Below are 94,526 nucleotides of genomic sequence, written 5' to 3' on the forward strand. Positions count from 1 at the left end.
GCCTGCGCGCTGAAACCGCCGAGAAAACTTATGTCAGCGCGCTCGTTCCCAGAGGCGGCGCAACCGTTCCCGAGACCGGCTCCTACAGAACATATTTCGGCGCCTCCCGCGCCGAGCGCATTGAAGGCGATACGACCGTCTTCAACAATGGCTCCTATACCGCCTGCGCGGCCTGTAAGAACAATCCGGACCGACCGCCGCTTTGGCGGGTTCGGGCAAAGAGGATCATCCAAAAGAACGACGAAAAAATGATCTATTACGAGGATGCGTCGCTCGAATTCCTCGGGATCCCAATCGCCTACGTGCCTTTTTTTTCAACGCCGGATCCGAGCGTCAAACGCAAATCCGGCATTCTTTCGCCGCATCCCGTCTATAGCTCCAACCTCGGCTATGGCGTCGGCATCCCGATTTTTTGGGCGCTGGCGCCTGACTACGATTTAACGTTCACGCCGACTTATTTGTCGAAACAGGGCTTTCTGGCCAATGCCGAATGGCGCCAGCGGCTGGAGAGCGGCGAATACTACATCCGCGCGAATGGGATCGCCCAGCAGAACAGATCCTATTTTCCGGACCCGCCTTACGGCGCCGGAGACCATACGTTTCGGGGCTCTTTCGAAAGCAAGGGGAAAGTCTATATCGCCGACCAGTGGAAGTTCGGCTGGGAGTTCACGCTCCTGTCGGACAAGTTCTTCCTCAATGATTATCACATCCCGAGCCAAACCCTTTCTTCGCATTATTTCAGCGAAACGACCTCCAGCATCTATCTTACCGGGCAAGGCGATCGCGGCTATTTCGACTTGCACGGCTATTATTTCCAGGGCCTGTCGACCCGCGATTATCAGCCTCAGCAGCCGCTCGCCCATCCGGTCTGGGACTATAATAAAACCTTCGACATCGACCCGGCCACCTCGTTTGGCATCGGCGGGCAAGCCGAACTCGATTTCAACCTGACAAGCCTTTCCGCGCCATCGGCAAGCTTCCAGTCCGTCGGAACGCAGGTAGTGGACAGGGCTTATGGCCTCTACAGCATTTGCGCCGCTTATGTGCCAGGTCAAACGATCGGCTCTTGCCTGCTGCGCGGCGTTGGGGGCGAATATACCAGAGCAACGCTCGACGCGTCCTGGAAGCGCAAGTTCATCGATCCGATTGGCCAGGTCTGGACGCCTTTCGCCTTCGCGCATCTCAACGGCGAATGGCTCGATATCAATGCCACCAACACCTATACCTTTGCATCGGCCGCTGGAATCTCGACCTATTCGAATGCCGCTCAATTGAACTTCCTCGGCAATAAGGATGCGAGTTTCTTTGGCGAGGTCATCCCCGCGGTTGGACTGGATTATCGCTACCCCTTCTTCGCCAAGACCAGCTTCGGCTCGATGCTCATCGAACCGATCGCCCAGATCATCCTGCGTCCAAACCAGCCGATCGGGGCGCATTCGCTCGTCAACCTGGACGCGCAGAGCCTTGTCTTCGACGATTCCACTTTGTTCCAATGGAACAAATATTCCGGATATGACCGGTTCGAGACCGGCGCGAGGGCCAATTACGGGGCGCAATTCTCACTGAACTTCAAGGATGGCGGCTATGCCAATATCGTCGCCGGACAGTCCTATCAGATCGCCGGAGCCAATCCCTATGCGATTCCGGACGCCGCCAATGTCGGCCTGAGTTCGGGGCTCGACACAAGGCTCACCGATTACGTCACCGCATTTTCCTTCGCGCCAAACTCGACGCTCTCCTTCATGGCCAAGAGCCGGTTCGACATCGATACGCTCGCAGCCAGACGCGTCGACCTTGTTGGAGCCTATAATTTCGGCGCCTGGACAGGCAATGTTCAATATGCCAATTATCAAGCTCAGCCGGTGATCGGCTATTATGTGCGCAGGCAAGGACTCTCTTTATCCTCGCGCTACAAGATCAGCGACAACTACTTTGCACAGGGCAATATTACCTTCGATATGAGCCGGCAATACTATCCATCAAGTATGATTGGAACGTCAAATCCGGGTCCCTTCGCCATCGCGGCTTTCGGGATCGGCGGCGGCTATCAGGATGATTGCACGAACTTTTCGGTTAATTACAGCTCGATTTACCAGGACAATGGCAATGGCGCGTTGATCCGCAACCAAACCGTGCTCTTGCAATTGCAATTGCGCACGTTAGGCCAGGCCGCAGTGAGTCAGAGCTTCTCCAACACCCTGGCGCTGGACGGCGTCAAATATTGATCCAGCCAATCTGGCTCATCGTCCGCCAATGACGCCAGATGCACATCCAAAGATGGAGAGTTGAAACGATGCGGAAAGACGCGGACGCGCGCGGACCGAGCTTCTTCGCCAAGACCAGCTTTTCGACATTTCTGCTTGTTGCCGCGATGGCCGGAGGATCGCTTTTTTGCGCCGATCAAAGCCGCGCCCAAGCAATCCTCTCGAGCATCAACGGCGACCCGATCACGGATATCGACGTCGACGAGCGGATGAAGATGCTTCGCGTGCTGCGCAAGCCGGCGACGCGCGAGGCCGCGATCGAAAGCCTTTATTCGGACCGCCTCGAAATCCGCGAAGCGTCGAGATATGGCGTAAGACCCAAGGATAGCGACGTTTCGCAAGAAATCATCAAGGTCGCGCAAGGCTTGAAAATGGCGCCAGAGGCATTGGTCGCGGCGCTGCAACACGCCGGCGTGACGGCGGAGCATTTCAAGGATCATTTTAGCGCCGATTTCGCCTTCAATCTCCTGGTTCAAGCCCTGAACAAGGGGGTTGAGGCCAGCGAGGACCAGGTTCGCGCCGAACTCGCCAAACAAGGCGGCAAATCGGCCGCCGGCGCCGCCTATACGCTTCGGCAGATCATTTTTACCCTGCCCAATTCCGCCTCGGTCGCGACCGTGACTGAGCGCGCCCGCGAGGCCGAGCAATTGCGGACGCGCTTTGCCGATTGCGAGGCCGGCCTGCCGATGGCGCGCGCGCTGAATGATGTGACGGTGCGCGATCCTCTGATCAGGACCTCGCCCGAACTCAGCGAGGGCCTGCGCCAATTGCTCGACAAGACGCCCGTTGGCCATCTGACGCCCCCACAACGCTCGAGTTCGGGCATTGAAATGGTCGCCCTCTGCAACAAGGATACGGCCAAGGACGACACCGCAGTGCGCACGGCGATCTCGCAGAAGCTTCTCTCCGGGCTTATCGCCGCAGACAGCGAACGCCGCCTGAAGGAATTGCGCGCGCGCGCCGTGATCGTAAAACATTGATGGCGACGCATTGACCCCAAGATCTTGATGGCGAGCCCCACGCCGGCAAAACGTTCCCTGCTTGCCCTGACCCGAGGCGATCCCTCGGGCATCGGGCCCGAACTTGCCCTAAAGGCTTGGGCGCAGTCGCATCGCGACCCCGACGCGCCGCCGTTCCTCATCGCCGCTGAGCCCGATCATCTCGCAGAGCTCGCGAAAAAATTAGGGTTGAACGTCCCTATCGAGAGCGTCGACGCCGACGCCGCCGCGGACGCGTTCGCCCATGCGCTGCCGGTGCTTGCATCAAACAGTTCTGTCGCTGGAAGGCCCGGCGCGCCGGATGAGCGAGACGCCGCCGGGACGATCGCCTCGATCGAGACCTGCGTGCGCCTTGTCCAGGCCGGCAAGGCCTGCGCCATCGTCACCAACCCAATCGCCAAGGAGGTTCTTTACCGGGCGGGCTTTGCTCACCCAGGCCACACCGAATTCCTGGCGCATCTGAGCGAAAGCCTGTTCGGGCAAACCGCGCGCGCGGTGATGCTGCTGTGGTCGCCCGAACTCGCCGTCGTCCCGGCGACCATCCATGTTCCGCTGGCGCGCGTCCCAACGCTGTTGACCCGCGCGCTTCTGATCGAGACCGGGTTGATCGTCGCCCGCGATCTCAAAAGCCGCTTCGGCGTCGACAGTCCGCGCCTCGCCTTCACCGGCCTCAATCCCCATGCCGGCGAAGGCGGCGCGATGGGGCGCGAGGAAATCGACATTATTGCGCCAGCGCTCGAAGCGCTCGCCGCCGCGGGCGTCGCTGTCAGCGGACCGCATCCGGCCGACACCTTGTTCCACGCCGCCGCCCGGCGCGGCTATGACGCGGTCATCGCCATGTATCACGATCAGGCGCTGATCCCGATCAAGACGCTCGCTTTCGAGAGCGCGGTCAACGTCACCTTGGGCCTGCCCTTTGTGCGCACGTCGCCCGATCACGGCACGGCTTTCGACATCGCCGGCAAGGGGGTCGCCAATGCGGCGAGCCTCATCAATGCGCTACATCTCGCCGGCCGATTGGCGCAGCCGTGCCAAGCCAGCTAGGCGATCTTCCGCCGCTGCGCGACATCGTCGCCAAACATGGCCTCGCCGCGAAAAAGTCGCTCGGCCAGAATTTCCTCTTCGACCTCAATCTCACCGGTCGCATCGCCCGCGCCGCTGCTCCGCGCACCGCAGCCGCAATCATCGAGGTGGGGCCAGGCCCGGGCGGCCTGACGCGGGCGCTGCTTGCCGAAGGCGCGCAAAAAGTGATCGCCATCGAGCGCGACGAGCGCTGCCTTGCGGCGCTCGCCGAAATCGCCGTGCATTATCCTGGCCGCCTCGACATCATCTCCGGCGATGCGCTGGAGATCGACCTGGCGGCGCTCGTCGGCGACGCGCGACCCGCGCGGATCTGCGCCAACCTGCCCTATAATATCGCCACCGGCCTTCTGACGCGCTGGGTCGAGAGCGAACCCTGGCCGCCATGGTTCGACCGTCTCGTCCTGATGTTCCAGCGCGAAGTCGCCGAACGCATCGTCGCAAGCCCAGCGCAACGCGCCGCCTATGGCCGCCTCGCCGTTCTGTGCAATTGGCGTTGCGAAACCCGCATTCTGTTCGATATTTCGCCTGCGGCTTTCACGCCGCCGCCGAAGGTCACCTCCGCCCTGGTCGAGCTCACGCCCCGTGCAGAGCCGCTTCCCTGTCAGGCGAAGCTGCTTTCGGAGATCACCCAAGCAGCCTTCGGCCAGCGCCGGAAAATGCTGCGCCAATCGCTCAAAGCGGTCGCTCAAGCCGACGCGATGGAGCTGCTGGCCCGCGCCAACATCGCGCCGACGGCGCGTGCGGAGGAAATCGATATAGCAGGCTTCGCCGCGCTGGCGCTGGCGCTTGAGCGTATGCGTTGAGCGGCAACGGCCCGCCGTTCAATCCTTCGTCGGCCGAACCCCTTTGACAAACAAGCTGACGATAACCGCATGGGCAACATGTTCGGCCATGCACTGATAGCCAAGATCGTTCAGATGGAAATTATCGCGCGACATGAGTTCCAAATTGGCATGGGCCTTGGCGATGAACCGCATGGCGTCATAGCGGCGCACGTAAAGGATGTTCTCCTCGGCGGCGATGCGCTGGAGACTGTCGCGGATCGCAGAATAATTCGCATCGCGGGCAAAACGCGTGGTGTATTGCTGTCCGACAAGAACAACGTCGATCCGGTTTTCCTTGAGCCAGCCGATTGTCGAGCGGACAGTGGCCTCGAAATCCCCCGGATCGATGCGGGCGAGCGCATCATTGGTCCCCAATTGCCAAAGAACGAGATCCGGACGATTGATTACGACTTCGCTCTTGACGCGCTCAGCGGTGGTCTCCGCGACTTCTCCGGTGACGCCGCGATTGATGATCTCGATATCGACGCCTTTTAGGGCGTGTTCGAGAATCTGCTCGAGCTGCGAGGAATAGCTCTTGCCATTCGACGGCGCGCCAACCCCAGAGGTCGAGGACGAGCCAATCGCCAGGATGCGCACCGTCCGGCGCTCTTGCAGCGCCGCAGCGACATTGGGAAGCGAGGCGGGAGCGGCGATATCGCTCGCAGGGACGTAGCATGACGCGCTAAGCGGCGGCGCCATCGCGGGCGCGGGCGCTTCTTCAGCACTAGAAAACGCGCTTGCGAAGATTGCGAACGCGAGGGCAAGAGCAGTTCGCTCCGCTAATCCGCCAGTGGCTTTTCGCGCCATTCCGATGCCCATGCCACAAGACCCATCAAGAAGAACCCTAGGATAACGATGAATGCATCGGTCGCAACATGTCCGCCATAGACGAAGCGGAAGATTTGACCAGTGAGGCTTAAAATGGACCCGGCGCAGAAGACATTCAGCGAATTACGCCCAAGCAGGGAGAGAAAAGCAGAAGAGCGCGGCAGCCAACTGCGGATCGTTGCAAAGGCCCCGGCAAAAAGGGCCATCAAAGCCATGCTATGAATGAGCCGCGCCGGCGACAGAAACGTCTTGTCGAACATGAAGAACAGGCGCGGAGCGGGGAACTCGATCGGGGCAGGCGAAAAATCCATTATCGCCGCCCCGGCGCCGATTACAACAATCGGCAGGGCAAGACCGCGCAGAATGCGGTGATGACGTCGCGCAAAGGCGCCGAGGCCATCTTCCCCAGCGACGACAAAGCCGAGAATAAAAATGAGCTGCCAAGCCAAAGGATTGAAGAACCAGGTTCCCTCGACTGGCCAGGTCGGGAAATTCACTCCGAACGCAAGCGCGCCGATATAGATCGCGAGCGAAGCCGGCAGCAGAAGCGGCCTAGCACTGCGTTGCGTAAGCGCGATAAGCGGCGCACAGGCCATCAAGACGACGTAGAGCGGCAAGATGTTGAAATAGCCGAGCTGATGCGTGAGCAGAACGAGCCCAACGTGAGCCCTGACGGGATCGTTGAAGACGGCCGAGGCATTGTGCCAATCGAGGAGGAATGGCGCGTCAAGAACAATCGTAGCCGCCGCGAGAAGAGCGATCGCGATTTCTGTGATGACCGTCTGCGCGACATAAACACGCAAGGCGCGGCTTTCGAGCCGCAGAATGAGCGCCCCCTTGGAGCGCCCGCTCGCTGGGCCTTCAACGAGCTTACGCAGCGCACAACCAGCGAGAAACACGAAAAGCTCGGCGGAGTCGGAAAGCGACACATTGCGAAATGTGAAGCGTTCGAAATAGAGACCCGGAACATGATTGACGAAAATTGTGAGAAGCGCGAAGCCGCGCCAGAAATCGATCTCATTTGGTATGCGCATGACTTTTTTCGAGATTCCTCGCGTCTCGCTACCTGGCAGGCATCCCGGCAACTGGGCCTCCCGCCAAATTTGAAAGGTCATCGCCGACCGGCGGCTTTCAGGCCCGCCGCAACATCAGGCTCTCGAACAAAACGCGCAAGACCGGCGGCAGATTTTCGGGAATATCTTCCGCAATCAATCCAGGGCCAAACTGGCGAGCCGAGGCGCCATGCAGCCAGACGGCAGCCGACGCCGCCTCGAAAGGCGGCATGGATTGCGCCAGAAGTCCCCCAATAATTCCCGCCAGCACGTCGCCCGACCCCGCGGTGGCGAGCCAGGGCGGCAGATCCTCCGCAATGCTCGCGCCGCCACCCGGATGCGCAACGACGGTGTCGGCGCCTTTCAGCAGGACGACAGCGCCGCTCAAAGCCGCCGCCGCGCGGACCCGTTCGAGTTTGGACGGCGAATGCAACGCGGCCAAACGCGCGCGCAAGATCTCGGGGTCCGGCTCGCGCTTGCGCCATGCGTCTGCGACATCCGACGTCAACATGCCGAAGAGGCGCGCGAATTCGCCATCATGAGGCGTCAGGACGACCGGCGCGCCCGACGCCTCAATCGCTTGCGCAAGGCACAAGGCGTCGCCTTCGAAACTTGTCAGCGCATCGGCGTCGAGCACAATGGCGCGGCGCGCCTCCGGAGATTTCGCATCGGCTTCAAGCGCGGCCAGCGCGAAATCCCGCGTCGCCGCGCCGACCCCCAATCCGGGACCCATGACGAGGGCGTTCTTGCGGCGATCCTTGAGGAGGTCGGCAAGCTCGTCCGGCGCATCGCAAAGGCGGGTCATGACAGCGGTCAGCGCCGCCGCATGGACGCCAAGCGCCTCCCTTGGCGTCGCAACGGTGACCAGTCCCGCCCCCGCGCGCAAGGCGCCGCGCGCGGCAAGCCGCGCCGCGCCGGTATGCGCCAGCCCGCCGGAAAGGACGAGGGCGTGACCGCGCGAATATTTATGGCCATCGACGCGCGGAACTGGGAAATGGCTTTTCCAGATCGCCGGCCCATTGGCCAGAGTCTGGGGATTGATTATCGACAGAACGGATTCCGCAATTCCAATATCGGCGATCACAGTCCGCCCGCAATGCAGGCGACCCGGCAGCAGGAGATGGCCGGGCTTGCGCCGAAAAAACGTGACCGTGCGCTCCGCCTGGACCGCCACTCCGCGAATCTGGCCGCTTGAGCCGTCAATTCCAGAAGGAACGTCGATGGAAAGGATAGGCTTTCCGGACGCGCGCGCCCATTCATTGAGCCGCAGGACCGCAGCTTTGGCGCTCCCATCGAGATCGCGCGCGAGACCCGCGCCGAAAAGCGCGTCGATGGCGAGATCGGCGCCATCAAGACTTAGCTCGTCGATCGCGGAGACATCGCCATTCCAGGCATTAGCGGCGCAAGCCGCGTCGCCGCGCAACGCGTCGAGGCGACCAAGCAGACCGAGCGCAATGAAAAAGCCCCGCGCGGCGAGGAGGCGCGCGGCGACGAAGCCGTCTCCGCCATTGTTGCCCGGCCCGCAAAAAATAACGATGCGGCCTTGGCGCGGAGCAAGAAGCTCGGCCTCTCGCGCCACAGCGGCGCCGGCGCTTTCCATCAGGAAAGATCCAGGCGGCCCAGCGGCAATGGTCAGCCGGTCGGCGGCGGCCATTTCCATATTGGTCAGAAGCTCGGGCTTTGAGGCGTCAGGCGACATGGAAAACCCGTGACGGCGAGAGAGCGCAGAAGGCGGCAAGCCCGGCGGCGATGAAGCCATCTTGGAGGCAAATCCAGATCAATGCTGCTTTCATGGCGCCGTCAAGTTGACATGGCAATCAGCGGCGGCTAACCGAAAAGGTCCCGAAAGATGCGCCCTGCTGCTCACGTCGTTTGGCCGTCGTTCTTTTTCAGCGCGGTGCTTGTGGCGGCGAACGACGCATCATGAAACCAACTATTGCAAAGTTCTGTATAGGCCAGGTGGTCAAGCACCGGAAATATCCATTCCGCGGGATTATCTACGACGTCGATCCAGTGTTTTCGAATACTGACGAATGGTGGCTCTCGATCCCCGCGGACGTGCGGCCGCGCAAGGATCAGCCCTTTTATCATCTCTTCGCCGAAAACGCCGAGACTGAATATGTCGCCTATGTTTCGGAGCAAAACCTTCTGCCCGACACCTCTGGCGATCCGGTCCGCCACCCGCAGGTCGACAAGATGTTCGTGCGGGCCGACGACGGCGGCTACCAAATCAGGACCACACGCCTGAACTAAAGCGTTTCCCGATCAGATGGAGTCGTCTGATCGACATTTTCGGAGCATGCTCTGAAGGCTCAGTTATTTGCGACGGTCTTCAAGCTCAAGGGTCACCAGTCGGGCCAGAAGCGTCGCCGGATAGAGCTGGCCGATGATCGCTTCGAGATTGCAAAGGCTGCGCGCTGCCGGATGCACCGGCAAAATATCCCCGTAGCCAATCGTGGTCAGCGTCACGAAGCTAAAATAGATCAGATTGCTGGCGACTTCCGGACTGTTCTCAACAGACAAACCCTTGAATGCATTGGGCGCCAGCAAACCAACAAATGTGAACAGCGCCACAAAGGTCAGTCCGATCGTCAGATAGAGCAAAACAGCCCCGTTGACGCGATGATAGGTTATCCGGCCAGGCGCAAAGACCGCGCGGGCGATGACGAAGATAAGCAAGACATTCATGGCGAGGGTTGCTCCAGCCTCGAGAAACAGGTCGAGATTGGAAGGAAGCTTCAATCGAAGAAGCACTGCCGCGGCGGCGAGGCCGACGGCAAGCACAATCACCAAGATCGCCATCAACCTCTTTGACTGGACAAGGACGCAGCTCGCTAGCAAGAGCACGATGGCAAAACCGTTCCCTTGCGCCGAAATGACGCCAGTCGCGTGGAGGGGCAGGATCACGAAAATCAGAAACGCCAGCAGTATCGTCAGCACGCTAAGAGTGGGATCGTGAATCTGATCCCGCACGCGGCCGAGGCGCTTTTTTACATCGCCGTCCATTGCCCGGATCCGCTGGCCTCGGCCAAGCCGAGGGCGCTGCGCGATCCCGCCATCTTGCTCAACCATCTTGCTCAAGACGCTCCATGCGCTGTTCGGAATTTACGCCGCCGCATTTCAGTTATCGGCATGAGTGAATTTCTGCCGCCTTCATGCGCCGCCCGCGTCGCCGCCTTCCTCGCCGCGGGGCTCCTCGTCGTCGCTTCTGGCGGCGTCATCCTCGGTGATGCGCTCCACGGCCACGACCTGCTCCGCCGCAGCGGTGTCGAAGACGATGACGCCCTGCGTTCCGCGGCCTGCGACGCGAATGCCGTCGACCGGGCAGCGGATCAACTGGCCGCCATTCGTCACCAGCATAATCCCATCGCCGTCTTCGACCGGCATCGAGGCGATGAGCTTTCCGTTTCTTTGATTGACCGCCATCGCGACGATGCCTTTGCCGCCCCGCCCGGTGATGCGATATTCGTAGGAAGATGTCCGCTTGCCGAAACCATTCGATGAAATAGTCAGAATGATCTGCTCGGCGGCCGACATTTCGGCATAGCGCTCCGGGCCAAGGGTCGAGGCGATTGATGGCTCCTCCCCCGCGGCCTCGTCTCCGGCCGCCTGCCCGCCGGCTTCGGCGCTGGCTTCAGCGGCGCCTTCGCCGGCCTCTGGAGCCGCTTCGCCCGCAACGGCGCGGCGCATTTTGAGATAGGCTATCCGTTCGCCGCTATCCGCCTCGATGTGGCGGAGAATGGCCAGCGAAATCACGCGATCGCCCTCGCCGAGCGCGATGCCGCGCACGCCCATCGAATCACGGCCTTTGAAGACCCGCACATCGGTGACCGGGAACCGGATGCATTGGCCGTTCGCCGTGGTCAAAAGGACATCGGCGGTTTCAGTGCAAATCTGGACATCGACGATTTCCTCCCCGTCGTCGAGCCGCATCGCGATCTTGCCGGCGCGATTGACCTGGGCGAAATCGGACAGCTTGTTGCGCCGCACGGTGCCGCGCGTCGTCGCGAACATGACGTCCTGGGTCTCCCAGACCGCCTCATCCTCGGGCAAAGGCATGATGGTCGTGATCGTTTCACCCTGGTCGAGCGGCAGGATGTTGACCAGCGCCTTGCCGCGCGCCTGCGGCGCCGACAAAGGCAGCCGCCAGACCTTTTCCTTGTAGACTTGGCCGCGCGAGGAAAAGAAAAGGACCGGCGCATGCGTCGAGGCGACAAACAAGCGCGCCACGAAATCTTCGTCCCGCGTCTGCATGCCGGATCGGCCCTTGCCGCCGCGCCTTTGCGCGCGATAGGTCGCGAGCGGGACCCGCTTGATATAGCCAAGGTGCGACACGGTCACGACCATGTCCTCCCGCTGAATCAAATCCTCATCCTCGACGCCGGCGGCGCTGTCGAGGATGATGCTGCGCCGAGGCGTCGCATAGGCCGTTTTCACCGCGATCATTTCGTCCTTGACGATGCCGAAAAGACGCGCGCGCGAACGGAGAATTTCGAGATAGTCCGCGATCTCGACGGCGAGCTTGTTCAAGGCCTCGGCGATCTCCTCGCGGCCGAGCGCGGTGAGGCGTTGCAGCCGCAATTCGAGGATCGCCCGCGCCTGGGCCTCTGAAAGGCGGCAGGCGCCATCCTCGCCGAGAATATGGCGCGGGTCGGCGATCAGCGTGATCAGCGGCGCCATGTCATGCGCCGGCCAGGCGCGCGCCATCAGGGCCCCGCGGGCCTCCGCCGCATCTTGCGAGGTCCGAATAAGACGAATGACTTCGTCGATATTCGCCACCGCGATGGCGAGGCCGACCTGCAGATGCGCGGCGTCCCGCGCCTTGTTCAAAAGGTGCTTGGTGCGCCTTGTGACCACTTCCTCGCGGAAATCGATGAACGCGGTGAGAAAGTCCTTCAGCGTCAGGACTTCCGGCCGGCCGCCGTTCAAGGCGATCATGTTGCAGGCGAAGCTCGATTGCAGCGCCGTAAAGCGCCAAAGCTGGTTGAGCACCACGTCGGCGACCGCATCGCGCTTCAGTTCGATGACGATGCGCATCCCCTGTCGATCGGATTCGTCGCGAAGGTCGGAGATCCCCTCGATGCGCTTCTCGCGGACGAGATCGGCGATCTTCTCGATCAAGGTCGCCTTGTTGACCTGGTAGGGGATCTCGGTGACGATGAGCGCTTCACGCTCCTTGCGGATTTCCTCGACCTCGACCTTCGCCCGCATGAGCACCGAACCGCGCCCGGTGAGATAGGCGGAATGGATGCCCGCCCGTCCGAGAATGGCGCCCCCGGTCGGAAAGTCGGGCCCCGGCACAAAGGCCATCAGGTCTTCGATGCTCATGTCGGGCCGATCGATCAAGGCGATCACCGCGTCGATCACTTCGCCGAGATTATGCGGCGGGATGTTGGTGGCCATGCCCACGGCGATGCCGCCAGCGCCATTGACAAGGAGATTTGGAAACCGCGCCGGCAGCACGACCGGCTCGCGCTCCTTGCCGTCGTAATTCGGCTGAAAATCGACCGTGTCAGAATCGATGTCTTCAAGCAGCGCCAGAGCCGGGCGCGCGAGACGGGATTCCGTGTAGCGCATGGCGGCCGGGGGATCGCCATCGACGGAGCCGAAATTGCCCTGTCCATCGATCAAGGGCAGGCGCATCGAGAAAGCCTGCGCCATGCGGACCAGCGCATCATAGATCGCGCTATCTCCATGCGGATGATATTTGCCCATCACGTCGCCGACGATGCGAGCGCATTTCACATAGGGGCGATCGGGCGTGTAATTGTTCTCGTTCATTGAGAACAGGATCCGCCGATGCACCGGCTTCAACCCGTCGCGCACGTCGGGCAGCGCCCGACTGACGATGACGCTCATTGCGTAATCGAGATAGCTCCGGCGCATTTCGTCGGAGATGGAAACAGGCCTGATGTCAGAGCCAGGCGTATGGGAACCGGTGTCGTCAGTATCGGCCAAAGCGGTCGAATCCAGAATATGAGAGAATATTTCAGCCTATCGAAGACCGTCGGAAAACGCCAGATCCGCAGCGGCGGAACTTCAAAGGGCGAGCGGTTGAGGCGGCGTTTTGCGCCGCCCCCGGTTCCCCTGCCCCGAACGAAATGGGACGGCCGCTAAAATGGAATATCGTCGTCGATCATGTCGCCAAGGCGGCTTGCTCCCGCGCTCGCGGGACGCCGCTCCGCCGGCGCCGAGCGGCCGGAGCTCGAGGGTTCGAAACCGCCGCTCCGATCCGCATCGGCGGACTCGCCGCGACCGCGGCTATCCAAAAGAGTCAGTTCGCCGCGAAAGCGTTGAAGAACGACTTCCGTCGTCTTGCGCTGATTGCCGTCGCGATCGGTATATTCGCGCGTCTGCAATTGGCCTTCAATGTAAATCTTGGAGCCCTTCTTGCAATACTGCTCGGCAATCTTGCCCAGATTCTCATTGAAGATCACGACATTATGCCATTCGGTCCGGTCCTTGCGCTCGCCCGAAGCTTTGTCGCGCCACGATTCCGTCGTGGCCAGACTGAAGCTCACGACGGGATCGCCTGCGCCTGTGCGGCGCACTTCCGGATCGCGGCCAAGATTGCCGACGAGTATGACTTTGTTGACGCTCCCCGACATGAACTCTCTCCCTTAAACCGAAACCAAACCGCCGATGAATTAAGCCTGAGATTATGACCTCGCACATCCTTATCCGATTGGCGTGGCTTGCCGCGCCGGATGCTCGCGTTGTCCACGAAAATCGAACCAACCCTATGTTCTTTTTTTGTTCTAGCACCCTGCTCCCGCCGAGGCAAGGCGAGCATAGGCGGATATGAGCGCAACGACGCGCGGCCTAGGTTCAGCGATTGCGCTTTGGCCAATTAGTCGAATAGCATCAGCAATCTCGCGGCAAATCAATTCTACCATTCAGCCCGATCAGATCCACGCAAGCGATCGGCGGCATGGATGCGTGGGCAAGATGTATCGAGACAGCTTCCGCAAAGCGTTTTCAGTTCGCGCCGGCCCCGGCTCGAAGAATGATTCGGTTGAAGTGGAATCGCCAGGATTGACCGAAGGGAGCGGATGACTCCCATCCGTTTGGGTGGCTTATCCACCAGCTCTTTGATTTTACAAGCTAATGAGCTTTAATTCCAGCGCCCTAAGCGTCTGGATCGGACGACAAGCGACGCGATAAAAGACGTGACTTGCATTGATTTCTTTGAAAGCTCATAAGGCGCAAGTGCAAGTTATCCGAGTACTCGAAACGCGAACCCATTCGATGCGGCGCGCCTGTCAGCCTCGGGTTTATATGCGCCGCTCTTCTTTCCCTCAGGCGACGCGCGCTTCCCGGTATCTTTTGGAAAATCTATGAAACGTCAGCCCAAACCATTCGCGGTCGAGATCAAGCGCTCGCGCCGTTCTCCTAGCCCATTATCTCCCTCGCCTGCGGGGGACCCCGAGAGAGGGAGGCATGAGCCCGCTGAGCCTGCTTTCCTTGAAAAAGTCTCCCATCCTTCGTCATGCGACGCCGACCTGGTGGTTCCTGCCTTTCTTCAACAGGATAAAGGATCTCGCAGGCCTGTCTCCAAGCCAACCTCCCAAGAATCCCTCTGGGAAGTCTTCAAGGATAAAACCCAAGTCTTCGCGTCCGCGTCCCCCCAAAATGCCGAGCCTCAACCTTCCAGCGACCGCGCCCCGCCGCGCATCCTGCAGAGCCTCGATCTCGTCGAACGCGTCGAACCAGAACCTCAGGTGAAGCCAGAACGGCAAGTCCGCCGGCAAAAGGAAAACATGCGCGCTGAAGCCGCCTCTAGTGGCGAAGCGGACACAGGTTCGAGCCGGGAAAATGCGGCGCGGCGAAAGCCCGCAACCGCGACGCGATTGAAGCCGGTCAAAGAACGCGCCGCGACGGCGCTGAACAGCCACGCGGCGCAGCAAAAATCTAAGCCAGCGGGAGCTGTTGTCGCCGCCCCTATTCTAGTAGTCGATCCGGCGCATAAAGATCCGGAGCCGCGCTCAATTCGCGTGCGAGCCTTCTTGAAGCGAGGCCGCGAGGATGTCGCTGCTCTCCCACCCGGCCAGCGCTGGAAGCGCCGGCTTCATCCCAGCGCCCGCTAACGGCCGAAGCTCCATCTTCCCGAACTTGGAAGGATCCCTTGCCAGGCGACTCTACTCTTACCGTTACCGCCGCGCTTTCGGCCATAAGGGCCGGAGAGACTTCCAGTTCTTGCCCTCTGCTGCTACAAGCCAAGTTCGCCTTTGACGCGGGGTGGAGCAGCCCGGTAGCTCGTCAGGCTCATAACCTGAAGGTCACAGGTTCAAATCCTGTCACCGCAACCATCTCAACTTGCTATGCCTCGGCCCTTGCGGCTAGGGTTTGCTCTTAAGCGAAACCGCAAGGATTCCAAAAAGGTCGCCTCGTACGTCGACCTGTAATTCGCCGCTTTCTGGCGCTGCGACGATTGCCTTCACTAACGATCGCAGAACCTCACCGGCTTCGAGCGGCTTGGCCTCGGCTTCCTCTTGCAATGCGTCGTATAGCTCGGCGGCCGGGATTCGGCAAAAGTTGGCCATCTCCGCGTTCCCTACAATCAAGGGAGCAAAGTTCAACGCCGATTGAACGGCTTGGAGCGCCTCGCGCATTACGGTTCACGAGGGTGCTCGGGCCCCTCGGCGTTGAAGTGAAGAACCCCACACGATCTGTAGGCCGACGCCGAGGATTCGCGCGGCGTCCGAGCCGCGGACCGACATCGTAAATCTCGGCCAGCGCCATCCTTCGACGGGCTCTATAGATGCCAGTTTTGATCGGGATCGCGCGATTGACGCGCAAGCCTTCACAGCGAAGCAGCGTCAAAGTCTGAGCAAAACGGGAGAGGCGCAGCCATGGCAAACCCTTCGAGGAGATGTTTGCCATGTTGAATCAGAACTTCGCCAATTCAGGAATTGACCGCGTCAGTCAAATAAGCGGGAACTTGGCGCAAGATTCAAACTTGATCATCCGACAAGCTAAGCCACCGACAGGATACGATATTGACATATATTATTATATCACTATTAACATGGTATATTCATCACTCTGCACAAAGAGACGATCGATATGCCAGTCAGGAATTCAATCCGTTTTTGGATGGCGCCCATACTGGTGACAGTTGCCCTTCCAATTACGGAGCAAGCCAAGACTGCAACCATCATATTCGACCCGAACAACCCTGCCGCCTCTGGCTATACTAAGGTCTTCGAAGACCAGTTTAGCGGCTATTCGCTCGACACGACCAAGTGGAGTACGGGTTGGGCCTGGAGCCAAGGCGCCGGAACAAACAGCACTTACCCAAATGATGAAGCTCTACCATCCAATATTTTCCTAAAAAACGGCGTCGCCCATTTCGCAGTCACCAAAGGGCCGACGCCATCCGGGCTGCGATATGGTTCCGCGGTGGCGACAACCTATGGCAAATTTGCGCAGGCTTATGGCTATTGGGAAGCGGGCATACAGATGCCAACGAATGCCCATGGGATATGGCCTGCTTTCTGGTTGGTTCCTACTGATTTCAGCTGGCCGCCGGAAATAGATATCATGGAATGGCTTGGTAAAGAGCCAACTGTTGATTACATGACGCTTCATTACCGAGAAAATGGAATTCATAAGCAAGTAGGCGCAAATTTTAATGACAAAAGTGTCTCAACAGGCTATCATAAACTAGGCATGTTGTGGACGCCAACGTCTGTGACATGGTATATAGATGGAATTCAGAGATCTACGACAAACATCGGGATACCAACAAAGAAAATGTACATTATTCTTAACAATGATACAGGTGGATGGGACGGAAATATTGTAGATTCTACAACCGTATTTCCATCAATTCTCGGTGTGTCCTACGTGCGGGTATTCAAGGCCCCTAGCTATAATGTTGCGAACTGATTTAGAGCGCTTTCGGTTTCGGCGGAATTAGAAAGCAGCTCTGGGTCTTTATTTGGTCGCATTTTCTTAACGCAACCGGTTTCCACCTCGCTCGAAAATGCTCCAGTGGATCGAATCTAACGCTCGGTAAGACGGAGTCGGGAGAACCAGGCGCACAGGCAGCGCTTCGAGCGCGCTCCAGCATGACCGCACCCGATCACGCGCTGCATCGGTTCAAAGTTCTTCTTGCATCGAAAGGAGCGTCCATACATGCCGTGTGGAATCGCGGCAAGACAGCGCTCTCCTTGTGGCGCCCGCCCATCGAGGCGCGCCATCTTGGTGGAGACGCTCATCTCGTCGATGAAAGTCAGCCTCGCCGGATCGAGACCGAGCTGGCTTCCGGACCAGTCCTCTCGTCGCTTCAGGACGTCGGGCCGATCCTGCTCGCTCACGTCGGCGGTCTTTTGCGCGTCAGCTTGTGACGCTTGCAGAAGCGCCAAAGCGCAGCGACGCTCGGCTGCGCCAGCCGCGCCTTCAGCTCCGGCAGGGTGATGTCGGGCATCTCGACAAGAAGAGCGCGGATGAGATCGCCGTGCTGCTCGGACCGCCGCGACAGCCGATCGCCGCCTCGCGGCTTGGGACGCGCATCGCCACTCGAACCGCGCAGCGCCTGCCACCGGATCCGCTCGACACGCTGATCCAGAACCGCGCCGCAGCCTGACGGCACGAAAATCCTTCGTCAATGGCGGCCAGGAGACGGGAGCGAAGATCGAAAGAAAGAGACGCGGGCATCAAGGCCGGCCTCCTTCGTCAGCCCTCATCCTGAATCAGGTCAAAGCCGATTCGGGAATCCCTAACCCCGATTCAATCAGACCGAATACCGCTCTAGCGCCCCGATTTCACCAACTGCAATCGGTCACAGGCCAACGCCAAGCATATGCTTTCGTCCGTTCAAAACGGCGCCAAACAGCGTTGACACCACGGACATCCATTACCGTTTCGAGCGCAACAAATTCATTCCACCCGCCTGTTTTCTCATCAACAAACGACGAAGCAAGAGGTTCACAGAAGAGCTGAATCCGATGAAATCTCATGTTGTTGGGCCTGACACGTCGAGGGGAACTAATGTCTTGCGGCGACGTTTGCGAGCCGACCCCAACATGGTGTCGCAATAGCAAAGGAGATCTCATTATGATCAAGAAGATCGCTTTGTCCGCTTTGATCGTCGCATCCGCTGGCGGCCTTGCTTTCGCTGAAATGGCGACCACCAAAGACCCTGCGACGGGACGCTCAGTCGTGACCAATCCTTCGTCGTCGCTGTCGACGAGCCGTTGGCTCGCCTCCGAAGTCTACAAAGCCGATATCTATGATCCCGGCGAACACAAGATTGGAGATATCACCGATCTCATTATCGATAGCAACGGCAACATCACAGCCGCAATCATCGGCGTCGGCGGGTTCCTTGGCGTTGGTCAAAAGGACGTCGCGATCCCCTTCAAGGATCTCAAGGTATCGACGCGCAATGGAAAGGATTGGCTTGTCCTCAATCGCACCAAAGACGAGCTGAAGGCCGCCCCCGCCTATGACAAAAGGTCCGAGATAAACAAGATGTAGCAGGCGATCGCCACCAACGCCTGTTCGACGCGTTGGCTCATAATTTCAGCCATCGCTACGGAAGAGCGTGGCTAGCAGAGCCAATCCAACTTGCGCATCCGGCCATGCGGCGCAATTCGGGTGTAGCCAGGCACCGAAGAGCGCAACGCATAGGACTCGCGGAAAATAGATCTAGGGGCGCAGCGGCGGCATCAAAGGCTTGTGATCCACCCTCGTTGAACTGGTCCACCCTGAAGGAGGACCGCAATGCCAAGAACGCGTCACAAGCCAGAAGAGATCGTCGCCAAGCTGCGACACGTGGACGTATCTGTTTCACAGGGGCGGTCTGTGGCGGACGCCGTTCGCGCCATTGGCGTGTAGCCGATGTGACTTACTATAGGTGGCGGCAGGAAGCGGCAGGTTCATGTATTGTATCAAATAGCCGCGTTGCTCGACATGGCGGGAGCGATAAGAGTGTCGCTCCCGCGTGGTTTGGCCATGATCGCCCAATTTTACGACCGGATCGGCGCACCGCGGGCGCAAAAAACAAATCACAATTTCGACGCTTAAACCGCTCTTTGCGTCTCTTGCGCCCCATCGACCCGGTCAAGCAAGGGCTGCATCGTTTCGGCGATGGCGCTTGGTCCGCCATTTTTGAACATTTCGCCGTGCCAGCCAGGAATGCGGTGAAGCATGAGGCGCCCCTTCACGAGATTTGTCCAGCCCATGCCTGGCTCGGTAAATCTTGTGCTGATAATGTCGCTTTGCAATATGAGGACGTCGCCTTCCGTCGCGGATAGGCAATAATTGTCTCGCGCTTCGGCCAAGTGGCGCAGAAACCATTGATCCTCCCCATCGTCCTTGCCTTTTGGCTTTTCCTTGATGAGATGGAGGCCAACCGCCAAGTCAAGGATCTTGCTCTTGCGGACCAGCCGGTAGGACGCGAGAAGTTCGCCAAACGACATGGCGCCCTTGCGGATTTCCATGAATTGATGGCGAAGGACATGGATGCGAAAGGCCGCCTCGGCAAAAAAGCGCTTGTGGAAGGGTAGCTTTCTGACGTAGCCGGGCGCCCAAGCGTCGGCCATTATGACCAGTGGAACTGTTTCCCCCTGCTGCTTGAGTTGCCGCGCCGCTTCATAGGCAATGATCCCAGCCACGCAATAGCCGAACAGGATATAGGGGCCATGCGGCCGCATCTCCTGGATGAGGCGGACATAGTCGGCCGCGATCTCGCTCAGGCAGCGGGCGGGCAATGGGCGTGGATCGTCCGGATCGAACAACGTCACTCCAAAAAAGGGCCGATCCGCTCCAATCTTATTCGCAAGATTATAGTAGAGCATGGCGTCATTGATGGCGATGACCGGCGTCTTGTCGCCTTCGGGTTGGATCCGGACAGTGCGCCACGACTCCGTCTCGCCTTGAATGCCGGACAAATACGCGGCGAATTCCCGCAAGGTCGGCGCCTTGAACAGAGCCAGCACGCTGATCTTGACGCCAAAATTTCTGGAGACGCGAGAGACCAGCCGCGTGGCCATCAAGGAATGCCCGCCAAGCTCGAAGAAGTTTGAGGCTGGCGTGACGTCCTCGACAGCGAGAACGTCACGCCAAATCTCGGCCAGCGCGCGTTCTGTCTTCGACCATTCGATAGGAGAGACCGGAGCCTTGGCGGGCTCGGCCGGCTGCGGCAGCGCCCGCCGGTCGACCTTGCCATTCGGCGTCAGAGGAAACGAATCCAATATGACAATGGCCGAGGGAATCATGTGTTCAGGAAGCCGCGCGCGCAATGCCTCGATTACCGCCGCGCCGCAGGCGTGGCGCTTGTCGGCTGGCGCCGCTTCGACCAGCTTCAGATAAGCGACAAGGCGTTTTGTCGGACTATCTTCGAGCCTAACTACGATGGCGTCGGCGACGCGGGGATCGAGATTCAACGTCTTTTCAATTTCGTCGAGTTCGACGCGCTTGCCGTTGATCTTGACCTGGCGATCCGTGCGGCCGAGGAAAACAATCTGCCCATCGGCGCGCCGGCGCGCCATGTCGCCGGTCAGATAGAGTCGGTCCTCCGCGCTTTTGGCGAGGGGACTAGGGATGAACTTTTCGTTGGATAGGTCCGGCCGGTTGAGATAGCCGAGCGCCAATCCTTGGCCGCCGACGCAAAGCTGGCCGCTCTCGCCATTTTTGACCGGCTTCAGGTCCGGTCCCAAGAGATGGACGTCGGTCTCGGCGATCGGAAGGCCGATCGGGAGATCTCCCTCGCCCCATCCATCGCGCGGAATCTCAAAACAGGTGCTGAAGGTCGTATTCTCGGTCGGGCCGTAGCAATGGATCAGCCGCGTTTCCGGCAGTCCCGCCAGCGCTTTTTGGATGTGTGTTGACGAATAGACTTCCCCGCCCGTGAGGATCCGGTGGAGTGGGCGCAGGCCTTCGAGTTGGTCGTCGACCAGCGCATTGAACAGACCCGTCGTGAAAAAAGCCGTTGTCGCGCCGTAACGCTTGATCGCCTCGGCAATTTCGTCGAGCGTCGGGCGCGGTTCGCGAATAATCCCTACGGCCCCGCCATTCAGCAAGGCGCCCCAGATTTCGAAGGTGCTCGCGTCGAAGGCCAGCGGCGCCGCGTGAAGGAAGATTTCATCGGGTCCAAAATGCGCATAATCTTGCCCGCTCACCAATCGCGCGATGCCGCGATGCGGGATCATCACGCCCTTCGGCCGCCCGGTCGAGCCGGACGTGTACATCAAATAGGCGAGGGCGTCTGGATTCGCATCGCGTTGAAGCGCGGCGTCGCTTTCGCGAGAAGCCGCCGCGAGGAACGAATCAAGGTCCGCGAAATGATGGCCCGTCGGGCCTGCGGCCAGCGACTCCTGCTGCGCCAGCGCGAGCGCCGGACGGCAATCGTCGATCATGAAGGCGAGGAAATCCTTTGGGTAACTCGGGTCCAGAGGAACATAGGCGGCGCCGGCCTTCAAAATGCCGAGCATCGCAATGATGGCGTCGGTTGAGCGTTGCGCGAGCAGCCCGACAAAATCGCCAGGCTGAACGCCAAGCGTCTGCAAGCGTCTCGCGCATTGGTTCGAGCGCCGATCAAGTTCGCGATAGGACAAGGCGTTCGCCCCATCGAAGATCGCCGGTTCGTCGCCCGCTATTTGCGCGCGCGCTGAAAAAAGCGCGTCGACTGATTGGGCGGCTAAGGAGCTCGTCGGCGCGAAGGCGTCAACCCGCCCACCAGTGGCGCTCATAGCCCCCATGCTTGGAGCGCCGGCGTTTGTCGCGCGGTCGGCCGCCGCTGGCAAGGTCAACGCCGACAACTTCAAATTAGGTGTGGAGAAGCCAAATTCGAAGGCGGCAGCCATAGAGGCGACAAGGCGCTCCGCTGTGCTCTTCTCAAAAAGATTGGGATTGTATTCCAGCGCGATGCGCCAGCCATTGGGCCAATGAGCCAGGAAAAAATTAAGATCGTAGATCGCGCCCGTGGATGCCGAGGGATGGCCGGTGAGTTCAAAATTGCCGTATACGTGACGATGAATAACGTCGCGAAATACGGTGAAATTGACGGAGGCGAGCGGATTGCGGTCGAAGTCGCGCACTGGGTTCAAGATTTCGACCAGCTTAGCGAATGGCACCTGGCGGTGAAGCAGCGCTTCCTGCACCGTTTCATTCACTCTTTGTAGCAATTCCTCGAAAGTCGGATCGCCGGATGCATTGAAACGCAGCACCAAATTATTGATGAATGGGCCGATCATGTCCTCAAGATCGATATGGTCGCGGCCAGCGCTTTGCGTTCCGAGCACGATGTCCGACTTGTCGGTGAAGCGGCGGAGCATTGCAACGATGACGGCGCATCCGAACACGAACACCGTCACGTCGCGCTGGCGGCCGATCTGGTCAATTTGATTGCCGATCTCCGGCGTCAGCACGACGGCCGTGATCTCGCCGCCAGCGGACTGCCCAGGCGTCCTTTCATGGTCCAGTTGAACTTCAAAGTAAGGCGCCCCTTGCAATTTGCTTTTCCAATAGGCAATCGATGCGTCGAAGTCGGCGCTGGCGAAATAGGCTTCCTCCCAGCGGCAATAATCGCCATATTGCATTGGCAATTCGGGCAGGGGGATGGGCTTGTCGGCGTCCAGCGCCTCGGCGATCAGGCCGAACTCATGCGCGATGACGCTGATGGACCAGCCATCGAAAGCGAGGTGGTGAACAGTCACCGTTATGAACGCCCGATCGGGCGCCAGGCGAAGCAATGTGGCGCGGATCAGCGGCAATTTCTCGATGTTGAAAGACTGGCGCGCTTCGCTCCGGACGATCGCCATCGCGTCATCGAGGCGGTTCGCCTCGGGGATGATCGTCAGGTCGACGACGGAAAGCTTGAAGTCGTAATGATCCGCCACCGCCTGCACGGGTTCGCCATCTTTTTCGACGATTCTCGTTCTCAGCATTTCGTGACGATCGATGATCGTCTGAAATGCCCGCTCGATCGTCGAAGGGCTGAAGCGCCCCTTGATCTCCCAGCGCAGCGCGATATTGAAAGCTGGATTGCCCGGATTGAGCGAATCCATGAACCAGAAGGGCTCCTGAGCGGCCGAGCACGGAAAAATCTGCTCGCCGGTCCCGGACGAATTCGCATCGTGCGCCCCGGACATGTTCTGTAAACTCATAATGTAAATTCCTTTTGTCTAAACTCCCCGCGGGCGCTATTGCGTCTCAAACCAGCGCACAGCGGATCTCGCTCGTGTCCGACGCTTTTTTTCCAACGGCGCATTGCGCCGGTCCAAAGCGGTCCCCAGCCGCCGGAGACAGGTTCCGATTGAAAAAATCGATCGGAACATGTTGCAGCTCTCCAGAGTTTGAGCTGCTCCTTTCCCGATCGGGACGAGTCCATCCGATCGACGATCGCCGTAGAGGCCAAAGATCTGATCGACTAACCAACGTCTCCGGCTAAGCTCCAGCAGTGTTGCTAAAAGGCCCCCGAAAAACCTCTCTAACAACACCCCCTCTTATGAGTAGTGTTATTTTTCATAATATGTTTATTATTATTGTTATTTTTACAAGATGCCCCATATTCTTCACACAAAAGCCATCTGGATCATCTATACTCCAATCGCGCTTAAAGGCAAAGGTCCCTATAGCCGCGGCCGCGGCGCCGGGGGATATTTCCGCTAGGGAGTGGTCTTATCGGGAGCGCCGCCTTAATGATGCCTGCCACATCGCCATCGGCGCAATCATCGCTCACTCGCCCCGACGAATTGATCGAGGGGCGCCATTAGGGTAGACTGTCAAAGAATTGGATCGGTGGGCGCTCGACATCGCTTGACGAAATCTGACAAGTTTTAAGCGCCGTCTGGGTCGCGCCAACCGCTTCATTGACTTGTCTAGTGAAGGGAGCGGTATTTTTTAAGTTTGGACGAAAAAAGATGACCGAGCCGGCCATAGTGTTAGTTTGGGAGAATTTTGGGCCAATACATTCGGATCGTTGCGATGCCGTCGCCAAGCTGATTGGAAAGCAGCGCAAGGTCTTTGGTTTGGAACTGGCTAGTAGCAGCGCTATGTACGAATGGAGATCGGAATCCGGCGCTGAATATCAAAAACAGACTTTGTTCCACAATAACTCCATCGACAAAGTACCCCTCTTCAAGAAGGCGTGGAAGCTCTTGCGGGCATGCTGGTCACACCGTCCTGCGGATTTTTTCTTTTGTCATTATGAAGAGCCCTTCATTTTTCTGACCGCTGTCGTCCTTCGCCTCACCGGCAGCCGCGTGTTTATTATGAACGACTCGAAATATGACGACTATCCACGCAATCTGGCGCGAGAGATCGTCAAGAGTATTTTTTACCGACCTTACAATGGAGCCATCGCCTCCGGAACCCGCGCCGCTGATTACTTTCGTTTCCTCGGCATGCCCGAAAGCCGCATCCTATTAAATTATGATACGCTGTCGACGGACCGGATAAGGCGATCCGCGGGCATCGCGAAGGCCCCCGGCGGAACGCCGTTCGAGGCGCGTCATTTCACGATCGTGTCGCGCATGGTGCCCAAGAAAAACATTTCGATGGCCTTGAAAGCTTATGCAATCTATCACGCGCAAGCATCGCGGCCTCGCCAGCTCCACTTATGCGGCTCGGGTCCACTGGAAACGCCGCTCCGCGCCGAGGTTGCCGCGCTGGGGCTTGAGAAATTTGTTCTATTCCACGGCTTTCTCCAGATAGAGGACGTGTGCCCCATTCTAGGACGGACCCTGGCTCTTTTGTTGCCGAGCACCCAAGAGCAATTCGGCAATGTCGTAATCGAGGCCCAGGCGATGGGACTGCCTGTGATCCTATCGGAGAATTGCGGCGCGAGAGACCTGTTGGTTCGAAGCGGCGTCAATGGCTTCGTTATTGAGCCCGACAATCCGGCCGGCTTGGCCTACTTTATGGGTCTCATCGATCAGGACGAAAATCTCTGGCGGCGCATGTCGGAAGCGACCGAAAAGTTCTCGACGCTGGGCGACGCCTCGCTATTTGCCGCCGCGGTCGCCACGCTCGCAGGCAGCCGTCCCGCCAATTCATTGCCGTTGATCGCGATGCCGAAGTCGTCGGCCGACTAGAGCATGTTCTTAAAAAGCCGATCAACCGATTTAGGGACCTGCTTGAGCGCCTCACTCTAACCTTAATCGAGTTGCGCAACGAACCCACGCTGGCCCCCAAGGCGCTGGGAGACAACATTGACAATACGGCGCAGCAGAAGTTTGCGCGCTGCATATTTGCGATAGGCTGCAACGAAGCGTGAACTGTCAAACGCATTGCGCGGAAAGCCAGCCAAGAATTCCTTATCCGCTGGAAGATGGAGCAGACTCCGGTTTGCAATTTTCTGGAAGGTCGGAATTGGCGCATTCGTCCGCGCCGTCCACCATCTGGCTACCCCGCCGGCCCTGTCCGCATTTATCAGCGGCAGACCAGCTTCGACAGCCAAGTTTATCGCCGTGGACACAATCATCTCGTCGCCAACGTGGTTTAGTCCGCCAACCGCCTTTAAATAGTTTGGCCAGCACTTTCGGATCTGTTCCGAGAGGATCGCAAATCCCGCAGCGGTTCCCATGAGGAATTCGCCGCCGTACCAGCGAGGATCGCGCAGAGGGCGCCCAGCCACCACCTCGAGATCATGACGGATGCGCGCTAGTCCATATGAAGCAACCTCGACGTCAGTGATATCATAAACAACAAGGCCATCTTGGGTGAGAGCTGGTAGATCCAACGGCTTCCGGAGGACAGTATCAATATCGATCAACCCAGCGCAGTCGCCAAATTGGCCGGTCCCGAATGCTTCAATCAATTCCAATTTGAAATGCGCAGAATGGAAAGCGATTCCGCCCGGCACAGGCCATTTGAAACGGTGCTGGATTAATTCAAGATCGGCGATCCCTATCCCTAGAGCGTCACAGCGACCGCGAAGGCGGGCGCTATCATTCGTTATGAGCGCGAAGGTCCCGCCGGAAGCGGCGACGGACGCCGCACATAGCGCCGAACACAGAAGATAAATGTCAGCGGGGTCTTTTGATCCTGGCCTTAGGTTGGCGTGGGACGCCTTATCCGCCGTGACATGCAGGAGTCCGTAGAGGCGGGTTCGAGAGGCGTCGAAACACGTCATTGGCTTGCTCCTTAAGACCTCGACCGGGCGAAACGAATCGGCGGAGGACTGGTCGCATGTTTTCCGATCGCGATCAGGTCCTGCGCGAACTGCGCCCGCTGAATCAGGCGGAAGGCTCTTTCCAGGCCCGCCGACGCCCAGATCGCCAGATCACCACGTCGTAAGACGCAAGACATACGCCGAAACGCAACCGGCCAGCCATTCAATGCACGTGGCTATTTAATACTTGGCCGTCCACCATCACGCCAAGGTTAGAAATTTGCCGGTTGTCGCTAAAGGGAGCATGATCGTCAGGCCGCACGCGTCCATTCTCGTTCAGCCGCCAGTCAGGGCATCACGCGGCAAACTGATGCAGCTTCCCAACCACAGCGATTATGCCTGGGAAAGCGAATCCTTGTGCAATTGCCTGTGCGGATTGCGAGGGAGATCTACAAGTTTCCATCCACCGTTCACAAACCGACGACGCAGCGTCTCCGACGGCTCTTTCTTGAATATGCAGATCAATAGCCGTGTTGGCTTGAATAAGCGTAGAGCGCAAAGGCAGTCAAGCAGCATGACCATGAGGCGCATGCGTAAGAAGATAGGTGATGACCACTTCGCCGGGACGTACTCGCCGCCTGCTATGTATACATCGTTGAGGCCTTTGAAAAATACATTAGGCAGATCCAATCCCAGGCAAAGTTTTTCGATTTCCCGCTCTGAAACCGAATAGACATAGTTTCCGGAGTCCTCATACCGACCTTGATCGACATGACGCGCCTTGCCAAAGAGCCGCTTCAATTGGAACGCGATGCTGCCGACGGCGCTCTTCCAGTAATCATTCGGCTCAATGATGATCACGCCTTTGTTGGCGACTCTGAGCATTTCATACAGAGCGGCATAGGGCCTTGGAAAATGATGATAAGCCTCTTTGCACATGACATAGTCGAATTGCCCATCTTCAAAACTCATTTTCTCCGCGTTCTCTAAAGCGTAGGTCTCGATGAGTCCCTTTTCTTTGGCCCTTTTCAGACCGAAATCCGCAATGTCGCTTGGAAGGATATTTTTTATCCCTCGCTTCCTCAACTCGACGGAATCCAGACCAAAGCGGCCATCGCCAATCGTCAGCCAGGTCGAATCGTCATCGGCAAAAAATTTCGCGAAGTCGTACATCCGGCTCTGGCGCCAATGATTCGAGGTCGAATCATCGAGCCAGCAACTCAAGAGCTTTTCATTGTCCTGCGCTTGGATTTCACGATCCCGCAGATGAAATTCTGCCTGCAATTCATAGGCTTCCCTGTGGAAATCACTCATAGCTGGACTCCGATGTCGAATGGGATCATCTGATCGAGAAGAATCGCTCAGAATCAAAAGAGTTGGTGCATGTTGAAATCGAAAGGTCGATCAACTTACTTAAAGAACATGCCCTAGGACATTCTTCGGCTCGAACAAAACCCACCGCATCGGCGGTGGGGCCATCGAGGTCATTGCGAACTCGTTTGATAAAAGAAGGTCAAGACATCGACGCGGGGCCAATTTTTTCCGCGGATTTCAAGGCAAAAAGCGCGTTCATAAGATCGCGCAATTGACTCATCGCAGTGGCGCGAAGCTGCCGAAAATAGGACTTTATTTCTATAGCCTCCCATCGACGATAGTCGTCATGGCTCGCTACCAACCTTTCTAGCTGTTCAGCAATCCGATCGGACAGTTTTTCGTCGACATTAAGAACGATCCCCTGGCATCCCACCAGCTCTGCCACATAACCGCAATGGGTTGTTATGACAGGCAACCCATAGCTCATCGCCTCAAGCAGCACCAGCGGCTGCGCCTCGAAACGGTAGCGCGTGGGAAAAAGAAATATATCTATGCTTTCGAAAAATGCCGCCTTCGCCTCGCCCGTGACCGGCCCGAGAATTTCAATATAGTCGCCGAGTCGATCCCGGGCTTGCGAAAGGATGTCTGCGGCCTGCTGCCCAACAGTCGGCCCCGCAAATACAAAAGTCATCTCCAGTCCACGGTCCCGGCATTTGGTTGCGGCATCGAGAGCCACATCCAAACCTTTCTCGTGACAAAGGTTGCTGAGGAAGCCAACCCGCAATCTATTTGAACGCAAAGACGGAGCCAACTTCAACTCGCCGTCCGGAATATGGCAGGCATTTTGACTTACCAATATATTGCCGATCGCAGGATAGAGAAATCGCATGTTATCCGCCATCTCCTCGGACAGGACGACGTGAAGGCAGGAGGAGCCGGCGATGCGCTGTAAAAGGCCGAAGCGGCGCTGTCGCGTCAAAGTATGTTTGGACGTGTGGTGATGCAGAATGATATTGTAGCCAAGTACTCTCGCCAGGCCGATAATCAAAAAGTTATACCCAACCCCAAGGCCAGACTCGAAGACAGTGTAAAGCTGCTGGTTTGCTTTGACGCCTCGCTTCAATAACATCAACATGGCCAAAACAACCCGAAACATCCGTGTCAGATGGTATTGAAAACCAACATTCCGACGGCCGGGGCCGATGTCGGCGATTTCAATCTTGCCTGAGCCTGCAAATCTCTGAGCGGCCCGAATGACGGATGCGTCGACCAAGGATTGCCCGTGGAGCGGGGGTGGCAAACAGACCGCAAAAAAGACCGACCCTGCGATCAATCCATTGAATTCAAGGTCGTCGATCCGAGGCTGCTGTTCAAGCTCAGCAAACGCCGAAGGCCAAGGCCGATTATTCATTGTCTAGCACTCCAGCGCCGCATCTCTGCATAATTAGAAGACAGAAAATCATGCATACGCGATATAGCTGAAACTATATATTGATATGCGATCAGCTAATATCTATGCAATACGCATATCAATTAACTATTATTTTCTTAGTTTAAATGTAACACAGCCACAATATCCATGTCTATGACACAATTGGGCTATAAATTGCCTTTTATAAGTCTATATATATTTTTATTGATGATTGTTATACATTGATATTAGGCTATATATGTGTTTTTACATTTGATAATATGTAGGCATCGACCGCGTTATAATGACTATTATTCGTTGTCAGATAGCATTAAGCGACGGGCTATCCGACCGGCCTTTTGGAAATGGCATAGAGCCGCCGCCGGTCACGCCTAAGCGATCCCAAGCCGCCTAGTCATCGCTGCGTTGTGAACAAGGAAGAATGCGGCTGCGCCGCGGAAGCCGCGCGACACGCCCTCGAGTCCTGCCCGCTTTTGACAAGAGATGGGGGTTGAGACGCTCTCCGCGGCGCCAGAACTCGGGCGAGAGACGATAGGAGCAATCATGCGGATTTAGGGGGAACTCGGCGCTGAGGGACGCTAGAATGCTTTGGCGTTCGCCAGAATCAGAAAGATGCCAGAGCATGTTCCTCAAAATTGATCGGCACTCTTCGATGCCGACATGCTCCGACTCTATAAACCCGGGGCCGAGTAGCCGAGATAAGCTTTGAGCGCTAACGACATCAACGCTCTCAATAACGATGGACAGAAATGAACCGCAACTTTCTTATACTTCGGTCAGTGGCATTCGCTTTTGTCACAAAACTCAGTGGCGGAGCGACGGTTTTCATATCTTTGCCGATCGTCTCCCATGGCCTCTCTTCGGCCGACTATGCAAGCTTTTTGATGACGATAAACATCACTGCGACAGCAGGCCTCCTGTTTTATACATTCGGAATTTTATATGTTCGCGAATTGGCGCATGCTTTTGCGATCGAAGACCCTCGCGTTGTGATCGTCGCCGTCCGGAATACGTTTGGCAGCCATATGACTCTGACTGCCGGCGTGGCCCTCTGCCTCGCGATCGGGGTTCTGGCGGCGGGCAACATGATCGCGCTCAATGGCGCCATTCTAGTTGGAATTCTTTTCAATTTGGTTCAGATGGCCGCGACCTGGGGACAAATATATAGGGCTGCAGCCAGGACAGATTATGTATCAAGCATCGTTCAGACGATAAGCAATATATCCATGGTTTCTTGCTTATTTCTTTTATCTCGCAATGACGGGCTGTCAGCGCTTTCTGCATCCGGGGCTTTTTTCGGAATCCCCGCCGCCGCCGAATTATTTATATTTTTTCAGCTTGTTATAAGCAAACACATAGACTTTAAAATCGACAAAAAGGCGATATATGCCTTTATAGCTAGAATACCGGAGTGTATTCCATTATCTTTATCTCCAATTGCCGACTACGTGAAACTCTACGCTTCCAGCATGATCGTTTTTTTTACATCAAACTCATATGATTACATACTATTTTCGGCAAGTATGATATTGATGTCGAGGCTAGTTAGTCCAATTACCCTGATTACCCGCCCCATCATGCCGGCCTTCATTGACGCCCTCCATCGAGAGGACGCAGCATGGTTGAGAGGACTAAAAAAGGCGCTGTTCGGCGCAGCCGCAGCCGGGGCAGCCCTGGCGACAGTTCTGCCCTTCTGCATCAGCAAAGAGATTGTCTCCTTTGCGTTTCCAAAGGAGGCGCGTGACGTCTCACTGCTTTATATTTCTTTTTGCTCCTACTTCGCTTTCGCGTACGCTCTAGTCGCGTTGCTGGCTCCCCTTTATATTGGCGCCCGACGCGCATCCTTGTACGGCATCACCAACTTGGGCTTCACTTTGGGAGGGGCCGCGATTGGAGGCTTGCTGTGCAGCGGCTTCGGCGCTCCTGCCATGATGGGAGCGCTGGCGATCACGACAACGATCTGCGCTATATACCTTCTTGCATCCATGAGTTGGGCGAGGGATCCACAGGCGCTGAAAGGGGTGGATGATAGACGCCCTTGACCGCCCGGCCTTTCAACATGGCGGATGTGGCGCAAGAGCGCCGAATGCGGCGTCTCGCCGCAAGATGCGCCCTCCGATATTTGAGCGCCGATGAGCAGCGCCGGTTCGGCGCTCACGTCAATCCTTGCGATGGAGTTGTTTTTTGATTAGCAAAGTGGTCGTTATTGACGCGGCCAAGCAAAATTCTACCTCGCTCCAACGTTGTTTGCATTGAACTGATAAGGACTGTGGTACATATTGTGGCAAGCGACCAAGTCGGCCCTGAAGAAGGCGTGAGGCTGGCTCATGAGGCTATTTGACCTTCGCTTTAAGCGGTTGCGCGACCGTTCCGGCTTAATCATCGGCGCGGCGCTGTTCGTTGCGGCTTTGTCTGGGCTGATCGTCAGCTCTACATTCTCGCGGCCAATGCGCGTTCTGATTATCTGCCTTCTCGCGGCCGGTCTTGGCCTTGGCGCTTTCCTTTTTGTTCCCGCGGCGCCTCGCATCGCTAAAGCACTTCAGCAGCTTGCAGTCCTTCAGCCTCCAAGCGGCCTATCCGGCCCCTCACCGGTCGCGGCCTTCGACGTCGCTCTGCCGTCCCCAACTGGCCAGAGCGCGCCCATCACCGCTCGAATCTGGCATCCTTCGGAGACCACGTCGCTTTCGCCCAGCGGCCCACCGCTCTCTTGTGCTCTGGCGACAAGCACGCACATTCTACCGCGGGCGCAAGAGCCCTTTGATATTCTTCTGTACGCGCCGGGCAACGCCAGCCGCAGGAACGACAACGCCTCGACAGCCACTACATTGGCCAGCCACGGGTATGTCGTCATAGCGATCGACGATATCGAGATCGATCCAAAATCTGCTGTTGAACCTCTCGTTTACGATTACTCGTCTGACGCGGCATATGAAAAGACGCGGCGCAGCGGCGATCGGAAGGTGCTGCTTGAGGCCGAAAAAGCACTTGCTGCGCTCGATCGACTCCAAGCCTGCGCCAGCATCGACTGGCGAAACAAACTCGATTTCAGCCGCGTCGGCTTTTTCGGCTTTTCATTTGGCGGGGCCGTCGCGGCCGAGGCGGGCGTGATAGATAAGAGAATCGTCGCCGTGGCTAATCTCGATGGAGCGCTCTTTGGCCATGCCGGCCTGGGCGCGCTAGACAAGCCCTATATGATCATGAACAGCGATGCTCCCATCCCAAGCATGCGTCAGCTTCAAGCCTCCGACCCGAGCGAACGGAATAGTGCGACAGCGGCCATTAATGACTTGCGCGAGGAGATCCGGCTCGCCAATCGACCCGATGGCTATTGGTTATGGGTCAAAGGCTCTACTCATGTAGGCTATGCCGACAATATTTTCGATCGGCGGCACTCCGCGAACTGGGTGACGTTGGATCCAATCCGAATGAAGGAGATTCGCGACACATATCTGCTCGCGTTCTTTGATGAGCATCTCCGAAAGACGCCGCGTCCCCTCCTCCGTCAAGCCCCTTCGCCTTATGGTGAAGTCGAGCTCCTAGCGGACAGCGCGCCCCGGCTCAGGGAATTAAGCGCGGCTCCCACTCCAAAGTAATCCATTTGGCAAAGAATCAGCTGCGCGCAGAAAGCCTGGATAATTGCCGCATTCTCAGCGGCGTCATTTGTGTTCAGAAGTCCTGATGCCGTTGCCACGATTGTCGGCAATCTATGGCCCTCAATACGATGTCTAGAATCATTGGAGCCAGGGGTCGCTGCGCTGCGCCGCCGACGCCTCCGAACGGCTTGCATCGCTGCATCCTTTTTCGTCCAGGCGTCCCTGGCCTCGGAGAACAAGTACGCGATACAGACCGCATCAACTAGAACTTGCTTGAATCCCCCGTTGACCAGTCCGGACTATGGAATGCCGAGGACTCTTATTTCGGGCGTTCCCACTGCTGCGGCCGGGGTTCCGAGAAGGAAGCCGCCACCATCACGGGGCAGCCACGGCTGCATAGTCCTCTTCTGACAAAATTGAACAATAAAATGGAGCAATATTGCAGGAAGCGAGATTGCAGGCGCCGATTGTGGTATCGTTTGATATCCTTTGATCGGTCCGCGAACCGGAGACTGGATTACTGAGAGAAAAATAATTGCTAATTCGCAGGACTTATGAGCAGACGATGCATAATACAGCAAATACAATTAGCTTGCGTGCTCCGCTTATACTATTACTCTTCTCTATTTCGTTCGTATCGTTCAGGCTAGCAATTCCCTATCAGCCTCAGTATGGAGAGTCGCTGACAATTCTCGCAGCTTGCATTTGCGCTCTATTCGTAATGCTCCTCGACAATTTGCTGGATCCACGTCCCCGGCCTGTTCACTTATTGTTTTGTATTTATATGATATTCTATTATCTTTTGCCTGGGTATTTCCATACCGTTTACGGGCGTTTTCCTTTTTTTGAAGCTGGATTTGCTCCCGATAAGGTCTTAAATGCTGCAATAGTCGTGGCGATATTTATCATATGCGCAACCGCTGGCCTCAGCATCAACTTTCCCTCCCGCGGCGGCGCCCCGCGCGTGACCATTCCTGCAAATCTTCAAAATGCAGCGCTATTTTGCGCCGCTGCCGCTGTGGTCGCCGGCGCCATGTATGGATTTGGCAGCCTCCTTACAGTTCGCGGCGAGGACGTGTTCGCGGATACATTGCCGTCGCCAACGCGATTGATAATAGGAGCAATCGCGCGCTCAGGCAGCTTCTACGCATTTTTGTTCGCCATTTTTGCGTTTTTGTCTCAAAAAAGCGCTCCCGTCTTAGTCATGGCGATAGTAACTGGCTCTGTTTTCCTCCTCTTCAATTCGCCTCTTGCCATTCCGCGATATGTCCTCGCTAGTTATCTCATTGCGGCCTTTTGTGTCTTCCTTAAGGTTACTAGAATACAAAAGCTCGCCTTAGCTTTAGCGCTCGTGGCCTCACAGGCAACATTATTCTCGTATATCAGCTATATTTCGAGAGGAGATCCAAGCACCACATTTAGATTTGACCCTTTTGAATATTATGTGACAAGCGGAGATTTCGATGGCCTGCAGTCTACAATCAATGTGGTTGCGATGCATGATGAGAAGGGTGGAAAAGAAGGCATAAACTTACTTTCAGCCGTCTTGTTTTTCCTCCCGAGGTCTTTTTGGCCGCAAAAGAGCATGGGAACAGGTCCAGAGGCGGGCATTTATGCTGGTTACCCATTTGTAAATCTTTCCTCCCCGCTGCCGAGCGAATTCTACGTCGACTTCGGATTGCCTGGCGTTGTAGTGCTATCCTTTCTCTTTGGTCTGTTTGTCAGACTATGCGATGACTATCTTCTCCATTTCAAGAAAACCTCGGATCCTGTCGGCCAGGTCCTCGTCGGAACCGTTGCCGGATATATCTTTATTATCCTGCGCGGGTCCTTGGTCGCCACATTAGGTCCAATTGCCTTGTCGCTGTTCATCGCCAGCGTTTGTCACCGATTCACGACCCGGCCCAGTTCTGCGTCCTCTCCTGCACGAACACTATCTAGGGATGACGCCGGCAGGATCACTTCCCGCAAATGAGCTGACAAGATAGGATCCCGGCGCATCCACTTGTTGAGCATTTTGTACGAAGTGGGTCGCGCTGGGGGATAAGAAATGCCAACGAGCAATTTTCATTCGATCTGAAACTGCCCTATCTTGAATCGACAATCAGCGCATCCAAAGCATCGCGCTGGCGAGGTGGACGAAGCTGAGGAAATGCAGGGCGCGCCGTTCACCGCACCTTGCGAAACGGCGGAAGTGCTTGAACTTGTTGAGGCATAGTTAGATGCATTGCGCAGGCGGTAGATGGTCTTGTCACAGGAGCGGGGATGTTTGCGGGTTGGGTTGGATGGGATCACAGCCTTTGGGCCCGGGCCGGCGATGAAGTCGCGCTGAGCTGAACGCGGCTGTCGTAGCCGGCGTCGGCGATGACGCGACTGGTCTGTGGCCTGTCTAGAGAAGCTGGAGCTTGGATGGCGTCGCCAGTCTGACGAGGCGTAAGGACGAAACACAGCGGTCAACGATGACCATCAGCAAGCATATCAACCTTTGTGGTCAATCTGCCTTGGGAACACCCGAAAGCCTGGTTCCGCCTCCCCTTTTCCGGTCGCTGGCTGCTGATGGGCGCGAACCAGAGCGGCATCGAGCATGAGATGCTCGTCCTTTAAATCGCCAATGAGCGCCTCGAATAGGTGCTCCCGGACGCTGGCCTTGGCCCTGCGGGAGAAGCGCTTGCGCAGTCTCTTCGACTTGCCTCGCTGCGACGGATCCCGCCAATGCGCGCCCGAGCGCAAAACCCATAGAGCGCCCTTCACGAACAGGCGTTTGACAACCACAATTTGGCCCCAATCGCTGGCATTGCCAGATAGCAAGAGGGGCGCCTCCCTCTGCGCCGTCGTCAATTATCTCTTCGCTATTCGCTGCGTTCCGATTCATGAAATCGAAAACACAATCAATCAGCTCTCAGGCTACTTGAGAATCGTAATTATGAATTATATCCAAAGCAAGTTCCAAGCTGAAGAAAACTATAAAGTTCCCAAGTTAGCACGGTTCTAAATCCAAGATGCGCGCTGGCGAAGGAGGCCGGAAGGCATGGCCAGGCTCAATCGGTCGATCTGCACCCAGAAAAATCAGGCATGAGCCGCTTCTTTCGGCGCCAAGGAGGCTATTCAATGATTCGAAAAATATTTCAGTGGTTGCCAATTTCGGCGAAAGGAAAAAAATATCTCAAATTCGTATTCTTTTTTGGAGCTTCACGTTTAGGAATTGTTCAGCGACCGGCGCTCAATGGGCTGGACCTGAAACTCGAAAAATATCTTCCTTATTCTGGTGGCGTCTTTGTCGAGGCCGGCGCGAATGACGGGATCAGCCAGTCAAATACTTGGTATTTCGAGACTTATCGTGAATGGTCTGGTCTGCTAATCGAGCCGATTCCCGAATTAGCCAGAATGGCTCATAGATTCCGCAAATCGCCCGTTGCCAATGTCGCGCTTTGCGGACGCGATAAAGACGGATCCTCTATATATCTAAATGTCAATGACCTTATGACAAAGGTTAGCGACAACAAGGAAGGATCTATAAAAATAAATGCAAGAGCATTATCAAGCCTTCTTGACGATTACAAGATCACTTGTATTGATTTGTTTTCTTTGGATGTAGAAGGATTTGAGCTTAATGTTTTGGATGGCCTAAATTTGGACCGCCATGCACCAAAATTTATATTAATCGAGACAGCTAACATTGACGCAGTACTCCTGAAGCTGCAGGGCCGATATGAGATGCGCGACAAATTGAGCTTCCACGACTATCTGTTACAGCATAAATCATAGCAGTAAGAACAAAGCCCAAGAACTGATCGAGATTTTCGATTCTTTGGAGCGCTTTGCAAAGGCGCATTTTCTTAACGCGAACCGGCTTTGGCTTCGCTCGAAAGTGCTCTGGGGCTTCAACTCTGAGCACCATTTCCCGATCGGATGATTCAATCCGATCGGGAACAATTCCATGGTCTCTCTGGCATTTCCGGTGGACTGGCTCAACGTCGGCGGCGCGATCCACCACGCGCAGCCAGATCACTTCCCGACCAGATGGAAACATCTGATCGCACAGGAATCGCGACGATCCCATGCCAAAGGATTGGAGCATCTTCTGATCGAAAAAGTCGGTCAACTTTTTTAGAACATGCCCTAGCCGCAGCGACCGCCCCCAAGTGCTATCTCTCCCCCACGATGCGGCTCAGGGCCTTGGCGATGGAGCGCACCGCTACTGCATTGCGATCGTGCATACGCCCGCCGCTGAAGCGCTCCCACTCCAATAGGTGAGATCAAGAACACCTGTCGGAAGGCCCGAATTCGAATAGATCTTTGGGTTGCCGGTGACGGTAACCGCCCAGGCGCCGGCGCGCATGAGCTTGATATCGGGGGTGCCCGCCCCGAGCGGAACGGTGAATGATTGCACGCCCGCGGATACGGTCTTGGTATAGGTGGTGCCGCCGGTCTGGACAAAAATCGTTCCGGGCGCTTTGAGAAACGCGAGAACCTCGACCTTATCCTGCGGCGTTTGTGGATATGACAAGCGCGTTGTCTGCGACTGCGCCGGGGCAGCCGCCTGCGTCGATTCCTTGCGGTAGAAATAATAGAGGACGTCATGCGTGATCGCCGGTTGAACGCCGGTTCTGTACCAGGTCGAATAATAGCCAGTCAGATTGTAAAAGCCGGTTCCGCTGTCGCCAGTCGCGCTCATCGCGGGTGCGATATGAGTAGATTCGGTAAAGTCACTCCATGTAGCAATATGGACAATATCCGCCTTGCTCTGAATGACGCCGGCCCAAGCGTTTCGGTAGGCAAGGCTGTTGTACGCTTCATCATAGATGAAGTCTTTTGGCCGATAGCCCTGTGGCGTGATGCCCGCAAGGAAAATTGGAGCTCTCGAGGAGCGCACCCGAGAGGCCCCAAGAAGCGTCCAGCTTAACTGGTCAGGCGTTCCAGGATTGGCCCAATTGCCAAGCCCGACGCTAATGCTCGCGTATTGGTCAACGTATGTTTGTGCCAAGCTGCCAAAAGTGGGCAGGAAGGCAATATTAATTCCCTGTGCCTTCAACCCATTTAGCGTCGAGGACCATGCGCTTGGGCTGACCCTCTCGGATGAAAACGGCGACAGGACCAAGCGTCCGTCAGTATGATGGTAGAGGGAAGGATGGGCGTATACAGCTTTGACTATGGTCGTCACCGCGCTGGTATTTCCTGCGAGCGCGGACATGTCTGGCATGAGGAGAATTTTGAAGCGCGGGTCCACCGCCTGCGCTGCTTGAAGCATCATTTGTAGCTTGCCCCCGGCGGCAGCCTCGCCAGTGCTCATAACGTTAAACGCAAAGCCGTTAATGCCTCGGGCAATCGCTAGCCGGATTTCCTTCTGCATATTGAGTGATTGCCAGTTCGAGGCCGCCATCGGCGCGCTTGGCAAAGGACGAGCGCGCAGAAACCCTCCCTGCCCTAAGAACTTATTATTTTCCCCATGAGGATTGAGATAGTTTACTGTGTAATAGTCCTTGGTCCATACTAGATTATCTATGGATATCGGAAATGGATAGAAATAGTGAGCGAAAACCTTTTTTGGCGAATTGAGGACCGCATCTGCGGAAGGCGGGTCAATTGGCAGACAAGGGTCAGTGCTGGTTGCCGCGAAAATTGGACCGTTTAGTAATAGTATAAGCAGAAATGATGCGAAAGCGTGCATTTTTTTCTTTCGCATTCGAATTATTGGCGAAGATGGTTTCATCACGCTTCTGGCAGGCGACGGACGCCCAGGCTGAAAAACTTCGCTTTGTCTTTGCATAACGGTCCCTTTTGACGCGGAAAACGATATGCTTTGGGATATTTTAAAATTATGTCTGCAACATTTGAAAATTATGTCTGTAACAAGAAAATGTCAGGATGCATTAGTTATCACGGTCACGCTTTAGTAGCGATAGCGCTTATTATATAGAAATGCATATGATATAATAGTTACAACTATAATAATGATTTATATATGGCAGACGCATGAATAACATTTATTATATAAACAATAAATTGGCGGCGTCACAAATGCGACAAAAGCAACAAGAACATTGTAATGAGGTACTTGCTAATATAAGTATTATATTTGCAAGATATATAATATTTTTGTCATACTTTTATTTGTATTTTATTTATGTATTTGCTGTATAATAACGGGCTGTATAGAGTATTAAGGTCCACCGTCATTCGCCGTCCTGGTAAATTATTGTCATTTATGTATTTAATTCAAGGCCTGCCGCAATTGGGTTTGCCGCGAGGCTCACGCTGAATGTGGCGTGGGCGCGGATCGAGGCCGCCGAAGATAGCGGCGAACGTTACGGTCCAATTGTTGACCAGATAGGCCTTCGCCGGATCGATCATTTCTGAGAAAAAAATGCAGGCCGGTCTCGCCGGCAGATTGTTCGGGCGACCGCCCAGCCGCGCTTGCTCCAAGCGCGCGCGGCGCGGCTGTAGGGCGCACGCGCCTACATTCTGCGTGTTGACTGGAACGTTCGACTGAATTGACCGGGTCGCGCCGCCCTATAGACCGCCGAACCGATCTGCCTAAAACCGCATCGAGGGCGCTTCGATGCACAGTTTAATCGCTCAAAGTCGGGACCGCCGGCCCTTGTAAGGCGACAGCGGTCCCATATGCGCAAGACTGGGCCTTATAGCGTCTTCAGATATTCCAGCAGCGCTTTCTTTTCCTCGGGACGCAGCTGTGTGCCGAATTCGTGGCCGCAACGACTGTCGCCGGAGTTTCGGTCGGAGCAATCGGTCGTTTGCAAGGAATAACCAAATTTGGTCTGTTCGGTCGCGAGCCCGACATGCTCCTTGTCATAGGCCGGCCCGACGTTGAAAGCGCCGACGCGCTGCGCCGCCGGTTTGAGCAGTTCGTCCAGGGTCGGAACGGAGCCATTGTGCAGGTAGGGAGCAGCAGCCCATATCCCTTCCAACACTCGGGCTTCGAAAACATGCTGCACGGGCTGGGCGGCGCTTGGACTCGGGAGCTTCGACCGATTAAATGCGCCCTTCAAGTCCTGCATGGCCGGCGGTAGTTGGAAAAGCTGGAGCGCCTCCTTCCCATCCTGCGCCAGGGCCTGCGGAACGTAATTCTGCAAGATGGAGCCCATAACCGACGTCTGAAGCACATTGAATGCGCTGTCGGTCTCCTTCAGGGGCTGCGTGATGAAAGGAATTTTGGCGCCTTCCAGAACGCCCGTTTGCGCGGTCCAAGCCAGGATGTCGTATTCTTTGGTATCAGTGCCGACGTCTTGCAGCGGCGTCGCCCAGGTTTGAACATCGCGGAAGCGGACCTCGCCCGGCCGAATCCCGTGGCAATCGCCGCACCCGCCCTGCGCGGTTGTCCAATTGTAGATTTGCTTGCCCCGTTCGGCCAATGCCGCGTCGACTGGCCACGGCCATTTCGGCGGGCCGATTTGCGTGACCAAATGTTCTAGCTTGCCAAGTCCATCGAAGTTGGCGGAATTATTGTTGAGATAGTTGACGCCAAGGAGATGCCACCGATCTTTTTTCGGCTCAAACACCCCGAACACGCCGTAAAGTTCGCCAAGATTACGCGCCAGACCCAGCATGTCATTGCCATTGTCGGCAAAGCCCGGCCACTGCGTCTTGTCCTGTATTGGCGCATTCCAGAGAAATGGATAACGGACCGGAGCATTCGCCTGCTTGATGTTCTCGGGGATCAAATAGCTCGGCGGGGGCCCGAGATCGAGGCCCGTCAATCGGTTAAAGATCATGCCCACAGCATCGAGCCTGCCAGGACCCCAGGGCGATTTTGGCAGACTGCGCGTTATCAGCGTGTGATAGCGCAAATACCAAGCCTGCAGGTTATCGCGGAGCGCCTCCGCGTCGGCTGGCTTTGGAGCCGCGACGCCGAGCGCTTCGCGCGCGAAGGCTTGGAATATCGCATGATCCCCAAGGACTCTTCCGACCGCCGCATCGATGTCCGCCAGCAAACTCTGGAAATCGACGATCGCGGGGCCGCCATCGATCCTGTACTCTTTTCCATCCACCGAAATTTGTCGCGTGTGACAGGCGGAGCAGGTCATGCCGACCAACTGGCTGCCTTGCGGCCCGGAGGTGGAAAATCCGACGGGTAGGCCATCGCCCCCGGCAGGGTTCCGCAAATAGCCGTAGCGGCCGAGACCATCGGCCAAGAACGAAGAACCGTCGGATTGTTTGAGGGCTCTAAGCCATGCAAGCGGCATGATCCGCGAGCCCTGATCTTGAGTGTAAAAATCAGCGCGCGTTGCTGGCGTCCAGTTGGGCCCTTGATCGAGGAAAATGGGATCGGAATCCGCTGCTCGGATTGAAACAGACGATGTGACGGCTACAGCGCAGAGCGCGACGCCGCTTAAGCCGCCCTTTGCCCAAGAATATGCTTTCATGCCATTAGCCCTCCCGAAACAATGGCTTAACCCTAGAGCATGTTCTTTATGAATGATGATCGGCTTTTTACGAGTCCGACATGCTCCAACATTTTAGATCTCGCTAATTCTCTCACCGACTCTGAAGCGCTTTAGCGCGTCGCCTGAGGACCTGCGCTCCGAACAAAACCAGCAAATTGCACAATTAATGGGTCTCATCAATCATCAAGGGCCTGCCTGATTCAGTTGAAACCTCTCAGCGCGATCTTCGCCTCGCCGAGGTTATCCGATCATGTGGCGAGGTCAATGATCGCTGACGGCAGGCCTTTCGGCAAGGCTGCCAGGTTCTGGTCCTAATAGAGAGGCTGCGCCGGATCGCCGATACGACGAACGGAAGCTTGGGAGGGAGGACAGCTCCAATCCATTGGCGCAACGCCGGCGCAACCTCTCCTTTCCATAAAACGCGCAGCGCCGGATAAATCCGCCATACAAAAATTAATAATAGGCAATATTTCGTAGTCGATGGCCGCGCGGCGCGCCGCCTCGGCGCAACGCCTACGCTGTCAATGCAACAGGGGCAACCGAACCGCCGCAATCAACCGCAGGGTGTCGGCGAAGACGGCCTCGGACATTCGGCGGCTGAACATAAGAGGCTCTGATTCGTCTGGCTTTCGCTGTTATGCGGCTCGCTGACGGCCGCAGGCCGTGATTGGCGATTGTCTGTCTGTAGCCCCCACATTGGATCAAGGCTGCCCAGCTCTGTCTTGAAGCCTCTTGGACATGGCTTTGACGACGACATCCTCGCGCCGTTCCGCGGCGAGCTTTTCGAACAACTCGGCGGCGCGTCGCGGATCCACGGCAGCTACTGCAAATGCGGCGAGATACTGCTCCCGCCATTTGACCGTGGCGCCGGTCGGCCAAGGCTCGAAGACCGATAGAGCCTCGTCGCGGCCTCGAACGAAAATAGCGCCCAGCGGCCGGAGGATGGCGGAGTCGCAGCGCGCCGCCGTCGCCGGCCCGACGCAAATCGCTGAGCCCAGCTCTTTGTTCGCGGCCTCGAAGCGGGCGGCGGCATTCACGGCGTCGCCATAGGCTGTGTAATCGAGCTTGGAGCGCAATCCAACGTCGCCGACAATGGCTTGTCCGGTTTCGATCCCGATCCGCGTGCGGCCAAAGCCGATCGCCAGGGGACGCGGCATGGCGCGGTAGGATTCGGTCCATGCATTTATCGCGATGGCGCATTCAACGGCCATTTGCGGATGGCCGGCGAGATCGAGCGGCGCATTGAAGAGCGCGTGGGTCGCATCGCCGACAATCTTGTCGACCATCCCGCCGTGATCGACGACGATCGTGGCGATCCCCTCGAAATATGCGTCCAACACGCTGACCAGCTCTTCCGGATCGGCGCGATGCGTCATGGCCGTGAAGCCTTCCGCGTCGGTAAAGAGCGCGGTCACCTCCCGGCGTTCGCCGCTGAGCTTCAACAGTCCTGGCTCCCGGACGATGCGCCTGACGACCTCGGGCGCGAGATGTTGCTCGAAGCGGCGGCGCACCAGCATTTCCCGGCGATGCGCCGCCGCGAAAGAGGCCACCGACACCCCAAGAAAGACAATCGCCGTGACAAGCGTTGGGGATAGCGGATCGATGAGCCGGTCCGCGAAATGCAAACCGGCAATCGCGGCGATCCACGTGAGAGCCAAAATGCCCACGACGGAGAGTGCGCCAAGAAGGGGCGGCAAAGCGGCGCCGGCCGCGGCCGCTAGAATGCCAAACCCACAGAGAAGGAGGTCTTGACCTAGAGTTGCGGCGATAAGCGGGCGCGGAAACCGTCCCGAGAGCATCTGCTCGATCGCGTCGGCCTGTATCTGCGCCGAAGGCGTCAGCGGATCGCTCGCCGTGGCGCGCAATCCTCCAAGCTCAGGAGCCGATCCGCCGATCAACACCAGCGCCCCGGCAAGTCGAAAGGCGTCGACATTGCCGCGAACGATGTCCAGCGCGGATATGGTTCGCGCGGCGCGCCGGTTCAGCTCCGTGGGCAGAAGCCGGAGCAATCCATCGCGCGGGAAGTGAATCTTGAGATCGCCGGTTGCGAGTATGGAGGGATCCGCCTGTAAAAAATAGGTCGAGGCGCTATAGGCAAGCCGGACGGCTTCAAGGGCGAGGCCGGGAGCGATATTCGAATCGACGGTGACGAGATAGGGAACATGACGGACAACCCCATCGACATTGGCCGGAAGGGACAGCGCGCCGATCCCGCTTGCCGTTTCCATTAACAGGGGCAACGGTCCGACCGCCCCTGGAGCGCTCCAGAGCCCCTCCAGCGGGGGCGCTCCGCGCATGATCACCGGCGGCAGGAACAGCGCGCTCGCCCCTTGTGGATCGAGCACGAATCCAAGAACCAACGGAACGCGTCTGCCCGCCTCCGCAAGTCGCTTGTCGCCATCGGGCAATTCCTCGGCCAGCTTCAACAGGTCGGCGCGGCTGCTCATCGCGCCAACTTGGCGGGCGAGCGCGGCGGGCGACCGCGAATCGGCCTCGGCAAAGAGGATGTCCAAAGCGACAACAGCCGGTTTGGCGGCGGCGACCGCCTCCAAAAGACTGGCCGTCGTCGCGCGCGGCCAAGGCCAGGGTCCCAGCGCCTCGAGCGAACGCCGGTCGATGTCGACTACAATGACGCTTGGCTCGCCTTGGCGCTGGCTTTGCGGCGCCAGCCATTGATCCGCGGCGAGGGCGAGATCGTAGCCATTTTCGCGAAAGAGCTCGCGCCAAGCCATAGGCGACAACAAAATGGCCGCCAGAAGGGCGGCGACCGCTATGGCGCCAACCGCGATCGCAAACCGATGCATCCCAAACCGGTCGAGCATTGCTGCGCTTCGTTAGAGCATGACCCGAAATGAGAGCATTTTCGCGCGAAGTGGATACCGGTTCGCGTTAAGAAAATGCAACAAAACAAAGACCTAGAGCTGCTTTCTGATTCCGCCGAAACTGAAAGCGCTCTAGAGCCGGATGACTTTGGACAGAATCGCAACGCGATCTCGTCCAAAGTCTGAATCCGCCTCTCATCAAAGAGTTAGAGCATGATGTCGTCCGAAAACCGGTGTCCACTTTTCGGCATCATGCTCTAGTGCGGAGTTAAGTGAACCAAACCGTAGCCAAGGGCGCAACAAGCCGTGAAAATCCAGCCGCGGTCAAATGCGGGGCACTCTCCGCGTCAATCCGATCCCGTTGCGATTTCCGCTATGACCATGACGAGGCGGCAGGAGCTCTGCTGCGCCGTTCAGCGCCTTACGCGACGCTGTCCAGCGCGGCTTGGACCCGCGCCGGCTTCCAAATAGCGGCCGGGGTCGGCGCCGATCCCGGCTGCGCGATATTGGTCCCTTGGCCGGCGCGCAGCGACACCCGGCTTCCCGCCGCCGAGACGACGACGGCGCCATATTGGACGAACACGCCGAAAACGCCCGCGCTTGGCCCCGCGAAAAAGCGCGTTCCGCGCACCGCGATCAGACCGAACGAGCTTCGAATTTGCATCCGGGCGGGCGCGGCTCCCGCCGGACGGTCGTAAAGAATCGGCCCCGATTCCAGCGTAATTTCGCCCCCGGCGTTCGCCAGGAACCGATCTATGGTGAGCCGCGCCTTCTGGCCGACGAGGACCGTCGTGTCTTTGCCGAGGCGCAATCTCAGGCGCGCATCAACGCCGGTTTCGATCATTTCATTGATGAACACGGGCGCCGCGCGGTCAAGCAATCGGCGCTCCAAACGCCCTTGCGCAAAGGCCTCTCCCTTCACGTCCTCGACCAAGCCAATCCTCTCGGCTGTCTGCGCCTGGGACACATCAGGGATCAGCATCGCAGCGCCAGCCGCGGCGAGGCGAACCAGCGCGCGACGATCCAGCTCATTCATGTGCATGTTGTCTGCGGCAGGATCGTTCACCAATGCCTCCTGTTCTTAACTCAGCGCGATGTCGGAGTTATGCGTTGAATGGATCTCAACGCGAGGATTGAGATGATCGAACAAGCTCCGGTGTCACGATTCAAGAGAGTTTATCGTGACATTGGCCCGGCGCAACCGCTCCGCCTGTTCACGAATAATATTCGCGTAGATCTTGGCGACAATTGCCGGATGGGCGGCTTCCAGTCGCGCGAAGGCGTCCTTGGCAATCACGACGCAGGCGGTGCGGGTCTCCGCGGCGACGTCGGCGGAGCGCCTTCCATCCTCGAACAAGGCCATTTCGCCGAAAGTGAGGCCCAGACCGATCGAAGACAGGCGAAACAGGCGCGCATCCTGACCGCCGCGGCTCGACACGCGCACGCCCCCCGCGATGATGATAAAGAAGCGGTCGGCTGGGTCTCCGGCCCGGACAATCGTCGCTCCGGCTTCGAACTCGACGATTTTGGGCGCGGCGCAAACCACGAAATTCGTCCAATCCTGTTCGTCAAACCCACGGCACAAATCGAAACGCCGCATGCTGTCGATCGAGACCTCGGGTTGGGCGGGGCCCTCGACAAGCGCAAGATCCTCAAAATATTCGAGAGCATGGTCGATATCGGCGAAAATATGCGCCTTCGCCGCGACAAGCGCGGCGGAAAGGTCGATCAAGCCGCCGATCGGCGGCACGAAGCTCCAGACCAGCATTCGCCCGGCATCCGACCAGATCCGTTGAAGACCGACAAGGAATCCCGCCGACGCCATGTCGCAGGAAGTGACGTGGCGCAGGTCCAAAATCACGCGCGACGTGCTTGCGGCAAGCGCGCCGAGATGGAAGCCGACCCGCTCCACAGTGGCGAAATGCAGGGCTCCCTGCAATTCGACGATGCGCACCGGCGCGGCGGCGGCATCGAGAAGGGTTCGATCCTCGCGCTTGCGCACCCGGTTCGAACGAACCGTCAACCCGCAGAGTTCGCGCCGTATCACCGAGCCAACCTCTGTGCGGCTGCAGAACGAATGAAGAGACAGCATCTCCGATATTCTCTTGCAGGCCTTGACGCCCCGCACCGTATTGCCAAATCGATCGAGCGGCGGCGAATAGAAAGCGATGGCGAATTCCCCCGGCACGACCGCCACGAGCCCGCCGGCGACGCCGCTCTTCGCCGGCAGCCCCACATCGAAGGACCATTGCCCGGCATAATCATACATGCCGCAACCATACATCACCGACAGGACGTCTTGCACGCAGCCCGTCGGCAGGACCCGCTCCCCGCTCAAAGGATTGACGCCGTCATTGGCGAGGGTCGCGCCCATGACCGCCAGATCCCGGCAGGTCACCAGGACGGAACATTGCTTGAAATAAATATCGAGCGCGTCATCGGGCGAAGCATCGATCATCCCGGAATTGAGCATCAAATAGGCGATCGCGCGGTTGCGGTGCCCCGTCGCCGATTCCGATTCGAACACCGCGCGATCGATCGCGAGGTCGCGGCCGGCGAATGCGCCAAGCGCGGCGAGCATGGCCTTCTCCCGCGCGGTGCGATCAGCCCCCTCGACAAGACTGGAAACAACGATCGCTCCGGCGTTGACCATCGGATTGAAGGGCCGGTTTGTGATTTCGTCCAGGACGATGGAATTGAAGGCGTCGCCAGTCGGCTCGACGCCGACCTTGGCGAGGACAGCATCGCGTCCGAGCCGCTTCAAGGCCTCGCCATACATGAACGCTTTTGACGCCGACTGAATTGTAAAGGGGACGTCCCAGTCGCCAACGGCATGGACGCGGCCATCAGCAGTCGCGATGGCGATGCCGAAATGATCGGGGTCGGCGTTCGACAATTCTGGAATGTAGGTCGCGACATTCCCGTCGCGATCAGGCAAGAATTCGGCGTGAAGAGCTTTGAGAAAGGAGGCGACGGAACCTTCAAAAATCGCGGAAGCTACGGCCGATGAAGACAGCGCCATGATTTGTCTCGAACCAAAGTTCTCGCATCGACTTAGAGCGTTTTCCGATCGAATGGAGTCATTCGATCGATCAGAAATCGCTCCAGTGTCTAAAGTGTCTGAGCATATTCTCGTCGAACGGATTGAACCAATCTGTTCGGAAAATGCTCTAGACGATCCATGCCTTGCCGTCGAGGAGCGCCCATGCTGGAGTATGGAGTCAGCCGATGTCATATCAAGGTAAAATAATATGCGTGGAATGCTGACAAATCAGGCATGATGTGAATCGACGCCGACGCCCCGTTGATCAGGCGGCGCGTTGAAGCCAAATCCCCGCCGGCGCCGTCTCATGCACGCCGCGATGGCGCGCCAAGACCGATTGCCGCTTCCCCAGACTTTAAAATTGGCCGGCGATGGTCAGACGGACCGCCAATGGCTCGGCCGGATGGAGGACGCGGTCCATTACGCCATTCGCGCAGACGGCGCTCGGCGCGGTCGGTGCGCCCGACGCCGGGAAACAGGCGTTAAACAGCGAATCCGATTTCAGGAAAGATCCATAGGCGAAGCTGATCTGATCCGAGCGGCTGTCGGTCAGGTTAAAGCCGTCGAGCCGAATCTGCCAGCCATTGTCGAAACGATAGCCAACATTCGCATTGAGGACGCCCAGGGCGGGCGAACGGAAAGCGTTGTCCTCGGTGAGCGGCCTCGCGCCGAAATAGCGATAACGGAGGCCGCCAAACCAGCCGGTTTGCTCGCCGACCGTAAAGCCCGCCGATGCGATGAGCGCCGGCGCGCCAGGAATGAAATTGCCTGGCGCGTTGCCGATCTGCGCCGCGGGGTATCCGTCGAGAGCGGCGAAGACTTCCGCCTGGTCCGTATCGTAGCCACGAAAGCGTGAGTAGGTATAGGCGACGTTGGCTTCGAGATCGAGCCAGGAGAACGGCCGATAGTCATGCGTCGCCTCGACGCCAATGCGCCGGCTGGGCCGGCTCGGGACCGTCGTTCCCACATCGCCCGCAAACAGGATTTCGGAGGCGGAATCGAGAATAAACAGGCTGACCGAACTGTTCATGCCCTGGATCGCTTTTGTGCGAAAGCCGATTTCCGCGCCCTCGGTGCGCACCAGAAAGGGCGAGGCCGGGAGCTTCTCGGCCGGATTGGTCGGCGCCTCGGTAATCGTGACGCCGCGCGCGTCATTGCTGTGAAATCCGGTTCCGAGATTAAGAAAAAATTCCGTCTTCTCGAAAGGGCCGAAAATGAAACTGGTCTTCGGGCTAGCGACGAAGGCCGTGGGCGCGCCGGAATTATTGGGATTGCCTATGGCATCGACGGAAGCGGAATAGAGATCGCCGCGCCAGCCGAAATTGGTCTTGAACCAATCGTTCCAGAAAAGCGTCGTCTCGGCATAGACGCCGACGCTCCCCTCCCACACCTTGTCGTTGCGGACCGTCGAGAGAAATTGGCGGCGCACGGTATTGGTCAGGCCAAGATCGACCACGTCAAGCCGCGTTTGTATGCCGAACTCGGTTTCCGATGGAATTCCGCCGAATTCGCTTCTGATCCGATGCGACGCGTTGACGCCAGTGACGACGCGATCGTCGTGCTGGCGCGTCTGGTCGCCATACACCGGATCATTGAGGAAATATGTGAAATTGCCCCAAAGATCGAGCGAAGTCTTGATCGCGAAAAAGTCGACTTTGGTGGCGCCGCCGGCCTCTGTCCGCGCCCAGCGGCCCGACAAGGAAAACCGCGAAGCGACGCCGCCGTCGGAAGGATCGAGCGTGCCGAAGAGGCCGATCTCACCCGAACTGACCGCCCGCAGAGGCACCTGGTCGGTTGCCGTCCATCGGTTCGCATAGGCCATCCCGGTCACGGAAAAGCCGTTCTGCGGCGCGCCCTGGCTATAGCGGACAAGCCCGTTCAGTTTGAACGCCGCATCGGGTTGAACCCAGGGGCCGTCATATCGTCCGACCTCGCCGGCGACAAGCAGCTCGCCCTCCCCGACTTTGGTATGGCCAATGCCCAGGTAGCGCAAATAGTTGAAGCTGCCGAGGGTCGCCTTCGCCAATTGTCCGTCGAAACTATCGAGCAAATTGATATGAATGGCTCCGACCGATGAAAAATCGCCTTCGTCGGCGAAATAGGGGCCTTTCTTCACATCGATCGATTTGATCAATTCGGGAATGAGGAAATTGAGATCCGCATATCCCTGCCCATGGGCATGCGTTCGCATATTGATCGGCATGCCATCGACGAAAATGGCGAGATCGGTCCCGTGATCGAGGTTGAAGCCGCGCAGGAAATAGAGATTGGCGTGACCCTCCCCGCTGTGCTGGGTGACGATCAGCCCGGGCACGATCTCGAGCGCGTCGGCCGGCCGCGCAAAAATCTGCGCATTGACCTGGGCGCCTGTGAAACTCATCTCGCTTGCCGCGAAGCTGGGCTCCCTTGCCGCAGGATCGGGCGCGACGGTTGCCTCGCCCTTCCCATTCCCCTGCCCCGATGCGACATCGACCTCAGGAAGCGCAACCGGTTCGGAGGCTGCGTCCTGCGCGAAGGCGTCGAGCGTCGTCGCAAACAGCAGCGCAAGGCCGAGACCTACGCGACTTGCGCTCGGCGCTTGCTTCCCCGCCACGGATGGCCCTCCTCCAGCGCAGGGGTTGAAATCCACGCAGTCTTCGGGATCTTGCGCATGCAGACAACATGCCGTCAACGCGCGGCGCGCCGTTTCTCCAAAAGTTATGCGATGGCGTGTCCATCCGAACACAAGTGTCGGATTCGGAAAGCGCCATAGCGCAACATCTATTTCGCAAAGAGCGTCGACATGTCGGCAAAGGCCTTGAATTCAAGCGCATTGCCCGCCGGATCCAGCAAGAACATGGTTGCCTGCTCGCCGGCCTGTCCCTTGAAGCGGATGTAGGGCTCGATGATAAATTTCACGCCAGCCGCCTTGAGGCGCGCCGCCAAAGCCTCCCACTGACCCATCTCCAGGACGACGCCAAAATGCGGCACCGGCACATCGAAGCCGTCGACAGGGTTTCGATGCAGATCGACCGCAACCGGAGAAGGAGGCTTGTAATGAGCGACGATCTGATGGCCAAACAGATTGAAGTCGACCCAGGACTCCGCGCTGCGTCCTTCCGGGCAGCCCAAGACCGAACCATAGAAGGCCCGCGCCGCCGCGAGATCGTCAACGGGAAAGGCAATGTGGAAAGGTGTGAGATTTGTCATAAGCGCCCATCAGACGAACAACGAAAAAAATCGCTCTTGGCGCAGACTAGCGAGAAGCGCCATCCTCGTCCAAATCGAAGCGCTCTCACGCGATATAAGAGCTCTCGCAAGGCCGCCCAGTTCGTCGCCGCTCAAATGGTTACGGCCCAATTTCAAGGCTCGCGCCGAGGCCGCGAAGGCGGATCGCCTGATATCTGCATTGACCGCCCCCGCGTTGGAAGGCGGCGACAGCGATGAGCCAGACCCTGACGATTCGCGCTGGCGGAACGCCGCCAATCGATACTAAAACGATTTCTGATCGATCGAATGACTCCGCTCGATATCAAAGCTATGTAATATCAAATAGTTGAGTAATATCGGCGGCGGCTTGACTTCGCTGTTGATCTGCCTCAATCCCTCCCGCCAGCCAGCCCGCTAGATTTCGACGCCAGCGGGAATGTTTTCCGGATTTTGGATGGGGCGCGGGCTCGGATGCTGCCGGCAAATCCACAGCGCGGGCCGAAAAGCGGCCGGCCGGGAGCGTCGCTAGGATCCTATGGAGATGACGATAGTGAACGAGACAAAGCCGCCGCCTTCGATCGCATCCGATCTGCTGTCTCCCGAGGCGTTCGAGGCCGCGATTCGCGCGGTTGGGGCGGAGCGCTATCACGATAAGCATGTGTTCCATAAGCTTCTGCATGGCGGCCGGTTAAACAAGGGGCAGGTCCAGGCCTGGGCGCTCAACCGCTATTGCTATCAGGAGGCGGTGCCGCGCAAGGACGCCGCTTTCATGAGCCGGGTGCATGATCGCGATCTGCGGCGCGAATGGATCAGCCGCATCCACGACCATGATGGCCTCGGCGATGAGCCGGGCGGGATCGAACGCTGGTTCATCCTGACCGATGGCCTAGGGCTCGACCGCCAATATGTCGCCTCGCGGCGCGGCGCGTTGCCGGCGACCCGGCATATCGTCGAATCCTATGTGCGCTTCGTGCGCGAGCAGCCTCTCGTCGTCGCGGTCGCCTCCTCGCTGACCGAGCTGTTTGCGCCCTCGATCCATCGCGAGCGCATCGCCGGCATGCTGGAGAACTATGATTTCATCGGCGACGATGTCATGGCCTATTTCAAAAAGCGGCTGACGCAAGCGCCGCGCGACTCAGACTTCGCCCTCGCCTATGTGAAAGCGAACGCGAAAACGCGCGAGGAGCAGGAGGCCTGCGTCGACGCAGTGCGCTTCAAATGCGACGTGCTCTGGGCGCAACTCGATGTCCTGCACCACGCCTATGTCACGCCCGCCCTGATCCCCCCTGGCGCTTTCGCACCGGAAGCAGCTTGACATGCTGAAGGGATCGAGTTGCGTTCCGTTCCCCAGAATAAGAAGGCGCTCAAGGTCTTTGTATTGTCGCATTTTCTTAATGCGAACCGGCATCCACTTCGCTCGAAAATGCTCTAGAGCGGGATGCGAAAAAGTGGAATCCGGTTTTTCGCGTCAAATCCCGCTCTCTTCTCAACAATAGATCACGATGCTTTTGGATGTTTCCATCCAAAAGCATCGTGATCTAGAGCCGCGCGCGGTCCGGCTCCGCCGCATAAATATCCATGATCGCGCCCAGCATCCGCACTGCATCTTTTTTGGGACGCTGGAAAGAGTTGCGGCCGATGATGGAGCCAAACCCGCCGCCGGCGTGGATTGCGCGGACCTCATCGAGTAGTTTGTCTTCATCCGAAACGGTGGGGCCGCCGGAAAAAACGACGATGCGCCGTCCGGCGAAGGCGCAATCGATCACATGGCGCACCCGCTCGGCCGGGGTCGCAATCGGAATCTGCCGCTGATCGTAGACCTTACGGGCCGCCTCCTGCTCGATATAGGCGGTTGGCAACTTCACTTTGATGATATGGGCTCCAAGCTGAGCCGCAATCTGCGCGGCGTAGCCAACAACGTCAATCGCCGTTTCGCCTTGCTTGCTTAGAGCCGATCCGCGCGGATAGGACCAAATGACGACGGCGAGCCCGCATCGCTTCGCCTCCTCGGCATAGGCGCGGATCTGCCCGAACATCTCAAGCTGATGGGACGAGCCCGGATAGATCGTGAAGCCGATTGCGCAGCAGCCAAGACGGTGCGCGTCCCCCACGCTGGCGGTCAACGCCTGATCCGGATCCTTCTCGTCCAGCAAAGCGTCATTGTCGTTGCATTTCAAAATCAGCGGAATCTCGCCTGCGAAATCGCGCGCGCCCGCCTCGAGGAAACCCAAGGGAGCAGCGTAGGCATTGCAGCCCGCTTCGATCGCAAGCTCGAAATGGTAATGTGGATTGTAGGCTGGCGGGTTTGGCGCGAATGAGCGCGCCGGCCCATGCTCGAAGCCTTGGTCTACCGGCAGAATCACAAGCTTCCCGGTTCCCGCCAACCGGCCATGGTTCAATAGCCGGGCCAAATTGGTCAGCGTCCCGGCGCTATCCGCCCCATACCAACTCAAGATCTCTCTCACTCTCGGCGTCATCGCCGCTCTCCCATCGATCCCCAGAATCCCTTCGATCTTGCGATGCGCAGGAGGCGCTCCACCGCATTGTTGACGCCTCCCAAGTCCACATTTGAGCGCCGGCTCGCTTTCCTGAGCAATCTCTCCTAACGGTCAAAATTGCCTCAGGTTCGGCGGCCAAGATGTCTGGAGGAAAAGGCGCTCCGCATCCTCGCGGCGGCAGAGCTGAGTTCCCGGCCGCATCGCCGCGGCGGCGCCCGCCGCCATCCCGAAACAAACCGATTCCTCGATCGAACATCCATTCGCGAGGCTGAAGACAATCCCCGCCACCATGCTGTCGCCAGCGCCGACCGTGCTTTTCACAGTCGCCTCGATAGGATCAAAGCGGCGGAATCCATCGGCCGCCGCGAGAAGCGCCCCCGCGGCTCCAAGAGAGAGCACCACGATCTCGCACCGCGCTTCCTTGATGAGTTCGCGCGCCGCGATTTCCTGGCTCCGTTCGTCGTTGATCTCGCGCCCAACCAGCTCTTGCAGCTCTCTAAGACTTGGCTTCAGGAGGTAGACTCCGCCGTGGCTCGCCTGGCGCAGCGCCTCCCCGGATGTATCGACAATCAGACGGGCGCCGAGTCTCTTTGCCCGCTCGGCGAGGCACGCATAGAAATCAGGGGGCACGCCCGGCGGCAAGCTGCCGCTGCCGACAATATAGGCGGGCTTTGGCTCCAGCGACGAGATCTCCTCGAGACAGCGTTCCTGTTCGATCGGCGTCAAGCAAGGTCCTGGCATGACGAAGCGAAATTGCAGGCCTGTCCGCAATTCGTCGACCGCGAAGCTTTCGCGCGTCGTCCCGGCGATCGCTAACCGACGATAGGCGACCTCCTCTTCTTTCAGGAGCTGCTCCAGCTTGACTCCTGTTGGACCGCCGACGGGAAACACCGCGACCGCCTCGCCGCCAAGCAATCGCACCGCGCGCGCGACGTTGATGCCGCCACCGCCAGGATCGTAGCGCGGCGGCGTGCAACGAAGCTTTTCCCCAGGAATCAAGCGGTCGGTCGCCGCGCTGATGTCCAACGCCGGATTCATGGTCAATGTGGCGATAGCGTCCATAGAAATCCACAGCCGGCCGCTCAGTCTCGTCCCATGATTGATAGATATGGGAACGCCGGCGGCTTCGCCTTATCTAGAGCGCTTTCAGCTTCCGTGAAATCAAAAAAGCGGCCCAAGCAGATCGATTCCGATGGATGATTCCCATCCGTCGGATCAAATCGATCCACTAGAGCATTTTCGAGCTAAGTGGGCCGATTTGATCCTGACGCTCGGGAACCAAGCGTCAGGGTCGGACCACTCGACTCAGCGGCCATCTCAATGGCCCGGCGAGCGATCCTTACGACGATCCCGACCTTCGGCGAAAGTCCGTCTACACCTCGGACTCCAAGGCGGAGGACACAGCGTCGTCAACCTGTTCCAGCCAGACGAATTCCAGCTGCTTGCGCGCTTCTTCGGGAATGTCCTCGAAGTCCTTCCGATTGCGCGCGGGAAGCATGACGCGCTTGATGCCCGCCCGGTGGGCGGCGACAACTTTCTCCTTGATCCCGCCGACTGGAAGCACGAGTCCGCGCAAGCTGATCTCGCCCGTCATGGCCGTATCATTGCGCACGGTGCGCTCCGTCATCAAGGACACGAGCGCCATGAACATCGCGACACCGGCGCTCGGCCCATCTTTCGGGATCGCGCCCGCCGGCACGTGGATATGGATGTCGGTCTTTTCAAATCCACTCGGCTCGATTCCAAATGACGCGGCGCGGTTCTTGACAATGCTGAGCGCCGCCTGGGCGCTTTCCCGCATCACCTCGCCAAGTTGGCCGGTGAGGATCAATCTGCCGCTTCCGGGAGCGCGGGTCGCCTCGATGAACAGGATGTCGCCGCCCACCGGCGTCCAGGCGAGGCCGGTCGCGACGCCGGGCACGCTCGTGCGCATCGCCAACTCATTCTCGAATGGCGGCGGGCCAAGAACGCCGGCGAGACTTTCGCGCCCAATATGGATAGGTCCGCTCCCACCTTCGGCGATGCGCACTGCAGCATGCCGGAGCGTCTTGCCGATCTCGCGTTCGAGGTTTCGAACGCCGGCTTCGCGGGTGTAAAACTGAATGATGTCGCGCAGCGCCTCATCGGCGATCTCAACCTGACCGGGCTGCACCCCATTCGCAGTCATCTGTCGAGGGACAAGATAGCGTCGGGCGATCTGGAATTTTTCCTCCGCCATATAGCCGGAGAGGCTGATGATCTCCATGCGATCGCGCAATGGTCCCGGCGCCGTGTCGAGAATATTGGCGGTTGCGATGAATGCGACGCGGCTGAGGTCGAAGGGAACCCCAAGATAATTGTCGCGGAATGTGTTGTTCTGTTCGGGATCGAGCACTTCGAGCAGCGCAGCCCCCGGGTCGCCATGAACGCCGGCGCCGAGCTTGTCGATCTCGTCGAGCATCATCACGCAATTGCGCGCGCCGGCTTTGCGGACCGCCTGAATGATGTTGCCCGGCAAGGCGCCTATATAGGTCCGGCGATGGCCGCGAATCTCGGCCTCGTCGTGAACTCCGCCGAGGCTCACCCGCACGAATTTTCGGTTCATCGCCCGCGCGATCGATTGACCGAGAGAGGTCTTGCCGACGCCGGGAGGACCAACGAAGCAGAGGATCGGCGCCTTGCCCGCCGGCGCGAGCTTGCGGACGGCAAGATATTCGATGATGCGCCGCTTGATCTTGTCGAGCCCATAATGGTCCTCGTCAAGAATGCGCCGCGCCGCGGCGATGTCGATCGGCGTTTCCTCGGGCAGGCCCCAGGGCAGTTCGATCAGCCAATCAAGATAGGTCCGCGCCATGCCATATTCGGCCGCGGCTTCCGGCATCCGCTGCAGCCGGCGCAGCTCCTTGCGGGCGTGGTCCTCGACTTCCTTTGGCATATTGGCCTTGGCGATCGCCTCGCCGAGCGCCGCCATCTCCTCGGCCTTGCCGGCCTCGCCTTCGCCGAGTTCGCGCTGGATCGCCGCCATCTGCTCGCGGAGCAGAACCTCGCGTTGTCGCTCGTCGAGAGCCGCTTTGGTCTGCCGCCCGATCTGCTGCGACAGCTGCAAGACTTCGATGCGGCGGGCGAGCATTCGGGAGACCTTTTCCATCCGGGCGGAAACGTCGATGGTCTCGAGAATTTCCTGCTTTTCGTCAGGCTTCAGGTCCATATAGGCGGTCGCAAGATCCGCCAGCGCGGCCGGCGAGGAGATGGATTGAATAGCGGCCAGCAATTCCTCGGGCGCCTGCGGCAGGAGCTGCAAAGCCTCCGTGGCCTGGGCTTTCAGATGAAGGAACCGCGCCTCGATCTCTGGCGAGCTTGCCTCGGCTTCTGCGATGCGCAAGACTCGCGCGACAAGGAACGGCCAGCCTGGAAGGAACTCAACGACCTGAAATCGCTGGTCGCCCTGGCAGATAATGTGGTTCGCTCCGTCGGCTCCGGTGATGTAGCGAATGATATTGGCGACGCCGCCAAGCCGATGCATGTCGCTCGGCCCAGGATCCGCCGCCTCCGGGTCGCGCTGCATGAGGATGCCGACCTGGCGCTGATCGCGCAGGGCTTGCTGGGCGGCGGCGACCGAGCGCTCCCGGCCGATGGTGATTGGCGTCACATGTCCGGGAAATAGCACAACGTTGCGGACCGGGATGATGATGAGCGCGTCGGCGGGCAGCGGCGGCGTCCCGGCGCCCGGCGCGCCTTCGTTCGCCGCGTTAGGGGACTCAAAATCAGCCACGGAAGGCGCCCTCCTTCTGGAGCGTGATCAGGAGGCAGCCGTCGACGATGGAGCGGCGAATGCCGCTATACGCCCCGCCCGGCAGCCGCACCCGGCGCTCAAACCGGCCTTGGGGAAGCTCCAGGCGATGGATGACCGCGGTCTGCAGTTCAGCCGGAAGCGTGCGAGTGCCCACGAAGACCAATTCGGCGCCCTCGATCGCCACTTCGACGCGGTCGGCGTTGACCCCCGGCAACGCGACGAGCACGAGAACGTTCCTCGCTGTTTCCAGGACGTCAACCGGCGGCTCCCAGGCGGAAAGCGAAGAGGTTGACTGAAGCGGCCTGAAGAACGCGCGATGCAGCCGCTCCGCGCGGAAGAGCATCTCACATGCCTCCGACCACATCCAATTGCGCGCGAAGTCCCGGTTCATGGCTCTTGTCCATTGGTTCGATCTGGCGTTTGAAAATCTAACGAGAGACATTTTCGCCCCGACATGCGCCTTAAAATGGGCGGGAAAATAGGCCGGATTGAGCACGGCCGCGCCGGCGTATGTCGGCCGCAGCGTCTGCGTTAAGTCGGTCCAGCTTCAGGATCTCCGGCAAACGCATATTCTGGCCGCATGGCCGACTCGTAGGGTTCGGCCCCATCAGGCGCCGCGTGGAGCGCGTCGGCCGGTTCGCTCAAAGCGCCCGGCGAATGAGCCAAAAGCAATTGCTCCCATACCTGCCGAATGCTGCGATAGGTGGTCTCATGGATATAGATGTGACCCGCTTCATCAAATCCAAAGACCGACGCCTCCGCATTGTCTCTGATCTCGCGCAAGACTCGATTGATTACGTCAAAGCATTTGAACAGTTGATTGACATTCGCGAGCTGCGCGTGCCGCAACATTTCGCCAATGTTGAAGGAATGGAGCGGCGCTGGCGCGCCGCCGGAGGGCGCTTCGCGCGCCAGTTCGAAAAAGACGCGCATGACGAGAAGGTTTCCGGAGATTCGCTTGAGGAGCTCGGCCATTTCGTCGGCCCGGCATATGGCGAGCGCGCTTTCGTGCGCCTCCGACGGTCCGCTCGGAATATTGGCCAACAGGCCGAGAGCCCTACTGACTTCGGCTTCGATCCAGCGCCGAACTTCGGGCGGCGCCGCTTTCACCTGCTCCGCCGAAAAAGTAAAGCTGGTCATTCATTTCTCCTGTTCACGAAAGGCCCGGATGGGGCGGACGCCGAGAGCGCCCATGAAGCTATAGGGGCGGAAAAGGCAAAGGAAGGCCGGACTGATCCAGTGCGCCAACCGGAGCAACCTCGGCGCATCCTTGCTGCGTCGGCGCCACGATCAAGGCGAGCACCGCCAAAAGGACGCGCATTGCCTTGTCTCCAACCGAAATTTTTCGCCAACCAGAAATGAAATGAACAACCGCGTTGCGTCTTGAAGCGCGCAACGCCGCCACACTGTCGTCGGCCAGCCGGCGGCGCCATCATCCATGGGCGAATTCAGGAAGCCTTGACCTCGATCTTCTTCTCGGGCTTCTGCGCTTCCGGCTTCTTTGGAAGCGTCACGGTCAGCAGGCCCTTTGTGAAGCTCGCTTCGATCTTATCGGCGTCGACGCCTTCCGGCATGGCGAAGCGCCGTTCAAAGGAGCCAAAGTGGCGTTCCTGAAGATAATAATCCTTCTTCTTCTCCTCTCTCTCTTCGTGCTTCTCGCCTTTGATGATCAGGCTGCCGTTGACCACCGTCACTTCGATATTTTTCTCATCGAGCCCCGGCAGTTCCGCGGTCACTTCATAGGCGTTTGGTTTCTCGACAATGTCGACGGCGGGAGCCGCGCCCAAGATCGCCTCGCGTCGCCGGAATGGCTCGATGTCGAAACCTGCGCGGCGCAAAGGCGAACGCCAGAAGTCGCGATCGAAATCCTCAAAGAGGCGATCTACGCCCCGGCGCAAGGTCTCGAGCGGACGCCACGACTGAGGCGCCGACGCGTCCGCAGGCGGCTTTTCTTCGGTCTTTACAGACGGTTCAATTGCTTCGGCCATGTCCAAATCCTTTCACTGAACCAAAAGGCTGTCGAACAATAATGGCTATGACAGTTGTCCATGTTGATTCAAGTCAAAGCCCTCTCATAATCGAGTGCATAGAGATAGACTCCCGAACAATAGCGAGCAATGCGGACGCTGGTTAGCGTCAAGAAAAAGCCACGTGATATAACGCCAAAGCGCTTTCTCAATTCGTTGGGTCGCTTATGGGCGTCATCACCCATGCCCTGGCTGGCGCCCCATCGATCGGGACATTCGTCGCGCCGATTTTACCGCCGCTGTTCGCTTGATTAAAGCCGGAGCGTGAAAATTGGCGCTCGCCGCCAAGACCACGCTTCGGGAGCGAGAATCCGCATGTCGCGCCATCCGAACCGATCGAAATAGCTCGGACGCCCTCAAGGCGGCGGATCGGCTTTTTCGACTTTTGCAAGCTCCAACCTCCTTGACCCTCGCCGATCGCTTTCGATCGGACGGTTTCCGCTGATCAGGAAGGGCAGACGGCGGCGGGATGAGTCGCTATGCAGCCAAGAACAATGAAATAAAGCGAGCCTAGCTCTTAGCCTGTAGGCAGATGAGCATCGCTATTCTTCAAATATTGGGCAACGCTTGGAACAATGTCCCGCCGTCGCGGTTAGAGGGGTCTGCTCAAGGCGCTCATGACGAGTTGCAATGCCACTGAGACAGAGAATTCAAGATGGCTAGAGAACGCAAAACGTCGAACCGAGGCTTCGCTTCCATGGATGAAGCCAAGCAGAAAGAAATCGCGCGCAAGGGCGGCGAAAACGTGTCGGCGAGAAAGGCGGCTTACTCTGCGGCGTTCGCCCGACGCCTTGATGCTGATTTGGCGCGTTGAGCTAAGGCATGCGGAGCGCGCTAATGTCGCAATTCTTCGCAGAGCCCTTGGTCATGACCAGCTATTGATCCACTCGAATGATTTCATATTTCAAACCCAGGATGAAACCAATGCAACAGAGAGATTTGCGGTCGGACTCTTCGGCCAATGGCGGTGAGAGCGCGCGTGTCGGAGCAAGCGGGCTATATGCATCTGTTTCGGAGTCGGCGGCCCGGGGCGCGGACGCGCTTTCCACCATTGCCGCCGACGCGATGAATTCGGCGGGATCGGAGCTCGAATCCCTGCGTAGCGAGCTAAATAGTCTCAAAGACACGGTCGCGAAATACGTCGCTCAGGCGGGAAACGAGACCGCCCGAACAGCTCACGAGATCACGTCGAACGTGACCGCTCAACTTGGCGATGTTGCAGGCTCTATCGCCGACAAAGGCGGCGAGGTCGCCTCAATCGCCACCAAACAGGTGAAGACCTTAGGGTCCGAACTCGAAAACATGGCCCGCCGCAATCCCATCGGGGCGCTCGCTGGCGCATTGATGGTGGGCGTGCTGATTGGAATGATGGGACGCCGAAGCTGATGCTGCCAAAGCTCCTCAAATTGCTCGGGCTCGATGTCGCCGCCAAAGTGGAAGCGGTGACCGCCGGCCTTGAGTTGCGCCTTGAGCAGGCGTCGGAGCACATCAGGCAGGTGGCGCGGGAAGCCACGGCGGTCGCAGTGCTCTTCGCCTTAGCCGCATTCGCGGGGGCGATGGCGGTTGCCGTTGGCCTGATTGCGCTTTATCTCTGGACGGCGGATGCTTTTGGCCCTTACGTGGGCCTCGGAGCGGTGGCCGGCATACTGATCGTGATCACCGGCTTGCTCTTGACAGCCGCCATAGTCAAGCGGAGATCGCTGCCGAGCTATAAGATCAAACTTCCTCGCTACGGCAGCGCGGCTGACGCGGAAAGTGAACCCGACCTCATTAAAACCCTTTCTGCTGTGGATGGCGGGGCGGCTTTGGGGCAGGCTCCCACAGCAAAGCCGGCGGCCTCAGGCGCTTCCGCAAGCGATCTTGTCGAGCCTGTCGCTTTCCTTCTCTCGAAGGTTGCTAAGGTCCCAAGCGGCGGAAGTCCGATCGACAAGGAACTGATCGAAAATTCGGATGCGGCATCGCTCGGGGCGGCAAGCGCCGCCATTGATCGCGCCGCCAATGTCGTTCGTCACGGCGATCGCAAAGAGCTAACCCTTGTGCTGTTCGGAGCCGCATTGGTCGGGTGGCTGATAACACGGCGCGCGCGGCGATAATTGTTGGGGCGGCGGCGCGCCTGCGCAGTCATTTCCTCACTAGGCGACCGAGCTACGGCCCAGGCTTGATCATATTACGATCACGGGAAGGGTAGACAAACTCCAATCAATCGAAAAATCGCGGTCGGGATCGCTTCCCGACCGAATGGCTTGAGGAGAACCTATAGCTGGTTAAACGCATTATTCAGAAATGCCCAACAGCCTGCTCATAGTCATCGAAGGATTCTCGCAATGAAATTTGGCACGACTACGTGTGGAAGCGCCGCTCCGATAATCGTTGCGGGCTTCATGATCGCTGGCCTTCTGCTCGCCAGCGCATCTGCGAAAGGCGCCGAGGTCACCGCCCGACCAGACGCCTGCGGAGGCGAAGGCGGCGGCGTCGCATTGCCGCGTGGTTTCTGCGCAACGGTGTTCGCGGACAATGTCGGTCACGCCCGGCATCTCGTCGTTGCGGAGAATGGCGTCGTCTATGTCAACACCTGGAGCGGCGTTTACTACAAAAACGATGCGCCTCCGCCGGGCGGATTTTTGATCGCCCTCAAGGACACGAAAGGCGACGGCCGCGCCGATGTGAATATCCGGTTTGGCGAGACGGCCGCTAGCGGGGGTCATGGCGGGACCGGCATCGCGCTCTACAACGGCGGCCTCTTCGCCGAGATCAACGATCGCATCGTCCGCTACGCTCTGGCGGATGGCGAACTTGCGCCCAAAGGCAAGCCTGAAACGATCGTCTCCGGCCTGCCGCTAACGGGCGATCATCCCATGCATCCGTTCACGATCAACGCGAAGGGCGACCTCTTTGTCGATCTCGGGTCCGCCACGAACGCCTGCGAGGAAAAGAATCGGATGCCGCAATCGCCTGGGAAAATGCCCTGCGCGGAATTGGAGACGCGCGGCGGCGTCTGGCGCTACGACGCCAACAAGACAAACCAGCGTTTCTCTCCTGCGGAGCGCTTTGCGACGGGGTTGCGCAACAGCGAAGGCATCGCGTTCGACTCCTCAGGTCGGATCTTCGCAACGCAGCACGGCCGCGACCAGCTTTATGAGGATTGGCCACAGATCTACAGGCCTGAGCAAGGTCACAACCTTCCCGGAGAGGAGCTGGTGCAGCTGGACAGCGGCGCCGACTACGGATGGCCGGAATGTTATTTCGACAATGAGCAGCAGAAGCTCGTGCTCGCTCCGGAATATGGCGGCGATGGCGGGAAGAAAATTGGCCTCTGCGCTCAGAAGCGGGGGCCCGTCGCGTCCTTCCCCGCCCATTGGGCGCCAAACGATCTGGTGATCTACAATGGGCTGCAGTTCCCTGCAGCCTATCGCGGCGGCGCCTTCATCGCATTCCATGGTTCCTGGAATCGCGCGCCTGCTCCCCAAGGCGGGTATAATGTTGTGTTTCAGCCGCTCGCAGACGGCAAGGCCTCCAGCCCCTATGTGGTCTTCGCCGACGGCTTTGCAGGCGCCATAAAGGAGCCCGGACGAGCGGCATACAGGCCCTCGGGCCTAGCGGTGGGACCGGAGGGCGCGCTCTATGTCGCCGACGATGTTCATGGGCGGATCTGGCGCATCACCTTCAACGGCGGTCCCGAGGTAGCCGGGATCGAGGCCGCGCCAACGCCCAAAAGCGCGAAGGCATTGGCCTCGAGCGACGCCGCGCCGCCGGAAGGCATCCACCCAGAAGCGGGCGCCGCAACAGCCGGCCTTCCTACGCCTCCTGGAGCGACGAAGGAGCAGGTTGCGCTCGGCGCTCAAATCTTCCACGGCGAGGTCAGCGGCGCGACCTGCGGCGGCTGCCACGGGTCAGACGCAAAAGGCACCCCGGTTGGGCCAGACCTCACGACCGGCAAATGGCTGTGGGGCGACGGAAGCCTGCCGGCGATTGCCCGGACCATCACCGATGGAGTCCCAGACCCCAAAGAACACCCTGGCGCGATGCCGCCAATGGGAGGCGCGCAGCTCTCGCAAACCAACATCGCGGCCGTTGCCGCCTACGTATGGGCTGTGGGTCACCAGAAAGCGCCTTGAGCGCGCAACAAGCGCCCCCGCCGATTCCCACCGCAACGCCGCGCCTTCCGATGCAATGTCGCGCCGGAACGCAGCTCTTGTGCAATCGGCGGAGGCCCTGTGCGCGAAGTCTTCCGCAGATGAGCGAATTTCAGCGACAGCTCTACTCCGCAGCCTTGGGCCGTTCGGTAGCGCTTTCTTTGACGCCGCCATCGGCGATGGATGTCAGAAGGTCATTAGTATGCTTTTCTTCGGCCAGCGTAGCATTGGCGTGAGGGCGCGCGTCAACTGTCAGTCCGTTGGAAAGCGCGCCGCAGCTCACATTTTGCGGCCTCGAGTATCTTTTTCCGGTTAGAGCTTAGGTTTCCGCCGGCCCTATTGATGTAGAAGGTCAGCATCGACATTGCCGAACGGAACGGCGTCGACTTGCGCCGCCGGCTGCGCTCGGCTGACTCTTTCAAAGATCGTGCGATTTCCGTCGGGTTGTCGATCTTAAATACGCCGTTCCGCAGATCGAGAGCATTGCTGTTCTCCGTCACCTCAGCTGACCATTTCGGGCCTTTTTGCTTTCGCGCGCTCATTGCTCGGATCCCTCACAAGTTGGCCAGCAGCCCATCAAACTTATCCAAATGACTCCACGGTGAGAGCCCTTGGAGCTCGGAATTTCGACCTTGGAACCCTTCGCCTAGCGATACGTTCCCCGCAGGACAATGCCAGCTTCGCGTTGAGTTTGTGGTTGTTTCCACGGCGAAGCTGCTGTCGCTTCCTAACAATAGGAGTACAAAAATGGGCACCGCCGCACGTTCAGATTTGAACTTGATCTCGAGTGAATATGTTGAGGGCACGAATGTCTACGACCCGAGCGGAAATGAAATAGGGCAAATAGATCACCTCATGATCGACAAGCTCTCCGGCCATGTCCGTTACGCCATCATGAGCTTTGGGGGATTTATGGGCCTTGGCCACAGCCACTACCCTCTGCCCTGGAGCTCGCTCAGCTACGATCAACAACGAGATGGATACACGACGAACGTCACAGAGCAACAACTCAAAGATGCGCCAGAATTCAGCGATGATAGTTGGATGGATCGCGGCTGGGAAACGCGCATGCACCGCCACTACAACGTTGAACCCTATTGGGATGAGACAAGCGCACGGAACCCGTAGCCATCATCCGCCCGGCAGCGCAATGGACATGACTTCAAAATAGATCAAGATGGTCACGCCATCCTGGATAACCGTCGCGACAGGTCCCGAGCCGAACGCCGGATCGAGGCCCAGTCGCGACAGGATCCACGGCAAGAGAAGACCGATCGAGCTTGCGACCGTTCCAGCGGCAAATAGCGAAATAGCGACTCCCTCGGGGCTCGCGAAAGCCGCTTAAAAGGCAAGAACGCCTAGGGTAGCGCCGATAGGGCCATCGGCTACAATCTCCGGGAGCAGGATGCGAGCGAGCGGGCGCGCGGGTTCGGGTGGAAAGGCTCTGAACCGCGACTGTTTCGGTCTGCGCGCCTATGGCGTCGGCCAATAGAGGCTAAGCCGGGATAAGAAAGGCAATCGAAATATTGCGCTGCATCTCCACTTCGAAGGACGTCATAAGCGCTGTCATGCCCGCGCTGATCGCGGCCCCGACGAGAAACCATAGCAGCCGCCGCGACGCGCGCCGCACGGGGAGATCCTCCAAGGCTTCCCTGGCGCCCTGGAGTTGATTTAGATGCCGACGAGGGGACGTGGCGCTCGCGCGCCGGCGCCATGAGCAGAGCCCCGGCGGCGCGACGCCGAGAACGCGTCCATCGAGTCCGATCATCGGAAGAGCGCCACGCTGGCCTCGCCCGCCAACTCGGCAGCGCGCTTCTGAAGGTCCCTCGATTGCGCCGACGGGATGTCAGGCCGGACGAGTTTCGATATAAGCGCGCCGGGAGCGGCCGCAAGGCACGTCCGCCGCGCCGTGATGAAGGCCGTCGAGCGCGCGCCGGGACCAAATCGATGCAAGCATATCGCGCGGATCGAAGGCGCTCTTGCGCCAAGGCCGCCGTCTCGTCGATCGAGGCGAACGGCGCATTGAATGCGGCGAGCGGCCAGATCGCCTTGGCGCTGGTCATCATTGTATCCGGAGTTTCGAGAGTGTATTGATCGCGCAAGCTTGTCCTTGCCTGCCATCGCCTTGGTTTCGCCGTGGAACGGGCCATAGGAAATCCAGAGTCAAAATCGCATGGATACGCTAGTGGGCGCAGGTGGCGCCGCCCGACTTGCCTTGCGCTCGCGCAAGCGCCAAATGCGCTGCCGCGTCGAGACCTTGCTAATGCCCGCCGTTTGCAGCCACAGTGCGACGGCTCGGCCGGAGATTTCGTTCATGCCTAAAACGTCCGGCCTGGAAGCGTAGCTTGGGCCACCCGCCGCACCAAGCTAAGGCCGGCGCCGCGTTGCGCGCCGAAGTCGTTCACGCGGCTGTCGCTGGCCGCATCCGCTTTCGTCATGCAGGGCTTGTCGCGAGCGAAGCTCTTGCTTGCGCCATCGAGGACAGGCTGAAGCAATGTCGCGGCGTCACGGCGGTCAGAGTCAGCGCTTTGACCGGATCCATTCTTGTCGCGTTCCGCCTTCCTGCGACCTTGGACGCGCTCTCGGCGGCCATCGACGCCGTTTCGGCCGAACCGCGAGCCGCAGCGCCGCGAAAATTGCCGCCGCCGGTCAAGGCGCCAGGCGACAACCGTCCGCGGATCGATCACGCCTGGAGCGATCATGCTTGGCATGGGATGCCGGCAGACGCCGTCGCGGCAAAGCTCGCAACCTGCCCCCACGGCGGGCTCCTTTCCGACGAGGCGGCCCGGCGCCTGGCCGCGCACGGCCCCAATGCGCTCGCCCATGTTGAGCCTCGCTCCGCGATCGCGCTCTTTGTCGAACAGATGACAAGCTTGCCGATCGCTTTGCTCGGGGTCTCGGCCGGGCTTTCCATTCTGACGGGCGGACTAGCCGATGCGGCGGTCATAGCCGCGGTCGTCCTGCTGAACGCCGGCATCGGGACAGCGACCGAACGCCAGGCGGAGCATACGATCCTCGGCCTTTCTAACAGCGCGCCGCGTCCGGTTCCGGCGATCCGAGGCGGCATTCGCACCCTGGTCGCGCCTGATGAACTCGTCCCCGGCGATCTCATCGAACTCGAACGCGGCGCGCAGGTGCCCGCCGACGCGCGGCTTTTGATATGCGACGACTTCACGATCAACGAATCGGCGTTGACCGGGGAGGCGCTTCCGGTGCGCAAGGACGCACAAGTTCTGTTGCCGCCCGATACGGTCCTGTCGGACCGCATCAATATGGCCTTCCGCGGAACCGCGGTGACCGGCGGCTCGGGGCTGGCTGTCGTCATCGCGACCGGACCCTCGACCGAGATCGGCCGCGTCCAGCATTTGCTTGGCGCGACGCGCCCGCCGGAGACGCCGATCCAGCGCCAGCTCGGCGATGTCGAGCGGGAGCTGGTGATCGTCAACGGCATGATCTGCGCGGCGGTGTTCGGCCTCGGCTTATTGCGCGGCAATGGCCTCATCCCAATGCTTCGAAGCGCCATCTCGCTCGCGGTCGCGGCCATTCCCGAAAGCCTGCCGGCGGTCGCGACGACGACGCTGGCGCTCGGAATTCAGGATATGCGCAAGCGCAACGTGCTCGTTCGCAAGCTCGAAGCGGTCGAGACCCTCGGCGCCGTCGAGATCATCGGCCTCGACAAGACCGGCACGCTTACCGAGAACCGGATGGCGATGGCTGCGGTCCATGCCGATAGCCTCATGTGCGAGCTCGACGCGGGAAAGCTTATGCAAGACGGCCGGGACGCGTCGGATTCGACCCGCGCCGTGGTCCGGCGCCTTCTCGAAACCGCCGCTCTCAGCAGCGATGCGATCGTCAAGCCCTCGCCACAAGGATCCCAAGGACTGCAGGGGTCCATTGTCGAGGGAACGCCGACCGAATGCGCGCTGATCGAGGCGGCGCTCGCTTTCGATGTCGATGTGGAGGCCTTGCGCCACTCCGCGCGCCTGCTCGCGACCGCCGCGCGCGGTGATGGGCGAAAGCGCATGAGCACGTTGCGGGAGACCGCCGCCGGCGGCCGCCTCGTCTGCGTCAAGGGGGATCCCGTCGAGGTGCTGGCGCGCTGCGCCGCGCAGAGCACGTCGAAGGGGATCGCGCCGCTCGACGCCTCGTCGCGGGCCGATATTCTCAAGGCCAATGAGCGCATGGCCGGCCAGGCCCTGAGGGTCCTTGGCGTCGCCATGGCGGAGGCTGAGCTCGATTTGCGCGATGAGACCGATCTCGTCTGGCTCGGCCTCGCCGGACTGGCCAACCCGATCCGCAAGAGCGTGCAGCCGGCGCTGCGGCGATTGCACCACGCCTCGATCCGAACGGTGATGATCACCGGCGACCAAAGCACGACCGCCTTCGCCATCGCGCGCAACCTCGACCTCGGCAATGGCGGCGCGCTCGAGGTCCTCGAATCCGGTTCGATCGCCGGCCTGCCGAAGGACGCGCTCGCCGCGCTTATCGCCAAGCCGCAGGTCTTCGCGCGGGTCAGCCCTGTCGACAAGCTCAATATCGTCAGGGCGCTGCAGAGCAACGGCCGCATCGTCGCCATGACCGGCGACGGGATCAATGACGGTCCGGCCCTGCGCGCCGCCGATATTGGCATCGCCATGGGCGGCGAGGGCTCGGACGTCGCGCGCGAGGTCGCCGACATCGTTCTCGCCGGCAATGATCTCGAAGGAATCGTCGAGGCGATCCGCCTCGGCCGGGCGACTTACGCCAATATCCGCAAGGTCTTGCGCTACCTTATCTCGACCAATGCAGCCGAAACCTTTACCATGCTGGGCGGGGCGTTCGTCGGCTCCGGAGAAGCCCTGACGCCGATGCAGCTTCTATGGCTCAATCTCGTGTCGGACGCCTTGCCGGCGCTCGCCCTCGGTCTCGAGCCGCCGGAAGCCGATGTGCTCGATCAACCGCCGCACGACCCGCACGTCCCGATCCTGACGCCTGCGGATTTTCGCACCTTGCTGCGCGAGGGCGCCATCATGGGCGGGGCCACGCTCGCCGGCTATTTTCTCACCGGCGGCAGCGCCGCGACTCACGCGCGGGCAAGCACGGTCACCTATCATGGTCTCGTGATGGCTCAGTTTCTGCACGCGATCAGTTGTCGCTCGCAAACAGGCGGCTTCGCCAGTGAATTCCGCCGCCCGAAGAGCCCAAGGCTTTATGGCGCGCTCGCCATGTCCGCCGCCCTGCAACTCGCCACCCAGGTCTTCCCGGCGACGCGCCGCCTCTTCGGCTTGGCGCCGATCGGTTTCGCGGACGCCGCGGCGATCGCTGGAATCGCGGTCGGCAGCACCTTGACGAACGACATCGCAGGACTTCTGCGCGGGCGCGGCGCGCCCTCCCTTTCCCCAAAGAACTGAGGGCTGCAGAATGGCCTCGAGCATGATCTTCACCTCGGAATCGGTCACGCCGGGTCACCCGGACAAGCTCTGCGACCAAATCAGCGACGCGGCGATCGACGCTTTCCTGCGCGAGGATGCGGGAGCGCGCGCCGTGGTCGAATGCGCGGTGGCGACCGGCATCGTGTTTCTGGCCGCGCGATTCGCCGCCGAAGCCGTTGTCGATTTGCCGTCGATCGCCCGCAAGGTGATCGCCAGCGCCGGCTACTTCGACCCTCAGTTTGACGCCCGCAATTGCTCGATCCTGACCAGCCTCGTCGAACTTCCCAAGACGACGCGCGAGCCCCCGCCAAAGCAATTCGACGAGGAGGCCATCGAAAAGGGCGTTGCTCAGGATCAGGCCAATGTGTTCGGCTATGCCTGCCGCGATACGCCGGAATTGATGCCGCTGCCGGTCAGCCTCGCGCATCGGCTCGCCCGAAACCTCGATCATGCGCGGCGGACTGGCGCGCCAGGGCTTTCGCCCGACGGCAAGACCCAAGTGTCGATCGAATACGCGGATGGGCGGCCGGCGCGCATCCACAGCATATCGATCACTGCGGCGGTCGCGGCGGATGGCGCCGGGGCGGAGCTTGCGGACCGCTTGCGCGCAATGGCGCTCGAAACCTTCGGCGACGATGGGCTGAAACCCGATGCGCGGACGAAGATCCATATCAATGCCGGCGGCTTCTACGAAACCGGGGGGCCGGCGCGCCATGCGGGCCTCACCGGGCGCAAGAACGGGATCGACACCTATGGCGAGATCGCGCGGCAGAGCGGCGCGGCCCTTTCCGGCAAGGACCCCTCCCGGATCGACCGCATCGGCGCCTATGCCGCCCGCCACGCCGCAAAGAATGTGGTTGCGGCGGGCCTCGCCGACCGCTGCGAGGTTCACGTCGCTTATGCGATCGGCCGCGCCGATCCGCTCAGCCTCTCGGTCGAGACCTTCGGCAGCGGGCGCCTTGACGATGCCGAAATTGCGGCTCGGCTGACGCGCAGTCTCGACCTGCGCCCGCTCGCGATCACCGCGCGTTTCGGCTTAAGGACCCGCCCCGCTCATGCCGGCGACGCCGGTTTCTACTCACCGCTCGCCGTCTATGGGCATTTCGGCCGCGCCGACCTCGATCTGCCGTGGGAGGCGCTCGACCTTGTTGAAGCGCTGCGAGGCTGACGCAGCGCCCATCCAGTCTTGACCGGAGGGACGGCCGGCCGTCTCGAGCCCCAATAAACGGGCCGCATACCATACCAAGGTGAGCGCCGGCGGCAGGAACCGCCCTTCGGTCATCTGCCAAAGAGCGATGGCGCCAAGGCCGGCCGCTACGGCCGTTCTCGGATCGACCGGCAGCTTCGGCCATTCGAGCGGCGGCGGAGGCGCAAGCGACACAGCTTTGGCGATCGCGAACAAATGCGCCTTCTCGGCGGCCGCGATGACCAAATCCAATGGCGGCCCATGCCGGATCAAGAGGCTCCCGGTCAGCGGAAAGACTTCGACCTCGAAAATGCCGGGGATTGCGGCAAGCCCATTGGCGACCGACGCGAGGAACGCCTTGTCGCCGCGGCGGGCTTCTATGCGCAGACGCGCCCGGCCCGGCATGGCGTGAACGATTTCGCAGTTCGGAACCGGGTCACTCATGGGGCTTGGCCTCGGTCTCCGCAGGCGGCGCTGGCTCCGTCGGCTCCTTGGCGCCGGCGGCCGCTTCCGCCTTGGCCATGGCCGCAGCCACCGCGGCCGCCAGAACCTCCTCGGTCACCTCGGCCTTGGCCTCCGCATAGAGGTCCTCGGCCGCTTCGGCGACCTCGGCGCCGCGAACCCGCGCCTCATGGATCGCGGCCAGCGCCACCTTCAGAACCGCTTTCGCCGCCGGCCGCGCCTGATGCGCGACCTGCGACCCATAAAGCACGGCCCCCGCAGCGCCGGCGACGGCGCCAACCACCACTCCGACAAAACCCGCCAAAGGCCACATGGCCATATTCTCCCGAAATCAGGCAAGGTCACGATAGACGCCCGCCGATGAGCCTTGCCGGCAACTAGTTGATTCGATCGGCCCCGTCCGCATCGGTTGGAGCGGATCACCTATAGCCGATCTGGCTCGAAAATCACAAATGTTCGCCATCGCCGCGACGGGTCGCGGCCCGGACCGGACGCTCGCCTCAATAAAGGCCCGTGAGATAGTAAAAGCCGATCGCTACGAAGACGGCCGCTGTTTTTAGAAGGGTCACCGCGAAAATATCCCCATAGGATTCCCGATGGGTCAGGCCGGTCACCGCGAGCAGCGTGATGACCGCCCCATTGTGCGGCAGCGTGTCCATGCCGCCGCTCGCCATCGCGGCGATCCTGTGCAGGACATCCATGGGAATATGGGCCATCTCCGCCGCGGCGATGAACTGCTTCGACATCGCGGCAAGCGCGATGCTAAGGCCGCCGGACGCCGAGCCGGTGATTCCGGCCAGCGTCGAGACGGCGATGGCTTCATTGACCAGCGGGTTGGGAATCTGCGCCAGCGCCTCGCGAATGGTCAGGAAACCCGGCAGTGCGGCGATGACCGCGCCGAACCCATATTCCGAAGCCGTATTCATCGAGGCGAGGAGCGCGCCCGAGACCGCCGCCTTGGACCCCTCGGCGAATTTCGCGCATAACGGCCGAAAAGCGAAGGCGAACACCGTCAGAATGCCGGCGATGAGGGCGCCTTGGATGGCCCATATCGCGGCCAGCGAAGATACGTCGGCCACTGCCGGCTGGCTCATTCCTGCGAGCTGGGCCTCGTGTCTGGCGCCATAGGCCGCGCCAATGAGCGAGGTGAGCGCGCGGTTGCCGGCGAAGACGACGATGAGCGGCAGGATGGCGATGGCGGGCGCCGTGAGCCGATCCTTCGCCACCGGCTCCGGCTCGTTGATGTGGTTTGCTCCATAGCCCTCCCCCGCCGCAGACGCGAGGCGGCGGCGCCATTCGAGATAGGCGAGGCCCGACGCGAGGATAAAGGCGGCCCCGACGACGCCGAGGATCGGGGCGGCCCATGTCGTCGTCTTGAAGAAAGTCGTCGGGATGATGTTTTGAATCTGAGGCGTGCCCGGCAGCGCATCCATCGTAAAGCTGAAAGCGCCGAGCGCGATCGCCCCGGGAATCAGCCGCTTGGGAATGCCGCCTTGGCGAAACATCTCCGCCGCGAAGGGATAGACCGCGAAGACGACGACGAACAGCGAAACGCCGCCATAGGTCAGCACGGCGCAGACGAGCACGATCGATAGGATCGCGCGCCGCTCGCCGACGATGCCGATGACCGCGGCGACGATTGATTTCGAGAAGCCGGAAAGCTCGATGACCTTGCCGAAAATGGCCCCGAGCAGGAACACCGGAAAATAGAGCTTCAGGAAGCCGACCATCTTTTCCATGAACACGGCGGTAAAGATGGTTGGGACAGTCGCCGGATCGGTGGCCAGAACCGCGAGCATCGCCGCGATCGGCGCGAAAAGGATGACGCTGAAGCCCCGATAGGCGACGAACATCAGCAGGAACAGCGCGGCGAGCGCGATCAGGAAATTCATGCCGATGGCCCCCTAACGGCAAAGATGCAGGTCTACTCTAACGGTGCTGGAACGCATGAACCCCTCGAACGGCGGATGGTCCGCGGCCGCTGTCCGCTCGCCTTATTGTTCGGGCGCCTGCTCATTTCCAGGGTTTTCTTGTCCGCGTCTCCAAGCCGCGGCCAACGACCCCTGCTTGCCGCGCAGCTACCGGCGTGCGACCATTGATTCATCGCAGTTTTGTCGGAATTGATCGATGGATGACGGGCCTTGGGTAGCGTTGGCGCTGGCTGGCGTCGTCTTTTTCTTTCTCGGACCCATCGGCTTCTTCCTGGCAATTGGCGCCCGCAAGCGGCTCAAACTCGCGGAAGGCAAGATTCTCGCGCTTGAAACGCAACTGCGGGCCGCGCCCAGCCCTCTAGGCGCCGCCGCGCCAATAGTCGAAGAGCCCTCGACTCAGCCTGAGCAAGCCGAGGAGATTGCGCCTGACGCCGTGTGGGAGGCCGCTCACGCCATTAAAGACATTGGCGAGGCCAAAGGCCCGCCGCCGCTGGTCGCCCCGCGGCCGCGCCGCAATCTCGAAGAGGCGCTTGGCGCGCATTGGGCGGTCTATGTCGGCGGCGTCGCTCTGGCCCTCGGCGGGCTTCTGCTGGTGCGCTATTCGATCGAACAGGGCTGGTTCGGTCCGGGCACGCGCGTGGCGCTTGGCCTCCAGCTCGCCCTGACGCTGGTCGCCGCCGGCGAGATCTTGCGCCGCCGCGAGAAGGCCGCCAGCGTCGCGGCGCTGGCCGCTGGGGAGCCCGCCAATCCGACGATCACTCCCGCCGTGCTCACCGCCGCGGGCACGGTCGCGGGATTTGGCGCGATCTACGCCGCCCATGCGCTCTACCATTTCATTGGGCCGAACATCGCCTTTCTCACGCTCGGAGCATCCGGCTTGGCCGCCATGTCCGCCGCCGCGCTGCACGGGCCCGCATTGGCGGGTCTTGGCCTTGCCGGCGCGCTGGCGACGCCGCTTCTCGTCCAATCCGATGCGGCCGATGCCTGGCCAGCCGTCATCTATGTCGCGATCGTCACCGCCGCGACCTATGGCCTCGCGCGGCTGCGCGCCTGGCTATGGCTGGCGCTGGCGGGCGCCGCCGGAGCGATCCTTTGGGGCCTCTTGTTCAGCCTCGACGGCGCCGAGTCGGCGCATGCCAATTTCGCGCATGTCGTCATAGAGACGGCGCTGGCGAGCCTTGTCTTCGCCTTGGACCGGCGCGTCGTCGCGCCCGAACAGCAGGCCAAGGTCGACCCGGTCTCGACTCTTGGGCCGCTCGCCTTCGGGGCATTGGCGATCTTCGTTCTCTTCAGCAGCGCGCTATCGGGCGTCTTCGATCTCGCCTGGATGCTGACCGGGGCCGCCGCAGCCGCGATCCTCGCCGCGACGGGGGCGCTCGCCCCGCCTGCGGCCGGCGTGATCGCTGGGGCGGGCGCTCTCGTTGTGGCAATCCTCTGTATTTGGACCGGCGATGGAACGGGACCTTGGGCCGTCGATCTCGCGCAAGACGCTTTTTCGGTCTGGTTCGCGCCGCTCTATCCGACGCGATTTTCCCTTTTCGCCGCGCTCGGCTCCGGCCTTGTCGCCTGGCTCGGCGGCATCACGCTGTATCGCCAACCCAATTTACCCGCGCCGATCGCCCTGATCTATGCCGTCGCGGCGAGTTTGACGCCGCTCGCGGCGCTCGCCCTCGCCTATCTGCGGTTGACTCATAGCGACGCGAGCCTGCCCTTCGCCGTCATCGCCGGCCTGCTGGCCCTGGCCTTCCTCTTTGCCGCCGCCGCTTTCCGGCGCGGCCATTTTGTCGCGGCCTCGCCAGCGCTTTATCTCGGCCTTGGCGTCATGGCCTCAGCCGCCTTGGGCGCCTTGGCGCTCGGCCTCGTCTTCGCCTTGGATCGCGGCATGTTGACCGTCGCGCTGGCCCTCGCCGCGCTTGGCGCGGCGATCGTCGAGAGCCGCCTCTCGATTCCGGCGCTGCGTTGGGCGGTCGCCGGGCTTGGCCTCGTGGTCGCCGCCCGCCTGGCCTATGAGCCGCGCATCGTCGGCGCCGACCTCGGCGCGACGCCGATCTTCAACTGGCTGCTGTTCGCCTATGGGGCGCCAGCCGTGGCGTTCGGGCTGGCGGCGCGGATTATGCGCCGCGCATCGGGCGAAGACCGGCCGGTCCAGATCACTCAGGCGCTCTCCATCATATTCTTCGCATTGCTGTTTTTCTTTGAGATCCGGCACGCGCTGAACGGCGGCGATCCCTATGCGACAAGCTCCGGCCTCGTCGAGCAAGGCCTTTTCGCCACTGCCTCGCTCGCTTTCGCTTTAGCCCTGACCCGCCTCGACGCGATGCGGGCGAGCCGGGTGTCCCGCTTCGCCTCACTCGTTTTCGGCGTGATTTCCGCGCTGATTGGCGTCTTTGGCTTGAGCCTCTTCGAAAATCCCTATTTCAGCGGCGAGGCCATCGAAGGCGGCCGATTCTTCAATGCGATCCTTCTCAGCTATGGTCTGCCGGCCTTGCTCGCCGGGGGTTTGGCGCGCGCGGCGCATCGCGCGCGGCCCCCATGGTTCGTCGTCGGCGTGCGCATAGAGGCGCTGGTTCTGCTCTTCCTGCTCGCGACGCTGGAAACGCGGCGCTTCTTCCAAACTGAGCTGATCGGCTGGACGCATGCGACATCGGAAGCCGAGAACTACGCCTATTCGGCGGTCTGGCTGGCGCTTGGCATTGTGCTTTTGGCTTTCGGGCTCTGGCGGGCCTCGCGCGAGATGCGGCTTGCTTCAGGGCTCTTCATCGTCGCGGCCGTTCTAAAGGTGTTCCTTTACGATCTCTCGCAACTCGAAGGCATCCTTCGGGCTTTGTCCTTCCTTGGCCTCGGCGCCGTTCTGATCGGCATTGGCCTTGTCTATCAAAAGCTGGTCTTTCGACGCGCCCCCCGGACAGGATGACGCATCTTCATTGATCTGGGCCTCGCCATCGGTCAACGCCGCGCGATTGACGACGGCAGATCCCAATCTTGCGGTTTTCCCTCCATCGCGGCGGCGGCATCGGCGCGCCGCCCCCCCTGAACCGGCTCTGGTGGGACAATGGCAGGAGACCGCGTCATCGGCATTCGCGCCGCCCGCGCGAAATATTCCGCCGGGATGCTCGCCATCGGCGCCGGGCCCGGTCCTGCATGCAAGGCAAGCGGGCCGCCATGACTTTTGACCTGGGCGATATCGACATCGTCGTCAATCTCGGGGGCATTGGGCAACCCGTCGCGCGGAAGGTCCGGCGTCGCGCTTGGCCCTAGCCAGGGCCGGCAGACCCGGCGCGGGCCATTCGATGAATTGCCATGCATCGCGAGATCGGCATGAATATGATTATAGTGGAACATGTTCGAGCCGGGGCCAAGCACCGTCGTGAAATGGCCGCAGGCGCCGGCGTGAATGTCCTGCAGGAAGGCGCGGGTCTGGTCATCGCCCCTTGTCCAATCGCGCACGATGAGAATCTCCCGGCCATCGCCGAGGCGAAAGCCGCCAATATCGATCGCATTGCCGAACGCATGTTCGGAAATGCGCGCGCCCGGCTGATTGTTCATGGCCCGGCAGCTATAAGCCCCCATCGAGTCGATTTGAACGACAGGCTGACCGAACCGCGCTTGCGCGGTCGGCTGAACGACGTCTGCGAGCCAAGCATTCAGGGCGGCGATCATCGGGCAATCGAGCAAAGCGTTTGAATTGAAGCTGACCGCGCCGTCCTGCAAGGCGCTGACCTTGAACGGCTGGGTCAGGCCGCAGATGCCGGGTCCATCGATTTCGCGCGCCGGCTGGACATAGGCCGAAACATGGATGAGCCTTTGCGCAATGCAGGCATTTTCCGCCTGGCCACGCCATGCCGGCCGGCGCGGCCTCTCGTAATTCGAGCAGCCGGCCAGCATTCCGATGAGGGCCGCCAGGACGGCCAATGGCAGAAGGCGTCGCGCCATTGCAAAGACATGCGCGCGAGTTATTAATCGCCGCTAAAGCATCGCGGTTAATGATTGCGAAACCGTCGTTGAGCAATAGGGCGAAACCATGCCGCGGATCGAGGTGACCCCGGAGATCTCGATCGACGAGGCCGAACTCGCCTTCTCTTTCGTGCGCGCCAGCGGGCCCGGCGGACAGAATGTCAATAAGGTTGAGACCGCCGCGCAATTGCGTTTCGACGTCGCCAATTCTCCCTCGCTCGAACCAGCGGTGAAGCGCCGCCTGGAGCGGCTCGCCGGCAGCCGGTTCACCAAGGAAGGCGTCGTGGTGATTTTTGCCCAGAACCGGCGCTCGCAGGAGCAAAACCGGCAGGATGCGCTTGGCAGATTGCTCCGCCTGATCGCGGCCGCGGCGGAACGGCCGAAGCCGCGAATCAAGACGCGGCCGAGCCTTTCGGCGCGCAGGCAACGGGTTGAATCGAAGGTGCGGCGAGGTGAAACCAAGCGGCTCAGAAGCGGGCCGCCGGAGTGACCTTTCAAAGCGCTTTGAGTTTCGGCGGGCTCAGAAAGCAACTCTAGGTCTTATTTTACCGCATTGTCTTAACGCGAACCGGCATCCACTTCGCTCGAAAATGCTCTAGGGTGGCCGGGCGCCGCCAAACCGCCGCGCCCCTGCCCTTGCACCCCTTTGCCTCGGTTAAATCGACGGATCGCCGCCCGGCGCGCGCCCTTGCTGGCTGCGCCGCTCGTTCATGAACCGGTCGAATTCCTCGCGGTCCCTGGCGCGGCGGAGATTTTCCATGAATTCGGCGAATTCGCGTTCGGCCTGAACGAGCTTTTGGCGCTCCTCTTCGAGCCGCGCGAGTTCGGCGGCGCGCCAGTCGTCAAAGGCGAGATTGCCGGTGGAGCTAAAGCCGCGCCACGGATGCGCCCCAGCGCCCCAGCGGCCAGATCCGCAAGCCCAGCCCCAGTTTGATCTATTTTCCCATTTTTCCCGCCCAAAGGTGATGATATCGCCCTCGTAACCCGATTTTTTCTGCCAGAACTTCCAGACGAGGATTCCAAGACCGATCGGCCAATAGACGATGAAGCCCAGAACCATCGCGAGAATTTCGACAGGCTTCCAATGGCCGGGCCGGCATCCGCGCCGGCCTGGCCCCGCATCTTCTCGTTCCGCAAACGGCTGGTAGGGCCTTCCCGTGTCAGCGCTCATAAAAGTCCGCTCCATGATGACGCAAGGCCGAAGCGATGCGGCGCCAGATGGCGCGGATAAGATATGGGTTCTCAATTTGGTTCTTCGAGCCGGCCGGGATCAACTTCTCGCGAGGCTTTATGGTTGTCGCGAGGCCTTGGCGCGTCGCCTAGAGCGGGATGCGAAAAAGTGGACTCCGGTTTTTCGCGTCAAATCCCGCTCTCTTCTCAACAATAGATCACGTTTCATGCTTTTGGATGTTTCCATCTAAAAGCATCGCGATCTAAGCCGCCTTGATAAGATCCAAAAGATTGCGATGCATCACGTCATTGCCGGCGCAGATCGAGCCTTTGGCCAGCATGTCCTGGCCGCCGTCTGCGTCGGTCACGAAGCCGCCCGCCTCCTTGATGATGACGATTCCGGCGGCGATGTCCCAGGCCTGCAGGTTGCGCTCCCAGAACCCATCATAGCTGCCCGAGGCGACGAAACAAAGATCGAGGGCCGCCGCGCCGAGCCGGCGGATATTGCCGGCGCGCGCCATGACCGATGCGAATTCGGCCTTGAATCGCGGGTGCTCCTTGGCCTTGCCGATGTGGGGAATGCCGCAGCCGATCAGGGCGTCGGCCATGTCGCGCCGCGCCGCCACCCGCAGGCGGCGGTTGTTGTAATAGGCCCCTTGGCCCTTTTCGGCGATGAACATGTCGTCATTGGCCGGATTATAGACCAGGCCGGCGACGATCTGCCCTTCCCGCGCGAGGCCGATCGAAATCGCGAAGATCGGCAGCCCGTGCAGGAAATTGGTGGTGCCGTCGAGCGGATCGATGAACCAGGTGTGGCTCTTGTCAGCGCCTTCGACCGCGCCGCCTTCCTCGAGCACGAAGCCATAGCCGGGCCGGGCCTTGGTCAATTCCTCGAATAGAATCTTTTCGGCCTTGCGATCGGCCGCGGAGACAAAATCGCCTGGGCCTTTCACCGAGACCTGCAGATTCTCCACCTCGCCGAAGTCGCGCTTCAGGCCGCGCCCGGCCTTGAGCGCGGCGGCGGTCATCACATTCATAAGGGCGGATCTGATCATATTTAGTCCGCCCGACGCATATAGGTGACTTCGTTGGTGTCGACGACGATCCGCTCGCCGGCTTCAATAAAGACCGGCACGAGCACGCGCAGGCCGTTTTCGAGCTTCGCCGGCTTATAGGACGAGGTCGCAGTCTGGCTCCGCACGACGGGATCGGCCTCGACGATTTGCAGCGTGACATAGGCCGGGAGCTTGATGCTGATCGGCCGGGCCTCGTGCATTTGCAGCGTGACCTTCATCCCATCCTGCAGGAAGGCGGCGCGTTCGCCGACCCAATCGGATGCGAGCTCGATCTGCTCGTAGCTTTCGAGATCCATGAAGACGAGGCTCTCGCCCTGCGCATAGAGAAAGCTGAAATCCTTGAGTTCGAGATCGATCGCCTCGACCGTCGCGTCGGAGCGGAAACGCTCGTTGAGCTTGCGCCCGTCGATGAGGTTTTTCAGCTCGACCTGATTGAAGGCGCCGCCTTTTCCAGGCTTCACCGCATTGGTTTTCACCGCGACCCAGAGGCCGCCATCATGTTCGATGACGGCGCCGGGCGCGATCTGGTTTCCGTTGATTTTGGGCATTGGCCTCTCGTTTCGCTCCGGCGGTCCGGCTTCATGTGCCCGCCCGGCTCGCGCGCGTCAACCAGGCCGCGACATCGACGCTCGAGAAAAGTCACATGTTACAAACATCGAGGCTAAAATGCCGCGCCGAACCGCTCGAACCAAAGAGCCCGCACGCCGCCAAAGCGCATTGCAGGCGCCGTTCAATTCAGGCGCGCGACGACGACGAGGCGTCTAATCTCACCCTTTTCATACGCCTGCAAGAATGCGTTGTAGTTCCTAAACGATACGCATCCGTTCGAATCGCCGTTCGGGCCGAGCATGTAAGTATGCGCGAGGAGGCCTGTCCGTCCATAAACGCCGCCGCCGCCGACCGGCTTCAACCGCAACGCGCGCACTCCGTGGAAAAGCTGCTCGCGCGGAGCAAGCTCGTAGACGCTCGGCGGCGTGGCTCCGCGCATTCGTTCGTTGACGTAACGCGGATCGTCCAACCTATCGCCTAGGCCTGAGTGCGCTTCCAATTTCGTTCCATTGGGCAGGTAGACGGTATGCGCTGAGATATCATAAATGGCGGTCGCTTGATCGAAGCGGGGCGACGGGACGACAGACGCCATTTTTCGCGCATCGTCGACAACGCCATCTTGCGGAGCCGCATATGCGAGGGCCCGGCCCGAAGGTTGCGGGAAGGAGAAAAGCTTCTCGAAAAATGAGCGATTATCCGGGGCGGCGGTTGGGACGACGCTCCTTCTGTTCTGCTGCGCGAACCGCCGCCCGGACGCGGGCAATGGACTATGGCTTTCCAACAATCCTAGCTCGGTCGGGCGCGGCACTGGCAAAGGCGCGCTCTCGGCAAGTCGAAGATTGGCCGGCGTCGCCGCCGATGCGACGTCTTCCGGCTCTGTGGTTGAAGCGGAGGGCGCCGACAGAATTGGCTCAAGGCGCGCTTCAAGCGGAAAGCTTTGCGCAAGCGGAGCCGGCGCAGAGCCCGAGAGGGCTCTTGGGTCGAATAGCGCGCCATAAGGATTCGAGGCGATAGGATTCGAAGCAAGCCTTGCCGCGGGTTTGGTCGTAGGCGCTTCAACCGCATGGGGGGCATCTGGACGCACATATAGCGTCCAGAAACCAAACAACATGCTCAAGGCGAGCGTGACGGCGCCCGGAACGATCCGAGCAAATATGTTCAGAAGCGATCGACCGCGCTTTAATGGAGCCAAGTCATGTGACGTATCGATCCAGTGCGTCATTCGTCCCGCTCTCGAAGAGATTTCGTTTCGCGGCGCCTGTCGGTCGCCAGCGTAATTTGCGGATGGATGCGCGATCAAACACGCCGGCTGCGTAGGAATCGTCTGCCCGCCTTTCAACCATCCGCACAAGGAGCTGCGCATCCTTGTTGCAGCCAGATTGGGGCGAATTTTAGTTAAATTCCGATGAATGAGTATTTTGCGCCGATCGCGGGGCGATCGGCGAAGCGGGCTACAGCCTTCGAAAAGGCTGGGCGTCGGCCGCGACGCCTTCGGCGAAATTCAGCGGTCCAGGAAAGCCGAGCGGAACCTTCGAGCCGAGGCTGCGGCCATTACCACGAAGGGCCGCCACCATCAAACGCTTGAATCGATCGGCGCAAGCATGAGCGATCAGAAGCCCTCATGGTGAGGAGCGCCTGTAAGACGCGTCTCGAACCACGAGGGCGTCATGCGTCAAAGCCAACAGAGCGCTCCCTCGTGCTTCGAGACGCGAGCTTTGCTCGCTCCTCAGCATGAGGAAGCTCGGAGCGGTTACGGAGGGAGGATTTATTCGCGGACAAACCTGAACCCTCACACCCGCATTGGCATCAACACATAGAGCGCGCTGGCGCCTTCGCGGTCCTGCACGAGGGTTGGCGAGCCGGGATCGGCGAGTTTGAACAACGCCGTGTCGCTGTCGAGCTGTTCGGTGATGTCGAGGAGGTAGCGGGCGTTGAAGCCAATATCCATCGGCGCGGCATCGTAATCGACGTCGAGTTCCTCGACCGCCGAGCCGGAATCCGGATTGGTCACCGACAAGGTCAGCTTGCCCTCCGCAACGGCAAGTTTCACCGCGCGGCCGCGTTCCGAGGAAATTGTCGAGACCCGATCGACCGCGGCGGCGAAAGGCCCGCGATCGACGACGAGGCGCTTGTCATTGCCCGAGGGGATGACGCGCATATAGTCTGGAAAAGTGCCGTCGATCAGCTTCGAGGTCAGCACCACATCCCCAAAGGTAAAGCGCACCTTCGTCGTCGAGATTTCGACGCGGACTTCCTGGGCCGGATCCTCGACGAGTTTCAGCACCTCGGCCACGGCCTTGCGCGGCACGATGACGCCGGGCATGCCGACCGCCCCCTTGGGAGCGGGAATATCGATGCGGGCGAGCCGGTGCCCGTCGGTGGCGACGGCGCGCAGCATGACATGGCCTTCGACATCGGCGGCGTGCAAGAATATGCCATTGAGATAATAGCGCGTCTCTTCGGTTGAAATCGCGAACTGGGTCTTTTCGATCAGCCGCTTCAGATCGCCGGCGCCAAGGCTGAAATCATGGCTGAAATCGCCGGCGGCGAGATCGGGAAAATCGCTTTCCGGCAGAGCCTGGAGATTGAACCGCGAGCGGCCGGAGCGCAGCTGCAATTGGCCGCCCTCGCCATTTGCGTCGAGCGAGACCTGGGCGCCATCGGGCAGCTTGCGAACGATGTCATAGAGGATATGGGCGGGAAGCGTGGTCGCGCCGGGGAAGCCGACATCGGCGGGAAGGCGCTCGGTCACTTCGAGGTCGAGATCGGTCGCCTTCAGAAGCAGGGATTGGCCGTCCGCCCGCAGCAGGACATTCGAGAGGATCGGAATCGTATTGCGGCGCTCCACCACGCGATGCACGTGGCCGAGCGACTTCAACAGGGCCGCTCGTTCGAGAGTGACTTTCATGGGGCGGTCCAATCGGGTTTCTGTTCGGTCCGTCTCGCGGGTAAGCTTGGCGGTCGCGGGCTGGGGGCGAGACTTTGGCGCGGCTGCGGCTAAATCGCAAGCGGCCGGTGGCTTTGAAAAAGCGATTTCAGGGGATTTGAGCTTCAAGGAGCCAACCGCGGCCCCTCTGCCCGGCAATCCTTCAACGCTCATCTCGAAGGTTTTTACCTGCCCTTAAACCGTCAATATTAAGATTGAAGCACGGCGGCGGCAAGCGCAGGTCCAGTCTGGCGCGAGAGGCGGCGCGAGGGATGGCGAATGTGTCTTATCACGGCGGCGGCGCGCGGGGCATGATGGAGCGCAGGACGGCCGGGCGCCGGGAGCCGAACGCGCGGGCTGCCACGCCGGACAAGGGCGCCGATAATGCGGGAGCGCAGCGCCGCCCAGGCAAAAAGCGCGCGCGAAAAAGGCGCCGCCCTTTCTGGCTCGGTCTGCTTTATTGGTGCGCCACGATGTGCGTGTGGATCGCCGTGGCCGGCGCCGGCATTGTCGCCTATCACGCCGCCAAATTGCCGCCGATCGACGCGCTCGCCGTGCCGAAACGGCCGCCGAACATCGCAATTCTCGCCGAGAATGGGGCGCTTCTCGCCAATCGCGGCGATACCGGCGGCGCCGCCATCAAAATCGCCGACCTGCCGCCCTATGTGCCCAAGGCCTTCATTGCGATCGAGGATCGCCGCTTTTATTCACATCGCGGCATCGATCCTCTCGGCATCCTGCGCGCCCTCACCCGCAATCTTTCGGGCGGGGCCATGCAGGGCGGCTCGACGCTGACGCAGCAACTCGCCAAGAACCTCTTTCTAACCCAGGAACGGACCGCCTCCCGCAAGATCCAGGAGGCGATCCTGGCGCTCTGGCTCGAGCATCGCTATTCGAAAAATCAGATTCTCGAGCTTTATCTGAACCGCGTCTATTTCGGGTCCGGCGCCTATGGCGTCGATGCGGCGGCGCTGAAATATTTCGGCCATGGCGCGCGCCATCTCACGCTGCCCGAAGCCGCCGCGCTCGCCGGGCTGATGAAGGCGCCGACGAAGCTTGCGCCGAACCGGAATCCGACCGGAGCAAGCGCCCGCGCGGGGCTGGTCGTCGAGGCGATGGTCCAGGAGGGATTCATCACCGACGCGATGGCTATGCTCGCGCTCAGCCATCCGGCGCAGGCCGTCCATGAACAGGGCGCCGGCTCGGTCAATTACGCCGCCGATTACGTAATGGATGTCCTCGACGACACGGTCGGCGCGATCGACGAAGACATCGTCGTCTCGACGACACTCAGCCCGGCGCTTCAGGCCGCGGCGGAAAAGGCGCTTGGCGACGAACTCGATCTCAAAGGCTCAAAATTCGGCGTCAGCCAGGGCGCCCTTGTCGCGATCGACCCCGATGGCGCGATCAAGGCGCTCGTCGGCGGCCGCAATTACGCCGACAGCCAGTTCAACCGGGCCGTCGCCGCCAAACGGCAGCCGGGCTCGGCGTTCAAGCCTTTCGTCTATCTCGCCGCGCTGGAGCGAGGCCTCACTCCGGCATCGCTGCGCGAGGATGCTCCGGTTAATGTGAAAGGCTGGCAGCCGGAAAATTACGGGCATGAATATTTCGGCCCGGTCACGCTGACTAAGGGCTTGGCGCTATCGCTGAACACCGTGGCGGTGCGGCTTGGCGTCGAAGTCGGCCCCAAAGCGGTCATCAATGCCGCGCATCGCCTTGGCGTCGCCTCGGAGCTGACCCCAAACGCCTCGATCGCGCTCGGCACCAGCGAAGTGACGCCGCTCGAACTCGTCGCCGCCTATGCGCCCTTCGCCAATGGCGGCATCGGCGTCCAGGCGCAAATCATCGCCAAAGTGAAAACCGCCGCCGCCGGCAAGCTGATCTATCAGCGCCGGGGCGCCAGCAACGGCCGGGTCGTCGATCCGACCTATGTGTCGATGATGAACGCAATGATGCAAGAAACCTTGCTGACCGGCACCGCCCGCAAGGGAGACGTGCCGGGCTGGCAAGCGGCGGGCAAGACCGGCACCAGCCAGGATTGGCGCGACGCCTGGTTCATCGGCTATACGAGCCATCTCGTCGCCGGGGTCTGGCTCGGCAATGACGACAATTCGCCGACAAAAAAGGCCTCGGGCGGAACCCTCCCGGTCGAGATTTGGTCGAATTTCATGCATTTCGCGCATCAAGGCGTCCCGCCGCAGCCGCTCCCCGGCGGGATCTGGCGCGGCGGCGCTCCGCAAGACGCCAGTCCGGCGTGGCCAGGCGCGCCCTCCGCGATCAATGTTCCCTCGCGCCCGATGGCGCCAGCTTTCTCCGGCGAAGCGCGGGTCGTTGGCGACGAGCTCCGTCCCTCCGGCCCACCCGCGACGGTCTATCACGCGGCGCCGACAGAGACCAGCAGCCAAAGGCTCGTGCCGCCGGGATTGATCCCGAACGTAGGCGAGCCGGCGCGCCCTCGCGGCGCGCCTCCGCATGAGCGCAATTTCTTCGATGCGCTGTTTGGGGGGTAGCGCCGCAGCGGATCTTGCCCCATGCGCCAACCTTGCCGCCACGGTTTTCGAGGCGTATCTCGAAGCTGCCGCCAACGCTCGCAATCCGTCGTCCTGGAGCGGGGCGGCGGGGCGAAGAGGAGGACGCGATGTCGCCGCTCACGCTGTTTCTGGCCAAATTGATCGGGCTACTGTTTCTTATTTTTTCTGCGTCTATGGCGCTGAAGAAGCGCGACATGGTTGCGACGGCGAGCGCGCTGGTGCGCGATCGAGGCCTGATCCTCTTAGGCGGCTCGATAAATCTCATCGCTGGCTTGGCGATCGTTCTCGCCCATAACGTCTGGAGCGGCGGCGTGCTGACCGTCGTCGTCACGCTGGTTGGCTGGTTGCTTCTGCTGCGCGGCGTGATCTTGCTTTTCACGCCGTCAGACAAGCTTGTCGCCTATTACGAAGCGATGCGCCTCGATCAGAACTATTACGTCTATCTGACGATCACTCTTGTGATCGGTCTTTACCTATCTATTGCTGGCTTTGCCGGATAGGCAACGAACGCGGAGCTCCTCAGCCAGCATCCGCATCGACGAAGGCGATCCGGACCATGTTGGTCGCCCCCGGCGACCCGAACGGAACCCCTGCGACGATGATGATCCGGTCGCCTTTTTGGGCAAAACCCTCCAGGGCGGCGAATTTGACGGCGCGATCCGCCATGTCGTCGACATCGAGCGCATCCTGGGTGACGACCGAATGCACGCCCCAGACGACGGCGAGGCGGCCGGCCGTCTCGCGATTGGGCGTGAGGGCGAGGATCGGCGCCTCTGGTCGCTCGCGGGCGATCCGCAAGGCGGTCGAACCCGATGAGGTCCAGGCGACGATCGCTTTCAAATCCAGCGTTTCGGCGACATTGCGAGCGGCGTTGGCGATGGCGTCGGCGCCGGTCGCCTCGGGCGTCGCGCGCTGCGCATTGATGATGCCGCGGTAATAGGCGTCGCGCTCGACCTCTTCCGCGATCTTATTCATGGTCGCGACCGCCTCCACCGGATATTGTCCGGCAGCGCTTTCCGCCGACAGCATGACCGCATCAGCGCCCTCGAAGACGGCGGTGGCGACGTCCGAGACCTCGGCCCGCGTCGGCACCGGCGCGGTGATCATGGACTCCAGCATTTGCGTCGCGACGACGACCGGCTTGCCGAGCCGGCGCGCGGTGCGGTTGATGCGCTTTTGCAGGCCCGGCACTTTCTCGAGCGGCATTTCGACGCCGAGATCGCCGCGCGCGACCATCAATCCATCCGAAACTTCGACGATTTCATCGAGCCGCGAAATCGCCTGCGGCTTTTCGATCTTCGACATCACCAGCGCCCGCCCGCGGGTCAGCTTTTTGACTTCGACGACATCCTCTGGCCGCTGCACGAAGGAAACCGCGACCCAATCGACGCCCGCCTCCAGGCCGGCTTCAAGGTCGGCGCGGTCCTTCTCGGTCATCGGCGATACCGGAATTTCGGTATCGGGCAGGCTCACGCCCTTGCGATTGGAAATCTCGCCCGCGACATCGACGATCGCTTCGGCGCGCGTTGCATCGGCCGCGACGACATGAAGCCGCACCTTGCCGTCATCGACGAGCAGCGTATGGCCCGGCTCCAAGGCCCGGAGAATTTCAGGATGGGGAAGGCAAACGCGGTTTTGATCGCCTAAAGTCGGATCGGAATCGAGCGTGAAGGTCGCGCCCTTGGCGAGCTTGATGGCGCGGTCCTTGAACGCGCCAATCCGCAGCTTCGGACCTTGAAGATCGAGCAGAATGCCGATCGGACGTCCGAACTCCTCCTCCACCGCGCGGATCATGCGCACCTGTTCGCGCATCTGATCATGCGCCGCGTGGCTCATGTTGATGCGAAACAAGTCGGCGCCCGCCTGAAACAAGGCGGCGAGGATCGCTTGGCTCGCCGAAGCCGGCCCAATGGTCGCAATGATCTTGCACCGACGCAACCGCCGCATTGAAGCCTCGCCAACTGAATTCTAGAGCATGTTCTTAAGAAAGTTGATCGACTTTTTTGATCAGAACATGCTCCAACTCATTGAATCTGAGCGATTCCTTTTCGATCAGATGACTCCATCCGATCGGGAAACGCTCTAGGGATTTGGCCGGATCTGCGCTGGATCGGTCAATTGAACGGTCCAGTTCTTTGCTTCCTTGCCGGTATCGACTTCAAAAAACCCGGTTCGGTCAAAACCACGCACGAAACAATCTTCGCGCCCGAGGATGCGAAACTCACGGTCGCGCGTGCACATGAAAGCCTTGCCCTTCCATTCGCCGCCGCGCTCGTCCATCGCGTAGACATAATAGAATTCCGCCGCCAGAGGACCGCGCACCAGCGTCTCGCAAGCGCTGGCCTTCAAATTCCACCAGCCCTCGCTGACCCAGGTTTCGCCGTCCGTATAGGCCAGCGAAATGCTGACCCGGCTGCTGGTGTTGTTGCAGAGGCGAAAATCAGCGCGCGCCGGAGTCAGGATAGACATCGTGGCGGCCAGCGCCATGAGAGCGGGGATAATAGCTTGTTTCATTGCCGTCAAGATCGCGGTTGCGCATCGATGTTCGAAAGGCTTCATGTTCGAGAGACTGCGTCAAATGACGGCGACTTGCGCGCTCCGCTGAGGAAGGCGGCGCCCTTCCGCGAACTCCGAACGTGATGTTTCAGCTCCGACGCCTCTCTTAAATGTCCATTCGCGCGTGAAACTTCGGCGCTGGAGCGGGATCGCTTCGGGGGTAAATCGATCATATCTCCCTTTTGCGCATGATCCGAAAACTCTGCAACTTTTCTAAGATGCTGTTCTGGCGCAAGATCCGTTGCCTCTCCCATCGAAAATGCTCTATCCGTTTACATTCCGGCATTTTTCTGACAAGCGCATGTCCCCTGAGATCGGCCCTTCGCCTAAAAATGCATGACGCCCTTGTAACGCCAATCATGGAGAACGCCATGTCGGTTTCGTCGCAGCCAGGCGCGGAGCCTGATCGTGGCGAGCCGCATGATCCGGTCGAGCGAATTGAAGGCCGCATCGACGCCGGCCTTCTCCTCCTTTGCGATCACGCCGCCAATACTCTGCCCCAGTCCTATGGCGCGCTCGGCTTGCCGCCAAGCGAACTCGACCGCCATATCGCCTGTGATATCGGCGCGGCCTGGATCACCCGCCGGCTCGCGGAGATCTTCGACGCCCCGGCGATCCTGAGCCGTTTTTCCCGCCTCCTCATCGATCCCAATCGCGGCGCGGACGATCCGACGCTCGTCATGCGCATTTCGGACGGCCGAATCATCCCGGGCAATGCGCAAATCGACGCCGGCGAGATCGAGCGACGCCGCAAGCGCTATTGGCAGCCCTATCGCAGCGCGATCGCGTCGAAGATCGAAGCCATGCTGGCCCTGGGCCCGATCCCGGCGGTCATCTCGGTCCACACTTTCACGCCATTCTGGAGGGAGAAGGCGAGGCCCTGGGAAATTGGCGTCCTTTGGGACAGCGACGAGCGCTTTGCCCGGCCCCTCATCGCGGCTTTGGCCGAAGATGGCCTCATTGTCGGCGACAACGAGCCTTATGATGGGGCGCTGGTCGGCGACACTTTGGACTCGGAAGTGACCCGCCGCGGGCTCGCCGGCCTCCTTGTCGAGGTGCGCCAGGATCTGGTCAACGAGAAGGAAAAGGCGGTCGCCCTCGCGGACCGGTTCGCGGGCGCCCTGGGGCCGGTGCTCCAGCGTCCGGAACTTCACCGCATTGAATTTTTTCCGAGCCGGACTGGCCGCCACGTTTAGGCCCGCAAGCGCGGGTTAGATGGGCCGCAAGGGTGCGGCGGCAAGATTGAAGGGTGCGGCGGCAAGATTGCGGGGATTACCGGCTCGCGCGCCTTGACGATCGCCCGCGAAGGCCGCATTGCCAGCCAGGATTCGCATGACTTTCCGTCCGCCCCGTGTCGCGGATGGCTGTTTTCAAATGGCCGCCGGGCGCCTCAAGGGATGCGCCGGCGCATCAACAAGGAGAAAGTCGGGAATGACGGCAGATATCGCCGAAACCGGCGTCGCGGCGCAGGAGCTGACGCAATTCGTAGAGCGCGTGGAGCGGCTCGAAGAAGAGAAAAAGGCGATTTCCGATGATATCCGCGACGTCTATGCCGAGATGAAAGGTCGCGGCTTCGACGTCAAGGCCGTGCGCCAGATCGTGAAAATTAGAAAGCAGGACCATTCCGAACGCAAGGAAATGGAAGCTATTCTCGAGCTTTACATGTCGGCCTTGAATATGACGTGAGGTTTTCGCCCCCGCAAGAAACGGCTTCGGTCCGTTCACAATCGTTTGTTCGCATCTACGCAATCTCGCGCCGCCGGCCCATGTTCGCCGCACGGGCGGCTCCAACTTCGCCGCCCATTTTCGAGGCGCAATAATCAGCGGGGGTTGCGATGACGCAGGACGCCAACGTGCTATTTTCACCTTTTCGACTCGGCGATCTTCAATTGAGAAATCGGATTGTCATGGCGCCCTTGACTCGCAATCGCGCGACCAAAGGCGCCGACGCCCCGAACGATCTCAACGCGGATTATTATCGTCAGCGCGCCTCCGCCGGTCTCATCATTTCGGAAGCCGCGCAGATCTCGCAGCAAGGTCAGGGCTATATCTGGACGCCGGGGATCTATAGCGAGGCGCAGGTCGAAGGCTGGCGGAAAGTCACCGAAGCCGTGCATCGCCAGGGCGGCCTTATTTTCATCCAGCTGTGGCATGTCGGACGCGTTTCGCATGTCTCGCTGCAACCGGACGGAGGCCAGCCTGTGGCGCCTTCCGCCATTGCCGCCAAGACGAAAACCTTCATCGAAACCGGCTTCGCCGACGTCTCCGAGCCCCGGGCTTTGGAGCTCGACGAGATTCCGGGGATCGTCGCCGACTATAAGAAGGCGGCGGAGAACGCCAAGCGCGCGGGCTTTGACGGCGTCGAAATCCATGGCGCCAATGGCTATCTGATCGATCAATTTCTTAAGGATGGGTCCAACAAGCGCACCGACGCCTATGGCGGATCGATCGAGAACCGCATCCGTTTCGCGCTCGAAGTCACGGACGCCATCCTCGCCGTCTGGGACAGGGCCCGCGTCGGCATTCGCCTTTCGCCCGTCAGCCCCGCCAATGACGCGGTCGATAGCGCGCCAGCCAAGACATTCGGCGCCCTCGTCGCGGCGCTCAGCGCGCGGAAAATCGCCTATATTCATGTCATTGAAGGCGCTACAGGCGGTCCGCGCGACATTGCGCCATTCGATTTCCTGGCTTTGCGCAAGGCCTTCGCCGGCGCTTATATCGGAAACAATGGCTACACGCGCGAGCTCGCCATCGACGTCCTCAATCAGAACCGGGCCGATCTCGTCGCCTTTGGCAAGGCGTTTATCGCCAACCCCGACCTCGTCGAGCGCCTGCGCCGGAATGCGCCGCTGAACGAGCCCGACCGCAACACTTTTTACGGCGGCGCCGAGGAAGGCTATACGGACTATCCAACGCTCGAGGAAACGGCGCGATAGAGCGCTTTCCGATCGAATGGAGTCATTCGATCGATCAGAAATCGCTCCAAACTTAAAAGCTTGAGCATATTCTTATCGCTCAGATTGATTCAACCTGAGCGGAATATGCTCTAGCGGCTTTCCGCAAAGGCGTCATCGAACGAGAGCGCCGCCTCGACGCCCTCGTTCAAAAGGCCAGGGGGCTATAGCGCGCCAAGAACCTTTTTCAATTCGGCCTTGAAAGGCGCCGCGACTTCTGGATTGGCGAGGGCGAAAGCGACATTGGCTGAAAGAAAGCCAAGTTTCGAGCCGCAATCAAAGGTCTTGCCGTCAAAACGCACGCCATGGAAGGCTTGCGTTTTGGAAAGGGCGATCATGCCATCGGTGAGCTGGATCTCGCCTCCCGCGCCTTTTTCGCCCTTTTCGAGAATTGGAAAAATCTCCGGTCCGAGGATGTAGCGGCCGGAGATCATGAGATTGGAAGGCGCCATTCCCTTTGGCGGCTTTTCGACCATACCAGTGATCTCGAAGGTCGGGCCGAAATCCTTGCCGATGGAAATGATCCCATATTGATGCGTCTCCTCCATCGGCACTTCCTCGGCCGCGATGATGTTGCCTCCGTGCTTTTCGTAGGCCTCGATGCATTGCGCGAGGCAGCGTCCGCCTTTGCCGGCAGCGGCCTGAGTCACCATGTCGGGAAGCAAAACCGCGAAAGGCTCATCGCCGACGATCTCACGCGCGCACCAGACCGCGTGGCCAAGGCCGAGCGGCTCCTGTTGCCGCGTGAAACTCGCAGCCCCAGCGGCCGGCAGCAGGTCGGTCAAGCCCTGCAACTCCTTCAATTTGCCGCGCTTCTGCAAAGTCTCCTCGAGCTCGAAGGCGATGTCGAAATGATCTTCGATGACCGCCTTGTTGCGGCCCGTCACAAAAATGAAATGCTCGATCCCGGCTTCCCGCGCTTCATCGACGACATGCTGGAGCACGGGCCGGTCGACAATCGTCAACATTTCCTTCGGGATCGATTTCGTGGCAGGAAGAAATCTTGTCCCCAAACCCGCGACCGGAAAAACTGCTTTGCGAATGCGCTTGGTCATTTGCCATCCTGAGAAAATCTATGCGAATCCACGTCGATTTATCATAGCGAACATTGATGCGGAACCTAGAGCGCGATCGTTTCCTATTGACGCAATCGCGTTCTACAACCTTGTTTCTAGCGCATGATCTTGTCAAAAAATCCCGCGCCTCCGTTCGATCCGTCGCGCCCCCTTGCCTTGTGTTCGCCTCGATCGAATGACGGCATTTGGACGACAGCAGGAATCGTCCCGTCCGCCTAGGCGACTGTGAGGCCGCAGCCTCACAGGGCATTCGGCCCTTGCGCGGCAGATTGCAGGAATAAGATTGCAGGAATAATGGCGAATATCCTTTTTCTTATTCTTCCCTATCCCGGTTGTCTCGCCGCCACGCTGGACCTCGCAGAGCGCCTGCGCGCGCGCGGACACGCCGTATCTTATCTGGGCATGGCGGATTCGGAGGAAGCGGTTTGCGCCCAGGGCTTTTCCTTCACGCCTCTCTTCGAGCGGCGCTTTCCAAAGGGCTTCTACGCCGAGACCGAAGCGCTGGAGAGTCTGCCTTTCGGGCTCGCGTCGCTGCGGGCGCAACGGCGGTTCATCGCCCGCCTCCATGCCTTCGCCGCGGACCTTCAAGGAGAAAGCGGCGAAGAATTCCGCTTGGCGCTGCAGCGCCTGGCGCCCGATCTGGTCATCTTCGCATCGACCGATCTATGGATCGAATGGACGGCCTTCATCGCTCATGCGGCTGGGGTCAAAAGCATCTATTTTCATGACTCGCTGACTTCATCCGCCAAGTCCGGCCTGCCGCCGATCTTCACCGCGCTGATCCCTGATGGCGGGCTCCTGTCTCGGTTTAGGATCGCGGCCGCATGGCGTTGGTTCGCGCTCCAAATCAAGCTTCAATCCTGGCTGTTGCGGCCGCTTGGCCTCGACCTCGATTTCGAGGGCGTCAGACGACGGCTCGCGGCGCATTGCGGCTATCGCCTCAGCCGGGCGGACCACGACCGCAAGGCGCCCCGGCTGACCGAACTGGTCGCCTGGCCCATCGCTTTCGAGTTCCCCGGAGCGGAAACGGCGGAGCGCCATTATGTCGGCGCCTCGATCCATCGCAAAAGGCGGGAGCCGCCATTTCCTTGGAACCGGCTCGACGCGCAAAAGCCGCTGGTCTACTGCGCCATGGGCACCCTCGTCTTTTCCACCAAGGAGACCTATCGGCGGTTTTTCCAGGCCGTGGTCGATCTTGCGCGATCGAGGCCAGAGCGCCAATGGGTCATCGCGATCGGCGCCGCCATCGATCCCGAGGACTTGCGCGATGTCCCGGCCGACGTGGTCATCGTGCGCCAGGCCCCGCAACTCCAGTTGCTGCAGCGGGCGCATCTTATGATAACCCATGGCGGCGCGAATACGGTCAAGGAATGCATCGCTTTCGGCGTGCCGATGGTCTCCTTCCCGCTCGGCTGCGATCATCCCGGCAATAGCGCGCGCCTTGTGTTTCAAGGACTTGGCCTGCGCGCCGACATCCAAAAGGCGAGCGCGCCCTATCTCGGCCGCCTGATCGATGCGCTCGAGGCGGACGAGGGCCTGCGCCCGCGTATGAAGGCGATGCAAGCAAGCTTCCAAGCGCTGGAGGAAGCGGAAACCGCGCCGCGGATGGTGGAGGCCATCTTGCGCGGCGAAAGCCTCGATGACCCTTGAGTGTCCGCCGCTACCTTCAATTGATCTGACGGTTGCGGCGGCCTTATCCGTTTTAGCAAAGGGTCGGGCGACCGACGATCACTGGGGGATCAGGATGTTGCGCGGTTCAGATCTTTGGACGCCTTGGACGGCTGGCGCGCGGCGCGGCGGATTTGCCGTGTACTGTTTCCCGTGGGCCGGGGGCGGCGCTTCGGGATTTCGCGGGCTGGCCGAGGCCGCCCTCAACGCTGGAGTGACGCTCCATCCGATCGAATATCCCGGCCACGAGAGTCGGTTCGGCGAGGCTCCCGCCCCCTCCCTCGAGCTCTTGGCCGAGGCGATCGTCGAGGATCTGGCGCCGACTTGGGCCGGGACGAATTTTGCCTTCCTCGGCCATAGTTTCGGCGCCAAGGTGGCATTTCGGGCCGCACAATTGCTCGAGGGCAAAGGCCTGCCCGGTCCTAAGACCGTTCTGCTGTCGGCGGCGTTTCCGCCGGGATCATGGCCGGCGGAGCCGCTGAGCATCTTGGCGGACGCTCCTCTCCTGCAACGACTGGCAAGCTTGGGCGGACTGGCGAGAGTGGGCGCGGAGGACGAATTGCTGCGGTTGATGCTGCCGACCATCAGGTCGGATCTGGCGCTCGCCGAAGCCTGGACCCCGTCCGATCGCCGGCCGCTTCGCGCCAATGTCGTCGGCCTCGCCGGCGCGGCCGACGCCTTCGCCCCACCGGCGGCGGTGCGCTGCTGGGAGAAATTCGCGGCAGGCGGCTTCGCTCTTCGAGTCTTCGAGGGAGGGCATTTCTTTCTGGATGCGAACGGCCCGGAGATCCTTGCCCTCTGCCGTCTCGAACAAGAGGATTTCGCCCGGGAGACGCCATCGCATGAGTGATTTTTGGCGACCTTCCGAGGCTAACCCGAACGCGGGGCGGTCTTCGCTCTCCTTGTGGAAAATGCTCGGCGCCTCGCCGGGGGCGCTCCTGCTGTCGGTCATCGCCGGGCTGGCGGCGGGCGGCGGCACGGCGGGGCTGCTGACTTTCATCAGCGGCGCGCTGGAGCGCTACGAGCCAAGCGCATCGGGGCCGGCGACCGCCTTTTTTGGACTTTGCATAGCTGCGCTCGCCGCCGGAGCCCTGTCCGAGGTTCTCCTTCTGCGGCTGACGCAGAGAAATTTGCTGGAGCTGCGGTTCTGGCTCAGCCGCCGCATTCTCGCCGCGCCGCTGCAACAGCTCCAGTCCTGCGGGCCGCACCGGCTGATGGCGGCCTTGACCGAGGATATGGAGAGCATCGCCCATGCGCATGAGATGCTGCCCTTGCTCTGCATCGAGGGCGCCGTCGTCCTTGGCGGCCTCATCTATATCGGTTGGCTGTCCTGGTTCCTGCTGCTGGTCGTTCTGGCTTTCCTGCTGGCAGGCGTGATCGGATTCCACATTCCGCAAAACGCCGCCCTGCGCTGGCTGAAGCGGGCGCGGGACGCCGATGACGCCCTGTTCGGTCATTTCCGGGCGATGACCGACGGCTGCAAGGAGCTGAAAATGGACGCTCGCCGCCGCCACGCGTTCCTGCATGAAGAGCTCGGCGCGACGGCGGACAGGATCAGAAGCTTGAACAGCACCGGTTCAGTTTACTATATCCTGGCGGCGCAATGGGGCAAGCTGGCGTTCTTTCTCGCCATCGGCTTCGTCCTTTACGTCGCCCCGCATATTGACTTGGCGAGCCGTCAGGCAGCGACCGGCTGCACGCTCGCCATTCTCTTCATCATGACCCCCATCTCGACGGTCGTGAACGCCGTGCCGGCGCTTGGCCGCGGCCTCATCGCATTGCGCAAGATCGAGGCGCTCGGCGGCGCCATGCCGGAGGAAAAGGCGCTCGCCGATCTCGATCCTGCCGCCATCCCACCGGTTCCCGAGACGCCCGGGCTGCTGGAGCTCGACCGCGTCACCCACCGCTATGGCGCGGAGGGAGACGAGCGCGGCTTCGTTCTCGGCCCCCTCGATCTGCGCATCGAACCGGGCGAACTGGTGTTCCTGACTGGCGGCAATGGCGGCGGCAAGACCACCTTGGCGATGCTGCTTCTTGGCCTTTATTTCCCAGAGACCGGCGAGATCAGATTGAACGGCGCGGCCATCACCGATGTGAACCGGGACGGCTACCGGCAGCATTTCGCGGCGGTCTTCGCCGACGCCTTTGTTTTCGACAGGCTTCTCGGCTATTCCGGCCGCCGCTCCGCCGAGCAGGCGGACCAGCTGCTCGCCCGGCTGCAATTGGACGCCAAAGTCAAGATAACCGAGGGACGCTTCTCAAGCGTCGATCTGTCCCGGGGACAGCGCAAGCGGCTAGCGCTGCTCGCGGCCTATCTCGAAGACCGGCCCTTCTATCTTTTCGACGAATGGGCGGCGGAGCAGGATCCGCTGTTCCGGGAAATTTTCTACAAGGAAATGCTGCCCAAGTTGAAGGCGCGCGGAAAGACCGTCATCGTCATCACGCATGACGATCGCTATTTTCCGCTTGCCGATCGCCTGCTGCATCTCACCATGGGACAGCTTGCCGAACCCTCGGCGCTCGTCGCCGCATCGGCGGCTGGTTAGATAATATGGCGCGGCTTCCTCATCGGATGAGCATTTGGGGCGGGTTTGAGTTGACGGCTCCTGGGGGGTGGATGGAGCCGATTTTATCGGCGCGCATTTTGGAGCGCAGCTCCTCGGCGACGAAGGAGGCGTCGACGCCGTCGCGAATGATCTGCGGCCGGACGAAGATGATCAGTTCCGTGCGCTTCAGTCG

Annotated in this window: 74 protein-coding genes, 1 tRNA gene and 1 pseudogene (1 of these 76 cut by a window edge); 35 read left to right on the forward strand and 41 right to left on the reverse strand. The window is 60.0% G+C overall.

The features are described 5' to 3' along the window. The 4 genes from DL86_RS10455 to rsmA all read left to right on the forward strand — a co-directional run. A protein-coding gene (locus tag DL86_RS10455) for an LPS-assembly protein LptD (protein ID WP_051953163.1) crosses the window boundary here: on the forward strand, nucleotides 1–2,225 show its 3' portion. It extends 427 nt beyond the left edge of the window; 2,225 of the gene's 2,652 nt are visible here — the last part of the coding sequence; its start codon lies beyond the left edge, outside the window; its stop codon occupies nucleotides 2,223–2,225. Between the two features lie 68 nt (nucleotides 2,226–2,293). Continuing rightward, nucleotides 2,294–3,244 carry a SurA N-terminal domain-containing protein gene (locus tag DL86_RS10460; RefSeq protein ID WP_156964577.1) on the forward strand — a complete coding sequence of 317 codons (951 nt, stop codon included), beginning with the start codon at nucleotides 2,294–2,296 and terminating at the stop codon, nucleotides 3,242–3,244. Nucleotides 3,245–3,271: 27 nt separating this feature from the next. Next, entirely contained in the window at nucleotides 3,272–4,306 is a 1,035-nt protein-coding gene (pdxA, locus tag DL86_RS10465; RefSeq protein ID WP_036260999.1) for a 4-hydroxythreonine-4-phosphate dehydrogenase PdxA, read from the forward strand. Continuing rightward, nucleotides 4,291–5,148 (forward strand): 16S rRNA (adenine(1518)-N(6)/adenine(1519)-N(6))-dimethyltransferase RsmA, encoded by an 858-nt coding sequence (gene rsmA / locus DL86_RS10470; RefSeq protein WP_084572833.1) that lies wholly within the window; start codon nucleotides 4,291–4,293, stop codon nucleotides 5,146–5,148. Before pdxA ends, rsmA begins: the two co-directional genes overlap by 16 nt. 18 nt (nucleotides 5,149–5,166) lie before the next feature. Here the strand turns inward: rsmA and DL86_RS10475 are convergent, their stop codons facing one another. From DL86_RS10475 to DL86_RS10485, 3 genes are all read right to left on the reverse strand, one after another. After that, entirely contained in the window at nucleotides 5,167–5,868 is a 702-nt protein-coding gene (locus DL86_RS10475; protein WP_245276337.1) for an SGNH/GDSL hydrolase family protein, read from the reverse strand. 80 nt (nucleotides 5,869–5,948) lie between these two features. Further along, the gene (locus tag DL86_RS10480) at nucleotides 5,949–7,031 is read right to left on the reverse strand and encodes an OpgC family protein (protein WP_036261005.1); all 1,083 of its coding nucleotides are present in this window, start codon (nucleotides 7,029–7,031) and stop codon (nucleotides 5,949–5,951) included. Nucleotides 7,032–7,128: 97 nt separating this feature from the next. Then, nucleotides 7,129–8,748 (reverse strand): bifunctional ADP-dependent NAD(P)H-hydrate dehydratase/NAD(P)H-hydrate epimerase, encoded by a 1,620-nt coding sequence (locus DL86_RS10485; protein ID WP_036261007.1) that lies wholly within the window; start codon nucleotides 8,746–8,748, stop codon nucleotides 7,129–7,131. 224 nt (nucleotides 8,749–8,972) lie between these two features. Here DL86_RS10485 and hspQ point away from each other — a divergent pair, with 224 nt between their 5' ends. After that, entirely contained in the window at nucleotides 8,973–9,302 is a 330-nt protein-coding gene (gene hspQ / locus DL86_RS10490; protein ID WP_036261010.1) for a heat shock protein HspQ, read from the forward strand. A 63-nt stretch (nucleotides 9,303–9,365) separates the two neighbouring features. Here hspQ and DL86_RS10495 read toward each other — a convergent pair whose 3' ends face one another. From DL86_RS10495 to ssb, 3 genes are all read right to left on the reverse strand, one after another. After that, nucleotides 9,366–10,121, reverse strand: a complete 756-nt coding sequence (locus DL86_RS10495; RefSeq protein WP_245276341.1) for a potassium channel family protein — start codon at nucleotides 10,119–10,121, stop codon at nucleotides 9,366–9,368. 81 nt (nucleotides 10,122–10,202) lie between these two features. Continuing rightward, nucleotides 10,203–13,007, reverse strand: coding sequence for a DNA gyrase subunit A (gene gyrA, locus DL86_RS10500; RefSeq protein WP_036261011.1), 2,805 nt, complete (start codon nucleotides 13,005–13,007; stop codon nucleotides 10,203–10,205). 155 nt (nucleotides 13,008–13,162) lie between these two features. Next, the gene (ssb, locus tag DL86_RS10505) at nucleotides 13,163–13,657 is read right to left on the reverse strand and encodes a single-stranded DNA-binding protein (RefSeq protein ID WP_036261014.1); all 495 of its coding nucleotides are present in this window, start codon (nucleotides 13,655–13,657) and stop codon (nucleotides 13,163–13,165) included. A gap of 1,624 nt (nucleotides 13,658–15,281) precedes the next feature. Between ssb and DL86_RS10520 the strand changes: the two genes are divergently transcribed. Further along, a tRNA-Met gene (locus tag DL86_RS10520) sits at nucleotides 15,282–15,358 on the forward strand. A gap of 30 nt (nucleotides 15,359–15,388) precedes the next feature. On the opposite strand, the gene DL86_RS10525 is transcribed toward DL86_RS10520, so the two are convergent. Further along, on the reverse strand, nucleotides 15,389–15,661 hold the full coding sequence (locus DL86_RS10525; RefSeq protein WP_036261021.1) for a hypothetical protein: 273 nt from the start codon (nucleotides 15,659–15,661) through the stop codon (nucleotides 15,389–15,391). Between the two features lie 499 nt (nucleotides 15,662–16,160). On the opposite strand from DL86_RS10525, the gene DL86_RS19240 reads away from it, so the two are divergent. From DL86_RS19240 to DL86_RS19250, 5 genes and pseudogenes are all read left to right on the forward strand, one after another. Continuing rightward, on the forward strand, nucleotides 16,161–16,940 hold the full coding sequence (locus DL86_RS19240) for a glycoside hydrolase family 16 protein (RefSeq protein ID WP_162180420.1): 780 nt from the start codon (nucleotides 16,161–16,163) through the stop codon (nucleotides 16,938–16,940). Between the two features lie 182 nt (nucleotides 16,941–17,122). Next, the gene (locus DL86_RS20815; RefSeq protein ID WP_036261024.1) at nucleotides 17,123–17,401 is read left to right on the forward strand and encodes a hypothetical protein; all 279 of its coding nucleotides are present in this window, start codon (nucleotides 17,123–17,125) and stop codon (nucleotides 17,399–17,401) included. Continuing rightward, entirely contained in the window at nucleotides 17,398–17,640 is a 243-nt protein-coding gene (locus DL86_RS19800; protein WP_036261027.1) for a hypothetical protein, read from the forward strand. The genes DL86_RS20815 and DL86_RS19800 overlap by 4 nt, the downstream gene beginning before the upstream one ends. Nucleotides 17,641–18,110: 470 nt before the next feature. Beyond that, nucleotides 18,111–18,533 (forward strand): PRC-barrel domain-containing protein, encoded by a 423-nt coding sequence (locus tag DL86_RS10540; RefSeq protein ID WP_051953168.1) that lies wholly within the window; start codon nucleotides 18,111–18,113, stop codon nucleotides 18,531–18,533. A gap of 246 nt (nucleotides 18,534–18,779) precedes the next feature. Further along, nucleotides 18,780–18,934 (forward strand): annotated as a pseudogene (locus DL86_RS19250) (transposase); the annotation flags it as partial. Between the two features lie 144 nt (nucleotides 18,935–19,078). Here DL86_RS19250 and DL86_RS10545 read toward each other — a convergent pair. Beyond that, a complete protein-coding gene (locus DL86_RS10545) occupies nucleotides 19,079–23,164 on the reverse strand; it encodes a non-ribosomal peptide synthetase (protein WP_084572836.1) in 4,086 nt (1,361 codons plus the stop codon). Between the two features lie 756 nt (nucleotides 23,165–23,920). Here DL86_RS10545 and DL86_RS10550 point away from each other — a divergent pair. Continuing rightward, a complete protein-coding gene (locus tag DL86_RS10550; RefSeq protein WP_051953169.1) occupies nucleotides 23,921–25,093 on the forward strand; it encodes a glycosyltransferase in 1,173 nt (390 codons plus the stop codon). Nucleotides 25,094–25,155: 62 nt separating this feature from the next. On the opposite strand, the gene DL86_RS18700 is transcribed toward DL86_RS10550, so the two are convergent. The 3 genes from DL86_RS18700 to DL86_RS10565 form a co-directional block, all read right to left on the reverse strand. Continuing rightward, nucleotides 25,156–26,133, reverse strand: coding sequence for a hypothetical protein (locus DL86_RS18700; RefSeq protein ID WP_156964578.1), 978 nt, complete (start codon nucleotides 26,131–26,133; stop codon nucleotides 25,156–25,158). 372 nt (nucleotides 26,134–26,505) lie between these two features. Further along, entirely contained in the window at nucleotides 26,506–27,426 is a 921-nt protein-coding gene (locus DL86_RS18705; RefSeq protein ID WP_051953172.1) for a class I SAM-dependent methyltransferase, read from the reverse strand. A gap of 199 nt (nucleotides 27,427–27,625) precedes the next feature. Further along, nucleotides 27,626–28,837, reverse strand: a complete 1,212-nt coding sequence (locus DL86_RS10565) for a glycosyltransferase family 4 protein (protein WP_051953174.1) — start codon at nucleotides 28,835–28,837, stop codon at nucleotides 27,626–27,628. Nucleotides 28,838–29,607: 770 nt separating this feature from the next. Here DL86_RS10565 and DL86_RS10570 point away from each other — a divergent pair. The 3 genes from DL86_RS10570 (at nucleotide 29,608) to DL86_RS10580 (ending at nucleotide 34,426) form a co-directional block, all read left to right on the forward strand. After that, on the forward strand, nucleotides 29,608–30,900 hold the full coding sequence (locus DL86_RS10570; RefSeq protein WP_036261030.1) for a polysaccharide biosynthesis protein: 1,293 nt from the start codon (nucleotides 29,608–29,610) through the stop codon (nucleotides 30,898–30,900). Between the two features lie 285 nt (nucleotides 30,901–31,185). Further along, nucleotides 31,186–32,451 carry an alpha/beta hydrolase gene (locus tag DL86_RS10575; protein ID WP_156964579.1) on the forward strand — a complete coding sequence of 422 codons (1,266 nt, stop codon included), beginning with the start codon at nucleotides 31,186–31,188 and terminating at the stop codon, nucleotides 32,449–32,451. Between the two features lie 565 nt (nucleotides 32,452–33,016). Next, nucleotides 33,017–34,426 (forward strand): hypothetical protein, encoded by a 1,410-nt coding sequence (locus tag DL86_RS10580; RefSeq protein WP_156964580.1) that lies wholly within the window; start codon nucleotides 33,017–33,019, stop codon nucleotides 34,424–34,426. Between the two features lie 503 nt (nucleotides 34,427–34,929). Here the strand turns inward: DL86_RS10580 and DL86_RS10585 are convergent. After that, nucleotides 34,930–35,259: a transposase gene (locus DL86_RS10585; RefSeq protein WP_162180421.1), complete on the reverse strand. Its 330-nt coding sequence runs from the start codon at nucleotides 35,257–35,259 to the stop codon at nucleotides 34,930–34,932. Between the two features lie 300 nt (nucleotides 35,260–35,559). Between DL86_RS10585 and DL86_RS10590 the strand changes: the two genes are divergently transcribed. Continuing rightward, nucleotides 35,560–36,216, forward strand: a complete 657-nt coding sequence (locus DL86_RS10590) for an FkbM family methyltransferase (protein ID WP_162180422.1) — start codon at nucleotides 35,560–35,562, stop codon at nucleotides 36,214–36,216. A gap of 172 nt (nucleotides 36,217–36,388) precedes the next feature. Beyond that, entirely contained in the window at nucleotides 36,389–36,562 is a 174-nt protein-coding gene (locus tag DL86_RS19805) for a hypothetical protein (protein ID WP_156964581.1), read from the forward strand. Between the two features lie 84 nt (nucleotides 36,563–36,646). On the opposite strand, the gene DL86_RS10595 is transcribed toward DL86_RS19805, so the two are convergent. The 7 genes from DL86_RS10595 to DL86_RS10630 form a co-directional block, all read right to left on the reverse strand. Then, the gene (locus tag DL86_RS10595; RefSeq protein WP_084572838.1) at nucleotides 36,647–38,218 is read right to left on the reverse strand and encodes a glycoside hydrolase family 71 protein; all 1,572 of its coding nucleotides are present in this window, start codon (nucleotides 38,216–38,218) and stop codon (nucleotides 36,647–36,649) included. Between the two features lie 871 nt (nucleotides 38,219–39,089). Further along, nucleotides 39,090–40,832 (reverse strand): di-heme-cytochrome C peroxidase, encoded by a 1,743-nt coding sequence (locus DL86_RS10605; protein WP_036261043.1) that lies wholly within the window; start codon nucleotides 40,830–40,832, stop codon nucleotides 39,090–39,092. A 722-nt stretch (nucleotides 40,833–41,554) separates the two neighbouring features. Then, nucleotides 41,555–43,675, reverse strand: a complete 2,121-nt coding sequence (locus DL86_RS10610) for a CHASE2 domain-containing protein (RefSeq protein WP_051953176.1) — start codon at nucleotides 43,673–43,675, stop codon at nucleotides 41,555–41,557. Nucleotides 43,676–44,096: 421 nt separating this feature from the next. Then, entirely contained in the window at nucleotides 44,097–44,741 is a 645-nt protein-coding gene (locus DL86_RS10615) for a FecR family protein (RefSeq protein WP_156964582.1), read from the reverse strand. Nucleotides 44,742–44,834: 93 nt separating this feature from the next. Then, on the reverse strand, nucleotides 44,835–46,697 hold the full coding sequence (gene glsA / locus DL86_RS10620; RefSeq protein ID WP_036261045.1) for a glutaminase A: 1,863 nt from the start codon (nucleotides 46,695–46,697) through the stop codon (nucleotides 44,835–44,837). Nucleotides 46,698–47,073: 376 nt separating this feature from the next. Beyond that, nucleotides 47,074–49,098: a TonB-dependent receptor gene (locus DL86_RS10625; RefSeq protein WP_084572850.1), complete on the reverse strand. Its 2,025-nt coding sequence runs from the start codon at nucleotides 49,096–49,098 to the stop codon at nucleotides 47,074–47,076. 380 nt (nucleotides 49,099–49,478) lie between these two features. Beyond that, nucleotides 49,479–49,907 (reverse strand): VOC family protein, encoded by a 429-nt coding sequence (locus DL86_RS10630; RefSeq protein ID WP_036261048.1) that lies wholly within the window; start codon nucleotides 49,905–49,907, stop codon nucleotides 49,479–49,481. Nucleotides 49,908–50,448: 541 nt separating this feature from the next. Between DL86_RS10630 and pqqC the strand changes: the two genes are divergently transcribed. Further along, nucleotides 50,449–51,222, forward strand: a complete 774-nt coding sequence (pqqC, locus tag DL86_RS10640) for a pyrroloquinoline-quinone synthase PqqC (protein ID WP_036261199.1) — start codon at nucleotides 50,449–50,451, stop codon at nucleotides 51,220–51,222. A 223-nt stretch (nucleotides 51,223–51,445) separates the two neighbouring features. Here the strand turns inward: pqqC and DL86_RS10645 are convergent, their stop codons facing one another. From DL86_RS10645 to DL86_RS10670, 7 genes are all read right to left on the reverse strand, one after another. Next, nucleotides 51,446–52,384: a class I fructose-bisphosphate aldolase gene (locus DL86_RS10645; RefSeq protein WP_036261053.1), complete on the reverse strand. Its 939-nt coding sequence runs from the start codon at nucleotides 52,382–52,384 to the stop codon at nucleotides 51,446–51,448. A gap of 132 nt (nucleotides 52,385–52,516) precedes the next feature. Further along, nucleotides 52,517–53,467 carry a 1-phosphofructokinase family hexose kinase gene (locus tag DL86_RS10650; RefSeq protein WP_036261055.1) on the reverse strand — a complete coding sequence of 317 codons (951 nt, stop codon included), beginning with the start codon at nucleotides 53,465–53,467 and terminating at the stop codon, nucleotides 52,517–52,519. Nucleotides 53,468–53,777: 310 nt separating this feature from the next. Beyond that, nucleotides 53,778–56,156, reverse strand: coding sequence for an endopeptidase La (gene lon, locus DL86_RS10655; RefSeq protein WP_036261057.1), 2,379 nt, complete (start codon nucleotides 56,154–56,156; stop codon nucleotides 53,778–53,780). Next, nucleotides 56,149–56,568, reverse strand: a complete 420-nt coding sequence (locus DL86_RS10660; protein WP_036261060.1) for an Hsp20/alpha crystallin family protein — start codon at nucleotides 56,566–56,568, stop codon at nucleotides 56,149–56,151. The genes lon and DL86_RS10660 overlap by 8 nt, the downstream gene beginning before the upstream one ends. 140 nt (nucleotides 56,569–56,708) lie before the next feature. After that, nucleotides 56,709–57,317, reverse strand: coding sequence for a hypothetical protein (locus DL86_RS10665; protein ID WP_036261062.1), 609 nt, complete (start codon nucleotides 57,315–57,317; stop codon nucleotides 56,709–56,711). 58 nt (nucleotides 57,318–57,375) lie between these two features. Continuing rightward, a complete protein-coding gene (locus tag DL86_RS20705; protein WP_280948993.1) occupies nucleotides 57,376–57,498 on the reverse strand; it encodes a hypothetical protein in 123 nt (40 codons plus the stop codon). Nucleotides 57,499–57,625: 127 nt separating this feature from the next. Further along, nucleotides 57,626–58,165 carry an Hsp20/alpha crystallin family protein gene (locus DL86_RS10670; RefSeq protein WP_036261064.1) on the reverse strand — a complete coding sequence of 180 codons (540 nt, stop codon included), beginning with the start codon at nucleotides 58,163–58,165 and terminating at the stop codon, nucleotides 57,626–57,628. 694 nt (nucleotides 58,166–58,859) lie between these two features. Between DL86_RS10670 and DL86_RS19255 the strand changes: the two genes are divergently transcribed. The 4 genes from DL86_RS19255 to DL86_RS10685 all read left to right on the forward strand — a co-directional run bounded on the left by DL86_RS19255 (nucleotide 58,860) and on the right by DL86_RS10685 (nucleotide 62,319). Continuing rightward, complete coding sequence (locus DL86_RS19255; RefSeq protein ID WP_084572841.1) at nucleotides 58,860–59,018, forward strand: KGG domain-containing protein; 159 nt, start codon at nucleotides 58,860–58,862, stop codon at nucleotides 59,016–59,018. Between the two features lie 110 nt (nucleotides 59,019–59,128). Then, a complete protein-coding gene (locus tag DL86_RS10675; protein WP_036261066.1) occupies nucleotides 59,129–59,590 on the forward strand; it encodes a hypothetical protein in 462 nt (153 codons plus the stop codon). Further along, nucleotides 59,590–60,297, forward strand: a complete 708-nt coding sequence (locus DL86_RS18710; RefSeq protein WP_051953182.1) for a hypothetical protein — start codon at nucleotides 59,590–59,592, stop codon at nucleotides 60,295–60,297. The genes DL86_RS10675 and DL86_RS18710 overlap by 1 nt, the downstream gene beginning before the upstream one ends. A gap of 231 nt (nucleotides 60,298–60,528) precedes the next feature. Beyond that, nucleotides 60,529–62,319: a PQQ-dependent sugar dehydrogenase gene (locus DL86_RS10685; RefSeq protein ID WP_036261069.1), complete on the forward strand. Its 1,791-nt coding sequence runs from the start codon at nucleotides 60,529–60,531 to the stop codon at nucleotides 62,317–62,319. Nucleotides 62,320–62,582: 263 nt separating this feature from the next. On the opposite strand, the gene DL86_RS10690 is transcribed toward DL86_RS10685, so the two are convergent. Then, nucleotides 62,583–62,879, reverse strand: coding sequence for a DUF3175 domain-containing protein (locus DL86_RS10690; RefSeq protein ID WP_036261072.1), 297 nt, complete (start codon nucleotides 62,877–62,879; stop codon nucleotides 62,583–62,585). A gap of 205 nt (nucleotides 62,880–63,084) precedes the next feature. Between DL86_RS10690 and DL86_RS10695 the strand changes: the two genes are divergently transcribed. Beyond that, nucleotides 63,085–63,465 carry a PRC-barrel domain-containing protein gene (locus DL86_RS10695; RefSeq protein WP_036261075.1) on the forward strand — a complete coding sequence of 127 codons (381 nt, stop codon included), beginning with the start codon at nucleotides 63,085–63,087 and terminating at the stop codon, nucleotides 63,463–63,465. 3 nt (nucleotides 63,466–63,468) lie between these two features. On the opposite strand, the gene DL86_RS20820 is transcribed toward DL86_RS10695, so the two are convergent. Both DL86_RS20820 and DL86_RS18715 read right to left on the reverse strand, forming a co-directional pair. Beyond that, a complete protein-coding gene (locus DL86_RS20820) occupies nucleotides 63,469–63,648 on the reverse strand; it encodes a magnesium transporter (protein WP_084572842.1) in 180 nt (59 codons plus the stop codon). Nucleotides 63,649–63,832: 184 nt separating this feature from the next. Next, nucleotides 63,833–64,105 (reverse strand): hypothetical protein, encoded by a 273-nt coding sequence (locus DL86_RS18715; protein WP_051953183.1) that lies wholly within the window; start codon nucleotides 64,103–64,105, stop codon nucleotides 63,833–63,835. 577 nt (nucleotides 64,106–64,682) lie between these two features. On the opposite strand from DL86_RS18715, the gene DL86_RS10710 reads away from it, so the two are divergent. Next, the gene (locus DL86_RS10710; RefSeq protein ID WP_084572843.1) at nucleotides 64,683–67,727 is read left to right on the forward strand and encodes a cation-translocating P-type ATPase; all 3,045 of its coding nucleotides are present in this window, start codon (nucleotides 64,683–64,685) and stop codon (nucleotides 67,725–67,727) included. A 10-nt stretch (nucleotides 67,728–67,737) separates the two neighbouring features. Further along, complete coding sequence (gene metK, locus DL86_RS10715; RefSeq protein WP_036261080.1) at nucleotides 67,738–68,916, forward strand: methionine adenosyltransferase; 1,179 nt, start codon at nucleotides 67,738–67,740, stop codon at nucleotides 68,914–68,916. Here the strand turns inward: metK and DL86_RS19265 are convergent. The 3 genes from DL86_RS19265 to DL86_RS10730 form a co-directional block, all read right to left on the reverse strand. Further along, nucleotides 68,827–69,378, reverse strand: a complete 552-nt coding sequence (locus DL86_RS19265; RefSeq protein WP_202899190.1) for an HMA2 domain-containing protein — start codon at nucleotides 69,376–69,378, stop codon at nucleotides 68,827–68,829. The two genes, metK and DL86_RS19265, sit on opposite strands and share 90 nt — an antisense overlap. Further along, entirely contained in the window at nucleotides 69,371–69,709 is a 339-nt protein-coding gene (locus DL86_RS10725) for a hypothetical protein (protein WP_036261085.1), read from the reverse strand. The genes DL86_RS19265 and DL86_RS10725 overlap by 8 nt, the downstream gene beginning before the upstream one ends. A 187-nt stretch (nucleotides 69,710–69,896) precedes the next feature. Further along, nucleotides 69,897–71,288: a GntP family permease gene (locus DL86_RS10730; protein WP_036261087.1), complete on the reverse strand. Its 1,392-nt coding sequence runs from the start codon at nucleotides 71,286–71,288 to the stop codon at nucleotides 69,897–69,899. Between the two features lie 235 nt (nucleotides 71,289–71,523). Between DL86_RS10730 and DL86_RS10735 the strand changes: the two genes are divergently transcribed. Then, nucleotides 71,524–74,241: a DUF2339 domain-containing protein gene (locus DL86_RS10735; protein WP_036261089.1), complete on the forward strand. Its 2,718-nt coding sequence runs from the start codon at nucleotides 71,524–71,526 to the stop codon at nucleotides 74,239–74,241. A gap of 32 nt (nucleotides 74,242–74,273) precedes the next feature. Here the strand turns inward: DL86_RS10735 and DL86_RS10740 are convergent, their stop codons facing one another. Continuing rightward, complete coding sequence (locus DL86_RS10740) at nucleotides 74,274–75,260, reverse strand: extensin-like domain-containing protein (protein WP_036261092.1); 987 nt, start codon at nucleotides 75,258–75,260, stop codon at nucleotides 74,274–74,276. Nucleotides 75,261–75,348: 88 nt separating this feature from the next. On the opposite strand from DL86_RS10740, the gene arfB reads away from it, so the two are divergent. Further along, nucleotides 75,349–75,771, forward strand: coding sequence for an alternative ribosome rescue aminoacyl-tRNA hydrolase ArfB (gene arfB / locus DL86_RS10745; protein ID WP_036261095.1), 423 nt, complete (start codon nucleotides 75,349–75,351; stop codon nucleotides 75,769–75,771). 165 nt (nucleotides 75,772–75,936) lie between these two features. Here the strand turns inward: arfB and DL86_RS10750 are convergent, their stop codons facing one another. The 5 genes from DL86_RS10750 to dnaN form a co-directional block, all read right to left on the reverse strand. Beyond that, the gene (locus tag DL86_RS10750; protein WP_036261208.1) at nucleotides 75,937–76,452 is read right to left on the reverse strand and encodes a DUF2852 domain-containing protein; all 516 of its coding nucleotides are present in this window, start codon (nucleotides 76,450–76,452) and stop codon (nucleotides 75,937–75,939) included. Nucleotides 76,453–76,714: 262 nt separating this feature from the next. Further along, nucleotides 76,715–77,506, reverse strand: coding sequence for an inositol monophosphatase family protein (locus DL86_RS10760; protein ID WP_036261099.1), 792 nt, complete (start codon nucleotides 77,504–77,506; stop codon nucleotides 76,715–76,717). A gap of 2 nt (nucleotides 77,507–77,508) precedes the next feature. Beyond that, nucleotides 77,509–78,075 (reverse strand): elongation factor P, encoded by a 567-nt coding sequence (efp, locus tag DL86_RS10765; protein WP_036261101.1) that lies wholly within the window; start codon nucleotides 78,073–78,075, stop codon nucleotides 77,509–77,511. 182 nt (nucleotides 78,076–78,257) lie between these two features. Then, nucleotides 78,258–78,668, reverse strand: coding sequence for a DUF2778 domain-containing protein (locus DL86_RS20460; RefSeq protein WP_342585865.1), 411 nt, complete (start codon nucleotides 78,666–78,668; stop codon nucleotides 78,258–78,260). Nucleotides 78,669–79,865: 1,197 nt separating this feature from the next. After that, on the reverse strand, nucleotides 79,866–80,984 hold the full coding sequence (dnaN, locus tag DL86_RS10780; protein ID WP_036261107.1) for a DNA polymerase III subunit beta: 1,119 nt from the start codon (nucleotides 80,982–80,984) through the stop codon (nucleotides 79,866–79,868). A gap of 290 nt (nucleotides 80,985–81,274) precedes the next feature. Here dnaN and DL86_RS10785 point away from each other — a divergent pair, with 290 nt between their 5' ends. Together DL86_RS10785 and DL86_RS10790 are read left to right on the forward strand one after the other, a co-directional pair. After that, nucleotides 81,275–83,512 (forward strand): transglycosylase domain-containing protein, encoded by a 2,238-nt coding sequence (locus tag DL86_RS10785; RefSeq protein WP_084572851.1) that lies wholly within the window; start codon nucleotides 81,275–81,277, stop codon nucleotides 83,510–83,512. Between the two features lie 128 nt (nucleotides 83,513–83,640). Further along, the gene (locus DL86_RS10790) at nucleotides 83,641–84,033 is read left to right on the forward strand and encodes a hypothetical protein (RefSeq protein ID WP_156964583.1); all 393 of its coding nucleotides are present in this window, start codon (nucleotides 83,641–83,643) and stop codon (nucleotides 84,031–84,033) included. Nucleotides 84,034–84,052: 19 nt separating this feature from the next. Here the strand turns inward: DL86_RS10790 and pyk are convergent, their stop codons facing one another. Then, nucleotides 84,053–85,480, reverse strand: a complete 1,428-nt coding sequence (pyk, locus tag DL86_RS10795) for a pyruvate kinase (protein WP_036261112.1) — start codon at nucleotides 85,478–85,480, stop codon at nucleotides 84,053–84,055. A 135-nt stretch (nucleotides 85,481–85,615) separates the two neighbouring features. Next, nucleotides 85,616–86,047: a DUF1036 domain-containing protein gene (locus DL86_RS10800; protein WP_036261213.1), complete on the reverse strand. Its 432-nt coding sequence runs from the start codon at nucleotides 86,045–86,047 to the stop codon at nucleotides 85,616–85,618. A 413-nt stretch (nucleotides 86,048–86,460) separates the two neighbouring features. Between DL86_RS10800 and DL86_RS10805 the strand changes: the two genes are divergently transcribed. The 3 genes from DL86_RS10805 (at nucleotide 86,461) to DL86_RS10815 (ending at nucleotide 89,025) form a co-directional block, all read left to right on the forward strand. Further along, nucleotides 86,461–87,285 (forward strand): N-formylglutamate amidohydrolase, encoded by an 825-nt coding sequence (locus DL86_RS10805; protein ID WP_036261214.1) that lies wholly within the window; start codon nucleotides 86,461–86,463, stop codon nucleotides 87,283–87,285. Between the two features lie 235 nt (nucleotides 87,286–87,520). Further along, nucleotides 87,521–87,775: a DUF2312 domain-containing protein gene (locus tag DL86_RS10810; RefSeq protein WP_036261217.1), complete on the forward strand. Its 255-nt coding sequence runs from the start codon at nucleotides 87,521–87,523 to the stop codon at nucleotides 87,773–87,775. Between the two features lie 149 nt (nucleotides 87,776–87,924). Beyond that, the gene (locus DL86_RS10815) at nucleotides 87,925–89,025 is read left to right on the forward strand and encodes an alkene reductase (RefSeq protein WP_036261115.1); all 1,101 of its coding nucleotides are present in this window, start codon (nucleotides 87,925–87,927) and stop codon (nucleotides 89,023–89,025) included. Between the two features lie 182 nt (nucleotides 89,026–89,207). Here DL86_RS10815 and galU read toward each other — a convergent pair whose 3' ends face one another. Further along, nucleotides 89,208–90,098 (reverse strand): UTP--glucose-1-phosphate uridylyltransferase GalU, encoded by an 891-nt coding sequence (galU, locus tag DL86_RS10820; RefSeq protein WP_036261117.1) that lies wholly within the window; start codon nucleotides 90,096–90,098, stop codon nucleotides 89,208–89,210. Between the two features lie 315 nt (nucleotides 90,099–90,413). Between galU and DL86_RS10825 the strand changes: the two genes are divergently transcribed. From DL86_RS10825 to DL86_RS10835, 3 genes are all read left to right on the forward strand, one after another. Beyond that, nucleotides 90,414–91,769, forward strand: a complete 1,356-nt coding sequence (locus DL86_RS10825; protein WP_036261119.1) for a nucleotide disphospho-sugar-binding domain-containing protein — start codon at nucleotides 90,414–90,416, stop codon at nucleotides 91,767–91,769. Nucleotides 91,770–91,863: 94 nt separating this feature from the next. Then, nucleotides 91,864–92,637, forward strand: coding sequence for a thioesterase II family protein (locus DL86_RS10830; protein WP_036261122.1), 774 nt, complete (start codon nucleotides 91,864–91,866; stop codon nucleotides 92,635–92,637). Further along, on the forward strand, nucleotides 92,630–94,333 hold the full coding sequence (locus DL86_RS10835) for a cyclic peptide export ABC transporter (RefSeq protein WP_202899191.1): 1,704 nt from the start codon (nucleotides 92,630–92,632) through the stop codon (nucleotides 94,331–94,333). The genes DL86_RS10830 and DL86_RS10835 overlap by 8 nt, the downstream gene beginning before the upstream one ends. Nucleotides 94,334–94,526: the final 193 nt, after the last annotated feature.

The sequence above is a fragment of the Methylocapsa aurea genome (assembly GCF_000746085.1).
GTDB lineage: Bacteria > Pseudomonadota > Alphaproteobacteria > Rhizobiales > Beijerinckiaceae > Methylocapsa > Methylocapsa aurea.

Excerpts from the sequence above, each read along its gene's own strand:
- DL86_RS10545 (WP_084572836.1), bottom strand. The coding sequence starts at position 23,164 with ATGAGTTTACAGAACATGTCCGGGGCGCACGATGCGAATTCGTCCGGG.
- DL86_RS10525 (WP_036261021.1), bottom strand. The coding sequence starts at position 15,661 with ATGCGCGAGGCGCTCCAAGCCGTTCAATCGGCGTTGAACTTTGCTCCC.
- DL86_RS10540 (WP_051953168.1), top strand. The coding sequence starts at position 18,111 with ATGATCAAGAAGATCGCTTTGTCCGCTTTGATCGTCGCATCCGCTGGC.
- pyk (WP_036261112.1), bottom strand. The coding sequence starts at position 85,480 with ATGCGGCGGTTGCGTCGGTGCAAGATCATTGCGACCATTGGGCCGGCT.
- DL86_RS10675 (WP_036261066.1), top strand. The coding sequence starts at position 59,129 with ATGCAACAGAGAGATTTGCGGTCGGACTCTTCGGCCAATGGCGGTGAG.
- arfB (WP_036261095.1), top strand. The coding sequence starts at position 75,349 with ATGCCGCGGATCGAGGTGACCCCGGAGATCTCGATCGACGAGGCCGAA.
- DL86_RS19805 (WP_156964581.1), top strand. The coding sequence starts at position 36,389 with ATGGTCTCTCTGGCATTTCCGGTGGACTGGCTCAACGTCGGCGGCGCG.
- DL86_RS10695 (WP_036261075.1), top strand. The coding sequence starts at position 63,085 with ATGGGCACCGCCGCACGTTCAGATTTGAACTTGATCTCGAGTGAATAT.
- ssb (WP_036261014.1), bottom strand. The coding sequence starts at position 13,657 with ATGTCGGGGAGCGTCAACAAAGTCATACTCGTCGGCAATCTTGGCCGC.
- DL86_RS10800 (WP_036261213.1), bottom strand. The coding sequence starts at position 86,047 with ATGAAACAAGCTATTATCCCCGCTCTCATGGCGCTGGCCGCCACGATG.
- DL86_RS10610 (WP_051953176.1), bottom strand. The coding sequence starts at position 43,675 with ATGCTCGACCGGTTTGGGATGCATCGGTTTGCGATCGCGGTTGGCGCC.
- DL86_RS10665 (WP_036261062.1), bottom strand. The coding sequence starts at position 57,317 with ATGACCAGCTTTACTTTTTCGGCGGAGCAGGTGAAAGCGGCGCCGCCC.
- DL86_RS10790 (WP_156964583.1), top strand. The coding sequence starts at position 83,641 with ATGTCGCCGCTCACGCTGTTTCTGGCCAAATTGATCGGGCTACTGTTT.
- metK (WP_036261080.1), top strand. The coding sequence starts at position 67,738 with ATGGCCTCGAGCATGATCTTCACCTCGGAATCGGTCACGCCGGGTCAC.
- DL86_RS19255 (WP_084572841.1), top strand. The coding sequence starts at position 58,860 with ATGGCTAGAGAACGCAAAACGTCGAACCGAGGCTTCGCTTCCATGGAT.
- DL86_RS10785 (WP_084572851.1), top strand. The coding sequence starts at position 81,275 with ATGGCGAATGTGTCTTATCACGGCGGCGGCGCGCGGGGCATGATGGAG.
- DL86_RS10650 (WP_036261055.1), bottom strand. The coding sequence starts at position 53,467 with ATGGACGCTATCGCCACATTGACCATGAATCCGGCGTTGGACATCAGC.
- DL86_RS10830 (WP_036261122.1), top strand. The coding sequence starts at position 91,864 with ATGTTGCGCGGTTCAGATCTTTGGACGCCTTGGACGGCTGGCGCGCGG.
- DL86_RS10595 (WP_084572838.1), bottom strand. The coding sequence starts at position 38,218 with ATGCAAAGACAAAGCGAAGTTTTTCAGCCTGGGCGTCCGTCGCCTGCC.
- pdxA (WP_036260999.1), top strand. The coding sequence starts at position 3,272 with ATGGCGAGCCCCACGCCGGCAAAACGTTCCCTGCTTGCCCTGACCCGA.
- DL86_RS10835 (WP_202899191.1), top strand. The coding sequence starts at position 92,630 with ATGAGTGATTTTTGGCGACCTTCCGAGGCTAACCCGAACGCGGGGCGG.
- hspQ (WP_036261010.1), top strand. The coding sequence starts at position 8,973 with ATGAAACCAACTATTGCAAAGTTCTGTATAGGCCAGGTGGTCAAGCAC.
- DL86_RS10565 (WP_051953174.1), bottom strand. The coding sequence starts at position 28,837 with ATGAATAATCGGCCTTGGCCTTCGGCGTTTGCTGAGCTTGAACAGCAG.
- glsA (WP_036261045.1), bottom strand. The coding sequence starts at position 46,697 with ATGGCGCTGTCTTCATCGGCCGTAGCTTCCGCGATTTTTGAAGGTTCC.
- DL86_RS10815 (WP_036261115.1), top strand. The coding sequence starts at position 87,925 with ATGACGCAGGACGCCAACGTGCTATTTTCACCTTTTCGACTCGGCGAT.
- DL86_RS10480 (WP_036261005.1), bottom strand. The coding sequence starts at position 7,031 with ATGCGCATACCAAATGAGATCGATTTCTGGCGCGGCTTCGCGCTTCTC.
- DL86_RS19265 (WP_202899190.1), bottom strand. The coding sequence starts at position 69,378 with ATGAGTGACCCGGTTCCGAACTGCGAAATCGTTCACGCCATGCCGGGC.
- DL86_RS20460 (WP_342585865.1), bottom strand. The coding sequence starts at position 78,668 with ATGGCGTCTGTCGTCCCGTCGCCCCGCTTCGATCAAGCGACCGCCATT.
- DL86_RS10570 (WP_036261030.1), top strand. The coding sequence starts at position 29,608 with ATGAACCGCAACTTTCTTATACTTCGGTCAGTGGCATTCGCTTTTGTC.
- DL86_RS10670 (WP_036261064.1), bottom strand. The coding sequence starts at position 58,165 with ATGGCCGAAGCAATTGAACCGTCTGTAAAGACCGAAGAAAAGCCGCCT.
- DL86_RS20705 (WP_280948993.1), bottom strand. The coding sequence starts at position 57,498 with ATGCGCGTCCTTTTGGCGGTGCTCGCCTTGATCGTGGCGCCGACGCAG.
- DL86_RS10625 (WP_084572850.1), bottom strand. The coding sequence starts at position 49,098 with ATGAGTTTCACAGGCGCCCAGGTCAATGCGCAGATTTTTGCGCGGCCG.
- DL86_RS18705 (WP_051953172.1), bottom strand. The coding sequence starts at position 27,426 with ATGAGTGATTTCCACAGGGAAGCCTATGAATTGCAGGCAGAATTTCAT.
- DL86_RS18700 (WP_156964578.1), bottom strand. The coding sequence starts at position 26,133 with ATGACGTGTTTCGACGCCTCTCGAACCCGCCTCTACGGACTCCTGCAT.
- DL86_RS10580 (WP_156964580.1), top strand. The coding sequence starts at position 33,017 with ATGCATAATACAGCAAATACAATTAGCTTGCGTGCTCCGCTTATACTA.
- DL86_RS10725 (WP_036261085.1), bottom strand. The coding sequence starts at position 69,709 with ATGTGGCCTTTGGCGGGTTTTGTCGGAGTGGTGGTTGGCGCCGTCGCC.
- DL86_RS10735 (WP_036261089.1), top strand. The coding sequence starts at position 71,524 with ATGGATGACGGGCCTTGGGTAGCGTTGGCGCTGGCTGGCGTCGTCTTT.
- DL86_RS10750 (WP_036261208.1), bottom strand. The coding sequence starts at position 76,452 with ATGAGCGCTGACACGGGAAGGCCCTACCAGCCGTTTGCGGAACGAGAA.
- DL86_RS10685 (WP_036261069.1), top strand. The coding sequence starts at position 60,529 with ATGAAATTTGGCACGACTACGTGTGGAAGCGCCGCTCCGATAATCGTT.
- DL86_RS10760 (WP_036261099.1), bottom strand. The coding sequence starts at position 77,506 with ATGATCAGATCCGCCCTTATGAATGTGATGACCGCCGCCGCGCTCAAG.
- DL86_RS10810 (WP_036261217.1), top strand. The coding sequence starts at position 87,521 with ATGACGGCAGATATCGCCGAAACCGGCGTCGCGGCGCAGGAGCTGACG.
- DL86_RS10485 (WP_036261007.1), bottom strand. The coding sequence starts at position 8,748 with ATGTCGCCTGACGCCTCAAAGCCCGAGCTTCTGACCAATATGGAAATG.
- DL86_RS10590 (WP_162180422.1), top strand. The coding sequence starts at position 35,560 with ATGATTCGAAAAATATTTCAGTGGTTGCCAATTTCGGCGAAAGGAAAA.
- DL86_RS10475 (WP_245276337.1), bottom strand. The coding sequence starts at position 5,868 with ATGGCGCCGCCGCTTAGCGCGTCATGCTACGTCCCTGCGAGCGATATC.
- DL86_RS18715 (WP_051953183.1), bottom strand. The coding sequence starts at position 64,105 with ATGATCGGACTCGATGGACGCGTTCTCGGCGTCGCGCCGCCGGGGCTC.
- dnaN (WP_036261107.1), bottom strand. The coding sequence starts at position 80,984 with ATGAAAGTCACTCTCGAACGAGCGGCCCTGTTGAAGTCGCTCGGCCAC.
- pqqC (WP_036261199.1), top strand. The coding sequence starts at position 50,449 with ATGACGATAGTGAACGAGACAAAGCCGCCGCCTTCGATCGCATCCGAT.
- DL86_RS10645 (WP_036261053.1), bottom strand. The coding sequence starts at position 52,384 with ATGACGCCGAGAGTGAGAGAGATCTTGAGTTGGTATGGGGCGGATAGC.
- DL86_RS10495 (WP_245276341.1), bottom strand. The coding sequence starts at position 10,121 with ATGGTTGAGCAAGATGGCGGGATCGCGCAGCGCCCTCGGCTTGGCCGA.
- DL86_RS10690 (WP_036261072.1), bottom strand. The coding sequence starts at position 62,879 with ATGAGCGCGCGAAAGCAAAAAGGCCCGAAATGGTCAGCTGAGGTGACG.
- galU (WP_036261117.1), bottom strand. The coding sequence starts at position 90,098 with ATGACCAAGCGCATTCGCAAAGCAGTTTTTCCGGTCGCGGGTTTGGGG.
- DL86_RS10630 (WP_036261048.1), bottom strand. The coding sequence starts at position 49,907 with ATGACAAATCTCACACCTTTCCACATTGCCTTTCCCGTTGACGATCTC.
- DL86_RS10730 (WP_036261087.1), bottom strand. The coding sequence starts at position 71,288 with ATGAATTTCCTGATCGCGCTCGCCGCGCTGTTCCTGCTGATGTTCGTC.
- DL86_RS10550 (WP_051953169.1), top strand. The coding sequence starts at position 23,921 with ATGACCGAGCCGGCCATAGTGTTAGTTTGGGAGAATTTTGGGCCAATA.
- DL86_RS18710 (WP_051953182.1), top strand. The coding sequence starts at position 59,590 with ATGCTGCCAAAGCTCCTCAAATTGCTCGGGCTCGATGTCGCCGCCAAA.
- DL86_RS10825 (WP_036261119.1), top strand. The coding sequence starts at position 90,414 with ATGGCGAATATCCTTTTTCTTATTCTTCCCTATCCCGGTTGTCTCGCC.
- DL86_RS10460 (WP_156964577.1), top strand. The coding sequence starts at position 2,294 with ATGCGGAAAGACGCGGACGCGCGCGGACCGAGCTTCTTCGCCAAGACC.
- efp (WP_036261101.1), bottom strand. The coding sequence starts at position 78,075 with ATGCCCAAAATCAACGGAAACCAGATCGCGCCCGGCGCCGTCATCGAA.
- DL86_RS20815 (WP_036261024.1), top strand. The coding sequence starts at position 17,123 with ATGACCGCACCCGATCACGCGCTGCATCGGTTCAAAGTTCTTCTTGCA.
- DL86_RS10740 (WP_036261092.1), bottom strand. The coding sequence starts at position 75,260 with ATGGCGCGACGCCTTCTGCCATTGGCCGTCCTGGCGGCCCTCATCGGA.
- DL86_RS10575 (WP_156964579.1), top strand. The coding sequence starts at position 31,186 with ATGAGGCTATTTGACCTTCGCTTTAAGCGGTTGCGCGACCGTTCCGGC.
- DL86_RS10660 (WP_036261060.1), bottom strand. The coding sequence starts at position 56,568 with ATGAACCGGGACTTCGCGCGCAATTGGATGTGGTCGGAGGCATGTGAG.
- DL86_RS10805 (WP_036261214.1), top strand. The coding sequence starts at position 86,461 with ATGTCGGTTTCGTCGCAGCCAGGCGCGGAGCCTGATCGTGGCGAGCCG.
- DL86_RS10605 (WP_036261043.1), bottom strand. The coding sequence starts at position 40,832 with ATGAAAGCATATTCTTGGGCAAAGGGCGGCTTAAGCGGCGTCGCGCTC.